Genomic DNA, 110,332 nt, shown 5'->3' on the forward strand with positions numbered 1-110,332 from the left:
GCCCGGAAGGGGCCAGGAACGCGCTCCACGGATCTGCCGACCGGTTCTCTCTCATCTCCACCCCGCCTGTCGCCACTGCGATGGTAATCCAGGACTAGGACGCGGCGCAGGCCCGAACCGCTCCCCGCACGGTCAGTGGTCTCGGTCTCGGGGACCGTCCGGCGGCCCGGCCCCGTCCCGGCCGTCCTCCTCCTCCGCACCGGACGGGCCGCGGCGCCGGGAGGAGGACCGCGCCACGATCAGGCGGTCGCCCGGTTCGAGGGCCGCGCAGCCGGCGTCGTCGAACGGCAGCAGCCGCCCGTCCCGCACCACCGCCAGCGCGGGGACGCGGACCGCGCCGAGCGGGCCGCCGACCTCGTCCGGGTGGACCTCGCGCTCCACCAGGTCGAGGCCGCTCCCCTGCTCCAGCAGGTCCTCGATGACCTCGCCGACGCTCGGCTGCGTGGTGGAGACCCCGAGCAGCCGCCCCGCCGCCTCCGACGAGGTCACCACGTGGTCGGCGCCGGACTGGCGCAGCAGCGGGACGTTCTCCGACTCGCGCACCGCCGCCTGGATGCCGGCGTGCGGGTTGAGCTGCCGGGCGGTCAGTGTGATCAGCACCGCGGTGTCGTCGCGGGCGCTCGCCACCACGATCTCGCGGGCCCGCTGGACCGAGGCCTGCCTGAGCACCGAGCTCCGGGTCGCGTCCCCGACGACGCCCGCGAACCCGGCCTCGGCGGCCTCGGCCACGACCCGCGGGTCCGGGTCCACGACGACGATCGACTCGGGCGGCACCCCGGTGCTCAGCAGGGTCCGGATGGCGCTGCGGCCCTTCGTGCCGTAGCCGGCCACCACGATGTGGTCGCGCACGCGTGCCCTCCAGCGGGACCTTCGCCAGTCGTCGCGGGTGCGTTCCGCCAGCACCTCCAGGGTCGTGCCCACGAGGACGATGAGGAACAGCACCCGGACGGGCGTGATGAAGACGATGTTGACGAGCCTCGCGCCGTCCCCGACCGGGGTGATGTCGCCGTACCCGGTCGTGGACATGGTCACGGAGGCGTAGTAGAAGGCGTCCAGAAGCGACAGCCGCCCGTCGCCGGTGTCGCGGTACCCGTCGCGGTCGAGGTAGACCACGGCCACCACCATGAGCAGCAGGACGAGCGCCAGCCCGACCCGCTTCGCCACCGCGCGCAGCGGCCCCGTCCGGGCCGACGGCAGCAGGACGAGCGGCCGCCGCGCGGCGTCCTGACCGTTCATGCCGGCCGACCGTTCATGCTGGCACCGTACCGGGGACGGCCCGCCCGATGCGCGGTCAGACGTCCGTGATGCGCAGTCCGGCGTGGGCCTTGTAGCGGCGGTTCATGGAGATGAGGTTGGCGGTGAACGCCTCGATCTGGTGGGCGTTGTGCAGCCGCCCGCCGTAGACGCCGCGCATGCCGGGGATCCGCCCGGCGAGGGCCTGGACGAGGTCGGTGGCCTCCCGGTCGTTGCCGAGCACCAGCACGTCCAGCTCCATCTGGTCCACTTCGGGGTCGAGCAGCAGCCTGGCCGACACGTGGTGGAAGGCGGCCACGACCCGGCTGTCGGGCAGGACGGCCGCGGCCTGCTCGGCGGCGCTGCCCTCCTCGACCGGCAGCGCGAACGCTCCCTTGCCCTTCTCGAAGCCGAGCGGGTTCACGCAGTCCACGACGATCTTGCCGGCCAGCTCGGCGCGCAGCGACTCCAGCGTGGCCCTGTGCCCGTCCCACGGCACCGCCACGATCACCACGTCGGAGTCCCCGGCCGCGACCGGGTTCTCCGCGCCGGAGACGGGCAGGTCCGCGCCGAGCTCGTCCGCGGCGGCCTGGGCGCGCTCGGCCTTGCGCGACCCGATCGTCACGCGGTGCCCGGCCAGCGCGAAACGGCGCGCGAGGCCCTTGCCCTGGTCTCCCGTCCCGCCGAGGATGCCGATGGTCAGGCCGCTCGCGTCGGGAAGGTCGTAGGGCGTCTTCTGCTGCTGCTCAGTCATGCGGCCGAGTCTGCCAGGCCGCTCACCGGCGGCCCGGCGCCGGGCTCCCGCATCGCCGAAAGGGCCTGCCGGGGGCGCGGGGTGGGGCACCATGGTGCCCGTGGACGCCGAGCAGATATCGATGTTGCGCGAGGTCCTGTCGGCGACGGGCTGGCTGGAGCGGACCGAGGAGTTCGGCCGGGCGCTGCGCGTCACGTCCCGCACCCCGGGCGGGCTCCTGCTGGTCGGCACGCCGGCGGGCGACCCGTGGCATCTGGCGGCGCACCTCGACGACGAGAGCCGGCTCGGCGGCGCCCCCGGCCTCGCGCCCACGCTGGTGCGCTGGGAGCCGCCGGCCGACGCGCCCGCGCACCTGCGGGTCGGGCTGGATCGGCTGGAGGAGGCCCGGCGCGGCGAGACGCTGTTCGTCGTCGCCGAGGAGGGGGCGCCCGTCCCGCTGCTGGAGCGGGTGGACGACGCGCGCCGCACCGGGGCGACCGTCCTCGCGCTGGAGGGCGGCGACCGCGAGCTGCGCGGCCTCGCCCACGAGGCGCTGACCGTCCCGCCGGGCGAGGCCCTCATGTCGTTCGACGGGGCGCAGCACCTCGTCAGCGCGGCCGCGGGCCGGGAGCCGGAGCGGAGCCCGCGCGGGCTCAGGCGCCGCCTCGCCCGGCTCCTCGACGCCGTCTCCGGCCCGGTCCCGGACTAGTCCTCGTCCTGCCTGCGCCACGCCTCGTTGCGCTCGCGGGCGATGGCCATGGCGTCCGCGGCCTCGCCCTCGGTCCTGTAGGGGCCCATGCGGTCCTTGCCGGGGCAGCCGGCCCCGTGCTCGGGCTTCATGTGCTTCAGGCAGAACCACCAGTCACCGTCGTCACCGGCCATCGGCGCTCCTTTCGATCATGCGCTGGCACGAGAGTGTGCCCGGATCGCGCTGACTACACTCCATCACTATGACGACCCAGTTGCTCCGACCCGGACGCGTCTCCCCCATGCGCAAGGTTCCCTCGAACATTCCGCGCCCTGAGTACGTGGGGAAGAAGCGGCCGCGGACGGGCGAGCCGGACGTCAAGTCGCCCGAGACCATCGAGCGGATGCGGGTCGCCGGGAGGATCGCCGCGCAGGCGCTGGAGGAGGTCGGCAGGCACGTCCGGCCCGGGATCACCACCGACGAGCTGGACGCCGTCGGGCACGAGTTCCTGCTCGACCACGGCGCCTACCCCTCCACGCTCGGCTACCGCGGGTTCCCCAAGTCGCTGTGCACCTCGATCAACGAGGTGATCTGCCACGGCATCCCCGACGACACGGTCCTGCGCGACGGCGACATCATCAACGTCGACATCACCGCCTTCGTCGGCGGCGTGCACGGCGACACCGACGCGACGTTCCTGTGCGGCGACGTGGACGAGGAGTCGCGCCTGCTGGTGGAGCGCACCCGCGAGGCGGCGATGCGCGGCATCCGCGCGGTCAAGCCCGGCCGGGCGCTGAACGTGATCGGGCGGGTCATCGAGTCCTACGCCAAGCGGTTCGGGTACGGGGTCGTGCGCGACTTCACCGGGCACGGGATCGGCACGACGTTCCACTCCGGCCTCGTCGTCCCGCACTACGACGACCCGGCCGCCACGACGATCATCGAGCCGGGCATGACGTTCACCGTCGAGCCGATGCTGACCCTCGGCACGCACGAGTACGACATGTGGGACGACGGCTGGACGGTCGTCACCAGGGACCGCAGGCGCACCGCGCAGTTCGAGCACACGCTGCTGGTCACCGAGGACGGCCACGAAATCCTCACCCTGCCGTGACCCTTCCCTCGATCTAGAGTCCGATTCGCCCGCATCCGGCCCGGGAGACCCTCGAGAGATGAACGCCCCAGCGCCGTACGAGCCGAGGGTTCCCTCCGACAGCATGCCGCCGGGGCAGGCCGCGCTGAGCGTGACGTGGGCGGCGCTGCCGTTCCTGACCCTCGGCTTCGCGACGCCGTTCACGTTCGCCGCCGCGCTGCTGTGGCGGCGGAGCGTGCACCTGCTGGTGTCGACGGTCGTGTACGCCGGGGTGTTCGCGTTGATGCTGTCCCTGCTGTCCGGCACCGGCGAGGACGAGGGCACCGTGCGGGCGGCCGGCATGCTGATGTCCGTCCTGGCGGTGGTGGGCTGCGGGCACGCCTTCCTGATCCGGCGGAAGGTGTTCGACCCGCACGGGCTCTCGGGCGTCGACAACGAGGCCGTGGTGGAGCGGGTCAAGCGGCAGCGGCTGCTGCGGCAGAAGGCGCGGGAGCTGGCCGCGTCCGACCCGGGGCTCGCCAAGGAGCTGCGCATCGGGCGGCCCGACCTGCCGCACCAGTACAACGACGGCGGGCTCGTCGACGTCAACCACGCGCCCGCGCAGACGCTGACGCTGCTGCCCGGCGTCACTCCGGAGCTGGCGGCGACGATCGAGCGGGTCCGGGCCGAGACGGGCGGGTTCGTGTCGGCCGAGGAGCTGTCCGCGGTGGCGGGGCTCCCGCCCTCCCTCACCGGCGATCTGGCCGAGTACGCCGTCTTCATCCGCTGAGCGCGGGTATGCAGCGGGCGTGACGCCGAAGAAGCCCGAGAAGGACGCCGCTCCCCCCGCCCGCGAGGGCGACCGGCTCGCCGAGTACCGGGGCAGGCGCGATGCCGGACGGACGCCGGAGCCCGTGCCCGGCGACGAGGCGCTCCCGCGCGGGAACGACGACACGTTCGTCGTCCAGGAGCACCACGCGACCAGCCTGCACTGGGACCTGCGGCTCGAACGCGACGGCGTGCTCGTGTCATGGGCGGTGCCCAAGGGCCTGCCGTGGAGCCCGGAGACCAACCACCTGGCGGTCCACACCGAGGACCATCCGCTGGAGTACGCCGCCTTCGAGGGGGAGATCCCGCCCGGCGAGTACGGCGCGGGGAAGATGACGATCTGGGACCGCGGGACCTACGAGACGGAGAAGTGGTCCGAGCGCGAGGTGAAGGTCGTCATCCACGGCTCGCGCGTGTCCGGCCGCTACGTGCTGTTCAGGACGCGCGGCAGGAACTGGATGATCCACCGGATGGACCCGCCCGCGGACCCGGACGCCGAGCCCCTGCCGGAGTCGCTGCGCCCGATGCGGCCGCAGGAGCGGGCCCGCCTGCCCCGCGACGCGGACGCCTGGGGGTTCGAGTTCGCGTGGGGCGGCGAGCGGCTGGCCGCCTACGTCGAGGGCGGCCGGACCCGGTTCACCGACGGGCGCGGCCGCCCCGTGGACGGCCCCGGCGGGCTCGGCTCCCGGCTCGGGGCGCAGCTCGGCGTCCGGCCCGCGCTCCTGGACGGGGAACTGGCCGTCCTGGACGGCCGCGAGACCTACATGATCTACGACGTCCCGCATCTGGACGGGCACCCGCTGCTGGACGTCCCCTACCGGGAGCGGCGGGAGCGGCTCGACGACCTCGGCCTGGCGGGCCCACGGTGGCAGACGGCCCCCTGGTTCCCCGGCGACGGCGGCGCCGTCCTGCAGGCGGCGCGCGACCAGGGGCTGCCCGGCGTCGTCGCCAAGCGCCTGGACTCCCCCTACGAGCCGGGCGAGGAGTCCGGCGCGTGGCGTCTCGTCCCGTCCCGTCCGAGGAAGCGGCGCTGACCCGCCCGCGGGCTCGCTGATCCGCTTCGGGAAGCGCGGAGAAAGCCCGCGCCCCGGGCGGAACCGGCGGGCGCCTCCGGGCATCAAAAGGACGTGACGCCCCGTTCGGCGCGTCTTCGCTGAAAACGATCAGGAGCGGTTTAGAGTCCCGCCCTGAGACGGGCGGCGATACGCGCTGGAAGGCGGGGGAACGGCACATGATGGGCAAGACGCATGCCCTGAGCGGCGCGCTGGCGTGGCTGGGCGCCGTCCCGATCCTCGGGCAGGAGCGGCTGCTCGGCGAGCACGCGGTGACGCTGTCGCCGGAGCAGATCATGGCGGGCGCCGTGGTGTGCGCCGGCGCCGCGATCCTGCCCGACATCGACCACCACAACGGCCGGATCGCCAACACCTTCGGGCCGATCACGAACCACATGTGCAAGTGGATCGGGAAGCTGTCGGGCGGGCACCGGCAGGCGACCCACTCGATCCTGTTCGCGGTCGGCATCGGCTGGGCGATGGACACCCTCGCCACCCACTTCATCTGGGCCTGGTGGGCCTGCCTGTTCATGATCGTGGGGCTCGGGCTGCGCGGCGTCGGCCTGGACTTCGAGGGCGCCGAGCCGCAGTCGGCGCTGGCGGACTGCGCGCTGGCCCTGATCGCGGTCTGGCTCATGCACAACATCGACATGAGCTTCGTCGGGTTCGCGGTGACGCTCGGCTGCCTGGCCCACGTCGCCGGCGACTGCCTGACACCGCGGGGCTGCCCGGTGTTCTGGCCGCTGCCGTGGCGTATCGACGTCCCCGTCATCCCCCGGACGGACGGCAAGGTGGAGCGGTGGGTGGTGATGCCGGTCCTGATCCTCGGGATCGCCATCCTGACCGTCCGGTCCGTGCTCGGCGACATCACCGCCCAGTGGCTGACGCGCGGCTGATCATTCGATCATGTCGGCGAACTGGTCGCAGGTCAGGACCTCCCATCGGTTCTTGGTCAGGTTCAGCGTGCTCCACAGGCTGACGCGCCGGATGCCCTGGACGGCCTGCGCGGTGCACGCGATCTGGGCCTTGGCCGTCCGCGACCATGTCTTCGCCGCGACCGCCTGGCGGACCGGCCGCACGACCAGCTGGGTGGGACGGCTCACCGGCTTGGAGACGTCCTCGACCGAGTACGCCTCGAGTTCCTCGCGGACGTCGGTGCGCAGCCCCATGGCCCGCTCGTTCCCGGTCGGCGGCACGCTCAGCTGCTTGATGCCCAGGTGCGGCTCGCCGGGCAGGCCGGGCCTCGTCACCTGCACCAGCCTGCCGTCCCGCACGAGGTAGAGGGTGATCGTGGCGGCGTACGCCTGAGCGAGCGGCTGGTCCCCCGCGCTGATGATCCCGGTCGGCTGGATCCCGCAGCCGGTCAGGGCGGCGCAGGCCGCCGCCGCCAGGAGCGCACGCGTCCGGTCCGCCCGCCTCATGGGCGCTCGTCCCCTTCCGCGTCGGGCAGCCACAGGGTGAACACCGCGCCGCCCTCCGGCCCGTTGGCGGCCTCCAGCGTGCCGCCGTGGAGCAGGGCGTTCTCCCTGGCGATCGACAGGCCGAGGCCGCTGCCCTCGCTGCGCGAGCGGGCCGCCTCCGCCTTGACGAACCGGTCGAAGACCACCGCGGCCACGTCGGGCGGAAGGCCGGGTCCGCGGTCGGCGACCACGACCCGCACTCCGCCCGCGTCCTCCCGCTCCGGACGGCCGAAGCGCAGCGAGACGGGCGGGCGCCCGTGCTTGAGGGCGTTCCCGGCGAGGTTGGCGACGATGACGTCGAACCGGCGCGGGTCCAGCCGGACGAACAGGTCGGCGGGGCCCTCCACGGCCACCTCCTCCTGCCAGCCGCGCGCCTTCAGGGTCGCGCCGACCGCGTCGGCCACGTTCACGTCGTCCAGGACGAGGGCGGCGGCGCCCGCGTCGAACCGGCTGATCTCGATCAGGTGCTCCACGAGCGCGCCGAGCCGCCGGGTCTCGTCCGCGACGAGCCGGGTGGCCGCGTCGCCCCCGCCGCCCTCGGCGGCCTCCTCGGCCAGCACGTCCGTCATGGCGATCATCGAGGTGAGCGGGGTGCGCAGCTCGTGGGAGACGTCGGCGACGAACCGGCGGGACGCGGCCTCCATCGCGCGCAGCTCCGTCACCGTCCGCTCCAGCGCCTCCGCGGTGCGGTTGAAGGTGGAGGCGAGGTCGGCCAGCTCGTCGCGGCCCTGCACCCGGACGCGGGTGTCCAGCCTTCCCTCGCCGAGCGCGCGGGCGGCGGCGCCGAGGCGGCGCACGGGACGCAGCACGCCCCCGGTGGCCAGCAGCGCGAGGACGAGCGCGGCCGCCAGGGCCGCGGCGTCCGCGATCAGCAGGGTGCGGGTGAACAGCCACAGGTCGGCGGCCTCCCGGCGCAGGCTCGCGGAGACGAACACCATCGGCGGCGTCGTGCGCCACGGCTCCTCCGGCGACGTCCGGACTCCGGCGACGCGGGCGCCCACGAGCAGGTAGGGCGTGCCGTGCCACTCGACGCGCTGGAAGACGACGCCCCGCGCCGCGCGCCGGGCGAACTCGGCGGTCACCGGGACGTCCAGGGCGTCCGGCGCCGGGAGCCCGGCCCTGTCGGGCCGCACCGGCACCGCGACCGCCCGGCGCCCCCGCGCCGAGCCCAGCGCGTCCACCAACGCCGCGGACACCAGCGGTTCGGTGTCGGGCGGCAGGTCGGGCGGGACGTGCTGGGCGAGGGTGGTGCGGACGTCGTTGATCACCGCGTCCTGGGCGCGCTGCAGCATCACCCGCCGCAGCAGCACGTAGGAGATGCCGGAGGCGAGCACGGACGCCAGCAGCGCGACCGCGGTGAACGCGGCCGCGAGCCGCACCCGCAGCCCGGTGAACCGCAGGCGCCGCATCCCGGGCGCGACGAACCGGAGGAGGCTCCTCACGGCGCGGTGAACCGGTAGCCGAAGCCCCGGACCGTCTCGATCAGCCGCGGCTCGGCCGGCTCGTCCTCGATCTTGGCGCGGACCCGCTGGACGCAGGCGTCCACGAGCCGCGAGTCGCCGGGGTAGGTGTGCTCCCACACCTCGGCCAGCAGGTGCTGGCGAGTGAGGGCCTGACCCGGGCGGCGCGTCAGCTCCAGCAGGAGCCGCAGCTCGGTCGGGGTGAGGCGCAGGTCGGCGCCGCCCTTGGTGACCTTCAGGGAGGACCGGTCGACGACGAGGTCGCCGTAGACGGACCGGTCCAGGCGGGTCTGGTCGGCGCGGCGCAGGACCGCGCGGATCCGGGCGTCCAGGACCCGCGGCTCGACGGGTTTCACCACGTAGTCGTCGGCGCCCGCCTCCAGTCCGAGGACGACGTCGAGGTCGTCGCCCCGCGCGGTCAGCAGGATCACCGGCAGCGGGTCGTCCCGGCGGATCCGGCGGCACACCTCGATGCCGTCGATGCCGGGCAGCATCACGTCCAGGATCGCGATCTCGGGACGGCGCGCCCGCAGCGCCTCCAGGCCGTCCTCGCCGGTGGCCCGGGACGTCACCCCGTGCCCCTGGCGGGTCAGCGCCAGCTCCAGCGCCGTCCGGGCGGACGGATCATCCTCGATGAACAGAATGCTCGCCACCCGGTCATTATCGGCCGTGCGCGATCACCGAACGGGATGTGTCACAAGATCCGGACATCTTCGGCACAAGACCATGACGGTCCGGCGGAACCGTGGAGCGCATGTCGCTCGTGCTGCTCCCGCCCCGCCGTCAAGCGCCGCCCGCCCCGCCGGGCCCCCGCCGGCCGCGCGCCCTGCCCTGGCTGCTCGCGGCGGGCGTGCTCGCGCAGGCGGCGGTCCGGCTGTGGTTCGCCTGGTCGCGGACGGGCCCGGCCGCGAACCCGGACGAGACCGGCTACCTGCTCGCCGCCCGCCTGCTGGCCGGCGGGCCGGGCGGGGACCTGTCCGGGAACACCTTCTACCAGGGCGGATACCCGCTCCTGCTCACCCCGGCCTTCTGGTTCTCCCACTCCCCCGCCACGGTCTACACGATCGTGATCGCGATCAACGCGGTGCTGGGAGCGGCCCTGTTCCCCCTCGGGTACGCGGCGGCCCGCCGCCTCGGGCTGGCCCGCCGGTCCGCCCTGCCGCTGGCGTTCGCGGCGGCGCTGCTGCCCGCGACGACGTTCTTCGGCGCCTTCGCGCTCGCGGACGCCGTCCTGCCGGCGCTCGTCCTGGCCTGGCTGCTGGCGCTGGACCGGTTCGTCCGGAACGGCCGGGCCGGGGACGCCGTCCTCGCGAGCCTGGTCGCGTCCTTCACGGCGGCCGTGCACACCCGGGGAACGATCCTGCTCGCCGTCCACGCCGCCGCCCTGGTGGTCATGGCTCTGCCCGGGCGCCGGAAGGCCCGCGCCGCGCTGGCCGGGGGCGCGGCCGCGCTCGCCGGGTACGCGGCGGGCGCGGCGCTGAACGCGCACGTCCGCGCCGAGTTGTATCCGCGCGGCACGCGGGACCTCGCCGGGATCCTGACGTCCCGGCTGACCACGGTGCCGGGGCAGGAGTGGGCGCTGTCGGGCGCGGCGGGGCAGCTCTGGTACCTGATCGTCTCCACCTGGGGCCTGGCGGGGGCCGGGCTGGTGGCCGTCGCCGCGGTCCTCGCCCGGCGGCGGACTCCAGCCGCGGACAGGATCATGGCGGGCGTGCTGCTCGCCGCCACCTGCGGCATCGCCTACGCGTCCTCGGCCGCGCTGCCGGACGAGCACCGCGTGGGCAACTTCGCCTACGGCCGCTACCTGGCGTGCGTGGCGCTGGTCTACGCCCTCGCCGGGGCCGCGGCGCTCGGGCGCCTCAGCGCGGGCCCGGCGATCCGGGTGGCGGCGGCGAGCGCCCTCCTGCTGGAGGGAGCCGCGCTGTGGGTCACCGCCTACGCGGGCGAGCGGCTCCGCACCCACGTCTTCATCGGCTTCGACTTCCCCGAGGTCACGTTCCTGACCGCCGACCGTGGCGCGCTGCACCTGCACGAGGCGACATTCGCCGCCCTCGCCCTGCTCGGCGGCCTGCTCGTGCTGACCAGGCCGAAGACGGCGGCCGTGGCGGCCGTCGCGATCGCCGGGGTGAACCTCGCGGCGCTGACGTTCGCGATGGGGCCGCACACCCGGCGCGTCCCCGCCGAGTCCCCGCTCCCCGGCCCGGCCTCAGGCGGGGTCGTCACGGACGCGTCGCTCCACTGGGCGGTCAGGACCGCGCTGATGTACCCCGTGTGGTGGACGCGCATCGGCACGTTCGACACCCGCGCCGGACGGCCGCCCGCGCCGGGCGTGTGCACGGTCGTGGTGCCCCTCCCGGACGGGACGCCGCCCGAGGCGTCCTGGCCCGCCCATCCGGCGGGCTGGCGGCCGCACGCGGGACGGTTCTGGTCGGTGTCGTGGGCGGCCTGGCACGACCCGTCCTGCGCGGGCCCGGGTCAGTAGCGCGTCACCAGCGCGATCCGGTCGTGGTCGATGAGGAAGCCGTCCGAGACGAAGGTGACCTCGCCGCCGTACTCCAGCACCGTCTCGATGACGTGGTCGACGACGTCGTCGACCACGTCCGCGCCCTTGAGCACGCCGGGCATGCCCTCCACCGGGATCAGCTCGCCCTTGGTCCGCACCGCGGGCGCGTAGTAGCCGCGCTCGACGACCAGGTGCTCGCCGCGGCCCTCCTCCACCAGCTCCGTCACCTCGCACAGCCCGCCCGCGTACCGCTGGATGCTGCGCGCCGCCTCCAGCTCCGACAGCACGCCGACCTCGCGGAGGTCCTCGTAGGCGGCGAGCGCGGGCCGGGCGGCCTCGGCGAGCGCGCTCGGCGAGGCGCCCTCGAAGCTGCCGTCGACGCGTCCCGCCACGGTGACGTGCGGTCCCGCCACCTCGTCGAAGACCGCCTGGTGCCGGGTGACGCCGGCGACGATCAGCGGGCGCCGGTCCCGCGCGAGGACGCGTTCGAGGTCGGCCGCCACGTCCCGCATGGTCTGGCGGCGGCGCTCGCCCTCGCCGCCCTGCGCGGCCCGCCGCGCCTGCCGTCCGGCGCTCGCCTCGTCGATCGGCTCGGGCTCCACGGGGAAGCCGCCGCGGGCGTACTCGGTCAGCTCCGCGCCGAGTCCGCTCCACAGCCGCGTCCGGTGGTCCGACAGCGACAGCAGCCAGTAGCGCGGCGTGCGGGTGAAGTCGGCCACGAGGTCGCGGGTGGCGAACCCGGTGTCGACGACCACCCGCTCGTCCACGGGCTGGCCGATGGCGAACGCGTGGTGCTCGCCGTGCGGGGCGGCGAACAGGACCAGCGCGTCGGAGCCGTGCCGCGGGTCGACCTCGCCCGCGGCGCGCTCCAGGCCCCGGACGACGTCGTCGGCGGCGTCGGACTCCACCCGGGGGTCGTCGTGGAGGCGGCGGCGCACCTCGCCCAGCAGGTTCCGCAGGCGGATGCGGTCCTGCCGGCCGTCCCGGGCGGAGCGGTGCGTCGGCATCAGCACCGACACCGCGGGATACGGCCTCGGCTTGCGCAGCCCGGACAGGGTGACGGCGTCCATGATCCCCCGATCGTCGCTCTTCATCCTTTCTGTCTCTTTTGTAGCGACCTGTCGGTAAATGAGGTGTAAGGCCTGTCCGATTTGCGGGCCGGGACGTCAGCCCGGCGTGATGAAGGCCGTCTCGTAGGCGAAGATCACTGCCTGGGTCCGGTCGCGGGCCTGCATCTTGGCGAGGATATTCCCGACGTGCGTCTTCACCGTCTGCGGGCTCACGAAGAGCTCACGGGCGATCTCCGCGTTCGAGTGGCCCTTGGCCATCAGCCGCAGCACGTCCCCCTCCCGCTCGGTGAGCCGGCCGTGCCAGGCCGCGCCCCCGCCGCCGGACGGCCCGTGCCGCCCGGCCAGCTCCCGGATCGCCGCCGGGAACAGCAGGCTCTCGCCGTGCGCGACCATCCGGATCGCCTGCAGGATCTCCTCCGGCCGCGTCCGCTTGAGCAGGAAGCCGTTGGCGCCCGCCTTCAGCGCGTCGTAGACGTACTCGTCGTTCTCGAACGTGGTGACGACGATGATCCGCGGCGGCTCCGGCACGGTGGCGATGATGTGGCGGGTCGCCTGAATGCCGTCGAGCCGCGGCATCCGCACGTCCATCAGCACGACGTCGGGGCGCAGCCGCCGCACCTCGCCCGGCACCTCGGTCCCGTCGGACGCCTCGCCGACGACGGCCAGATCGTCCTCCGCGTCGATGATGGCGGCGAGCCCGGCCCGGATCAGCCGCTCGTCGTCGACCAGCAGCACCTTGATCGTCATGATCCGGACCTTAGCGGCAGCGAGACGCGGAACCGCCACCGATCGCCGTCGGCCCCGGCGCTCATGTCGCCGCGCAGCACGGTGACGCGCTCGCGGACCCCGCCGAGGCCGCGGCCGCCGCCGTGCCCCGCGCCCTCGCCGCGGGTCGCGCCGAGCGGATTGGTCATCTCGACCTCCAGCCGTTCCCCGTCGGTGCCGAGCCGCAGCCGCACGGGCACCTTCCCCGCGTGCCGCAGGGCGTTCGTCAGGCCCTCCTGAACGATCCGGTACGCCTCCCGCGACACCGCCGCCGGGACGTGCTCCACCTCCGGGTCCACCTCGGCGTCCAGCGCCACCCCGGCGATCCGCGTCTGCTCCAGCAGCCGTCCGAGGTCCTTCAGCGTGGCCTGCGGGGCGGGACGGGACCGGTCGTCGCGCAGCAGCCCGAGCACGTGGTCGAGGTCCTCCAGCGCGGCACGGGCCGAGTCCTCGATCGCGGCGAGCGCCTCGCGGGCGAACTCCGGGTCGCTGTCCAGCACCCGCCCGGCCGCCCCCGCCTGCAGGGTCACCACGCTGAGCGCGTGCCCCACCGAGTCGTGCAGCTCCCTCGCCAGCCGGTTGCGCTCGGCGAGCCTGACGGCCTCGGCCCGCATCCCCTCCATCCGCTCGGCGGCGGACGGCCCGAGGAACACCGGCGCCAGCCGGGCCAGCAGCGCGCCCGCCCCCACGATCAGCGCGAGCAGCAGGACCAGCGACCCCAGCCCGATCAGCGGCGCGGGCCACTGGTGCCAGGCGTCCTGCCAGCCCCAGGACTGCAGGAACCGGGTGTCCCAGCTCACCGCCGGCGCGATGAGCATCACGACGGCGGCCGGGGGGAGGACCAGGCTCAGCCCGCTGACCACGACGCCCGTGCCGAGGTGCAGCGTGAACCACGCGGCGGTGCGGCCGCGGCTCTCCCAGGAGCCCGCGGAACCGGGCACGAGCCCGGCGGCGGGCCCCCCGAGCAGCTCCTTGGCCAGGGAGCTCTCCAGCAGCCGCACCGTCGGCACGAGCCCGGTGACGAACGTCGCGGCCGCCGGCATGACGACCAGCATCAGCACGCCCTTGACCAGGCTGTTGCCCATCGGCACCAGCGGGGTCATGCTGATCGCCAGGAACCAGTACGGCATCAGCAGCGCGCCGCCCACGACGAGGTGGGACCAGCGCCGCCAGGTCGTCCGCTCGATCAGCGGGCGGAGCACACGGAGCACGCCCTGATCCTGACAGAACCGGCGGCCCGGCCACTCCCCCGCGCGGGGGAGGCCGCGCTCACGCGTTGTCCTTCTCTCCGGCGGCCTCTCCGGCGGCGCCCTCCCCGGCGGTCCCGCCGGAGGCGCGGTCGCGCTCGGCGAGCTTGGCCAGGCGCGCGTTGTAGGCGGCGAGCTCGTCGTCCTCGGGGCGCCCCCCGGCCTTCGCGGCCCGGTCGGCCTTGCGGTCCATGCGCCGCGCCTGCCGCTGGTCGTGGACGTACCACTGGAAGGCCAGCACGATCAGGACGATGAACGTCGGCACCTCGCCGAAGCCCCACGCGATGGCGCCGCCGGTGTGCTGGTCGTGCAGGATCGTGGTGCCCCACGGCGGGTCGACGGAGGTGTACCAGCCGCGGGCGAGCGCCTGGCTCATGTTCATCAGGGCGATGCCGAAGAACGCGTGGAACGGCATCGTGACGAACAGCAGCAGCAGGCGGGCCGGATACGGCAGCTTCCGCGGCGCCGGGTCGACGCCGAGCAGCACCCAGAAGAACAGGGAGCCGCTGGCCAGGAAGTGGACCGTCATCGCGATGTGGCCGAGATGGTTGCGCATCGCGGCCTCGAACAGCGGCGTGAAGTACAGGACGAACGTGCTCACCACGAAGACGAGCGTCGCGACCGCGGGATGGGCGATCACCGCGAGGTACCGGCTGTGCAGCACGGCGGTGAGCCACTCGCGCGGGCCGCGGTCGCCGCGCACGCGGGCGGGCCTGAGCGCCCGCAGCGCCAGCGTCACCGGCGCGCCGACGACCAGGAAGATCGGCGTCAGCATGTTCAGCACCATGTGCTGCGCCATGTGCACGCTGAACAGGATCGGCGCGTACCTGGCGACGCCGGTCTGGGTGACGGCCGCGATCGTCAGGAGCCCGATCAGCCAGGACGCGGTGCGCCCCCAGGGCCAGGAGTCGCCGCGCCGCCGCAGCCGGACGACCGCGGCGAGGTAGAGGCCGCCGAGGACGACGACGAGGGCGGCGAAGAACAGGTCGAACTGCCCCAGCGTCAGCAGCCGGACGGGGGTCACGTGCGGGGGCATGTCGTAGCCGAGCAGCGACTTGACCGCGGACTCCGGCTCGGCCGGGGCGGGCGGCGCGGTCCGGGCCAGCGCGACGGCCAGCCCCATGGTGGCGCCCATCACCGCGGCCTCGACGGACGCGAACCGGGCGAACGCCCCCGGCCTGCCGTCCGCCACCGCGGGCAGCGTCCGCGTCCGGTGCCACCAGCCGAACCAGCCGAGCACGCAGAACGCGATGATCTTGCCGAGCGCGAGCCGTCCGTAGTCGGTCTCGACCATCTCCCGCGGATCCGGCAGCCGGGCGATCACGTTCACCAGGCCGCTGGCTCCGACGACGACGTAGCACCACAGGGCCATGCGGCTGAACCGCTCCGCGACGAGCGGGAGCCGGTCGCGGCGCAGCAGCGCGTGGGCGGCGACGACGGCGAGCCCGCCGACCCACGGGGCGACGGCGGCGACGTGCAGGGCGACGCCGGTCGTCGCGGTGGAGTGGTTGGCGGCCGAGGCCGAGTGCCCGGTGAGCGGCGCGGGCAGCAGGGCGATCCCGGCCAGGGCGAGCAGCCCGAACGCGGCGGCGGGCGTGGTGGTGGTGCGGGCCAGAAGCGCCACCACGACGGCCAGCAGCACCACGACCATGAGGGCGGTGCCCTGCGGCAGCGAGCCGACGTAACTGCTCAGCTCGCTGCCGGTGAGGACGTCGCCGACCGGCTGGCCGAGCACGTCCGCGACGGTGAACACCAGCGTGGCCGCGGCGGCGGCGGCCCAGGCGGCGGCGATCCAGGAGGCGGCGTTGAGGTAGCCGAGGGCGTCCCCCGACAGCCGGGGCGCGGCCCGCCCGCCCTCGACGGGCAGGAACGCGGCCGCGGCCAGCAGCGCGCCGACGGTCAGCGCGGACAGCAGGTCCATCGCCGCCCGGGAGACCGGAAGCCCCCACCGGGTGAGGGCGCCCGCGTCGCCGAGGCCGGGGATGACCTTCTCGGTGACCGAGCCGCCGAGGACGAGCCCGGCCACCAGCAGGACGGCGCACGCGGCCAGGGCGGCCGCCCCCGCCCGCCAGACGGCCAGGCTCCCCTTACTCACCGCCGGTGGCCGCCTGGTGCTTGCGCTTGGCGCGGAACACGATGCCCACGCCGATGCCGACGCCGACGAGCAGGCCTCCGATGATCAGCACCCACAGGAGCATCCCCGAGCCGGAGTCCTCCTCGGCCGCCTCGTTCTCCTGGTCGGCCTTGAGCGGCCGCTCGTCGGAGTTGGCGGCCGGGCCCGTCTGCTCCTCGGCGCCGACCCCGCCCGCGGTGGGCGCGGACGAGGCGGCCGGCGGGGCGCCCGCGGCGCCGTCCCCGGTCACGCTGAACGTCAGGTCGTTCCCCTCGATCGGGTGCCCGTCCTCGCCGACGACCCGGTAGGCGACCGTGTAGGAGCCGGCGGGCAGCGGACCGGACAGCTTCTGCGTGACCTTGGTCCCGGCGCGCTCGGCGGCGCCCGCCTGGAACTCCTTCTTGTTCCCGTCGCTGACGACGACCTTCGCCAGGCTGATCTCGTCACTGAAGACCAGCGTGACCTCAGTGACCGCGTCCGCGGACCTGCCCTTCTCGGGCGTGCTGCCGACCAGCTTCGTGTGCGCCATCGCGGGGGGCGCGGTGAAGGCGCCGAAGGCGAGCGCGGCGGCGGCGATCAGGCCGAGGCGGCGCAGGGGCCGGCGGGACTTGAGCATGTTCATGGAGGGCCGGGTTCTCTAGTGAGTCGAAGGGCTCCGTCTACCCTACTGAGCCCTCCGCCATGGCACGTCCCGGGTCGCGCGACGGCGCGGCCCGGGAGGAACGGCGCCGGTCAGTTGCACCCGCAGTCGCAGTCGCAGCAGTCGCACGAGTCGCAGCAGTCACAGCAGTTGCAGCAGTCGCAGCAGCTCCCGTCGCAGCCGCCGCCGTCGCAGCCGTCGAGGTGCCGGGTGCACCAGCAGCGGTCGTCGCACGAGTCGCCGTGGTGGTCGCTCCACTCGGGCTGGAAGATCCCGCAGGTGGCGCAGACCAGCGTTCCGGTGAAGCACGGGACCGGCCAGCCGGGGCGCGGCGGCCGCGGCCCCCGCCTGGACAGCTCCGCCGGAGCGGCGAAGGCGCGCTCGACCGAGCGGCCCGCCTCGCGGTCCAGCAGGGCCCGGACGAGGCGCGGCCTCTCCAGCTCCAGCTCGGCGAGCGCGAGCCGCAGCCCGTGCAGCGCGCCGTCGGCGTGCCGGCGGGCCTCGTCGAGGGGGGTGCCGGTCGCCAGGAGCGGGTTGTACGCGCCGGCCTCCTCGTCCTCGGCGAGGTCCTCGACGGCGTCGATGAGGTGGGCGAGGCGCCCGAAGAAGCGGCCCGCCTCGGCGAGCGTCTCGGCGTTGCCCTCCCGGCCCGCGAGGACGGCCGTGTGCGCGAACACCGCGGCGACGGCCGTCTCGGTCGGCTCGGTCAGGTCCAGCAGCCCGAGGCCGGGGGCCGCCTCCAGGAGCGGCTGCCGGGCGACGGCGTCGCGCAGCACCGCGGGGTCGAACCCGACGGCGGCGCCCGTGCGGCCGCCCGCGGCGTCCCACCGGTCGGCCATCCGCCCGGCCGCGGCCGCGACGAGCCGGCGCGCGTAGGGCCCGTCGCCGTCGGCCACGTGGTCGCGCGTCTTGCCGGCGGCGAGCAGCAGGGACGCGGCCGCGGCGAGCTGCGCGCCCTGCGCCCGCGCCGTGACGACCTCGGCCGTCTTCATCCCGCGCAGGGCGCACGGTCCGGCCTTACGGCGCGGCGACAGCTCCGGAGCCTGCGCCTCCACCAGCACCGACACGAGCAGCCCGTCGTAGTTGGTGACGAGCCGGGAGGCCTGGCCGTGCTCGGCCCGCAGCGTCAGGCACAGCCCGCAAAGGTGGGCCATCCAGTCCTTGAACAGCGACCCGCACAGAACATGACGGCAAGGTCTGACAACACCGAACACGACCAACTCCCCCATCTCACGCCGACCGCAGCATTATTCATGGACGCGGCGGCACGCGAAACGGTTCGGCCGGATCGGTCCGATCAGACCCCCACGCAGGTCAGGGCGCGGCGGTAGGCGGCCATCCGGGGCCCGTCGGAGGTCCCCGTCCCGGCCAGCACCTCGGCGAGGTCGAACCACGCCTGCGCGGCCTCCCGGGAGGACTCCATCTCCTCCAGGCAGGTCGCGGCCCGGGTCAGCACCTCGACCGCGCGGTCGTGCCGGCCGAGCCGCACCGAGGCCTCGCCGAGCACGGTCAGCGCCCCGGCGGTGGCGCGGCGCGGGGCGTCCCCGAGCAGGTCCAGGGCCTCCTCGGCAAGCGCCACCGCCTCGGCGGGACGGCCGAGCGCGGTCTCCGCGCGGGCAAGCTCGGTCAGGCACCAGGCCACGTCGATCTCGCCGGAGGAGCTGGCGCTGATCTCGCCGCGCACCCGGGCGAGCAGCTCGCGCGCGCGGTCGGCCTGGTCGGGCTTGGCCCGCAGCAGCAGCCCCGCGTAGATGACGCGGAGCCGGTTGAGGTTGCGGGGGTCCTCGCCGTCGCCGGCCAGCATCAGGGCCCGCTCGGCGAGCGCGACGCCCTCGTCGTACTCGCCGCGGATCTCCGCGACGTAGGCGGCCTCCCAGTAGGCGACCATGCGGGCGCGGGGGCTGCCGATCCGCTCGGCGCGCTCGACGAGCTGGGCGGCGAGCTGGCGGGCCCGGACGAGGTCGCCGCGCTCGATGAACGCCGACAGCAGCGCCGCGCCGAGGTCCACGGCGGCGTCGGTGGAGTCGGCGCCGGTGGCGACGAGGTGCCGCAGCGCGGTCTCGGCGGCCTCCACGCCCGCGCTGATGTCGCCGCGCTCGCGCAGGCAGCGGCTCAGCGCGACGTGCACCTTGGCCCAGTGGTCGAGGTCGGCCTCGGCGGACGCCTGCCCGGTCAGCGCCGTCAGCTCGGCGATCGCCTCCTCCAGCTCGCCCGCGGCCTCCAGCGCGAGCGCGTGGCCCCAGCGGGCCTGGTGCAGCATCTCGGGGAGGGCGACCGCGTCGGCGCTCGCGAGCACCTCGGCGAACCGGGTCCGCGCCTCGGCCGCCGCGCCGTTGCTGAGCGCGATCTCGGCGTAGTCGAGGGTGACGCGCAGCTCGTCCACGACGTCTTCGCTGACGCCGCTGACGAGATAGGTCGCCGAGCAGTTCAGCTTCGCCGCCAGCAGGTCGACGACGCTCGGCGCCGGGACCCGCTTGTCGCTCTCGATCAGCGAGATGTAACTGTCGGACAGCTCGGGGAAGGCGAGCTGCGCCTGGCTCACGCCCTGCCGGATCCGCAGGGCGCGAATGCGCTGCCCCAGTGTCTCCCGATCCATCGTTTGACCACCGCCTACAAGGTGCTCGCCGCGCGCAGGGCGAGGAAGAAGTCGACTCGGTCTTCAAGTCTGCCGAGGTCCCGGCCGGTGAGGTCCTCGATTCGCCGGATTCGGTACCGAAGCGTGTTCACATGGACGTGCAGCCGCGTCGCGGTGCGGCTCCAGGAGCCCGAGCAGGACAGGAAGACCTCCAGCGTGTGCACGAGATCGGCCTGCCTGGTGCTGTCGTACTCCTCCAGGGGGCCGAGCATCCGCGCGCGGAAGGACGAGCGCGTCCGCTCCGGGACGGACGCCAGCAGCCACGCGTAGGAGTCCAGGGCGGTCGCCCCGGCGGAGTCTCGCATTCGCACCAGGGCAGGCTATAGGCGGCACATCACCCCCGTCACGCTGCGAAGGCCGCGAATCACGTCCCGCCGCCCTCTCTTCACGCGGCCCCCTGGCCTCACCCGGGCCTCGGACGGCTACCCTGTGCACGCCGTTTCCGAACACCATGCTGCTGAAAGCGGAGCGCCCGTCATGTCCAAGACCCAGGCCGAAGCGGCCGACGATTCACCACCGGCGAGCGGGCGCGGGCCGCTGGAGCGGCTGTTCGAACTCACCGCGCGCGGCACCACCGTCCCGCGCGAGCTGCGCGGCGGCGTGACCACGTTCTTCGCGATGGCCTACATCATCCTGCTGAACCCGCTCATCCTCGGCGGGGCGAAGGACGTCAACGACGCGACCCTGTCGATCCCGCAGCTGACCACGATGACGGCGCTGTCCGCCGCCGTCACCACCGTGATCATGGGCCTGGTCGGGAACGCGCCGCTGGCGCTCGCCGCGGGCCTCGGCATCAACGCGGTCGTGGCCTTCCAGGCGGCGCCGGTGATGACCTGGCCGCAGGCGATGGGCCTCGTGGTGATCGAGGGCGTGGTCATCGTGCTGCTGGCGCTCACCGGGGTGCGCGAGCGGATCATGAACTCGATCCCGCTGGCGCTCAAGCACGCGATCGCGGTCGGGATCGGCGCGTTCATCGCGCTGGTCGGCCTCTACGACGCCGGGTTCGTCACCTCCAGCGCCACGAGCCCGCCGCTGTCCCTCGGCACCGGCGGCCGGCTGGAGACGTGGCCGGCGCTGGTCTTCGCGGGGACCCTGGTGCTGATGATCATCCTGTACGTGCGGCGGGTGCCGGGCGCGATCCTGATCAGCATCGTCGCCGGGACGGTCGGGGCCGTGGTCATCCAGGAGAACGCCTCCGTCAGGAAGGGCGGCTGGGGCGTGGTCACCCCGAACATGCCCGAGAAGCTGTTCGCCGCCCCCGACTTCGGTCTGTTCGGGCAGATCTCCCTGTTCGGCGGGTTCGCCCGGGCGGGAGTGATCACCGCGCTGGTCGTGCTGTTCACGCTGGTGCTGTCGGGGTTCTTCGACGCGATGGGGACGATCCTCGGCATCAGCGACGAGGCGGGCCTGGTGAGCGAGAAGGGCGAGGTGCCGCGGCTCGGCCGGATCCTGTCGGTGGACGGGCTGTCCGCCGCGTTCGGCGGGCTCACCAGCTCGTCGGCGAACACGGTGTTCGTCGAGTCGGCGGCGGGCGTCGGCGAAGGCGCCCGGACCGGCCTGGCCAACATCGCCACGGGCGCGCTGTTCGCGGTGACGCTGTTCCTCACCCCGCTGGCGGCGACCGTCCCCGCGCAGGCCGCGGCGCCCGCCCTGGTCGTGGTCGGCGCGCTGATGATGACGCAGGTCGCCAAGGTCGACTGGAACGACCTGGAGATCACGATCCCGGCGTTCCTCACCATCGTGCTGATGCCCTTCACCTTCTCGATCACCACCGGCCTCGGGATGGGCATCGTCGCCTACGTGGTCATCAAGGCCACGCGCGGGAAGCTGCGCGAGATCTCCCCCGCCCTCTGGATCGTCGCCGCCCTGTTCGTGGTCTTCTTCGCCATCCATCCCATCGAGGAGTGGCTCGGCGTCGGCTGATCCCGCGCGACCGCCCGCGCGCCGGGGACTCCGGGGAAACACGGACGCAGGGTGACCACTCCGCGACGGAACTCGCCCGTTTGTAGGTCTCGGAGGCGGTTGCAGGTGTCAAATAGTGCCGGCATGGCGTAAGCAGAAGGTAGGGCCTTACCCCCCGGCGTGAAAGGCGTGGCTGTGGTGTCCGCGGACTCTCCCTCCCACCCGTCCCCGCCAGGTCACGTCCTGCTGGCGCCTGACAGGTTCCCGGGAGCGCTGACCGCGGCGCGGGCGGCGCGGCATCTCGCCGCCGGGCTCCGCCGCGCGCGTCCCGGCGTCGCGCTGGTGGAGCTGCCCGTGGCCGACGGCGGCGACGGCACCGTCGAGGCCGCGGTGGCGGCCGGATGGCGGCGCGTCGAGGTCGAGGTGTGCGGGCCGACCGGCCGGCCGGTGACGGCGCGGCTGGCGCTGAACGGCGCCAGCGCGGTGGTCGAGCTGGCGGAGGCGTCCGGGCTGCGGCGGCTGCCCGGCGGCCGCCCGCGCCCGCTCACCGCCTCCAGCCTCGGCACGGGGCAGCTGCTCGCGCACGCCGTCCGGCTCGGCGCGCGGCGGATCGTCCTCGGCCTCGGCGGCGGCGCGTGCACCGACGGCGGCGCGGGCCTCGTCCAGGGGCTCGGGGGGCGGCTGCTGGACGCGCTCGGCAAGGACCTGCCGCCCGGCGGAGCGGCGCTGCGCTCGCTGCACGCCCTCGACCTGCGCGGCCTACCCGACATGTCGGGCATCGAGGTGGTGGTGGCGGGCGACTCCGCCGGGCCGCTGCTCGGCCGCACCGGCGCCGCCGCGGTGGACGGGCCGCGCCGCGGCGCGAACCGCGACGAGGTGCGGCTGCTGGACGCGGGCCTGCGCCGGTGGGCCGACCTGGCCGAAGCGGCGGCCCGCAAGGCGGCCCGCGACCTGCCCGGCGCCGGGACGGCGGGCGGCGTCGGGTTCGCCGCGCTCACCTTCCTCGGCGCGACGATCGAGCCCGGCCCGGCCCTGATGCTCGACCTGCTGGGCTTCGCGGAGAAGGCGCGCGGCGCGCGCCTGGTCGTCACCGGGGAGGGCGTCCTGGACACCCGGTCGCTGCGCGGCAGCGCCCCCGTCCACGTCGCCCGCGCCGCCGCCCGCGCGGGCGCGCCCGTCGTCGCGGTGGCGGGCCGCCGGGGCCTCACCGGCGAGCAGCTGCGCAAGGCGCGGATCCAGGCGGCCTACGCGCTGGCCGACATCGAGCCGGACGACGAGCGCCGCGTCCGCCGCGTGGGCCCGCTCCTGGAGCAGCTGACGGTCGCGATCGCCGACGAGTGGCTCCCCCGGGGCGCCCCGTAGCCCGGACCGATCCAACGGCCGCGCTCCCCCATCTTCCTTTACACAGTGTCGTCGAAAGGCCCGATGCCTTGACATGGTGCACATAGCCGGGCATCGCCGCCGCCCCGCACGCTGGAGGCGTACATCCTGGTCAGCGTTGACGGAGGAGCTCCCGGTGAAGATCGGTGTACCGCGAGAGGTCAAGAACCACGAGTACCGGGTGGCGATCACCCCGGCGGGGGCGCACGAGCTCACCCGGCACGGCCACGAGGTGTTCGTGGAGCGGGGCGCCGGGACCGGCTCGGCGATCCCCGACGACGACTTCGCCGCCGCGGGCGCCAAGATCCTCGACGGCCCGGACGAGGTCTGGGCCGAGGGCGAGCTGATCCTCAAGGTGAAGGAGCCGATCGCGCCCGAGTACCACCGGATGCGCGAGGGCCAGATCCTGTTCACCTACCTGCACCTGGCCGCGTCCCGCGAGTGCACCGACGCGCTCCTGGCGGCCGGCGTCACCGCGATCGCCTACGAGACGGTCCAGCTCCCGGACCGCTCCCTGCCGCTGCTCGCCCCCATGTCCGAGGTCGCCGGACGCCTCGCCCCGCAGGTCGGCGCCTACAACCTGATGTCGTTCAACGGGGGGCGCGGCGTCCTGCCCGGCGGCGTGCCCGGCGTGGCGCCCGCCAAGGTCGTCGTCATCGGCGGCGGCGTGTCCGGCCTCAACGCCGCGCAGATCGCCGTCGGCATGGGCGCGGACGTCACCGTCCTGGACGTCGACGTGGACCGGCTGCGCGAGATCGACGCCGTCTACCAGGGCCGCCTGCGGACGCTGGTGTCCAGCGCGTACACGGTCGAGCAGCAGGCCCTCGCCGCCGACCTCGTCATCGGCGCCGTGCTCATCCCGGGCGCGCGGGCGCCCAAGCTGATCTCCAACGAGCTCGTGGCCCGGATGAAGAGCGGCTCGGTGCTGGTGGACATCGCCATCGACCAGGGCGGCTGCTTCGAGGACTCCCGTCCCACCACGCACGCCGACCCCACCTACCGGGTGCACGGCTCGACGTTCTACTGCGTCGCCAACATGCCCGGTTCCGTCCCCAACACCTCCACCTACGCCCTGACCGGCGTGACGCTCCCCTACGCCGTCCAGATCGCCGACCTGGGCTGGCGGCAGGCCCTGCGCGCCGACGCCGCCCTCGCCCGCGGCCTCAACGTCCACGCCGGCACGCTGGTCTACGACCACGTCGCCGAGGCCCACGGCCTGCCCTGCACCCCTCTCACCTCGATCCTCGACTGACGCCCTCCCCCGTCCTCTCACCGTTCCGGGGGGTTCTTCGAAGGCGGCCCGCCGGGTAGACAGGCGGGCATGGGTGAACTGATCTTGGTGCGGCACGGCGAGACCGAGTGGAGCCGGGCGCGGCGGCACACGGGGCGGACGGACCTGCCGCTGACCCCCCGGGGCGAGGAGCAGGCCCGCGCGCTGCGCGGCGCGCTGGCGGGGCGGACCTTCGCGCGGACGCTGGTCAGCCCGGCGGAGCGGGCGCGGCGGACCGCCGAGCTCGCCGGGATGCGGACGGACGAGATCGACCCCGACCTGTGGGAGTGGGACTACGGCGGCTACGAGGGCGTCAGCACCCGGGCGATCCGCGAGGAGCGGCCGGGCTGGTTCCTGTGGGACGACGGCGTGGTCCCGGGCGACGCCGATCACCCGGGCGAGACCGTCGAGCAGGTCGGCGCGCGGGCGGACGCGGTCCTCGCGCGGGCGCGGCCGCTGCTGGCCGGGGGCGACGTCGCGCTGGTCGCGCACGGCCACGTCCTGCGGGTGCTGACGGCACGGTGGCTGGGCCTGGAGCCCGCGCGGGGGCGGCTGTTCGCGCTCGACACCGGCACCGTGTCGGCCCTCGGCTCCGAGCACGACCGGCCGGTCGTCAGCGCGTGGAACGTGCCCGCACCCTGAGGCCTCCCACCGCATAAGGTACCTGTTGGGGGATGTCCCCCAGGGGTACCCAGGGCGAGCGCCCCCGACGGATTGCGAGGACGGAGATGGCGACCAGCGAGACCCCCACCCGCGGGTACACCGCCACGAAGGACCAGTTGCAGACGCGGCTCGCCCGCATCGAGGGCCAGGTGCGCGGCATCGACCGGATGGTCGAGGAGGACCGCTACTGCATCGACATCCTCACCCAGATCAGCGCCGTCCAGGCGGCGCTGGACAAGGTGGCGCTCGGCCTGCTGGACGGGCACGTCCGGCACTGCGTGGCCGAGGGCGCCGAGGAGGGCAAGGGCGAGGCGATGTCGACCGAGCTGATGGCGGCCGTCGGGCGGCTCATGCGCCGCGGCTGAGGCGCCCGCCCGGGCGGCCGCCCTCGGGGTCCCGCTCCCGCGGGTCCTCCGGCTCCGCGCGCTCCATGGTCTCGACGAGCACGCGCCAGCCGTGCAGGAACGGCGCCCGCTCCTCGGGTGCGAGCGTCTCCAGCGCGACCCGCAGCGGCCGCAGCCGCCGCCAGGCGAACCGCTCGGTCGCCTCGCGGTGCCGCTCGCTCAGGCTGATGATCATCCGCCGGCGGTCCCGCTCGTCCGGGCGCCGCTCGACGAAGCCGCCCCGCTCCAGTTCCCCGACCAGCTGGCTGACCGTGGCCGGGCTCAGCGCCATGTGCCCGGCGAGCACGCCGACGGGGACCGGGCCGTGCAGCACCAGCTGCATCAGCGCCGGGACGTGCCGGGGGCCGAGCCCCGCCGCCCGCACCTCGCCGATGAGCTCCTCGGCGTCCTCGCGGCCGCCCTTCAGACCGCGGACGAGCCGGCCCAGGAGCTGGATCATCGTCTCCAGGTCGGCGTCGACCGACGCGTCGGCACCGAACCCTTCCTCGGACATACCTTGAAGTTCAACACATTTCGTGATGCACTGCAAAATATTGAACTTCAAGGCGTTTCGCGCCTTGACCGGCGGGGGCACGGGGCAACTGTCGGAGCCGCGGTGGGACTCGACGCGAGGGGGCCGCACCATGACCGAAAGCCCGGCAGCGAAGGTGGCGCCCCCCGGCGGCGCCGGCGGCGGCGAACGGCTCGACCGGCAGACGATCGTCCTCGGCCTGGTCATCGTGTCGGGCACCCTCATGGCGATCCTCGACACCACGATCGTCAACGTCGCGCTGGAGACGCTCGGCCGCGACTTCGACACCGGCCTGTCGACGATCCAGTGGGTCATCACCGGCTACATGCTGGCGATGGGCACCGTCATCCCGCTCACCGGCTGGGCCGTCGACCGGTTCGGCGGGCGCCGCGTGTGGATGACCTCCATCGTGCTCTTCGTCCTCGGGTCGGCCCTGTCGGGCGCGGCCTGGAACATCGAGTCGCTGATCGTCTTCCGGGTCGTGCAGGGGCTCGGCGGCGGCATGCTCATGCCGACCGGCATGGCCATCCTGACGATGGCGGCCGGGCCGCGCCGGATGGGCCGCATCATGAGCATCGTCGGCGTCCCGATGCTGCTCGGGCCCGTGCTCGGCCCCGTCATCGGCGGGTGGCTGGTCCAGGACGTCGACTGGCGCTGGATCTTCTTCGTGAACCTGCCCGTCGGCGCGCTCGCCTTCGCGCTCGCGTGGTGGAAGGTGCCGCACGGCCGGGGGGAGCACGCGGCGCCCGGGATCGACCTGCGCGGGCTGCTCCTGCTGCCGCCCGGGTTCGTCCTGCTCATCTACGGCCTGTCCACCGCGAGCAGCGGCGGCGGCTTCGGCCGCCCGGCCACGATCGCCTGGCTGGCCGGCGGCGTGGCCCTGGTCGCCCTGTTCGCGCTGCACAGCCTCCAGCGCCGCGAGCGCGCGCTGATCGACGTGCGGCTGTTCGCCGACCGGACGTTCGCGACCGCGGCCGCCGCGGTGTTCTTCGTCGGCATCGCGCTGATGGGATCGATGCTGCTGATCCCGCTGTACTACCAGATCGCCCGCGGCGAGGGGGCGCTCGCGGCGGGCCTGCTGCTCGCCCCCCAGGGCCTCGGCGCCGCGACCGCGATGCCGCTCGCCGGGGTGGTCACCGACAAGCTCGGCGCCGGGCGGATCGTCCCGGTCGGCATCGTCGTCCTGGTGCTCGGCACCATCCCGTTCGCGACGGTCGGCGCGGACACCCCCTACTGGCTGCTCGGCGGCGCCCTCTACGTGCGGGGCCTCGGGCTCGGCTGCACGATGATGCCCACGATGTCGGCGGCGCTGACGACGCTGGGCCGGGCGGTCGTCCCGCGCGCCAGCAGCACGCTGAACATCATCGTCCAGCTCGGCGGGTCGGTCGGCACGGCGCTGCTCGCCGTCGTCCTGTCCCGGCAGATCAGCGACCGCATCCCGCAGGCGGCCGGCGGCGGGGGCGGCGCCACCAGCGGCATGGGGCAGATCCCCGAGCGGGTCCGCGAGCAGTTCGCGCCCAAGCTGGCCGACGCGTTCGCGCACACGTTCTGGGTCGCGCTCGTCCTCACCGCCGTGCTGATCGTGCCCGCGCTGCTCCTCCCCAGGCACGGCGCCCGCGACCACGACTCCGTCCCGGACGCTCCCCCGATGGGGTGATTCAGGAGGCGATCGACCAGGTGGCGAGGCCTGTCTCGTGCTCGCGCGTAAGGCGCCGGGCCCGCCGCGCGTCCGGCGAGTACCGGAACCGCTCCGGGACGACCTGCGTGGTCCGGTAGAGGCCCTTCAGCGTCACGGTCGCGGCCAGGTCGGAGGTCGGCAGCCCGGGCAGCCCGTACATGCGGCGGGCCCAGCGCGGCAGCGTCGACACGACCAGCACGCCGAGGCCGGGCGCGGCGAGCTTGAGCGGCAGCAGCGGCCGCGGCACGGCGGGGCTGAACATGCGGCGCAGCCCCTCGCGCGCCTCCCGGCACGCGAAGATCTGCCGCCGCATGCCCTCGTAGTAGTCGCGCATGTCCGCGACGGTGGCCGGCACGTCCGCCGGGTCGAGGCCGACGACCGCGGCCGCGCGGCGCTGCTCGTCCACGAACGCGTCGGCGTCGCGGGCGGTCAGCGGCACCCCGGCGCGGCGGGCCACGTCCAGGTAGGAGTCGACCTCGCCCATGTGGACCCACAGCAGGTTCTCGGGGTCGTCGACCGGGAACGTCTCGCCGGTGCGCATGTCGAGGCCGGTCAGCTTGGAGTGCAGCAGGCGGACGCGGCGGCCCACCCGCTCGACCTCCTCGTGCGTGCCGTAGGTGCGGACGCGGACGAACTCGACCGTCCGGACGAGCCGCGCCCACGCCGCGGCGGGGTCCATGAGCTCGGAGTTCTGCGCGGTGCCCCACATCGTGCGCGGATGCAGGGCCTGGAGCAGCAACGCCCGGATCCCGCCGACGATCAGCACGGGCTCGCCCATGACATGCCAGGTCACCGACCCCGGCCCGAACAGGCCGTGGTCCGGCCTCTCCTCGCTGGCCTCGCGCATCCCGACCGCCTTCCGCCGCCGCGGCCGGGCGCGCCGCCGGGCCGCGTAATCGAAGGCTTACCCTGCCATGACGGCCGTCACACGATCAATCCCGGTCGTCCTCCGCGATCGCCTCGTCCTGCTCCCCGGGCTCGGTCTGCTCGGTGATCCAGGCGAGGTAGTCCATGCTGCCCGCCACCACCGGCGTCGCGATGATCTCCGGGGTGTCGTAGGAGTGCCCCTCGGTGATCAGGGAGGCCAGCTCGTCGAACCGGTCGGCGGAGGTCTTGAACAGCACCATCCACTCCTCGGCCGACTCGATCTCCCCCTCCCACCAGTAGGTGCTGGCGATCGGCCCCACCAGCTGCGCGCAGGCCGCGAGCCGCTCGGCGACCGCCGAGCGTGCCAGCTCGGCCGCCTCCGCGCGGGAGTCGGTCGTGGTCGTCACCTGCACGTATGAGTCCGCCATGGCACGACTCCTTCCCGCTCGCCGGGTGGGCACGCCCCCGGGTAGGCAAGTGTCAACGGGCCGGACGGACGACGAGCGCGCTGCCGCCGCCCCGCCGTGTCGGCTCGGCGACCGCCTGGACGAGCCCGGGCCGCAGGAACTCCAGCCCGGTCGCGGCGCCGATCACACCCCGCGGCGGACCGGGGAACAACTCCAGCCGGTGCCCGCGGGCGGCGAGGTCGCGGCCGTACCGGTCGATGAACGCCTGCTCGGCGAAGACCTGCGGGGTGTTGCGCTGCGTGGCCCGCGGCGCTGCGAGCGCGGCGGGCAGGTCCATGCCGAGGTCGATGCGGTTCACCAGGATCTGCAGCACGGTGGTGATGATCGTCGAACCGCCGGGCGTGCCGACGGCGAGCCGCGGGCGCCCGTCCACGAGCACCAGGGTCGGCGCCATGCTGCTGCGCGGCCGCTTGTGCGGGCCGGGCAGGTTCGGGTCGGGAGCCTGGCCGGGCGCCGGCGGCTGGAAGGAGAAGTCGGTCAGCTCGTTGTTCAGCAGGAACCCGCGCCCCGGCACGGTGATGCCGCTGCCCCCGAACTGCTCGATCGACAGCGTGTAGGACACGACGTTCCCCCACTTGTCGGCGACGACGAGGTGGGTGGTCTGCGGGCCCTCGAACGCCAGCGCCCTGGTCTGGGTGCCCGGCGGGACGCACGGCTCGTAGCGGCCGTCGGGCGAGCCGGGGGCGACCGGCGCGGCCGCCGCCTGGTCCGGCCTGATCTGGCAGGCGCGCTCGCGGGCGAACCCGGAGGACAGCAGCTCCTCCAGCGGCACGTCCACCTTGTCGGCGTCGCCGACGTAGCGGCCGCGGTCGGCGTAGGCGAGCTTGGACGCCTCCAGGTAGTAGTGCAGGGCCGTGACGGGGTCGCGCGGGTCGAGCCGGAAGTTGCCGAGGATGTTGAGCGCCTCGCCGACCGTGGAGCCCCCGGACGACGACGGCGGCATGCCGTACACGTCCGTCCCCCGGTAGGGGACATGGGTGGGCTTGCGCGGCACCGCCCGGTAGGCGTCGAGGTCGCCGCGCTCCATCAGGCCGGGGCGGACCTCGCGGGTCGCCTTCGGGTCCACCGGCGGCCGGGCGACCGTCCTGACGATCTCCTTGCCGAGCCCGCCCTCGTAGAACCAGCCGGTGCCGCGCCTCGCCAGCTCCCGGTAGGTGCCGGCGAGGTCGGGGTTGCGGAACACCGAGCCGACCTCGGGCACCTTCCCGCCGGGCAGGAACAGCTCGCGGGTCGGGACGATGTCGCGGAAGCGCGCCTCGTTCACCGCGGTCTGGTCGTGGAACTCCTGGTCGACGACGAAGCCGCGGTCCGCGACCCTGATCGCCGGGCGCAGCAGGGCGCCGAGGTCGCGGCTGCCGAACCGGCGCAGGGCGAGTTCCCACTGGGCGAGCGTGCCGGGCACGCCGACGCTCAGGCCGCTGGTGACGGCCTGGTCGAACGGCAGCGGCTTGCCCGTCGCGGGGTCGAGGAAGGAGTCCTGGCGCATCCGCCGCGGCGCGAACTCGCGGCCGTCGAGCGCGTACACGCGGCGCGTCCTGGCGTCGTAGTACGTGATGAAGCCGCCGCCGCCGATGGCCGACACGTACGGCTCGGTGACCCCGAGCGTCGCGGCGGACGCGACCGCCGCGTCCATCGCGTTGCCGCCTCGCTTGAGGACCTCCAGCGCCGTCCGGCTGGCCTCCGGGTCGACGGTGGAGACCGCGCCGCCGAATCCGGTCGCGACCGCCTGCTTGGCCGGCGGGGCCGGCGCGGGCCTCGGGACGGGCGCGGCGCCCGCCGCGGCGGGGACGATAAGGGACGCGGCGGTCGCCAGGGCGGCCACGGCGGCCGTGCGGCGGCGGATCCGCGATCGTCCCGGCGGCGCCGGCGGGCGGGGCGGGGACGTGTGCGAGGGCGACGGGGAGCGCAACACCGGACCTCCAGACGAACGCGGCGCCCCTACGGTGCCATCGATCTTCGGCCCGCGCCAGCGTCCGCACCGGCCGACCCCGGTCGCGCCCGGTCCCGGAGGGCCGCGCGCAACAAAGATCATTAAGCGCTTTCTCTATTGGAAATGGGGCGTATTCGCTCGGAACGCTCCACCAGAAAGGGATTCGGTCTCCCTGTGCCGAGCGTGAGTGATCCGCTGCGACACGTCGCCGACCTGCGGGGGTTGGCAGGATCCGACAACCGCCTGACCACACTAATCACCCACAAAACGTTGCTATTTTGCCCATACTTGGTGAATTCTTAGGGACTTCAGCAAGCCGTCACCTCGCGAACAGCGGCGCGGGTTCAGGCCTGGGGGATCACCTATGACCTTGGACATGCGCATGCGCAACAACATGTTCCGCCGGCTGCCGGTCGAGCAGGCGACCGGCCGGCTCTACGGCGGCCGGCACCGGCTCCGCGTGGTGTACCGGACCCGCGACCTCGTCGTGCTCGGCCTCGGCGTCATGATCGGATCCGGCATCTTCAAGATCGCCGGCGAGCAGGCGTCCTCCACGGCGGGGCCCGGCGTGCTCGTGTCGTTCCTCATCGCGGGCGGGGTGTGCGTGCTGGCGGCGCTCGCCTTCGCCGAGCTCTCCTCGATCATCCCGGTCGCGGGCAGCGCGTACTCCTTCGCCTACGTCGCGTTCGGCGAGATCTGGGCGTGGGTCGTCGGCTGGGCCCTGATCATGGAGCTGCTGCTGGCCGCGTCGGTGCTCGCCCGGGTGTGGTCCCTCTACGCGACGCAGGCGCTGCACGACTTCGGGGTGCCGATCCCGAGCGGGCTCGGCGACCTGATCGGCCAGCAGAAGGGGCCGGACGTGTTCGCGCTCGGCATCCTGCTGCTGGTCGTCCTGATGCTCGCCGGCGGCAGCCGGATGAGCCTGAAGACGCTGTGGTTCATGGTGCTGGCCAAGGTCATCGTGATCGGGCTCGTCATCGCGACCGCGCTGAAGTTCTTCCACCCCGGCAACCTCACCCCCTTCCTGCCGCCCTCGCAGCCCGCGCCCGCGGGCGACAAGACGGTGCTGGACGCCGTGCTCGGCGCCGTCGGCGGCGGCACCCCGCACGTGTTCGGGACCTGGGGCATGCTCGCGGCGGCGCCCGCGATCGCCTTCGCCTACATCGGGTTCGACCTGATCGCGACGGCCTCGGAGGAGACCGACGACGCGCCCCGCAAGGTCCCGCGCGGGATCATCACCGCCCTGGTCACCGCGATCGTGCTGTACGTGGCCGTGGCGTTCGCGCTGGTCGGCATGATGGGGATGGACGGCATCGCCAAGCTGAACCCCGACAAGCTGCTGCTCGCCGCGGCCTTCGACTCGGTCGGCGCGGGCGCGATGGGCAAGATCGTCGACGTGGGCGCGATGCTCGCGCTGACCACCGTGATCCTGGTGCTGATGATCAGCCTGACCCGGGTGGTGTTCTCCATCTCGCGCGACGGCCTGCTGCCGCGCCCCCTGGCCGCGATGAGCCGCTACAAGGTGCCGTCCCGCGCCACGCTCGTCGCCGGCGGCGCGGCGATCGTCATGTCGCAGACGGTCGACGTGCTCACGCTGGAGCAGCTCGTCGTGATCGGCACCCTGTTCGCGTTCCTGTTCGTCGCGGCGGCGGTGCTGGCGCTGCGCCGCTCCCGGCCCGACCTGCACCGCCCCTTCCGGATGCCGGCGGCGCCGCTGGTCGTCCTCGTGGCGATCGTCGCGGTGGGCTGGCTGATGCTGAACCTGAACGTCCAGACCTGGGGGTACTTCGCCGTCTGGATGGGCGTCGGGCTCGTCCTCTACCTGGTCTACGGGCGCCGCAAGAGCCAGATGAAGCTCCTCCTGGACGCGCCGCCCGAGCGCCCGCCCGCCGCGCGGCTGGCCCCGGCCCCGCCGCCCGGCATGGCGCCCCCGCCCGGCATGGCACCTCAGCCCGGCATCGCACCTCAGCCCGGCATGGCACCGTCTCCGCACATGGCGCCTCCGCCCGGCCCGCGGGACGTCCACTCCTCCCCCGGGCCCTACGGGACGGGGACCTGGCCCGCCGAACGGCGCCCCGGCGCGCCCGAGAGCCCCTACCCGACCGGCCGGTACTCGACGGGACGGCAGCCGGGCGGCCAGTTCGCCCGCGACCCCCGCCATCCCGGCGAGCGCGCCCCGGAGCGGTACCCCTCCGCCCGCTCCGACGATCCGTACACGCTCGATCCGTACACACTCGATCCGGGCACCTCGGACCCGTACGGGCCGCGGGGCGAAAGCGGTCAGAGCGGGGAGCACCAGGAGCCGCCGCACGGCGGCCGGCACCGCCGCTGAGGCCGCACCGCAGAACTTCTGTTTTGTGAAGTTCCGCCCAAACCCGGCCCGCTGAACGACGGGCCCGCCGAACGACTCAGGGCGCCGCCCCCTCCCCGGGGCGGCGCCCTCGTCTCGTCTCCGGAGGAAGGGACTGGACAGCGGGCCCGGTCCGGGTTATGTTCTTCTCATATCGAGATGAACTCACTTTGAGACTTACTCAGTCCAAGATCGACGGGAGGCGGGCGGATGGGCCCGGAGCCGAGGCGCGACGAGAGCGACTTCCTCGCGAACTACGACCCGCGCGACTACGACCCGGTCGCCGTGACGGTGGACGTGGTCGCCCTCACCATCCGCGACGGCGCCCTCCACGTCCTGCTCGTGCGGCGGGGGAACGCCCCCTACGAGGGGATGTGGGCGCTGCCCGGCGGCTTCGTCCAGGCGGGCGGCCCGCTCCAGGGAACCGACGCCGAGGACCTGCCCGACGCGGCCGTCCGGGAGCTGGCCGAGGAGACAGGGCTCAGCGCCAAGGGCGGCGCACTCGGCCGGGTCCATCTGGAGCAGCTCGGGACCTACGGCTCCCCCGGCCGCGACCCGCGGATGCGCGTCATCTCCGTCGCCTACCTGGCGTTCGCGCCCGAACTGCCGGACCCCGAGGCGGGCGGCGACGCGGCCGACGCCGCGTGGTCGCCGGTGGACGCGCTGGGCCTGGCCGACTCGGGGCGCCAGCGCCCCGGCACCACCCGCCGGCTGGCGTTCGACCACGCGCGGATCCTGTCGGACGGGCTGGAGCGGGCCCGCGGGAAGCTGGAGTACACCCCGCTCGCCACGGCGTTCTGCGACGGTGAGTTCACCATCCCCGAGCTGCGCTCGGTGTACGAGGCGGTGTGGGGCGAGGAGCTGCACGCCGGCAACTTCCACCGCAAGGTCCTGTCCGTCCCGGGGTTCGTGGAGAGCACCGGCGCCACGTCCGACCGCGGCGGCCGCCGGGGCGGCCCGCGGCCCCGCCTCTACCGCGCGGGCGACGCCCGGCTCCTGCACCCGGCCCTGCTGCGGCCCAGCAGGGAGGAGGAGATCAGATGAGCGAAGCGAACCGGGGGGCGTGGGGGGTCGCCCCCCCCCACAGGGAGCACAGATGAGCGAAGCGAACCGGGGGGCGTGGGGGGTCGCCCCCCACAAGGAGCACAGATGAGCGAGACGGAACTGGAGGACGCGCTGGCGCGGCTCGGCCGGGCCCGCGTTCCCGCCGACCTGTTCGGCGACGACCAGGCGGAGGCGGTGCGGCGGTACCGGCGGCTGGCCCGGCTCGTCCACCCGGATGCGGGCGGCGGCCGGACCGAGGAGGCGTTCGTCAGGCTGACCTCGCTCTGGCGCGCCTACAACCGCGGCGACGAGACGCTGATCACCACGCGCCGCCACGCGTACCGGCTGGAGGGCGACCCCATCGGCGGCGATCTCGCGGTGCTGTACGCGGCGCGCCCGGAGCCGGGCCGCCGGGTGCTGCTGAAGATGCCGCGCGACCCCGCCGACGGCGACCTGCTCGAACGCGAGGCCGTGGCGCTCCGGCAGCTTCCGAAGGACGGCGACGCCCGGTTCCTGCCCTACGTGCCGCGGCTCGTCGAGTCGTTCCGGCACCGGGACGCCGCCACCGGGACGCAGCGGCAGGTCAACGTGATCGCCGCGCTGGACGGCTTCCACAGCCTCGCCGAGGTCGGGCGCGCCTTCCCGGACGGCGTCGACCCGCGCGACGCCGCCTGGATGTGGCGGCGGCTGCTCGCGGGCCTCGGCTTCGCGCACCGCGCGGGCGTCCTGCACGGCGCGGTGCTCCCCGACCACGTGATGATCCACCCGGAGGAGCACGGCCTGGTCCTGGTCGACTGGTGCTACTCCGTCCCCGGCTGCCACGCGCACGCCGACCCCTCGGGCCGGGTGCCGGCGATGGTCGACCGGTACGCCGGCTGGTACCCGCCCGAGGTGCCCGGACGGCGGGCGGCGAGCCCGGCGACCGACATCTTCATGGCCGCCCGGTGCATGACCGGCCTGATGGGCGACAAGGCCCCGAAGGCGATGCGCTCGTTCGCGCGCGGCTGCACGCTGCCGGCGCAGAACCGGCGCCCCGCCGACGCCTGGCGGCTGCTGGCCGAGTTCGACGAGCTGCTGGAGCGGCTCTACGGCCCGCGCCGCTTCCGCCCCTTCCACATGCCCGCCCCCCACTGAAGGAGAGAGATCATGGGAAGCGGAAACTGGTCCACCGACGTCTACGCCGCGCGCGCGAGCTACCGCGCGTCCACCGGCGCCAGCGCGTTCGCCTACTCCGACGGCGGCGCGACCGCCGTCCACCCCGACCTGGACCCGCGCGGCGTGACCTTCCGCGAGAGCCGGGACTCCGCCGACCACCCCGAGTCGCTCGCGATCGGCGTGCTGTTCGACGTGACCGGCTCGATGGGGACCGTCCCGCGGACGCTGCAGGCCAAGCTCCCCGACCTGCTCGGGCTGCTGCTGCGCAAGGGGTACGTCGAGCACCCGCACATCCTGTTCGGCGCGGTCGGCGACGCGACCTGCGACCGGGCCCCGCTGCAGGTCGGGCAGTTCGAGGCCGACAACCGGATGGACGACGACCTCGGCAGGATCCTGCTCGAGGGCGGGGGCGGCGGCCAGATGCGCGAGTCCTACGAGCTGGCCATGTACTTCATGGCGCGGCACACCGCGATCGACTGCTTCGACAAGCGCGGCAAGCGCGGCTACCTGTTCATGATCGGTGACGAGCTGGCCTACCCGAAGGCGAAGCGGCGCGAGATCGCCGCGCTGATCGGCGGCGAGCCGGACGAGGACGTCCCGATCGCGAAGCTCGTCCGTGAGCTGCAGACGAAGTACGACGTGTACTTCATCATCCCGGAAGGCGCTTACCACGCCGGCAACCAGGACCTGAAGGACTTCTGGCAGGGGCTGCTCGGCCAGAACGTGCTCTACCTGGACGACCTGGACGCCGTCTGCGAGACGATCGCGCTGACGATCGGCCTCGCCGAGGACGCCATCGACCTGGGCGAAGGGCTGGAGCACCTCGCGGAGGCGGGCTCGGGCGCCGGCGCCTCGGTGTCGCGCGCGCTCGCCCGGCTGGACGCGGCCCGCGCGCCGGTCGCCGTCTCCTCCACGCCGCCCGGCCTGGACGCCTCCGGCCCGTCCGCGACGACCCGGCTCTGATCCATGGACCACGTGATCGTCGTCGACCTCGGCTTCGGGGACGCGGGCAAGGGCACGGTCGTCGACCACCTCTGCCGCACCGGTGCGGCAGAGGTGGTCGTGCGGTTCAACGGCGGCGCGCAGGCCGCGCACAACGTCGTCGCGCCGGACGGGCGGCACCACACGTTCGCCCAGTTCGGCTCGGGCACGTTGACGCCGGGAGTGCTGACGCACCTGTCGCGGTTCATGCTCGTCGACCCGCTGGCGCTCGCGGCCGAGGCCGACCACCTGCGCGCGCTGGGCGTCCCCGACGCGCTAGACCGGCTCACCGTCGACGGGGACGCGCTGCTCACGACGCCCTACCACCGGGCCGCCAACCGCGCGCGGGAGTCGGCGCGCGGCGCGGCCCGGCACGGGTCGTGCGGGATGGGCGTCGGCGAGACCGCGTCCTACGCCCTGGCGCACGACGACGCGCCGCGGGCGGCCGACTGCCTGTCGCCCGCCCGGCTGCGGCGCCGGCTCGCCGCCGTCCGCGACTGGTACCGGGCCGCGTTCCCCGACGGCGAGGACGTCCCCGGCGCCGACGCGTGCGCCGAGGCGTTCACCGCGTTCGCCGAGCGGGTGCGGATCGTCGGCCCCGGGCACCTGCCCGCGCTGCTCCGCGCGGGGAGCGCGGTGTTCGAAGGCGCCCAGGGCGTCCTGCTGGACGAGTGGCACGGCTTCCACCCGTACACGACGTGGTCGACGACGACGTTCGCCAACGCCGAGACCCTGCTGGCCGAGGCGGGCGCGTCCGCGGCGCGGCTGGGGGTGCTGCGCGCGTACGCGACCCGCCACGGCCCCGGACCGTTCGTCACCGAGGACCCGGCGCTGACCGCGGACCTCCCCGACCCGCACAACGGCACGGGACGCTGGCAGGGCGCGTTCCGGGTCGGCCACCTCGACGCCGTGGCGCTCCGGTACGCGCTGGAGGTGGCGGGCGGCGTTGACGGCCTGGCGGTCACGCACCTGGACGTCGCGGGGGCGCGTCCAGACCTGCGTGTCTGCCACTCCTACGAGATGGACGGCGGCCGGGTCGTGCGCCTGGAAACGGGACCGCCCGACCTGGAGCGCCAGGCCGCCCTCACCCGCCGCCTCCTGGCGGCGCGCCCGGTGTACGCCCCGCTCGGCGACCCGGTGGAGACGATCGAGGACGCGCTCGGCGCGCCCGTCGTCCTGCGCTCCCACGGCCCCACCTCGACCGACAAGCGCGCTGACCACTTCCGGACACCCATTGACCTGAGCGTGCGCTGAGACCAAGATCCCGCTAACGCCGCGGCTCTTCCGGAGGTGGACGTTGCGTCTCCCCCTGCGCACCCTGTCGGCATTCGCGGCGCTCGCCGCGTCCCTCGCGCCGCTGACCGGACCGGCCGCCGCACCGCCCGCCGCGGCGCAGGCCGCCGACGGCTGCGACCCGATCGACCCGGCCGCGTGCCTGCTCCCGTTCCCGAACGACTACTACACGGTCGCCGACGGCGGCACGCCCACCGGCCGCCGCGTCCACCTGCGCACGACGCTGAAGAACGCGCTCGGCGTGCCCGTGTCGCCGGACGACTGGAACCGCGCCGACGGCTTCTCCCCCGGCTCGATGCTGCTCAGCCGCGTCCCCGGCCTCGACCTGGCCCGCACCGGCGCCGCGCCCGTCACCGACATCGGCGCCTCGCTGCGCGACGACGCCCCGATCGTCATCGTCGACACCGCGACCGGCGAGCGCTGGCCGTACTGGGCCGAACTCGACGCGAACGCGCCCGCCGACCGCCGGGCGCTGATCGTCCGCCCGGCCCGCAACTTCCGCGAGGGCCACCGCTACGCCGTCGCGCTGCGCGACCTGCGCGACGCGTCAGGAGACCTGATCCGGCCGAACGCCGCGTTCGCCAAAATTCTCGGGCCCGACCTGCCGGCGACCGACCCGCTCGCGGCGCGGCAGCGGGAGGGCAGGCGGGTCCTCGCCGCGCTCCGGGCCCGCGGAGTGGGCCAAGACGGCCTGTACCTCGCCTGGGACTTCACCGTCGCGAGCCGGCAGAGCCTCACCGGGCCCGTGCTCCGCATGCGCGACGACGCGCTGCGCGGTCTCGGCGACCGCTCCCCCTCGTTCCTCGTCACGCAGGTGACCGACGACGTGGACGACAAGATCGCCCGGGAGGTGAAGGGGGTCGTCTGGGCGCCGAGCTACCTCGACCAGTACGGCGGGCCGCCCGGATCGGCCCTGCACCGCGGCGCGGACGGCATGCCCTCGCGGCTGCCCGGCAACTCCCAGGCCGTCCCGTTCCAGTGCGAGATCCCGCGCTCGGCGCTCGCCCGCCCCGCGCGCCCCGCCCTCTACGGGCACGGCCTGCTCGGCAGCGAGGGCGAGGTCGACGCGGGCAACGTCAAGGCGATGGCCGCCGAGCACGGCTTCGTGTTCTGCGCGACCAAGTGGATCGGCATGGCGGACGAGGACGTCCCGAACGTCGTGACCGCGCTCGCCGACCTCTCCCGCTTCCGGACGGTCGCCGACCGCCTCCAGCAGAGCCTCGTGAACTTCACCTTCCTCGGACGCGCGATGACCCGCGGGTTCGCGGGGAACAAGGCGTTCCGCGACGACGCGGGCGCGCCCCTGCTCGACACCGGCGCCGAGCTGACCTACGACGGCAACAGCCAGGGCGGCATCATGGGCGGCGCGCTCACCGCGATCTCCCCCGACGTCCGCCGCGCCGTCCTCGGCGTCCCGGCGATGAACTACAGCACGCTGCTCAACCGCAGCGCCGACTTCCCGCAGTACGCCAAGATCCTCGACCTGTTCTACCCGGACAAGCTCGACCAGCAGATCGGCCTCGCGCTCATCCAGATGCTGTGGGACCGGGGCGAGGCCAACGGCTACGCCTGGCACATGACCGACGACCCGCTGCCGAACACGCCGAAGCACCGCGTGCTGATGCACGTGGCGTTCGGCGACCACCAGGTCGCCCCGGTCGCCGCCGAGGTCGAGGCGCGCACGATCGGCGCCCGCGTCCACGCGCCGACCGTCGTCCCGGGCCGCAGCCCGGACAAGGCGCCCTACTGGGGCATCCCGACGTTCGGGGCGTCCTACGACGGCTCCGCCATGGTCGTGTGGGACAGCGGCTCCCCCGTCCCGCCGCTCACCAACACGCCCCCCACCGAGGGACGCGACCCGCACTCCGACCCCCGCGGCAACGCGGACGCGCGCCGGCAGAAGGCGGCCTTCCTCACCACGGGCGCCGTCGTGGACGTGTGCGGCGGGGGACCCTGCGTGATCACGCCCTGATCCGGACCTGAGATGATCGGGTCCATGCTGCAGGTCTGCCCCAACGGAAGCCGGACCGAGGGCGTGCCGACGTCCCCGGAGGAGATCGCCGCGGCGGTCCGCGCCGCGGCCGACGTGGGCGCCCAGGACGCCCACCTGCATCCCAAGGACGACGCGGGCGCCGACACCCTCGCCGCGCCCCGCGTCGCCGAGACCATCGCCGCCGTCCGCGCCGCGACCCCGTCGATCCCCGTCGGGGTGACCACCGGCGCCTGGGCCGCGCCCGACCCGGTCGAGCGCGCCGCGCTGGTGCGCTCCTGGACCGTCCTGCCCGACCACGCCTCGGTGAACTTCCACGAGGAGGGCGCCGAGCTCGTCGCCGAGGCGCTGTTCGAACGCGGCGTCGCGATCGAGGCGGGGATCTTCTCCGGCACCGACGCGGCGGCGCGGTTCCTCGGCTGGCCGCACGCCCACCACGTGCTGCGGATCCTCGCGGAGATCACCGACACCGACCCGGAGACCGCGACCGACACCGCCAAGGCGCTGCTGCACGACCTCGGCACGCGCCTGTCGCGCCCGATCCTGCTGCACGGCGAGGACGGCGGCGCGTGGCCGGTGCTGCGGCTCGCCGTCAGGCTGAACCTCGACGTCCGCATCGGCCTGGAGGACACCCTCGAACTCCCCGACGGCTCTCCGGCCGCCGACAACGCGGTCCTCGTCCAGACGGCCCGCGCCCTCCTCGCGCCTTAGGCGCCCGCGGACCCGGGCGTCAGGAGCGCGGGTTGTGGCCCGCGGCGTCCAGGCGCGCCCAGCCGGCCTCCCACAGCTCGTCGCGGTGCCGGTCGCAGCGGCGCCGGACGAGGGCGTAGGCGATCAGGACGGGCAGCGCGCAGCCGAGCACGGTGGCGCCGGCCGCGTACACCGCGTCGGTGACGGTGCGGCTGTGCGGGCGGGGCCGGACGGTCGGTTCGCTGTGCCGGTCCACCCAGATCGTCCGGTGCGCGCCGACCCTGGCGTCCTTCCAGGCGGGCAGGGACCCGGCGTGGGGTCTGCCGTCCGCGCCCGGCCAGCTGGCCTGGACCGTCTCGTGGATGTAGCGGTCGCCGGAGGATCCGAGGCCGCCGGTCGAGGTGACCGTGGCGACGACCTGGCGGCGGTCGGCCCGCTCCGCGTTCTCCGCGCGCGTCCCCGCGGAGTAGGACAGGGACGCGGTCCAGGCGGCGAGCGGCGGGGCGACGCCGAGCAGCAGCAGGAGGAGGCCGAGAGCGACCGTCCGCTGGACGCGGTCCACCGGACGGCGCAGTTCACTGCGCTCCAGGCCGAGGCGCCGGCGCAGCCGCGTGAGCGGCGGGCCTCCTCGGCCGATGCCGGATCTGCGCATCCGCGTTCACCTCCCCGGGGCATGCCCTCCCGGCAAGAGGCCTTTAGCCATCTTTTCCCAGGATATTCCCGCGCTCGTTGATCGGCACGTCACCGGTGGCCGAATCATCTCCCGTTTCCGGGCCGTTATGCGGGGCCGAGGACCGAATCCGGGCGGCGGCCGGGGCCTCGGAGCGCGCGTCCCGGCCCGTCCCGGCGGCCAGGGCGAGCAGCGCGCCGAGCAGGCACATCCCGGCGGTGATCCAGAAGATCTCCCGGTATTCGGTCCGCAGCGCGTCCTGGAGGGCCGCCTCGTAGACCTTCATCTGCTTCGCGAACTCGCCCTTGGACATCAGGAACGGCAGCGGCGGCTTCAGGTCGGCCGTGAGGGCGTGGAACCGGTGGAAGCCCCACGCGGTCAGCGCGGAGATCCCGAGCAGCATCCCCATCATCCGCGCGACGACCACGGCCGCGGACGCGACGCCGTGCCGCGCGGCCGGGACGAACGCCAGCACCGCCGACGACACCGGCGCGATCACCAGGCCGAGGCCGAGCCCCGTCACGACGAGGTCGACGTCCATCCTCGGCAGCGGGCCGTACGACGCCCCCGCCAGATCGGCCGGCCAGCCGGCGATCAGCAGGTAGCCGCCGGCGGAGACCGCCATCCCCACGACCATCGGCCACCGCTCCCCCACCCGCCGGGCGACCAGACCCCCGGCCACCGCCGCGACGGGCAGCGCCACGAGGAACCGCGTGAGCAGCAGCGCGCCGTCCGTCGCGTCCTTGTGCAGGACGGTCTGCGCGACCAGCACGACGTCCACGAGCGTCACCATCAGCGCCGCGCCCGACAGCAGGCTCACGCCGAGCGTCGCCAGCAGCGGCCCCCGCCGCACGCCCGACAGGTCGAGCAGCCGCGTCCGGGACCTGATCTCCCACAGCACGAACACCGCCAGCACGGCGGCGCCCGCGCCCAGCGCCGGCAGGCCCCACGGAGGCAGGGCCGCCTCCTGCGGTTCGGGGTTGTAGACGGCGGCGACCAGCAGCCCGAGCCCGAGGGCCAGCAGCAGGCCCCCCACGACGTCCACGCCCGGCCGCGCTTCCCGCGGGGGGACGACCCCCCGCACCCCCCGGTTCGCTTCGCTCATCCGAGCACTCTGTGGGGGGACGACCCCCCACACCCCCCGGTTCGCTTCGCTCATTTCTGGGCCGGACCCGCGCCCGCCCGGCACCGCGACCTGCACGGCCGCCATGGCGACCGCGACCAGCGGCAGGTTGATCCAGAAGATCGCCCGCCAGTCGAGCGCCGCCGCGATCCCCGCCCCGTACAGGGGGCCCAGCACGCTTCCCAGCTCCTGCGCCGCCCCCACCGCGCCGAGCACGACCGGCCGCTGCCGCTCCTCCCAGAGGTCGCCGGCCAGCGCCATCGTCACCGGCAGCAGCGCGCCGCCCGCGACGCCCTGCACGACCCGTCCCGCCGTCAGCACCGGGACGCCGTGCGCCAGCGCCGTCACCACGGACCCGGCCGCGAAGAACACCAGGCACGCCTGCAGCACCGGCCGCCGCCCGAACCGGTCCGACAACTGCCCGAGCAGCGGCATCGCCGCCACGTACCCCAGCAGGAACCCGGTCAGGACCGGCGTCACCCGCTCCAGCCGGTTCACGGGGATCCCGAGGTCCTTGACCACCGGCACCAGGATCGTCGTGACGACGTAGGCGTCCAGCGCGGCGAGCAGCACCACCGCGCCGCCGGCGCCGATCGCGACCCGGCGACGCCCGCTCACCGCGGCGCGCTGATCTTGTACGGGGCGTCGAACTCGGTGAACCTGATCGTCACCGACCCCTTGTCCTTCGGGAACGTCCCCCGCACCTTCAGCAGCCGGTGGTCGGCCTTGCTCACCCACACCTGGCCGTCCATGTCCTCCCCGATGCCGGGGATCAGGCCGGCGACCTGGTCCTTGGGCAGCTTCGCGGCCACCCGGTAGGCGTCCTTGCCGTCCACCTTCTCCACCGCCTCGGGCGACGGCCCCTGCGCCGACGTCAGCAGCTTCGCGATCCCCCGCTGCGGGTCGAGCACCGCCGACGGGTCGTACACGCTCGCCGCGAGGCCCTTGGGCAGCTTGCGCCAGCCGCCGGTCCCGGCGTCGAGGTAGATGCTGTCGCCCACCGCGACGACCTTCATCTCGACCTTCTGCCCCTGCTGCTCCACCGCCAGCGTTCCCTCGGCGTCGCCGCTGCGGAGCAGCTTCATGTCGCCGCCCTTCACCATGACCGGCGTCGTGCCCTCCGACTCCAGGGTGAACGCGACGCTCTTGAGGCCCCCCATGGCCTGCGCGGCCTGCCGGAGCGTCTGCGCGGCGTCGAAGTCGGCCTTCTTCGCGGGCCCGCCGGACCCGCCGTCGCAGGCGCCGGTGAACACCAGCGCGAGCAGGACGGGCACGAGAGCGAGGATGCGTCTGGACATACGCGGGACCCTACCGACGGGTACCACCACCCGTCACTCGGTACCAGGTATGACATCCCACCCCCTCAGGTAGGACGTCGTGGGCGGTGCGGGTGTGGGACATCGGGGTTCGCGGTGGCCCCGGTGAAACGGCCGCCGCTAGGATTGCACCCGGCGACGCCCCGGCCGGTCCGGGGATGCGCCTGGGGCGGTAGCTCAGCTGGTCAGAGCAGGAGACTCATAATCTCCCGGTCGCGGGTTCGAGTCCCGCCCGCCCTACCCATGGCGGCACACCGTTCCCGGAGCGGAGCGCGCCCTCTTCCGGGGCCCTACGCGGGCCACTCCGGGCGGCGCTTCTCCAGGAACGCCGCCATCCCCTCCTGCGCCTCCGGAGTCTGGCTGGACGCGGCCATCACCTCGATCGCGTAGGCGTAGGCGTCCTGTTCGGGGCGGTCGAACTGGGCGTACATCGCCTGCTTGCCGAGGGCCTTGCTGCGCGGGCTGCCCTGGGTGGCGCGCCGCAGGAGGTCGTCGACGGCCTTGTCTAGCTCGTCGTCGGGGACCGCGTAGTTGATCAGCCCCCACTCGGCGGCCGTGGCCGCGTCGACGACCTCGCCGGTGAGGGCCATCTCGGCGGCGCGCTTGCGGCCGACGTTGCGGGAGATCGCCACCAGGGGCGTGTGGCAGAACCAGCCGCCCTTGCCGCCGGGCGCGGCGAAGCCCGCGCTCTCCGCGGCGACGGCGAGGTCGCAGCTCGCCACGAGCTGGCAGCCGGCGGCGGTCGCGAGGCCGTGCACGCGGGCCACCACCACCTGCGGGACGGACTGGATCGTCCGCATCAGGTCCGTGCAGACCCGCAGCAGGTCGCGGGCGTCGGCGTGGGACGCGCCGGCCATGTCGGCGAAGTCGTGCCCGGCGGAGAAGACCGGACCGTTGGCGGCGAGGACCACGCCGAGGGCGTCGGTGTCCCCCACCTCCCGGAACGCCTCGGTGAGGCGGAGGAGGAAGGCGCGGGAGAGCGCGTTGCGGCGGCGGGGCCGGTTCATCGTGATCGTGGTGAAGGGACCGTCGCGGTGCAGCAGGACGTCGTCGTCTTCGCTCATGTTCCCGACGTTACGTCAGACCCTCGTCGTACGGTGGTCCGGCGTCCACGAGCCGAGGGGGGCATGGCCTTGAAACTTCTCACCGCCACCAACTCCAGCCAGGGATTCCGCGGCAACGACTTCGACTGGTGCGTCGAAGGCGAGCTGGTCCACATCGGGACGGTGTGCGCCCGCGACCGCGACGACCCCGACGGCGGCTGCGGATGCGGCCGCTCCTTCGCCGGGCTCAACTCCCATCGCGCCACCACGACCGCGATGGTCCGCGAGATCCCGGGCTTCACCGACGCCGACTACGTCCTGGCCATCCGCTCCAGCCTCGAACAGCAGGGCTGCGACCCCTCCTTCGCCGAGCACGAGGCGGCCCTGCTGCGCTGCCTCGTGCGCGACTGGCCGGTGGGGGTGGTCGTCGAGCGCCGGCTGGATGAGATCGTGGTACGGCAGGTCGTCCAACCCTAGTCATGGAGGTGCGCGATGCTCGTCGCGTTCTCGGTCACCCCGCTCGGCGCGGGCGAGGAGGTCGGCGAGCTCGTCGCCGAGGCGGTCCGGGTGGTGCGGGCGAGCGGCCTGCCCAACCGGACCGACGCCATGTTCACCACGATCGAGGGCGAGTGGGACGAGGTGATGGCCGTGGTGAAGGCCGCCACCGACGCGGTCGCGGCGCGGGCGCCGCGGGTGAGCCTGGTCGTCAAGGCCGACATCCGCCCCGGCGTGACCGGCGCCCTCGACGCCAAGGTCGAGTCGGTGGAGCGCCGCCTCAGGTGAAGCAGGCCCGCACGCCGTTCTCGCCGCCGCGCGAGAAGGCGCGCAGCCGCTGGACGGCCGAGCCGTGGTCGCCGGGTCTGGTCCAGGGCGTCCGGTCGCCGATGACCGCGAAGGCGTCCACCAGCTCCTGCTCGTCGCCGTCCTCCAACCGCAGCGTGCCGTCGTCGGACGAGCCGTAGAGGGCGGCGCCCGCGAGGCAGTCGGCCTGCAGCTCCGCGGCGGGCGACACCAGGCCTCGCCGGAGCCGGTTCTGGACGGCGTGGCCCCACTCGTGCGAGATCACGAGGTAGACCCACGCGTCGCCGCGCGCGTACCCCGACCGCATCAGGTGGGCGTCCCAGGCGACGAAGTCCCCGGAGGGGCAGTAGGCCGCGTTGTCGGGTTCGAAGCGCTCGCGGCCGCAGACCGGCGCTGAGGCCGGATCGCGTCCGTCGTAGAGGCCGACGACGCGCGGTGAGCTGTACTCCCCCGTGAACAGGCGGTTCCAGTGCCGCCGCCAGAAGTCGTCGGTGAGCGTTTCGGCGGTGCGGACGTCCTCCCGGAACCCGCGCTCGTCGAACATGGCCGGGGCGGGCGCGCGGGACGCGACCCGGGTGCTCTGCGCCGCGGGGCGGGCGCCGGGTCCCGCGGCCGCCGGTTGGAACTCGCAGGCGCCCGTCAGCGCGGCCAGCGCGAGCGCTCCGGCGAGGGCGGCGCGCCGCCGCGAACGGTTCCCTGCCGTCTGCCTCATGACGGGTCATACGCGCGCGGCCCCCCAGAAGGTCGAACACTCACCCGAATCGGCCCGCACTGTGCTCCCCGCACAACCCGAACGACGTTCGATTGGACCCTCGCCCCGTCTTGCCCGCGGCCCGTGGACGCAGGTCGGGGCCCCGTGCTGGGGTGCCGGTCACACGAACTTCTGGAGGGGCGCATGGCGAACGGGACCCTCGCGGTCCGCGGGCTGTCGGTGACCTACGGGCGGGCGGTGCGGGCCCTGCGCGAGGTCTCGCTGGACGTCCCGGCGGGATCGGTCACGGCCGTCCTCGGCGCGAACGGGGCCGGCAAGACGACCCTGCTCCGCGCGATCTCGGGCACGCTGCCGTTCCACCGCGGCGCGGTGGACGCGGGCACGGTCCGGCTCGGCGAGCGGTCCCTGGTCGGCCTGCACCCCGCCACCGTCGTGGCGGCCGGGGTCGTGCAGGTCCCGGAGGGCCGCCGGGTGTTCGGCCGGCTCAGCGTCGAGGAGAACCTGCGGGCGGGCGCGCTCGGCGCGCCGAGCAGGTCCGACGCCGCGAAGGCCCGCGCGCGGGTGCTCGCGCTGTTCCCGCTGCTGGCGGAGCGGGCGCGCCAGCGGGCGGGGCTCCTGTCGGGCGGTGAGCAGCAGATGCTCGCGATCGGGCGGGCGCTGATGGCGTGCCCGGCCGTGCTGCTGCTGGACGAGCCGACGCTCGGGCTCGCCCCGATGATGGCCGAGCGCATCGCCGAGACCGTCCGGGAGATCAACCTGCAGGGCACGGCGATCCTGCTGATCGAGCAGAACGCGGCGCTGGCGCTGGAGCTGTCGTCGTCCGCGCACGTGCTGGAGGTCGGCGCGGTGACGCTGCGCGGGCCGTCGGCGGAGCTGGCGGCGAGCGACGAGGTCAGGCGCCGCTACCTCGGCGTCGGCGGCGCGGACGCCGCGGCCCCCGAGGCCGGGGACGGGCCCTCGCTGGAGCGGTGGTCCGCCAGATGAGCGGCGCGGAGGCGGGCGAGCTGCGCGTCAGCGGGCTCACGGTGCGGTTCGCGGGGCTGACCGCGCTGGACGGCGTGGGCTTCTCCGTCGAGCCCGGCAGCGTCCACGCGCTCATCGGCCCGAACGGCGCGGGCAAGTCGACGTGCTTCAACGTCCTGTCCGGCGTCTACCGGGCGAGCGAGGGCAGCGTGCGGTTCGGCGGGGCGGAGCTGACCGCGCTGCCGCCGCACCGGATCGCGGGCCTCGGCGTCGCCCGGACGTTCCAGAACATCGCGCTGTCGCGGCACCTGTCCGTCGAGGACAACCTCATGCTCGGGCGGCACCGCCTCACCCGGGCCGGGTTCGTGTCGGCGGGCCTGCGGCTGCCGCGGGCGCGCCGCGAGGACGCGCGGCACCGGGACCGGGTCCGCGACATCGCCGCGTTCGTCGGCGTCGCCGAGCACCTCGACGCGCCCGTCGGGCTGCTGTCCTACGGCGTGCGCAAGCGGGTCGAGCTGGCCCGCGCGCTCGCGATGGAGCCCCGGCTGCTGCTCCTGGACGAGCCGGTGGCCGGGATGAACGGCGCGGAGCGGCGGCGGATGGCCGAGGTCATCTTCCGCGCCCGCGCCGACCTCGGCCTCTCGGTCCTGCTGGTCGAGCACGACATGGGGATGGTCATGCGGCTGGCCGACGAGGTCACCGTCCTGGACTTCGGCAGGCGCATCGCGGGCGGCGCGCCCGCGGCGGTGCAGCGCGACCCGGCCGTGATCCGCGCCTACCTCGGCGCCGCGCACGCGCCCGCGGGCGCCCCCGAATCGGAGGGAAATCCTTGAGCACGTTCATCGAGCTGGTGGTCAACGGGGTCTCGGCGGGGTCGGTGTACGCGCTGATCGCCCTCGGCTTCGTGATCATCTTCAGGGCCACCGAGGTGGTCAACTTCGCGCACGCCTCGCTGCTGCTGGCGGGCGGCTACGTGACCGCGGTGCTGCACGACGACATCGGGTTCCTGCCGGCGCTCGGCGCGGGCGTCGCGGCGGCGGCCGCCGCGGGCGCCCTGGTGGAGCTGCTGGTGCTCCGGCGCGCCCGGGTGGAGGACCGGTCCGTGCTGGCGATCGTCACGATCGGCGTCGACATCGTGCTGACCACCGCGCTGACGCGGGAGATCGGCACCCGGGTCCTGTCGCTCGGTGACCCGTGGGGCGACGGGATCGTCGAGGTCGCGGGCGTCGGCATCGCGCAGACGCGGATCGCCGCGTTCGCGACCGCGGCCGTCCTGATCGCCGCGTTCCTGCTGGCGTTCCGCCTCACGCCCTGGGGGGTGGCGATGCGGGCGGCGGCCGAGGACGGCGAGACGGCCGCGCTCATGGGCGTCCGGCTGGGCCGCGTGTCGTTCGCCGCGTGGGCGATCGCGGGGGCGCTCGCGGCGGTGGCGGCGCTGTTCCTGACCGTGTTCCCCACCCCCGGCCTCGACCGCGCCACCTCGTTCGCCGCGATGAAGGCCTTCCCGGCCGCGATCCTCGGCGGCCTCGACTCCACGACGGGCGCGCTCGTCGGCGGCCTCGCCGTCGGGCTCACCGAGTCGCTCGTGACGGGCTACCAGGGCGAGCTGGCGTTCCTCGGGCGCGGCATCGGCGACGTGGCGCCGTTCCTGGTGATGCTCGCGGTGCTGCTCGTGCGTCCCGCCGGGCTGTTCGGGACGAGGGAGCTGTCGCGTGTCTGACGCCCGGATCCGGTACGCGGCCGCCGCCGCGTCCACCCTCGTCCTGCTGGCCCTGCCGTTCTACCTCGACGCGTTCTGGCTCCAGACGGGCCTGTTCGCGATGTCGGCGGCGGTCGGCGCGATCGGCCTGAACCTGCTGACCGGCGCCACCGGGCAGCTGTCGATGGGGCACGCCTTCTTCCTCGCGGTCGGCGCGTACGGGTACGTCTACCTGGCGTCCGGCTCGGGGCCGAAGCTCGCGGGCCTCGGGCTGCCGACCCCGCTGGCGTTCCTCGGCGCGATCCTGCTCGCGGGCGTCGCGGGCGGGCTGTTCAGCCCCATCGCCGGACGGCTGCGCGGCACCTACCTCGGCATCGCCTCCCTCGCGCTGATCTTCATCGGGCAGCACCTGCTGTTCAACGCCGAGAGCGTCACCGGCGGGTTCAACGGCCGGGACGTCCCGCCGCTGGAGATCGCCGGGTTCCGCTTCGACGACGCCCCGGAGCTGGTGGTGTTCGCCGTCCCGCTCGGCGCGCTGGAGCGGCTGTGGTTCCTCGCCGTCGCGCTGCTGGTCCCGGCCGTGTGGATCGCGCGCGGCATCCTGCGCGGACGGCCGGGGCGGGCCCTCAACACCGTCCGCGACCACGAGGTCGCGGCGGCGGTCATGGGCGTCCCGGTGGCCCGCTACCGGGCCGGCGTGTTCGTGCTGTCGTCGATGTACGCGGGCGCGGCCGGGGCGCTGCTCGCGCTGGCGTTCCGGCGGACCGTCCCCGACTACTTCGGCATGTTCCTGTCCTTGGACTACCTCGCCATGATCGTCATCGGCGGGCTCGGCACCGCGGCCGGGGCCGTCGCGGGCGCGGTGTTCGTCTCCGTCCTGCCCCAGCTCCTCACCCGTTTCGGCGACGACCTGCCCCTCGTCGCCGCCCCGGGCTCGGGCGGCGTCTCCCCCGCCGAGGCCGCCCGGATCCTGTACGGCGCCGCCGTCGTCGCCGTCGTGCTCTTCCTCCCCGGCGGCCTGACCGGGGCGTGGACGCGGCTGCGCACCGCCGCGTCCCGGCGCCGGGCCTCCCGTCCCCTCACCCGATTCGAGCAAGAGGAGCAAGCGATATGAAGCGCATCCCCAGGTTCGGCCCGGCGCGTCTTGCCGTGGTCGCGCTTGCCGTGGCGCTGCCGCTGGGCATGGCGTCGGGCTGCAGCGGCAAGGCGTCCGGCGGGTCCGGCGGCACCGGTTCGGACGGTGTGAAGACCGGGCCCGGCGTCACCGACGGCACGATCCGCGTCGGCGTCGAGACCGACCTGACCGGCGTGTACGCGCCGCTCGGCAAGAGCCTCACCCAGGCGCAGCGGATGTACTTCGAGCAGCTGAACGCCCAGGGCGGCGTCTGCGGGCGCAAGGTCGAGCTGGTCGTCCGCGACCACGGCTACGACGTGCAGAAGGCCGTCGCCGGGTACAGCGAGATGCAGTCGAGCGTCATCGGCATCGCCCAGTTCGTCGGCTCGCCGATGGTGACGGCGCTCAAGGGCCGCATCGAGGCCGACAAGATGTTCGTCATCCCGAACGCCTGGTCGACGACGCTGCTCGGCAGCAGGTACATCCAGGTCACCGGCACCACCTACGACGTCGACATGATCAACGCCCTGGACTTCCTCACCCGGGAGAAGGGCATCGCCAAGGGCGACAAGGTCGGGCACGTGTACTTCGAGGGCGACTACGGCGAGAGCGCGCTCGCCGGGGCGAAGTACGCGGCGGGCGAGCTCGGCCTGACGCTCGTCGAACAGAAGATCAAGGCGACCGACAACGACATGTCCGCCCAGGTCGCGGCGCTGAAGAGCGCGGGCGTCAAGGCGATCCTGATGAGCGCCGGGCCCCGGCAGTCGGCGTCGCTTGCGGGCCTCGCCCGGGCCAAGGGCATGGCGGTGCCGATCGTGGCGAGCAACTCCGGGTTCTCCCCGCAGCTCCTGCAGACCGCGGCCGCGCCCGCGCTGCTGAAGGACTTCTACCTCGCCAGCGCGGGCGCGCCCATCTCGTCCGGCCTGGCGCCGATCAAGAAGCTGGCGGACGACTACGGGAAGAAGTACCCGGGGCAGCCGCGCGACAGCGCCGTCGTCAACGGGTACACGGGCGCGGTCATCTTCGCGGACGCGCTGAAGAAGGCGTGCGCGGCCAAGGACCTCACCCGCGAGGGACTGATCACCGCGCACCGGTCCACCACCGCCCACGACGGCGGCTACGGCACGCCGATGGACTTCTCCAAGGTGGACGAGCCCGGGACCCGCAAGACCTACATCCTGCGGACGGACGCCAAGGCGCTCGGCGGGCTGGTCGTCGAGCGGCAGCCCACGGAGTCGGAGGCGGCCGGGAAGTACAAGGTCCCGGCGGGGGCCTGAGGATCGCCGGGACGCGGGGCCCGGCCCGCGGTCAGCCTTCGGAGACCAGGCGCGCCGCGACCCGGTCGAGGACCGCGAGGTCCTCGGCCGGGAGGTCGTAGAGCGACGGCGGCGGGGTGTCCAGGATCCGCTCGGCCTCGGCCGCCGCGGCCCGCCCCGCCGCCGTCGCGGTCACGATCTTGGATCGGCGGTCGGCGGGGTTCTCGGTCCGCTCGACCAGGCCCCGCCCGACCAGGTCGTCCACCACGAGGGTGACGTAGGGGCGGTCGGTGAGGAGCCTCTCGGCGAGGTCGCGCAGCGTCAGCGGCGCACTCGCCGCGGCGACGTACCGCAGCGCCTTGACCCGGAAGAAGCTCATGCCGAGCGCGTCGGTGACCTCCCGCCGCCGGTCGCCGCGCTCGTGCAGCAGGACCCGCAGGTTGTGCCACGCCCGCGCGGCGGCGTCGGCGTGCTGGACTGCGGGCTCGGTCATCGCGCACTCGCTCCCGTCACATCGCGTGCGTCCGGCGCCGTCTCGTCGCCGCCGAACAGGCCGGCCGTGCGCGCCGCGCTGCGGGCGGCCCGCCGGCCCGTGGTGGCCGTGCCGAGCACCAGGACGGCGCCGGCGCATCCGGCGAGGATCCAGTATGCCGGTCGGGCGGCCGACACGAAGGCGTCCGCGGCGGGGTGCGCCGCGGACGTCCCGGCGGCGAGCACGGCTCCGATCACCGCGACGCCGAGCGCCTGCCCGATCTGCCGGCTGGTGGAGGCGACCGCCGCGGCGACGCCCGCCTGGGCGCGCGGCATGCCCGACACGGCGGTGTTCGTGATGGGCGAGTTCAGCATGCCGAACCCGAGACCGAAAAGCACGTACGCGGCGAAGAGCGTGACGTCGCTGGTCTCGGCGTCGAACGCTGCGAACAGCAGGCCGCTCGCGAGCATCGCCGCCCCCGCGATCTGGAGCGGGAGCCGCGGGCCGCGGCCGCCGACGAGCCGTCCCGACAGCGGGGCGGACGCGGCGGTCATCGCCGCCATGGGCAGCAGGAACAGCCCCGCGTGCAGCGCCGACAGCCCGCGCACGTTCTGCAGGTAGAGGGTGTTGAGGAAGAGAAATCCGCCGAGCGCGGCGAACCCGCTGACCGCGATGACCGTCGCGCCCGAGAACGGGACGCTGCGGAAGAAGCGCAGGTCGATCAGCGGCTCGGGGGTGCGCAGCGCGTGGACGACGAACCCGGCGAGGGACGCCGCGGCGACGATCGCGGCGCCGGAGACGGCGGGGTCGGCCAGGCCGCGGCCGGGCGCCTCGATGATCGCGTAGGTCAGCGTCCCGAGCAGCAGGATCATGAACATCTGGCCGAGCGGATCGGGGCGGCGGGGGCGCGGGGCGCGCGACTCGGGGACGAACAGCGCGGTCAGCACCAGCGCGGCGAGCCCGATCGGCACGTTCAACCAGAAGATCGACCGCCAGCCGACCGAGTCGACCAGCACTCCCCCGACCAGCGGTCCCATCGCCATGCTGAGCCCGACGACGGCGCCCCAGACGCCGATGGCGCGGGCCCGCTCGCGCGGCCCGGTGAACACGTTCGTGATGATCGACATCGCGACGGGGTTGAGCATCGACCCGCCGACCGCCTGCACCACCCGGGCGGCGACGAGCCAGCCGAGCGACGGCGCGAGGCTGCACAGCACCGACCCGACGGAGAAGAGCGCGAGCCCCGTCTGGAACACGCGGCGCCGCCCGATCCTGTCGGCGGTCGAGCCGGAGAGCAGCAGCAGGGACGCCAGGACGATCAGGTACGCGTCGATCGTCCACTGGAGGCCCGACAGCGAGCTGTGGAAGTCGCGCTGCAGCGACGGGAGCGCGACGTTCAGGATCGTGTTGTCCAGGCTGACGATGAGCAGGCTCAGGCAGCAGATGGCCAGTACCGCCATCCGGCGCCGGGGACTGAGTTCGGGCACGCCGCCTCCAATCGTTATAGCCCTACAACCATTAGAAGGCTACAACGATTCCGGGCGTGCCCCCGCCGGGCGGCGGGCGCTAGCGCGGGGCGGCGATGCGGGCGCGGGCCGCCGGGACGACCAGCGGGGTCCCGGTCTCCGGGCAGTCGATCACCCGGCACGGCAGCCGGAAGACCTGCTCCACCAGGTCGGCCGTGACGACGGCGGACGGGTCGCCCTCCGCCGCGATCCGGCCGTCCCGCATCGCGATCATGTGGGTGGCGTAGCGGGCGGCGTGATTGAGATCATGCAGGACGGCGACGACCGTCCGGCCCTCCTCGTGCAGCCGCGCGCACAGGTCGAGCACCTCGATCTGGTGCGCGATGTCCAGGTAGGTCGTCGGCTCGTCCAGCAGCAGCAGCGGCGTCTGCTGGGCGAGCACCATGGCGATCCAGACCCGCTGCCGCTGTCCGCCCGACAGCTCGTCCACATGCCGGTCGGCGAGGTCCCCGACGCCGGTCGCGGCCATCGACTCGGCGACGACCCGCTCGTCCTCCCTGGACCACTGCCGCAGCAGGCTCTGGTGCGGGTACCGGCCGCGCGAGACCAGGTCGGCGACCGTGATCCCCTCCGGCGCGATGGACGACTGCGGCAGCAGCCCGAGCGTGCGCGCGAGCTTCTTGGCGGGCCAGTCGGCGATGGGGCGGCCGTCCAGCACGACCGTCCCGGCGGAGGGCCTGAGGATCCGCGCCAGCGCGCGCAGCAGCGTCGACTTGCCGCACGCGTTCGGCCCCACGATCACCGTGAACGAGCCCTCCGGGACCGCCACGTCGAGGTCCTCGGCGATGGTGCGCTTGTCGTAGGCCAGGGTGAGCCCGGCGCCGGCGAGCCGCGCGGTCGCGTCCTTCATCACATCCGTCCCGTCTTGCGTTCGGTCACGAGGAGCCAGACCAGGTACCCGCCGCCGAGCAGCCCGGTCACCACGCCGACCGGGAGCTGGTGGCCGGGGAAGCCGCGCTGCGCCGCCCAGTCGGCGGCCGCCATCAGCGCCGCGCCCATGCACGCCGCCGGCAGCAGGTTGGGGCCCGCCGTCCGGGTGAGGCGGCGGGCGAGCTGCGGTGCGGTCAGCGCGACGAACGACACCGGCCCGGCCGCCGCCGCGGCGAGCGCCGTCAGCAGCACGGCCGCGGCCAGCAGCAGCACCCGGACCCGCTCGATGGGCACGCCGAGCCCGTGCGCCGCGTCGTCGCCCATCTCCAGCATCCGCAGCGCCCGCCCGCAGCCGGCGAGGACGAGCGGCCCGAGCACGGCGAGCGCCGCGATGACCGGCGCGGCGTCCGCCCAGTCGCGGCCGTCCAGGCTGCCGGTCAGCCACAGCACGGCGCGGGCCGCGTCGGTGATCTCCGCCTGGGTGATCAGGTAGCCGTTGACGCCGGTGAGGATCGCGGCGACGCCGATGCCGACGAGGATGAGCCGCTGCCCGTGCGCGCCGTGCCGTCCGGCCACCAGGTACACGACCAGGCCGGTGAGCAGGCCCCCGCCGGCCGCGCCGGCCGCGACCGCGACGCTGCCGGCGCCGGTCAGCACGATCACGGCGAGGACGCCGGTCGCGGCGCCCTGGCTGAAGCCGAGGATGTCGGGGCTGCCGAGGGGGTTGCGGACCAGCGACTGGAAGATCGCGCCCGCCAGCCCGAGCGCGGCGCCGACCGCGAGCCCGGCCGCCACGCGCGGCAGCCGGATCTCGTTCACGATGACCGAGTCGGCGGGCGATCCCCGGCCCGCCAGCGTCCGCACGACGTCGGCGGGGCTGATCGGGAAGTCGCCGCTGCCGATGAGGAGCACGCCCGTCCCGAGCGCGACGGCGAGGCAGAGCGCCGCGACGGCGAGAGCGCGCGGCCGGAACCGGAACGACACCGCGGGCGTCCGGACGACGGCGAAATGCGGCCCCCTGCTCATGAGCGCGACCTCCCGGCCCGGCGGACGAAGTAGAGGAAGACCGGCCCCCCGGCCACGACCATCACCACGCCGACCTGGAGTTCGGACGGGCGCACCACGACGCGCCCGAAGACGTCCGCCGCGAGCATCAGGGCGGGCGACAGGACCGCGCAGAACGGGATCAGCCGGCGCAGGTCGGGCCCGGTCAGGGCGCTGACGAGGTGCGGCACCATCAGCCCCACGAAGATGATCGGCCCGCACGCCGCCGTCGCCGCGCCGCACAGCAGGGTGACGGTGACGATCGCGGTGATCCGGACGCGTCCCGGGTCGGCGCCGAGCGCGCGGGCGGCGTCCTCGCCCATCGCCATCGCGTTCAGCGGGCGCGCCAGCAGCAGCGCGGCGACCAGCCCGACCAGGACGAACGGCGCGACGCGGACGACGGTGTAGCCCTGCGCGGAGGCGAGCGACCCGACCGTCCAGAAGCGCATCCGGTCGAGGGACGCGGTGTCGAGCAGCTGCACCGCGCTCACGTAGGAGAAGAGGGCGGCGTTCAGCGCGGAGCCCGCGAGGGCGAGCCGGGCCGGGGTGGCGGCGCGCCCGCCCCCGACCGCGTAGAGCAGCACCGCGACGGCGCCCGCTCCGGCGAACGCGAACCACACGAACCCGGTGAACGAGGTGACGCCGAGGAAGGAGATGGCCGACACGACCGCGGCGGCGGCGCCCGCGTTGATGCCGAGAAGGCCGGGGTCGGCGAGCGGGTTGCGGGTGAGCGACTGCATCACCGCGCCGGCGAGACCGAGCGCCGTCCCCGCGAGGAGCCCGAGCAGGGTGCGCGGCAGGCGCATCTCGTGGACGAGCGTGTACGCCGCCGAATCAGCGTGGAACAGCCCCTCCCACACCTGTCCGGGCGGCAGCGGCTTCGCTCCGACGCCGAGGCTCAGCACGACGGCGGCGAGGAGGAGGAGCAGCGCGCCGACGAGTCCGGCGGCCCATCGCGCGCCCTGCGGTCGCCGGGCTGCCGCCGGCTCCGCGGGCGGTGTGACCGGCGGCGACTTCGTCGTCAACACGTGGGGCTCCGGGGGGGACGGCCGGGGACCACGTGACGGTCCCCACTCTGGACAAGATCTTAGGTTAGGTTAACCTAAGCTCCCATCGGCCGACCATCCGGCCATGCAACTTGATTTGGGAGAACGTCGGAGATGTCGAACATCGGGGCACAGCACCTCACCCGCCGCGGCCTGCTCGGCGCGGGCGGCGCCCTCGCCCTCGGGGCGCTCATCAGCGCGTGCGGAGGCGGTGACGACGCGAGCGGCACGGCCTCGCCGGGCGGCGGCGCCTGGACGTTCACCGACGACCGCGGCACCCGCGTGCGGCTCAAGGCGCGCCCGCAGCGCGTCGTCGGCTACGTCGGCACCGCCGCCGCCCTCTACGACTTCGGTGTGGACCGCCAGATCGTCGGCGTGTTCGGCCCGACGAAGCTCAAGGACGGCAAGCCCGACCCCCAGGCCGGGAACCTGCCCGTCGACCGCCTGGAGATCATCGGCAACGCCTACGGCGAGTTCAACATCGAGAAGTACGCGGCGCTGCGCCCCGAGCTCCTCGTCGACAACATGTTCGTGCCGGGCGACCTGTTCTACGTCCCGGCCGAGAGCAAGGACAAGATCTTCGCGCTGGCGGACTCGGTCGCCATCTCCACCGGCGCCGTCGCGCTGCCGAAGCCGATCGAGCGCACCGCCGCCCTCGCCGCCGCGCTCGGCGCCGACCCGAAGTCGGCGAAGGTGACCGCCGCCAAGGCCAGGTTCGACAAGGCCGCCGAGGCGCTGCGCGCGGCGGCCAAGGCGAAGCCGGGGCTGAAGGTGCTGGCGGCGTCCGCGAGCCCCGACCTCTTCTACGCCTCCAGCCCGGGGAAGAACACCGACCTCATCTACTTCAAGGAGCTCGGCGTCGACCTGATCGTCCCGGAGAAGCCGGGCAAGGACGGCTACTTCGAGGAGCTGAGCTGGGAGAACGCCGACAAGTACACGGCGGACGTCATCATGCTCGACTCCCGCACGCAGGCGCTCCAGCCCAAGGACCTCGGGTCGAAACCGTCGTGGAAGGACCTGCCCGCCGTGAAGGCGAACCAGGTCATCGCGTGGCAGCCCGAGCCCCGCTTCTCCTACGAGGGCTGCGCGCCGATCCTCGAAGCGCTCGCCGCGTCCCTCCGGTCGGCGAAGAAGACGGGCTGAGGCCGCGATGCCGAAGACCCCGGCGCACCCGTACGCCTTCTTCGACCTGCACGTGCTGCGGTCCGAGCGGCTCGGCCCGTCCATGGCCCGCATCACCTTCGGCGGCGCGTCCGTGGACGGCTTCGTCACCGGCGGGCGCGACCAGCGGTTCAAGATCTTCCTTCCGCACCCCCACCAGGACGCCCCCGTGATGCCGCGCGGCAGCGGCGGCGACACGTGGTTCGCCGACTGGCGGGCGCTCGACCCGGCCGTGCGCGGCATCATGCGGTCCTACACCGTCCGCGACAAGCGCCCCGGCGAGCTGGACGTCGACTTCGCGCTGCACATGGACGGCGCGTCCGGCCCGGCCGCCCGCTGGGCCGCGGCGGCGGGCCCCGGCGACCGCGTCACCGTCCTCGGCCCGACCGGCCCCGACAACGGCGGCTACGACTTCCGGCCGCCGCCCGGCGCCCCCGTCGTCATGGCGGGCGACCTGACCGCGCTGCCCGCCATCGCCGGCAACCTCGCCTGGCTGCCCGCCGGGACGCCCGCGCAGGTCTGGATCGACGTCCCGGATCCCGGCGACCGGCAGGACCTGCCGACCGCCTCCGAGGCGCGGATCTCCTGGGTCACCCCCGGCGGCCTGCTCGACGCCGTGCGCGCGGCGGCGGTCCCGGACGGCGCCTACGCGTGGATCGCGGGCGAGTCCGCCGTGGTCAAGGCGCTGCGGCGGCACCTGGTGAACGAGCGCGGCCTGGACCGCCGCGCCGTCACCTTCACCGGCTACTGGCGGCGCGGCGCCACCGAGGAGGACCTGCTCGCCGAGGTCGTCGCCGGCGGCAGCCCCGCCACCGAGGAGTGAGCGCGGTCAGGGCTCGCGGCCGGTCTCGTCGATGGTGAGGACGGACCGGTCGAGGACGCCGGCGCGGTAGGCGGCGGCGCCGATCGTCTGGGCCGCGACGGGCGCGGTGATCAGCTGGAAGACCGCGACCAGCAGCAGCGGGGCGGCGGCCGCGACGGAGCCCGCCTGGGGCGCGGCGCCCGCGAGGACGAGCACGAGCCCGATCGTCTGCGGCTTGGTCGCGGCGTGCAGCCGGGTGAGCAGGTCGGGGAACCGCAGCACGCCGAGCGCGCCCACCGCGCAGAACGCGGCGCCCGCGGGAAGCAGGATGGCGGTGACGACGTCGCCGGCGGTCACCGGCCCTCCTCCCGCCGCGCCGCGAGGCGGGCGGCGGTGACCGACCCGACGAACCCGAGCAGCACGACGGCCACCAGGATCGTCGACAGCGCGGGCTCGCCCCGGACGGCCGAGTGCACCGCGATGCCGCTGACCAGCAGGACCGCCAGGACGTCCACGGCCATGATCCGGTCGAAGGAGGTCGGGCCGCGGACGAGCCGCGCGGCCGTCATCAGGATCGCCGCGCCCAGCAGGGTCATGGTGACGGTGTAGACGACGGTCATCCCTGTTCCTCTCTCTTCGCTGTGTCCTCGGGGGTCACGAGGGCCCGCATCAGCCTGCGCTCCGTGCGCAGGACGCCGTCGCGCGCGGCGTCGGCCTCCCGGCGGTCCCGGACCGGCATGCCGTGGATGCGCAGGATCGACCGGTCCCAGTCGAGGTCGACGAGCAGGGTGCCGGGACGCAGCGAGATGCTCGTCGTGACCACGAGCAGGACGAGCTCCGAACGCGTCCGGGCGCTCACCTCGATGACGGCGCCCCTGACCCGGCGCGGTGCGCGCAGCGCGTGCCAGCCGATGACCACGCTCGACGCGAACAGGTCCCACGCGAGTTCCGCGGCGGCCTCGGCGAGGCGCAGCGGCCGGATCCTGTTGACGAGCGGGACGGCTGGCAGCCGGCTCACCGCGTAGGCGATGACCACGGCGACGACGCCGCCCGCGACGACCAGGGCGTCGACCCGCCCCCACAGCAGCACCCAGACCGCGAGCAGCCACGCCGCCATGCCCAGCCGGGCCCCGATCCTGCGGAGCGTTCTCCTCACGGCGTCCTCCCGTCCAGCACGGCCCGCCGGTAGGCCGACGGATCCACCAGGTCGGCCGCGGCCCGCGCGCTCCACGCCGACAGCGGCCCGGCGAACAGGGCGATGAGCAGGCCCCCGGCGACCATCACGGCGGTCACGGCCTGCATGACCCGCACCCCGCCCCGCGTGTAGGGCTCGGCGGCCGGCGGCTCGCCCGCCTCCTCCGGGCGGGGGCGCCAGAACCCGAGCACCCAGATCCGCGCCATCGCCATGAGCGTGAGCAGGCTCGCGAGCACCGCGACGCCCGTGACGGCGTACGCCAGCGGACGCCCCGACCCGAGCCCCGCCTGGAACAGCGCGAGCTTCGCGACGAAACCGGACGTCGGCGGCACCCCGCTCACGCTCATCGCGGGGACGAAGAACAGCACCGCGATGAGGGCCGACAGCCGGGCGAGGCCGCCGAGCCGGTGCAGCGACGTCTCCCCCGTACGGGCCTGGATGAGGTCGCTGACGAGGAACAGCGTCGCCTGCACGACGATGTGGTGGACGAGGTAGAGGATCGCCCCGGTGAGCCCGGCGACGCTGAACAGCGCGAGGCCGAAGAGCATGTAGCCGATGTGGCCGACGAGGGTGAACGAGAACACCCGGTGGATGTCCTCGTTCGCCAGCGCGCCGAGGGTGCCCACGACCATCGTCCCGGCGGCGAGGACGAGCATCACCCACGACCCGTGCTCGCGGGGGAACACCAGCGTCTCGACGCGGATGAGCGCGTACACCGCGGCCTTGGTCAGCAGCGCGGCGAACACGGCGGTGACCTTGGTGAGGGCGGCCGGGTAGGCGTCGGGCAGCCACAGGTGCATCGGCACGATCGCGCCCTTGATGCCGAACACCACGAGGAACAGCAGCCCGAGCGCCGTGCGGGTGCCCGCCGGGAGCGCCGGGACGCGCTCGGACAGGTCGGCGAGGTTCACCGTCCCGGCCGCCGCGTAGGTCAGGCCGAGCCCGGTGAGGAACATGATCGAGGACGTGAGGCTGACGACCGTGTAGGTCATGCCCGCCCGGAGGCGCTCGGCCGTGGGCTGGAGGGTCATCAGCACGTAGCTCGACGCGAGCATCACCTCGAACGCGACGAACAGGTTGAACAGGTCACCGGCGAGGAACACCAGGCCGACGCCGCCGGTCAGCGCCAGGTACGCGGGATGGAACACCCCCGGCTCGCTCCGGCGCTCCAGCGCGCCCGCGCCCTCCGCCACCGCGTGCAGCATGATCGCCAGCAGCACGGTGCCGGCCACCACGAGCAGCAGCGCCGACAGCCGGTCGGCGACGAGCGTGATCCCGAGCGGGGCGGCCCATCCCCCGACCTGGACGGCGACGACGCCGTCCCGCGCCACGGCGACCAGCACCGCCACGGAGGCCGCCACGGCCCCCGCCCCGACGAGCGGCGCGAGCACCCGCAGCCAGGACCGGCGGCGACGGCTGATCATCGCGAGCGCCGCGCCCAGCAGCGGCAGCGCGAACGGCAGGGGGAGCAGGACGTTCACTCGTCCTCCTCCAGCGGGTCGTGCCGCTCCGGCGGGGCGTCCCACGACGCGCGGCGGCGCTCGGCGCAGATCCGGCGGTCCTCGACGTCGTCCTGCACCTCGTCCTCGCCGAGCAGCCGCCGGCTCCGGTAGGCCAGCGCCAGCAGGAACGCCGTGACGCCGAACGTGATCACGATGGCGGTGAGCGCCATGGCCTGCGGCAGGGGGTCGGCCATCGCCCCCTCCCGCTTCCCGCCGAGCAGCGGCGGCGCGCCCGCGGCCCCGCCCGCCAGCAGCAGGACGAGGTTGGCCCCGTGCCCGAGCAGCATGAACCCGACCACGACGCGGATCAGGGACCGCTGCATCAGCAGGTCGAACCCGGCCGCGAACAGCACGGCGACGGTCAGCACGAGGACGAGCGCGGGCCCGGTCACGCCTCCTCCCCGTCCGGCTCGTCCTCCAGGCTCGCCCCGAGCGTGGTGAGGATCGTCAGCACCAGCCCGAGGACCACCAGGTACACACCGATGTCGAAGAACAGGCTGGTCGGCACCTCGACCTCGCCGAGGACGGGCGGTGACGCGTGCCAGACCTCGCCCTGGAGGAACTCGCCGTGCGGGAAACCGCCCGCCGTCCAGCCGGCCGCGCCCGTGGCGACCGCGAGCCCGAGGCCGCCGCCGATCAGGACGCTCGGCCGCACCGGCAGCGCGGTCGCCAGCTCCCGCCGGCCGCCCGGAAGGTAGCGCAGCACGAACGCCATGCCCGCCACGAGCCCGCCCACGAACCCGCCTCCCGGGGAGCCGTGCCCCGCGACGAGGAGGTAGAGGGAGAACACCAGGATCGTCGGGCCGAGGAGCCGCGCCGCCGCCTCCAGCACCACCGAGGATCCGCCCAGCGGCGGCCGCCCCGGCGTCGCCAGCCAGCGGCTCCCCGCCTCCCCCGGGCCGCGCTCGCCGCCGGACGGGCTCGGCAGCCGCCGCCCGCTGGTCACCAGCCCGACGACGCCCATCGCCGCGACGCCCAGCACCGCGATCTCGCCGAGCGTGTCGAGCGCCCGCATCTCGACGAGGATCGCGTTCACGACGTTCTTGGCCCCCGTCTCGCTCGCGAGCCGGGCGTATCCGGGCCCGACCGGGCGGGTGTCCCGGCTCAGCGCCGCCACCACCAGGAACAGCGCGACGAATCCGCCCAGGCCCACGCTGACCGCCCCGGCGACCGCCCTGGCCGACCCCGTGCGGCGCCTCGGCGGATACCGGACGGGCAGCCGCCGCAGCACCAGCACCAGCATGATCAGCGAGAGGGTCTCCACGACGAAGAGCGTCAGCGCGAGATCGGGACCGCCCTGCACCACGAACAGCCCGCCGACCCCGTAGCCCGTCCCGGCGAGCAGCAGCGCGGCCGTCAGCCTCCGGCGGGCCCGCAGCGCCGCGAGCGCGCAGCCGATCACGACCACGGCGAGGACGACCTGCGCCGGGTCGTCCCACGCCCGCAGCCGGTCCCACGGAACGTCCGGCCCCGTCCCCCGGACCAGAGCCGCCACCAGCGCCGAGCCGGGCACCACCAGCGCCATCGCCCCGATCACCCCGAGGTAGAAGGGCAGCGAACCGATCTGCACGCGCGCGGTGACCCCGTGCGCCCCGGCGAGGATCCCCTCCACCGTCCCGTCGTAGCCGCGCTGCGCGTCCAGGAACCGCCAACGCGGCCGCCTGACGGGGAACGTCCGTCCGAAGAAGACGAACACCGCGGTACCCGCCACGAGCGCGGCAACGGAAAGCCACAGCGCCGATCCGAGCCCGTGCCACAGGGCGAGCTCGTACTCGCCGTCCCCGGGCAGCGTGTCCGCGTAGGGTCCGGCGAGCTTCTGCATCGCGCCAGGAGCAACGCCCAGGGCGAACCCGGCCACAGCGAGGACCACGACGGGCCCGACCAGACCCCAGTGCCCTCCAGGCGTGACCTCGGCCCGCCCGCCGAACGCACCGAACAGGAACCGCAAGCCGTAGGCCACGGTCAGCGCAGACCCCGCCACGACCCCGATGAGGACGGCGATGTCCACGCCGCCATGAGCGAAAGCCTCCAGAGCGGCCTCTTTGGCCACGAAGCCGAGGAAGGGCGGCAGCCCGATCATCGACGCCGTGGCCGCCGTCGCCGCGACCGCCAGCACCGGCAGCCGCCGCCAGGCCCCCGAGAGCCGATCGGCGCGCCGCGTCCCCGTCTCGTGCTCGACCGTCCCGACCGTGAGGAACAGCGGCGCCTTGAACAGGCCGTGGGCCAGCAGCAGTGCCGTGCCCGCCAGCGCGGCCGTCCGCGTCCCGTCCCCCAGCAGGACCATCAGCAGACCGAGCTGGCTCACCGTCCCGTAGGCGAGCAGCCGCTTCAGGTCATGCTGCCGCAGCGCGAGGACCCCGCCCGTCAGCAGGCTCAGCAGCCCGACCCCGACCACCAGCGGACGCCACACCCCGGCGCCGGCGAACGCGGGCGTCAGCCGCGCCACCAGGTAGACGCCGGCCTTCACCATGGCCGCGGCGTGCAGGTAGGCGCTGACCGGAGTGGGCGCCACCATCGCGGCGGGCAGCCACGCGTGCAACGGCACCTGCGCCGACTTGGCGAACGCCCCGAGCAGCACCAGCACCAGCCCGGCCGTCGCCAGGGAACCGCTCGGCGGATCGGCGACCATCGCCGAGATCCGGTACGTCCCGGCGGTCTGTCCGAGCAGCACGAACCCGGCGAGCATGACCAGCCCGAACGCGGTGGTCGTCAGCAGCGCCTGCGCGGCCGCCCGCCGGTCCTCCGCCCGCTCCGGCCGGGTCGCGCCGATGAGCACGAACGAACTGACCGTGGTCAGCTCCCAGAACACGTACAGGACGAGCAGGTTGTCGGCCAGCACCAGGCCCGTCATCGCCCCGGCGAACGCGACCAGCGTCCCGATCATCAGCCTCTCGGGACGGTCGAAGTACCAGCCCGCGTAGCACAGGACGACGGCCCCCACCCCGCCGATCAGCAGCAGCATCACGATGGCCAGCGCGTCCAGCCGGAAGTCGAACACCAGCCCGAGCTCCGGCGCCCAGTCCAGCCTCGCCGTGAGCGCGCCCCTCCCGACCTGCGCCGCGGCCCACCCTGCCGTCACCGCCGGCAGCACCGCCGCGGCGCACGCCATCACACGCCGGCGACGCCCGAGCGCCCAGGGCACGGCGACCGCGACGACGGCATAAGCGAGAACCAGCGCGAGCATGCCGCCGCAGCCCCCCTCCGCATGGCACGTCGCCTCCCACTTACCCGATCATCACCCCCGAAACGACCATCCCGCCGTATGGGAGGACCGCGACGGCACGGACCAGGGAACGCCCGAACCCCCGACGGTCTGCCGAGGGATCCGATTCGTGGGGATAATGCATGGGCCCTCACACGCTGCGGCCCCCAGGAAGATCGGCTGGCGACATGACCGACTTCGTGTTCTACCGCCTTCTCGACATCGACCCGCCTCTGCGCAAGCAGTGGCTGCTGGACAACCAGCCATCGAACATCAGCCCGTTCTACTGGTGGCTGAGCCTGGTCGAGGCAGGGGTGCGGGACGTCCGCTGGCAGCGCGCGGGATGGCCGCTCCAGAGACCGGCCGCCGATATGGAACTCGCCGCCTCGCTCATCGAGTGGGCACTGGAACAGGGGTTCCCGCTGGCGCACGCCGTCGAGGACCTCGTCTGGCTGTCGCTGGCGGCCCTGGAGGCCGGCGACGAGATCGCGGATCTGCCGGAGGTCCTCCGGCCGGACGGCATCGCCCGGCGGGTCCTCGGCGGTTTCACGATGAGCCGCCAGGAGGCGGTCGACCGCGCCGCGCATCTCCGCTCGATCCCGCTGACCGAGGACGACTTCGCCCGCCCCGGCGAGGACATCGGCGCCATGTTGCGGGCCCTGGCCCAAACCGACGAGTACCGCGACACGCATCGGCTCATCGACATGCAGCGAGCACTGACCGGCCTCGCACCCATCGTCGACCTCATCGCGGACACCGGCCTGGCGGCGGAGGTACGCGCCTGGCTCGGTGTCGTGCCCGACCTGGACTCCTGCGGACGCGACCTGTCCGGCCCGCCGTGACACGTCCGGCTCGCCGTCGTCGCCTGGAGAACCGCCATGCCAGGCTGCGAGATCACAGCCTGGCATGAGCGCCGCAACCGGGACGTCCGCCCGGGGCGTCGGGAGACGGTGGTGGAGTGCCCCGTCACCTCCGGTTGTTCCACCAGTCCAGCAGCTCTTTGGCCACCTTCACGATGTCCGCGACCGACATCGCGATGTCCTTGAGCATCTTGATCCTCCTGGCCCATTCCTCGAGCGAGGACCGCGTGCGCGCGATCTCCAGCTGCTCGCTCGCGCTGTAGCGATCCAGCTCATTGCGGATCATGTTCTCTTCGGAGCCCGCCATTGTTCACCCCTTGCAACTCCGTCAGCGACGGATCTCCATCGGAGAGCCTCCGCCACCACCGCACCAGAGAAAAACTGCCGAAGTCTCGCCCCGTCACTCACCGCGGAGGAACTTCAGCAGCCCCGCCCCCTTCCTGGAAGTTCCGACCCCGTCCGCACCCCTCATGACCTTTCCCCGGTACTTCTCCGGAACCCAGTCCCCCGCAGTGAACGCCTTGACGCCCGAGAATATCCAGGCGCGCTCGTCGGGAACCTTTTCCAGAAGAGCCGAGAAGAGCGGCTGGAGGTTGTACCGCCTGCCGGCGGAGACGGGCACGAACTCGACGGGCGCCCCGATCGTCCGCGAGAAACGGTCCGCCCTGTCGCGACAGATCTCCCGCATGTTCTTCAGCTGCTCGCCGGAAGGGAGGTTCACCTCGGTGTTCCAGTCGAGGGGGTCGATCAGGTCGACCTGGCTGAGACCGAAGACGATCCGGTCGTTCACTCCGAGAAGTTCCGCGATGTACTGCTGCTCCAGGGCGATCGCCCGGTTCCGGGCGGCGCTGAGCCAGAGCACGACGTCGCACTTCGGAAGCTCGCTCCGGTACATCTCCAGGTAGCCGGGATCCTGCTCGACGCTCTCCCCGAGCCCCGGCGCGTCGACGACCCTCAGTTTCGTCCGGTGACCGTCGACGATCCCGCCCCGCACGGTGATGCTGACGTCCTGGCTCTCGAATTCCCTCGTACAGGCCACGGTAGGGCTCGTCGGCAGCTCGGTGTTGCACAGGGTGTTCACCAGAGTGGATTTCCCGACCCCGGAAACACCGACCACGCCGATTGTCAGCGGCTTCTGCCGGAGCTCCTCCTGGAGTTCCGCGAGAACCTTCCGCCGCATTTCTTGATCTTCTTTACTCCCCATAGCCACCCGCACCCCGCAAGCCACTTGACCGAGGGACTCATAGAAGCCTGCGAAACACGCTACTCGCGCGAAGCCCGCGCGCACCGGGCGGACGACGTCCGCCTCCGGCCATAAGATCCACCGGCCCGAGCGCGCAATACGGGGAAAACACCGCCAGAGTTTTCACGGGGAAATGAGATCGAATTGGCGCCCAACTGCCGAACGGCCGCACCCCGCCTGACATATCAGATCATTCGGAGCACCGTGCAAACCCGGTCCGTCATCGGCCCGGCGCCTTCGCCCGGAGCCCGTCCAGCATCACGCGGGTGACGGCGTCGTCCTCCCGGGCTCCAGGACGGCAGACGGCGGTGCTGAGGATCTCGACGGCCTCTACCGGGCTGATGTCATCGCGCATCGCGCCTTCCTCCTGCACCTCTCGCATGAGGTCCCGGAGGAGGCCGTCGACCTCGTCCTGCAGGGCAAGCCGCTCCTCCGGCGGCGAATCACCGTCCGCGACGGCCTTCACGAGCGCGAACGGCTGACCGGCGCAGAAGGCGACGACCCGGGTCAGCGCCTCCCAGCGCGGAAGCTCCTGACCGCGAAGCCGCCGGATCTCCGCCCCCAGGCACCGGAGCGAACTGGTCGCGATCTCCTCGACCAGTGCTCGCCGGTCGGGGAAATGCCGGTAGAGGGTCCCCACGCCGAGGCCCGCCGCCCGCGCGATCTCCTCCATGCTGACGCCGGGCCCCCGCTCGGCGAACAGGTCGAGGGCACAGGAGACGATCCGCTCGCGGTTGCGCTTGGCGTCGGCCCGCATCGTCCTCCTCCCGAGGTAACCGGAACAGAAGATTCAGGTTATCCTGCACAACCAGAACCGGAAGATCCGATTCACCTTGGAGCGGCTCATGCGCATCGGACTGTTCACCATCGCCGGACTGGCCCCCTTGGACGACCTGGTGACGCAGGTCCGCCTGGCCCGGGACACCGGGCTCGACAGCGTCTTCTTCGGGCACGCGGGCTCCTGGGACGCGCTCATGACCGCCGCGCTCGCCGGCCGCGAGGTCCCCGGCATCGAGGTGGGCACGGCGATCGTCCCGACCTACCCGCGCCACCCCCTCGCGCTGGCCAGCCAGGCGCTCACCGCACAGGCCATGACGGGCGGTCGCTTCACTCTCGGCATCGGCCCGAGCCACCCGCAGGTCATCGAGGGATCGCACGGCATCGCCTACGAACGCCCGGCGCGACACGTCCGCGAGTACCTGTCGGCCCTGCGCCCGCTGCTGCGCGGCGAGGAAGTCGACTACCGCGGCGAGACGCTGACCGCGGTAGGCACACTGGACGCACCCGGCGTGACCCCGCCGCCCGTGCTGGTGTCAGCCCTTGGTCCGGCCATGCTGCGCATCGCGGGCGAACTGGCCGACGGCACCGTGACGACCTGGGTGGGCGCGGACGCGATCGCCGACCACATCGTCCCGTCCATCACCAAGGCCGCCGAGGCCGCAGGACGCCCCGCGCCACGCGTACTGGCGGGCACCATAGTGGCCCTCACCGATGACCCGGACGCCGTCCGCCGCGACCTGGCCGACCAGCTGGGCGCCGTGTCGGACTTCCCCGCCTACCGCGCGGTCCTCGACCGTCAGGGCCTGTCCGGCGTCCACGAGACGGTCATCGCCGGAGACGAGAGAACGATCACCCGCGAACTGCGCCGCTTCGCCGAAGCAGGCGTCACCGACCTCCTCATCAGCCCCCGCGGCGAACCAGCGGACCTCCTGGCCCTGGCCGCCTCCCTACGCTGACCACACCCCACCGGATCCAAGGTGGAATGGCGCCCGGCCTGGGTATCTCCGAGAGGGAAGGAAAAACTAACGGCGCATTCGAAGAGCTTCAAAGGCGGCAACCGGCAGTACACCTGAACAGAATCAGAGACCGCAACCGGGAGCCGGGGAGCGAAGCTCCCCACGGGGGGTTCCGGGGGGTCGCCCCCCGGGCTGGCACAGCGGGCCCCGGCGAAGCCGACCAAAGGTCGGCGAGCAGGCGAAGCCGCCTCGGCTCCCGCGATTGGACTCGAACCGGCCACACCACTGGAGTTCACGCAAAGCGATACACACGCGGTCCGGCGAAGCAGCCTCAGCCGTCCACGCAAGTCCAAGCGCGTCCACCCGTGCTGATACTCACTTGGATACTCAAGGACGCCTGGACTACGCCACCTAGCGGCTCCGCCTGAAGCCCGCGCACAGCACACTCGAAGCAACTATCGTAACTGAACGCAACCACTTGGATGCTGAGCGCATTCAAGCGTTGGGTTGTCGTGGAAATCTCGGCCGAGTGGGGGCGTTTAGGTTGCCGCTTGCGTACGATCCCTAGTCATGGCCGGTACGCCCCTTTGGCTTGTTGTAGCTAGCAGCGCCTCCGTTAGCAGTGTCGTATCCCTCCTTGGCCTGATGCTGCAAGCAAGAATAAAAGGAAAACAAGATCTCGCCCTTGCAGAATTCAACGCACGAAAGAGTTTGGAACTCGAAGAAAAGAAGGCCGAGAAGGCAAGGGAAGCACTAACGCTTGACGAGAGGAAGGCTCTTTATGCCGAATTTCGAGGAGTCGTCTATGACTGCTATCTAAAGTGCGTTAAGATAAGCAAAGCAAAAGAGGCGATGTCGAACGACGAATACAGTGCAGCATATGACGATTTTCTAAACAGTTCGGCGGAACTCCTCGCTAGACTGGAAGCTCTCTTGTCTAGGCATATCGTAAGCGGAAGTCTGCGCACAACCCGTCGGGCATTAACGATCGTTTCAACGATCCAGCTTCTCGTCGACGAGGATGATATGTGGCTCGATCCTGACGAGGAGCCAAAAGATGCAATTCGCGAGGAGCTAGACTCCTATGATATGGCCGTATGGGATGACCTGAATCTCTCTGACGCCTAGGCAGTGGCTACGTCAAACTTAAACCATGCCGCCTCTAGGCCCAGATACGTGCAGTACAGGATGTCGAAAATCCGCGAGGGAGAGGGATGAACCACGAGAAGACGAAAAGAGTCGTCGCCCTAGACGCTGCTCTCAACAATCTTGCAGTGGCACTCTCAAGCAAAGACGAACAAGCCATATGGGACGAAATCCAGACGGCGCTAATGTGGCTCTATCAGCTACAGGAAATTGAGCGCCAGAATGATCAGGGCTACTATTCGCATCAGCGTTCGATACCCGAGGGGCAGTGCTTGGCCGGCCTGATCTGGGTACGGGGCTTGGCTACTCATCGACAGGCGAGCGTTCGAGAGAAAATGTTCAAGCGGGTTGGCGTTCACGTGCTCTCGCAAGGAGAACTCAAAGAGGTTCAAGTTTCTAGGATGACAGACGGCAAATTGCAGCCTATATCGGTCAATCAACTAGTGGCTCGGTGGCCCGAGCTTAACCAGTTGCCCGCCACTCCTTCTGACACCTATGGGCGGGAAGCTTTTTACGCACAGCACGTAGCTGGAAAAGATACTCTCGCCCCGCTGAAACTCGCTCGTGAATACCTTGTCGCGAAGCGCCCGTGAGAAAAGACGGACGGTTGCGGGCGGGGAGCTCAAGCGCCGAGCCGTGATTGCAACATGCGCCGTTCAGTTGCGCGGAGCAGAGTTGCCGACGAGTGCGTCAGGAATATCGCTTGTTGTGATGATCTGCCCCTCCCCAATGAAGCGCTGAGTAACCAGGACTCCCGCGTCGTGGACGGCTTGCCCGGCGTGGCTTGCCGAAGCGTCCTCAATCAGCCACGGAGTCAGGTCGAGCTCGAACGCGTCCACGGCAGTTTTTAGTACGCAACTCTCGGTAGCGATACCGCATACGTAAATGTCTTTCCAGCCACGTTCATTGACCAGGGCGCGGCCCTTATCGTCGGCAAACAGGCTGTACATCGTCTTATCGATGACGGCTGTTGCCTTTGCGGCAAGTGGAACGAGTTCAGGAACGATGTCTATCTGCGGGGATGTGTGAAGCTCCTTCCATTTGATGAGGCGCTCAAACGGGCTACCCTCGTAATTGATGTAGCGCGTGAAAATGACATCGCCTCCGGACGCCTGCCAGCGTTCCACCAGATCGGCTATCACGGGAACGACGTGACTGGACTCCGCGCGAACGAAACCGTTCTGTACGTCTACAACGACCAGGACAGCACTGGTTGAGGTCACGAGATCTCCTAACCCTGCGATTGGCGCACTATGTCGATTGCTTGATCGAGATGGCCCAGCAGGCCGCTTGTCTTAACGATCGCATCACGCATTGACCGGTGCTGGCCCGTCTCCTGCGGTCTAGGGTTGACCAGACGAGATCTCGCCCCGCGCAAGAACCGCCACCCATGTTCCTCGGGCAAGACCGGATCGAGACCGAATTCAACCTGTCGGTTGATGTGTTCGCAGTACGCCCATATGGCTTGAGTCGCCAACTCACATGCAACAAGGTCGCTCTCGGCCAGAGCCTGGTCCGGAACCATGGGATGGTAAACAACCCCGGACCATGAAGCGTATCCGACAGACAGGCCGCTAAGTCCAAACGGCTCGATTCCGCTCCCATCGTGCCCGTTCGTCAGAACTCTGCGTTCTGCCTGTTCGGCGTCTTCCCTCTCACTCTCAAGGAATCGCGCTTCGCGCTGCAACAGAATTCTTGGCGTGCATATGGTGCGCAAGGCGTCGTCAAGCGTGCTCTCAGGCCATCCCGGTTCGGTGACCCAGTAGGCGCTCAGTACGTATGACGCGCTTACGTCATCAAGGCCGGTCAACCGCCGAAGGTTGGCAGTTGCCCACGCCAAATTTTCGGCGTAGCTTCGCATCCTCCATAGAGCGAGGCTGGTGATGTTGGGCATTGCGAGTTCTTCGACCAAATGGAATATCGCGACTCCAAATGGCCAGACGTGCAACTCGCATTGTCCGGACGAGTGCGCGAAGGGGGCCGACTGGCAAGATATCCAATGCCGGTCCTGAGTTGTTCTCGCATTGCTTAAGCTCATGACTTGCTCGGCGGCCCGTGCACCCACAAAAGCGGCAATGAACTTATGTGACCGCGCAGCGAATCCCGCAAGCACCTTGCCGCCATCTTCTTTAATCTGCGGGATGCCACCTGCGTCCACTGCTCGTCGTATGCGTTCCGCCTCTGCCGCCTTGCGCGCTTCTGTGCGTCGGATCCCCTCTATTTCATGATAGGTGGAGGTGAGGACGCCGCCAGTGTCAAGAAGTCTGTCGCACCCCTGCCAGAAGAGAGCGGAACAGCTTTCGCCGCGTTCAGCGCCGGCGACACGAGGACGGGAGTAACCGAGTAGATCGGCGAGTCCTTGCTGCGTGTAACCAGAAGCTTCGCGAAGGCCGCGAAGCTTCCGCCCTAGCACCTTCCTCGCTTCAATTACTTCGTCGGTGGTCACGGTTCGGGCTCCGGGGGGGTGAGCTTAGGCGGATGTCAGCCGAATGTCAGCGGAGTGTTAGGGCTCGTGGTTCGCGCTTCCGAACATCCGGCCTGACGGCAGAACCTCGATGACATGACGAAGCGATCACCCGTCCGACTCCGCCGAGGGGATGCGGTCAAGCAAGTACGCCAAAGCCTTCTCGGCGTCGTCCAACTCCGACCGCGAACGGTGAAGCTGAGCACGAATCTTCGCAAGTTCGCCCCTCATGTCGGGCTCAGCTTCACTCGGGGAGCGCACATAAGCGCCGCTCGCTGCACGGATACTGACCAGCCCTTCCCTAGCAAGGAGTTGGACCGCCGCCGCTGCGGTGTTGGTCGCGACGTCGTATCGCTCCGCGAGCTGCCGGTAGGAGGGCAGCTTGCCGCCCGGTGGATACCGAGTGCCCTCTTCGATCTCGGCGCGAAGGAGGCGCGCGACACGTCGGCTCGGTAGCCGCTCATCATCTCTGTCCGCCACGAAACCACCTTATCCAACTGTCTTGAGACGGGGCCTTGACGAGCGCTTCTCCCGGGCCTACTGTCTCAACTCAGAGCAACTGACTTGAGTCAGTTGCTTCCCAGGAGGTAAGCCAGATGTTTCCGCAGAAGGCCAGCAAGCTGCCGCAGTGGATCGCCGGTGTGGCGGTCACGATCTTCGCCGTGAACAACCCGGAGAAGGCCGCTGAGCTGGTCAACCTGGTGATTCACGCGATCACCACGTTCTCGGGCTCGCTGGGCTGACCAGCAATGACCACCTACCGATCGCAGACGTCCGCCCTCGACGTAGAGGCCGCCACGGCCGCCGTTGAGGGCCGCGCGTCTCGACCGCTCACCAACCCCCACGAGGTGTCTGTGTTCCGTTCCCTGACCCCGTTCGCCGCGCTCGCAGGTCTCGACCTGCGCGGCAAGGCCATCGCCGGCGCTCAGTGCCGCTTTGACCCCGACCTGCACACCGGCCCGGACGGCGACGAGTCGCCGGACGAGCGCGCGGCCCGTGAGCTGGTGGCCGCCGAGGTGTGCCAGTCCTGCCCGCTGCGCGGCGCCTGCTTCGAGCTGGCGACGCGGATCCGCCCCGAGTTCGGGGTGTGGGCCGGTTTCACCGCCGCCGAGTTGGCGGCCCTCCCCGATCTGGACCTTTCCGACCTCGACCTGAACGAGGTGGCCTGATGACCGCCACGACCACGACCGCCGCGACGGAGCTCGCCGAGGTGCGGGTCACCACGTTCGGGTACCTGCACGGTGCGCCGCCCGCCGACGCGCACGTTGTCCTCGACCTACGCCACCACTTCCGCGACCCGCACGCCGTGCGGGGACTGCGGAACCTGACCGCCGACGACGCCAAGGTCCGTGCCGCGGTGCTGAACACGCCCGGTATCCGGCCGCTCATCGACGCGACCGCCGCCACGGCGCTGGCCTACCTGGCGGGCCCGTCCGCCGGACCGCTCAGCGTCGCGGTCGGATGCGCCGGCGGTCGGCACCGCGCCGCGACGGTGGGGCGCATCCTCGCCGCGGTGCTGGCCGACCTCGGTATCGCGGCGACGGTTGCGCACCGCGACCTCCACAGACCGGTTGTGGCGCGCTGACGACGCGCGCCACCCGAGCACATCCCACCGATTGGAAGGAACCGCACGCCATGAGTGACAGCAACGACCGCGGCCGGGTCATCAGCGGGAACACCGGCCCGCTCAACCTCGGTGAGGGCGACATCAACGCCAACACGGTGGTGATCAAGGGAGACGGCGTCAAGGTCGTCAACGGCGACAACAAGGGCGGGATCAGCCGCTCGTTCGGCGGCAAGAAGAAGCGCTGACGTTGCGTCCGGCCGCTCACTGCCCCGGCTCACGGGGTGGAGCGGCTCACGGAACGGCAGGCCCGCCGCTCCCGCGCCAAGACATGGTGCGCCCCGGGACGCCCGAACCACCACAGAACGACGTCCCGGGGCCCCTCCAAAGGAAGGAACCACCCACGATGGCCGACGACCCGACCAAGGGCAAGTCCTCGACCTGGCCCAACGGCGAGCCCAAGTCCGTCCGGGACGCCCACGACGCCAAGTCCGGCAAGTCGAGCAAGTAGGGAGCGCGCGATGAGTTCGTGGAACGAGTGCTCCAAGTGCGGAACCGCCTACGACACCCCGGCCGACGCGGCCCGCTGCTGCCGCTGAGCGGCACCCACGAGATCACGTGAACGGGCACCGGGCGGCCCCATCTCCAGCCAGAGCCAGGCCGCCCGGTGGCCCCCAACCCGAAAGAAGGGAGCGAGTCCCATCATGACCTATTCGACGTCTTCGGCGCCTGGCGACGGGTTCACCGGCGCCCTGGCCGAGGAGTTCGGCCGGGTGCGGCTGGCCGGTCTGCTGGCCGGTCTGCCGTGGGGCCTGGTGCTGGTGGCGCTGGCGGTGCTGCTGGCCGGTCTGCTGCTGCGGATCGGCGGTGTGCTGCTGGTCATCACCACGGCCCTGGTGGAGCGGCTGGCCGCCGCGCTGACCGCCCACACCGACACCGCCGCGCACCCGGTGCCGGTGCTGCTGGGCGCGATGGTGGCGCTGCTGGCCGCGCTGCGTCTTGGGTGCCTGCTGCTGGTGTGGGCGATCCGGGAGGCCGACGCCGGCGCCGCCGCGGTGCTGGCGGGGGGTGCGCGATGAGCCACCGGACCGCCGCGCGTTTTTTCGACCCGACCGGCGCTCGGCACGGGATTCCCACGTGGCCGTGGCGGATGGCGCCGCCGCACCTGGTCACCCGCCGCCAGCTCGCCGCCCGTGGTCTGCGGCCCGGCGGTCAGGACATCGCCGGTCAGGTGCTGTGGCGCTCGCGCCGCTACAACGCCCCGGGCGGGGTCCGCGCCGCCTACCTCTACGACGTCCGTCTGGCGCTGCCCAAGCGCACCGCCACCGACCGCCAGCGCGCCGCGCTGGCCAAGGCACTCAAGGCCCGCCGCATCTGCCCCGACTGCGGCACCGACGCCGGTTACGTCCTGCCCCGCCATCTGGGCACCTGCCTGGACTGCGCTGCCGGATGGGAGGTCGCGTCATGACCGCCCCCGCCGCCGATGATCTGGCCGAACTGCGTGAGCGCCTGGAGCGCCGCGAGGGCCGCGCGCAGGTCCGCGCGCAGGCCCGGTCCCGCAAGGCCGTCCGGGTGTCTCAGCAGCGCCTTGCCGAGGTCCGGCAGCGTGCGCTGCTGGCCGGTGAGCGCGCTCGGGTCCGGCACACCGTGTCCCAGTCGGGAGAGGCCCGCGCGCTTCGTGTGGAGCGCACCCGGACGACCGCGCTGCTGATGCTGCTGCCGGTGCTGGCCGCATTCGGCGCATGGTCGGCCGCCGGTGTCCAAGCGGGAATGGTCAAGCTGCTGCACCTGGCCCCGGGAGAGACCGCCGCGTACATGGCGTGGCTGGTGGAGCCCGCGCTGCTGGGCACGGTGGCAGGCATCATCTTGATCCGCGCCAACCTGCGCAACGCCGGCGGGGACCTCGACGAGCGCGCGACAAAGATCGAGTTCGGTGCGCTGAGCGTGTCGATTCTGCTGAACATGGCCGGGCACTGGCCCGACTCGCTCAACGGCAGCGGCCTGGCCGCGCTGGCTGGTCACGCGCTGGGCCCGGTCGGCTCCGCCGGTACCGCCTACCTGATCAGCGTCGTGCAGGACGGGGTGTCGCGCGCTACGCCGTGGCTGCTGGCCGACGGCCGCCCGGCCCCCTCCCTCAAAGCCCTCGACGACGCCCCCGACAGCACCCCGCACCGCGCCGCCGAGAGCGGATCGGGGAGCGGATCGGGGAGCGGTTCGGGGCAGCGCACCGCCCGCCCGGTGACGCAGTGGCCCGTACCGTCCGGCGCCCGCACGCTGCTGCCCCTCGTCTCCCTGGCCGCTGCCCCGGAAAGTGCTCCTGAGGCTGCCCGGCGTTCGGTTCCTGACCAGCGCCGACAGCAGGTCTCGGAAGCACCCCAAGGGGGGAGGCGCAGCGGCACTCGTAAGCGCTCTGGGACCGGTCGCGCTGACAAGGGGACGCGGGTTCCCGCCAGCGCTCGCAAGAGTGCTTCCAAGAGCACCCCGCGCACGCAGACCGACGAGGAACTGGCCGCCCGGCTGGCGGCTCTGGTGACCGCCGGAGACGTCGCTTCCGATGCTTCGGTGCGGACCGTGCAAAGCGTGCTCGGGATCGGCTGGGAGCGCGCCAAGCGCATCCACGCCCTCACCGCCACCGCCGCCCCGGGCGCTGTCGGGCCTGCCCGGCTCCGCGCCGTCCCCACCGCCACCCGACCCGAGACCGCGAACGAATCTGCGATGGCCGCCGCCGTCGTGCCCGGAGGTGACGCCCGATGAGCGCCAACGAGACCGCCAGCACGCCGCCCGACTCGGCTATGGGCAAGGTCATCAACCTGCCCGTCCGCGCCGAGGACGGCACCCACACCGGCGAGAACATCGACGTGCTTCGCCCGGTCGAGATCCTCGACGGCGAGGTCGTGGACCCGGGCGCCACGCTGGTGGACGACCCGGCCGCGCCGCGCGGTGCGGGCTGGATGGCCGACCGGCGCGCCTACATGGCGACCGCGCCCGCCGTCATCCCGTCGTTCCTGCGCGACCGCGGCGAGTTCGCCGAGAACGCCCGGTTCGTGGCCACGTACTACTCCCACATGGCCGGTTTCCACGCCGCCCGCACCCCGGTCTACCTGGGGCGGCTGTGGCTGCGTGCACCGGTCGGCGCCGGGAGGCTGACCGGCCGGTACCTGCGTTGGGTGACCGACGCTGAGGCCCGCCCGGTGGTGTCCAAGGCCGCGGGGCGCAGCGATGAACAGACCTGGATGAAGCTGGCGACCATGCAGACCCAGCGCACCCAGCAGCGCCGGCGCCAGTCGCTCATCGTGGCCGTGCCGGTCGCGCTGCTGGTCACCATGGCCGCGGTGCTGCTGCCCGGCTGGGGACTGGCCATGGTCGCCGCCGCGATCCTGTCGCTGCTGGGCGCCGCCGGACGCAACCCCGATCAGCCGATCGTCCACCGGTATGTCGCCTTCCACGTGCAGCGGCGGCTGGAGTCGACCGAGATCGAGACCTCGCTGAGCGCGATCGGCATGGTCGGCAAGAACGAGAAGGTGGACTTCGTCGTTCCGGTGGCGACCGATGGGCCCGGCTGGCGCGCGGAGATGGACCTGCCGCCCGGCCAGCTCGCCGAAACGGTGCTGGAGAAGCGCTCCGAACTGGCCGCGGCGATGCGTCGGCCGCTGGGGTGCGTGTGGCCCGAGACCGACCGCAACGCCCACCCCGGGCGGCTGGTGCTGTGGGTGGCCAAGCAGGACCCCGCCAAGTCCAAGCGCCGCCTGTGGCCGCTGCTGAGCGACGGGCAGGCCGACCTGTTCAAGCCCATCCCGTTCGGGTTCGACCCGCGCGGACGGCTCGTCGAACTCGACCTGATGGGCGTCAACATGCTCATCGGCGGTGTCATGGGCTCGGGGAAGACGTCGGCGGTGCTAGTGCTCGCGCTGGCCGGTGCGCTCGACCCCACGTGCGAGATGTGGATCTACGAACTCAAGGGGTCCGGCGACGTCGAAGCCGTCAAGCCGGTCTGCCACCGGTACGTGTCCGGTGACGACGACGAGCACTGCAAGGCCGCCCTTGACGGGCTCAAGGCGCTGGAGAAAGAGATGAAGCGCCGCAAGGCGATCATCAAGGAACTCCCGCTCTCGGAGGTCCCCAACGGCCGCAAGGTCTACCCACACCTGGCCGCCCGCCGCGAGCTTCGCCTTCACCCGCTGCTGGCCATCTTCGACGAGGCGCACACCCTGTTCGAGCACCCCAAGTACGGCAAGGCCGCCGCCGAGGTCGCCGGACGGCTGATCCGCAAGGCCCGCGCCTACGGCATCATCCTGGTCTTCACCACCCAGCGGCCCGACGCCAAGTCCATCCCCCGCGGCGTTTCCGACAACGCCATCGTGCGGTTCTGCCTGGCGGTCACCGGCCACCTTCCCAACGACCTGATCCTGGGCACCGGCATGTACCGGCGCGGCGTACGCGCGACCATGTTCGACCCCGCCACCGACGCCGGAACCGGCTGGCTGGCCCGCTCCGCGCTCAACTACCAGATCGCCCGCGCCGCGTTCATCAAGCAGGACGAAGCCGCCGCCATCGGCCGCCGCGCCCTGGCCCTGCGCACCGCCGCCGGCACCCTCAGCGGCGAAGCCGCCGGTGAAGAAGTCGCCGCTGCCGACGAGTCCGACCTGATCGACCACCTGCGCGCCGTCTGGCCCGCAGGTGAGGACACCATGCACTCCCACCGCCTCGTGGAAGCCCTGGCCACCTACCGCCCCGACCTGTACGGCGCATGGGTCAAAACGCTGCGGCCCGTCGACGAGATGACCGACGAGGAGTTGCGGGAGGCCCGCACCGCCCGCTCCACCACCCTGTCAGCCGCGCTCAAGCCGTTCGGCGTCCGCACCCGCCAGATCAACAAGCGCGGCGACGGAGGCAGCGCCAAGGGACTCCGCTGGGACGACCTTCCCACCCGCCGCAACAACGCCGACGACGACCCCGGCGACGAGTCCGAAGACGACTTCGACGACGACTGAGCGGTTCCCCCGGCCCCGAAACCGGTTTCGGGGCCGGTATCACCCAAACCGCGCACTGACCAGCACGGTTACGGGTTTCGCCACCCACACCCAGACCACGGAAAACGGCCGGAACGCCCCGGCCCCATGCGACCACGCCCAAAAGCGGAACCACCACGGAGCACCACATGCCGCACTACTCGGCCTTCCCGCCCCCCGACCAATGGCCCGTCCTCGCGCCGCCCGACTGCCCCACCTGCCAGCGCACCGCCGACGTGGCATGGATCGGCCCCGCCACCCTGGCGAACGGCGCCGAGGTCAACGTCTGGCGCTGCCGCGCCTGCCCCGCCGACTGGACGATCCCCGTCACCCACTGGCCCGTCACCGGCGGCCCCGACTGCCCGTCCTGCCTCACCGAGGTCACGTGCTGGGCCGCGCTCGCCCCCGACACCCCCGGGGACCTGTGGACCTGCGAGCACGGCCACGAGTTCATCCTCACGGCCGAGGGCCTGATCATCCTGCCCGAGGACGCCGCATGACCCGCCCGCCGTTCACCTTGCCGGACCGCCCATGGAACGGGCTGCGCGTGCTCGACGCCTTCTCCTGCGCCGGCGGGGCCGGAATGGGTTACCACCTGGCCGGATTCGACCTGATCCACGCCTCCCCGCCCTGCCAGGCCTACAGCCTCGCGCAGCGGATCCGCGGCAACGTCCACCCCGACCTGATCGGCCCCGTCCGCGAACGCCTGCAAGCCTCTGGGCTGCCGTACGTGATCGAGAACGTTCCCGGCGCCCCGCTGCGCGACCCGATGACGCTGTGCGGAGCGATGTTCCCCGGCTTGCGCGTCTACCGGCACCGCGAGTTCGAGACCAGCCACCCCATCCTCGTCCCGCCCCACCCGGGGCACGCCGCGCCGCTGCGCAAGATGGGACGCCCACCCCACCCCGGCGACTTCGTCCACGTGGTCGGCAACTTCTCCGGCGTCGCCTATGCCCGCGAGGCGATGGGCATCGCATGGATGACCCGCGACGAACTCCGCGAGGCAATCCCGCCCGCCTACACCCGCCACCTCGGCGCCGCCCTCGCCAATTGCTTGGCCGCCGGACGGAGGGCCGCTGCGTGACCACGCCCCAGATCGTCACCTACGGGGGGCGGCGCTACGTCGTCCATGAGGGGCGGCTCCTGCTGAACTGGCGTGACCGGCCCGTCCGGTTCCACGCCGAGGGCTGCGTGCTGTGCTGCACCTACCGCGTACAGCACCGCGTCGGCGGCGCGCCCCGCCACCCCGGCGACGCCTGCCCGCGCTGCGGTACCGGCTGGCGAGGCACCCGGCCCGACCCCTGCGCACACTGCGGCCGCACCGCCCACCTCACCGACGACGACGGCCGCCCGGTCCACAAGACCTGCGCAGAAACCGCCGCCCTCACCACCGACCGCCCGCTGCCCGAGAGGAGAGCCGCATGACCACCACCCGTACCGGCGTCCTTGCCGCCGAAGTGGCCGACGCCGCAATGGCGTGCGCGGCGCGCGGCTGGCACGTGTTCCCCCTCCAGCCGCGGGACAAGCGGCCCCTCTCCCAGTTCACCGACTGGGAGGCGCACGCCACCACCGACCCGGCCCGCATCCGCGCCTTCTGGGAGCGCGGCCCGGCGTTCAACGTCGCGGTCGCGTGCGGCCCGTCCGGGCTGATTGTGGTCGACCTCGACACCCCCAAGCCCGGCGAGACCCCGCCGCCCGAGTGGGCTTTGCCCGGTGTCAACGAGGGCGCCGACGTGCTCGCCGTTCTGTGCGAGCGGCACGGCGAAGCGTTCCCAACCGACACCTTCACCGTGACAACCCGCCGCCGCGGCGGGATGCACCTGTATTTCACCCCGCCGCCCGGCAATGAGCTGCGCAACACCTCCGGCCGGTACCGCACCGGTCTTGGCTGGCTGATCGATACCCGCGCGTGCGGCGGGTACGTCGTAGCGCCCGGCAGCTACGTGGACCTGCCCGACGGCGCTGGCCCCTATCGCATCGTCAACGACGTGCCGCCCGCCCCGCTCCCGGCGTGGCTGGCCCGACTTCTCACCGCCCCGCACCAGGTCCCCTCCTTGGGTGCCAATTCGGATGCCGGAACGGTGGCGGACCTGCCCGCCTATGTCCAAGCGGCACTCAAGGGGGAAGCGGCCCGGGTCGCCGACGCGGTGACCGGTGGACGCAACCACGCGCTCAACAAAGCCGCCTACAACCTCGGACGCCTCACCGGCGCCGGCGCCCTTGACCATGAGACCGCCGCGGCCGTGCTGTTTGAGGCCGCCGTCGTCCACTTCGGCCCCACCCGCGCCGACGTCACCCCGGCCGAAGCACGCGCCACCATCCGTTCCGCGCTCGCCGCGGGCGCCCGCAACCCGCGCACCATCACCAGGGGGAACCCCGCATGAGCAACCTGCCCGACGACCGGCCGCCGCTGGACGGCGCCGCCCTGCTGGACACCCTACGTGCCGCGCTCACCCGCTACGTTGTTCTGCCGACCCCGCAGGCCGCCGACGCCGTCACGCTGTGGATTGCTGCCACCCACGCCCAACCGGCCTGGCCGCACGCGCCCCGCCTCGTTATCCGTGGGCCCGAGAAGCGGTGCGGAAAGTCCCGGCTGCTGGACGTGACCGAAGCGACCTGCCACTCGCCGTTCATCACCGTCAACTCCTCACCGGCCGCGGTCTACCGGTCCATCACCGACGACCCGCCCACCCTGCTCGTGGACGAAGCCGACACCATCTTTGGCCCCAAGGCCGAGGGCAACGAGGACCTGCGCGGGCTGTTCAACGCCGGTCACCAGCGCAACCGGCCCGCGATGCGCTACGACGCCAACACCGGACGCGTGGAAGCCATCCCCACCTTTGCTATGGCCGCGCTCGCGGGAATCGGCGCGATGCCCGACACCATCGAGGACCGCGCCGTCGTCATCCGGATGCGCCGCCGCGGCCCCGGCGAAACCGTCTCGCCTTTCCGGCACCGCCGCGACCGGCCCGCGCTCCGCCAGCTCGCCGCCGACCTCGCCGCGTGGCTGCGCGCCGACCTCGCCACCCTGGAATCGGCCGAACCGCCCATGCCGGTGGAGGACCGCGCCGCCGACACCTGGGAACCCCTGGTGGCCGTCGCCGACTACGCCGGCGCCCACTGGCCCGACCGCGCCCGCGCCGCCGTCCTGGCCCTTACCGCCGACGCCGACGACAACGGCCAGATGTCCACCCGGCTCCGACTGCTCACGGACTGCCGGACCGCTTTCGGAGCCGACCCCGCCCTGCCCACTGCCGTTCTTCTCGACCGGCTCAAGGGCGACCCGGAAGCGCCATGGCAGGACTACGGACCCAACGGCCTGACCGCGATGAAGCTCGGAACCATCCTGCGCGAATACGAGATCAGGTCCGGCAACATCCGGTTCCTCGACGGCAGCCAGGCCAAGGGCTACCAGCGCGCCGACTTCACCGACGCATGGGCCCGGTACTGCCCCGAGATCGCCCCGCCCGAGGGCGAGAACGCCCCTGGCGAGCCGGGTGGCCGTCCCAGCCGTCCCAGCCTCGTCATCGCAGGTCAACGCGGGACGGCTCGAAACCGTGGGACGGCTTAGCCGTCCCAGCCAAACAAGCCGTCCCAGCCTGACCAGCAGAAATGACCCTGGGACGGCTGGGACGGCTACCCCTCACCCGACCGCCACCGGCACGGCGCCCAAGCAACCCCGCACCCCGCCGCGCCGCCCGACATGCCCGATCGCCAGAAGCCGAGGGATGGACTGCGAGAGATGGACACCAGGAAGCCCAGTTCGGCCGAAATCTTCGGTCTCAAGCCCCTGTACAAGGTCTCCGAACTGCCCGGCATCCTCCCGTTCAGCCGGAGCCGGATTTACGAGCTGGTTCGCGCGGGGCGCATCAGGACCGTCATGGAGCACAGCGTTCGCCTTGTGCCTGCAAGCGCGATTGTCGAGTACATCGAACTACTGGAAAGGGAGGCTGAGGCCGCGTGAGCGGTAAGAAGCGGCGTTCTCCGGGGGAAGGCGGTCTCAGCTGGGACTCCGCCCGCAATAGGTGGGTGGCGTCCCAAACCATCGGCTATCAGCCCAATGGGCGCCGGATCATCGTCCGTGGCCGAGGAAAGACCCAGACGGAGGCGCTCAAGAAGCTCAAGGAGAGCTTGAAGCGCCGAGAAGAGAAGCAAGCACCGAAAGCAACGGCGGACGTGACGATTGCCGAAGCGGTCGCTGGGTTCCTGCGGTACGGGCTCATGGGGCGTGACGAATCGACCGTCACGAACGCGCGTAGCCTCGCCGAGCATCACATCACTCCGCAGTTGGGCCACCTGACTGTACGGGAACTCACCGCGGACGACTGCGAACGCTGGTTGGAAGGCCGCGCCGAGGTGCTCGCGACGAAGTCACTTCGCGAAGTCCGGTCGGTGCTCAAACGGTCCATTGATCGAGTGATGCGGCGTGACGAGCGCGTGACCCGGAACGTCGTCCAGCTCTGCGAAGTACCGACCGGAAAGCGCACCGGCCGCCCGTCCAAAGCGCTGGACTTCGCCCAAGCTATGCAAGTGCTCGCCGCCGCCGAGCGTGCGCAGTCGGACATGCGTCAGTACGTCATCCTCGCGTTGCTCACCGGCGCGCGGACGGAGGAACTGCGGAAGCTCACCTGGTCGCATGTCGTCGCCTACGACAAGGGCCGCGGACAGTGGCGCCCGGTGCATGAAGCAGGGTGGGACCACGAGGAGTTCGCCGTCTACGTCTGGCGTTCCGTCCGAGCGCGCGGCGACACGAAGACCAAGAAGTCTCGCCGCACACTCAAACTCCCCCGGCGATGTGTGGTGGCTCTCCGGGACCTGTGGGCGAGTCTCCCCCAGCCACTCGACCCGGAAGCGCTGCTGTTCCCCGGCGAGGCCGGCGCCGTGCGAGGAGCGATGACCGTGCTCCGAGCGTTCCGCCGCGAGGTCATCGCGTCGGCAGGGCTGGACCCGGACGCCTGGACGCCGCGCGAGCTGCGGCACAGCTTCGTATCCCTGCTGTCGGACAGCGGGATGCCGCTGGACAAGATCGCCCTACTGGTGGGCCACAGCGGGACGCAGGTCACGGAGAAGGTGTACCGGCAGCAGATCCGGCCCGTGATCCAGGACGGCGCGCAGGCCATGGATCTGATCTTCCCGAACCCCAACTAGGGCATCTGGTACTCGGTTCGGTACTCACTAGACGAGTCAGGCCCGTTTCCCTCGGTGGGAACGGGCCTGGTCTGGGGTAACGCTGAGGTAAGGAAGCTCCCGCGATTGGACTCGAACCAATAACCTGCCGGTTAACAGCCGGCTGCTCTGCCGATTGAGCTACGCGGGATCGTGCGTCCGCCGGTGCCTGGCGGCCCCTGGCGGCGGGTCTAGGTTAGCGCATGTCCGGGGCTGTTCGCGCACGCGCGGGGATTGAGGCGGCGAGGGCGGGTATAGGGGGTGTCACGATTCCGCCGTCAGTAGGAGTTGGACATGAAGGCTCGCACGATGTTCATGGCAGGCGCCGCGGTCGGCTACGTCTTCGGGACGAAGGCCGGGCGCGAGCGGTACGAGCAGATCAAGCAGCTCTCCAAGCAGGTGTCGGAGAACCCGAACGTGCAGGAGGCGGCCGGGAAGATCCGGTCGAAGGGTGAGACGTTCGCCGGGGCCGCGCGGGACAAGGCGGGGCACCTGAAGGACCGGGTGCCCGAGCAGGTCACGGGCGGCCGCAAGGAGGAGCAGCCGTACCCCGGCTAGAGGCCGGTCTGACGGCGCAGGTCTTCGAGGACCTGTTCGGCCTGGGCCCGCAGGCCCGGGTCGGACGGGTCCAGCCCGGCGTCGAAGACGAACGTCCAGCGCACATCGCCGCCGGCTGCGGGGCGCCGGCCGGCGATGCGCACCTTCCCGCCTCCGGGGAGGGTCGCGTGGTGGGTGACGGCGATGGTGGCGGTGACGCGCTCCCGGACGGTCTCGGGCACCGAGCCGGGGTCGGTGAGGCGGACGTGGTGCTCGGCGCCGCCGGAGGTCTCCTTGACGTGCAGCCAGCCGTCCTTCCAGGTGGCGTGGTCGACACGCTCCCAGGGGATGCGGGTGAAGCCGCCCGAGGGGGTCGGCACGTGCAGGGCGAGGAGGGTGGCGGTGACGTACGAGCCGCCGCGGGTGGGGGCCGCCGCGAGGACGCGTTCGCCGCGTTCCAGCGCGAGTTCGTCGCGGACCGCGGCGGGCAGGGGACCCCGGTTCAGGCGCATGCCCCCACGGTAGGCGATCAGGCCGCCTGGGGGGCGCGGCGGGCCCCGAGGAGGTCCAGGACGAGGGCCGCGGACCAGGCGAAGTCGTGGCTGCCGCGGCCGGTGCCGTCGAACGGGTCGAAGAACTCGCGGAAGCCGGACTGGCGGACGAGCCGCATGGTGGAGCCGTAGAGCAGGTCGGCGACGACGGGCAGGTCGTGGCCGAGGGCGCCGTACCAGACGAGCCAGTTGGTGCTGATCCAGGTGGGGCCGCGCCAGTAGCCGGCGCGGTCGAAGGCGGGCGCCTGGATGTCGCAGGTGGGGATGGGGTAGCCGGCGGCGCCGGCGAAGCGGGCCGACAGCAGCAGGTCGACGAGGTTGCGGACGATCGGGGCCGGGAGTTCGGGGTCCAGGAGGGGGCCGAAGGAGCCGGCGGTGATGACGGGGAGCAGGCGGTCGTCGCGCAGGTCGCGGGCGCGGAAGCAGCCGGTGTCGGCGTCCCAGAGGCGGTGCAGGACGGCCTCGTGGACGCGCTCGGCGCGTTCGCGGTGCGGGACGGGGTCGGCGCCGATGATCTCGGCGATGGCGGCGAGGGCGTGTGTGGAGGCCAGGTAGACGGCGTTGACGAGGGGGTCCTCGACCGCGAACGGGTGGGCGTCGCGGAGGTAGCCGGGCTGGTAGGCGGCCTCCCGCATGAGCGCGACGAGCCGCACGTAGCGGTCGTAGTCCTCGCCGGTCGGCAGGCCGTGGGAGCGCAGGCCGGGGGCGTAGGAGGACGGGGGCAGCGGGAGCGCGCCGAGGGGGCGGTCCCAGGCGGGGCTGTTGTCGAGGCCCGACTCCCAGGGGTGGCAGATGGCGATGAGGCCGCTGGAGTCCAGGTCGCGGCAGCGGGCCAGGTAGCGGTGCTGGGCGGTCAGCATCGGGTACAGGCGGGCCAGGAACGCCCGGCTGCTCTCCCCGTCGACGGCGCACTCGTGCAGGCGCAGGGCGCTGAGGGCGTGCAGCGGCGGCTGGGTGAGGGCGGAGGTGTGCACGCCCCGCGGGGCGTCGGGCTGCCGGTCGCTGCGCCACAGTTCGGGGCCGGGGAAGAAGGCGCGCCGGTCGAGCCGCGTGTTGAACACGATGTGGGGCAGCATCCCGTCCGCCCACTGGCCCCGGAACAGGGAGATCAGCTCGGCTTCGGCGCGGTCGCGGCGGTGGCGGGCCAGGCCCATGCTGATGAAGGCCGAGTCCCAGCTCCACTGGTGCGGGTAGAGGCCGGGCGAGGCGGCGGTGGCGTTGCCCGTCCAGTTCGCGTCGAGGACCCGGGCCGCGGCCTTCCACAGCGCGGTCTCGTCGCCGGTGAGACGGGAGCTCATGTGGTCCAGGTGACCTCCTCCTGGGCGAGAGAAGGGTGCACCCTTGATTGTGGCCCTAGATCGCCGTCACGGCGACCCCTGGGCGGCGACGGTTGTCTACCGGCCGGGAGGTCGGTCTGTGAACATCTGCGGCGCCGCGGCCCGGGCCAGGAGCCAGTGCGCGATCTCCTCGCCGGCGGCGACGCCCCGCGCTGCGGTGACGGCGGTGGCGGGAGCCGTCCAGCCGGTTTCGTGCAGTTCCCCATGGGCGGGGCGGATCGACAGGTCGGCGGCCTCCAGCAGCTCGGCGTCCAGGAGCGCGTCGCCGGCGGCGAGCATGGTGGAGGCGCCGGCGCGGCGGGCGACCTCCTCGGCGGCGGCGGCCTTGGTCAGGCCCGCGGGCAGGCAGTAGACCTTGCGGCCCTGGAGGGACGTCCGCCAGCCGCGTTCGGCGCACCATCCGGCGAGGTCCTCGACCCAGCCGGACGGCAGCGCGGCCTTGTCCACGACCGTGTAGGCGAAGAGGTCGGACGCGGTGCGCCGCTTGAGGACGAAGTCGCCGCCGTTGGTCGCGAGGCGCCGCTGGACGTCCGCGAGCGGGGCGCATCCGTCGGCGATCCGGGTCCGGACGGAGGCCGCCCAATCCGGGTCGTCCTCGCCGTCCACCAGGATGTGGCCGCCGTTCGCGCAGATGGCGTACGGGGGCGGCTTCTCCAGGAGGTGGACGCGCCGGTACTGCTCGGGGGTGCGCGTCGTCGTCGGGACGAACGTGGAGGCCGTCGCGAGTGCCTCCAGGGTGCGCGCGGTCGTCTCGGTCATGTAGGAGAGCGGCGCGCCCTGGTAGAACTCCACGCACAGTAGGCGCGGCATGGTCTCGTCTGGGCCCTCCAAGGCGAAGGCCGCAGTCGAGTAGATGAGCGTGCGGTCCAGGTCGGAGCACACCAGGACGGTCACTGCACGGCCCCCTTGCCGAACCGAGGATGGATGAAACCCATGCACGCGTAGGGGAACCGTCCGGGCTCGACCTCATGGACGGGCACGCCGCGTTCGCGGGCGAGCAGCCTGATGTGGGTCACTTCCAGCCCGGCGTCGGCCCGCACGAGCACCTTCCATGGGACGCGGCGCAGCAGCACTCGCGTGGTCTCGCCGATCCCCGGTTTGACGAGGTTCAGGTCGTCGATGCCCTCCGCCTCGGCGCTGCGCCGGACGGCCTCCCATCCCGACCAGTCGGGCGCGCGGTCGGCGGCGCGGAGCTCCGGCAGGTCCTTCGCGACGCGCTCGGCCACGTGCCCGAAGCGCGCGCAGACCGCGTCGAGGAAGACGCGCGACACGTCGTCGCCGGCCAGTTCGGCGTAGAACTTCGCGCCGTGGAAGTCGCCGGGCCCGATGAGGGAGTCGTTCAGGACCGTCCGGCTCACCAGGCCCGACACGGTCGAGTTGAGGCAGGCGGACGGGATCAGGAAGTCGTCCCGCGTGCCGTACAGGGACGTGCACCGGCCCGGGTCCGCCAGGACGGCGAGATCGGAGGGGAACGGGTGCTCCGCCAGGGCGGCGGTCAGTTCCTTGGTGATGGCGCCCTTGCCCGTCCAGCCGTCCACGAACATCACGGACGCCGGGTCGTGGTGCTCGGCGAGATACCGCAGCGCGACCGTGTCGATGCCCCGGCCGCGGACGATGCTGACCGCGTAGTGCGGGACGTCCAGGCCGTGCGCGTACCGGGCCCAGCGGCGCATCAGGATGCCGACGGGCGTCCCGGCCCGCGCCAGCGACACCAGGACGGCGTCCGGGCCGCGCTCGGCGAGGATCATCTCGGTGACCAGCCCGGTGGCGTAGGCGAGCCGCTCGGCGGACGCCTCCAGCGCGTCGTGGAACAGGCGCCGGTACTCAGGGCCCGGCTGGTACTCGACCGGAAGCGACTCGGCGTAGTGCGCCCGTCCCGACTGGATCGCCGCCTCACGTTCCTCGGTGGGCGCTTCGAGCCGTGCGCCGGACAGGTCTTTGAGCAGCCAGGCGACGTCTTCCCTGGGGTAGCTGCCGAACTCGGGCCCGTAAAGCGGCTTCACGACGCTCTCCTGTAGGACGGGACGGTGGCGACCGTCACGGGGGCTAGCGCGCGAAGCCGTTCCAGCAGGCCGCTGGCGAGCGCCGGGGTGTCGCCGACGTCGTCCACCACGAACACGATCCTGTCGAAGCGGCGTTGACCGGCCCCAGGGGCGACGTTGTAGGCGTACCGCTCCCCCGGCCCGTCGGCGGGGTCGTCATGGGAGGGGAACACCAGGCGGGTCCTGATGGCGTAACCGGGGTCATCGACGGCCAGGACAGGGGAACGCGTCGTCGTGGAGTAGCGGACGTCCACGTCCGGCCGGGCATCGGCGAGCGCCTCCGCGAGGCGCAGCGGCGCGTACATCAGCTCCTCGAATCCAAGGACGAGGACACGGGAGGCTTCTTCGCCGAGGTTGCCCCAGAGGACGTCGCCCATCCGGGCCAGTTCCTTCTCCAGCCGCGTCCGGTGCTCGGGCAGGAAACCGTGGCGTCCGCCGTCCGGCAGTGCGGCAGGCCATTCCAGCTCGACCCGGGAGACTCCGAACGCCGATCCTCCCTCGGGGATGAAGGGCGGTGACGGTATCCCGGCGACGAGTGCCTTGCCCGCCTCAAGGACGCCCTCCGGAAGCCCGACCCGTCCCTCGGCCAGAGCCACCGCGTCTATGCGGGCACCCAGCCGGACGGCGAGATCGTCCATCCGGGCCCGGTCGTCGGGGTCTCGCAAGTCGACCAGGGCCGCCAGTACGTAGTGGCTCCTGGGACGGACGGCATGCAGGGCCTCGATGGTGTTCAGCACCGTCCGGCCCGTCGAGAGCTCGTCGTCCACCAGAACCATCGGTACGTCGCGATCGAGCGGGGCGGTGTCGGCGGGGAGCAGCAGATGGCTCGTGGCGTGGCTGTGCTCTTCTTCGAATCCGCCGTAGGTGGCGAACCCCTCGACGGGACGCCGTGTGGAGTGCAGGTAGTACGCGCCGCCCAGAGCGTCCGCCACCGAATGCCCCAGGGCCGTGGCGGTCTCGGCGTAACCCAGCACGATCGCGTCCACAGGGTTCTGGGGAGTGCGCACGAGGTCACGTAGCCCGGCGGCGGCGTTCGGCTCGCCCCGCAGCCCGTCCAGGAGGAGCGAACCAGGGCGGGACGGCTCGCCGCCCCGCAGGCGCGCGCGCACAAGCTCGCCCAGCAGCAGCCCCGACCCGTACACCAGGCGCGGATCGGTCGGCACGTGCTTGCCCAGCACTGCGGACACCAGCAGATGCGCGCGCTTCGGATTGCGGCGCACGGCGAGCCCCACGAGCGACGAGAGCCCGGCACCCGCCGGCCGCGCGCCGTCCACGAGGCGGACGCCCAGACGCGAACCCACCCAGGAACCCGTCACCGGCTGTCCGCCGCTTCGAGAAGCTCGACGAACGTGACGCCTTCCGCGGCCACCCCGAACACCTGGGCGCGCAGCATCAGCCGCTGTGCCCACGCGCGGTGCGGCTTGGCCTCGTTCATCTTGTTCGCGTACGAGCTGGCCATCGCGCCGCCCCCGGTGACGCCCAGGATGTCGGCCGCGTCGCTGTACTCCTCGTGCGTCACCACCGACAGGGCGTGGACGGCGGCCACATGGCTCGGATGGATGACGGTCTTGCCGGTGAGCCCGTTGGCCTTGTCCAGGTGCACCTCACGGATCAGCCCGTCCAGATCGGAGGTGATGAGCCGCTGCCGCAGCGGGGCGGCGCTCTGCCGTTCGAACGGCGACTGCCGCAGCTGCGGCTTGAACATCCGCTCCCCCTGCGAGAAGTACTCCCACACGGGGCCGGTCACCACGTGGCCGGTACCGTCGGCGCGGCCGAGGATGTTGACCACGTCGCAGATCACGCCCGCGACGGGCCGGATGTCGTAGATCGTCAGGTCGGGCGGGCGCCGCAGCCCGTACGCGGCGGACATGTCGGTCGCCCCCAGCCGGACGGCGAGGACCCGGGACCGGTGCTTGGCGAGGAGCCGCGCCACGTCGTGCAGCATCTCCGCGCGCGTCTCGGCGTAGACGGCCTCCGGGCTCTCGATCACCGGCATGGCGAGCAGCCGGCGCCCGGAGCGGTCGGCCGCGTCCTCCAGCGCGTCCAGGAACGCTCCACCGCCGGACGCGGTGAACTTCGGCAGGACGAATCCGGTGACGAGCTCCGCCGCGTCGCCGAGCCGGCCGACCAGGTCGCCGATCTGCCGGGGGTCGCGGACGCGGACGAACAGCAGGGGGACCTCCGCGCCGTCCGGTGCGGAGCGGGCGTGCAGAGCCCGCAGGTGCGCCACGAGGTTGGCCTCCCCGGCCTCGACCTCGTCGTCGGCGATCGCGTCCTCCAGGCACACCACCATGCTCATCACGCCGCGCCCCGCCGCGCGCTCGACGTCGGCGGCGAGGGCCGGGCGGGTGGCCGGGCAGTACAGGGTCGCGCCGAGCGCGACCGCCAGCACGTCCGGATCGTCGTGCCGGCCGAACGGGCGCGGGTGCCGGTAGAACAGGTGCTTGCGACGCGCGGCGTCAATATGGTCGAAATGCCGCATTTACCCCTCGTCAGACGGTGCTCTCGACAGGGGGCGAGGGGGGCCGCCCCCGGGCGGACTGGCCGCGCCGGATCACTGGTGTCCGGAGCACAGGTGTCCGGGTCACAGGTGGGTCGCCACGGCCGGGAGCAGCTGCTGGAACGTGCGGCCGGTGGCGGTCGCCCCGATCGCCGTCATCGACCAGCCCTGCCCGTCCCGCGACACCTTGGCCATGATCTGCGCGTTGTGCTGCCCGGCGCCGCTCAGCTCGTAGCGCGCGATCTCCTCGCCGGTGCTCTCGTCCACCAGCCGGCAGAACGCGCCCGCGATCTGGGAGAAGTCCTGGCCGGTGAACGAGTTCACCGTGAACACCAGCTGGGCGACGCCCGCCGGAACGCTCTGCAGGTCGACGTTGATGACCTCGTCGTCTCCCTCGCCCTCGCCGGTGAGGTTGTCGCCGGTGTGCTGGACGGAGCCGTCCTTGCTGCGCAGCTGCCGGAACCACACCTGGTCGGCGAGGTCGCCGGACGCGTCGAACAGCAGGCACGAGGCGTCCAGGTCGATGGACTGCGCCTTGCCCTTGCCGAACAGCCCCTTCTTGACCACGGCGTCCCAGCCGAGGCCCATCCTGACCCTCGTCAGGGTGCCGCCGCCCGGCTTGGCCAGCGAGACCTTCTGCCCCTTCTGCAGCGATATGGACATCGTTCGGCTCCTCCAGTGATCGATGTGTGTCGCGGGGTTCCGGGTACGCGTGGCGCGGGTCAGACCTGGCTGGAGTGCAGCGGCCGCCCGCCGCCCGCCGCCGAGTCAGGAGAGTCCCCGCCCTGGTTGCGGTTGCGGACGACGGAGCTGGCGAACGCGGCGATGATCAGCCCGGCGCCGAGCCCGCCGGTGATCCACTCGGGGACGTGGTGGCCGATGCTCACCAGCATGCAGACCGCGAGGGCGCCGATCGCCCAGTGCGCGCCGTGCTCCAGGTAGACGTACTCGTGCAGCGTGCCCTTGCGGACCAGGAACACCGTCAGCGACCGGATGTACATGGCGCCGATGCCGAGGCCCAGCGCGATGACGATCGGGTCGGTGCTGATCGCGAAGGCGCCGATGACGCCGTCGAAGCTGAACGAGGCGTCCAGCACCTCCAGGTACAGGAAGAGGAAGAAGCCCGCCTTGCCGGTGGCGAGGGCCAGGGAGCTCGGCCCGCTCCGCCCGCCGCTCTTCCCGGCTTCCGCGCCGTCCTCCTCGTCCTCGTCGTCGTCCTCGCTCGCCTCGGAGAACAGCTCCCCGAGCCCGTTGACCAGGATGTAGGTCACCATCCCGAGCACGCCGGCGATCATGACGCTGCCCGGGTCGGAGGCCGACAGCCACGCCACGAGCGCCAGCGAGCCGCCCGCCACGACGACCGACAGCTGGTCCAGCTTGCCGATGCGGGCGAGCGGCCGCTCCAGCCACGGCAGCCACTTGTCGGCGCGCTCCTCGAACACGAAGTCCAGGAACAGCATCATCAGGAACATGCCGCCGAACGCCGCGATCATCGGGTAGGCGTCGTTCATCAGCTGGTGGTAGCGGTGCGAGTCGTTGAGGGCGAGGTCGAACGCCTCGACCGGGCTCAGCTTGGCCGTGATCCCCACGATCAGCAGGGGGAAGACCAGCCGCATGCCGAACACCGCGATCGCGATGCCGACGGTGAGGAAGATCTTCTGCCAGAAGGCGCTCATGCGGTCGAGCACCTTGGCGTTCACGACGGCGTTGTCGAACGACAGCGAGACCTCGAGGACGGCCAGTACGGCGACCAGGGCGAGCCCGGTCGGCCCGTCGTAGAGCAGGGCGAGGAGCAGGCCGACGACCGTGACGCCGAAGGACCACCCGAAGGTGCGAAGAATCATGCGCGTATTTCTGCTAGGAAGGGCGGCCGGGCGGAGCGGCCGGGGTGCGGGGGCGCCGGCGGTCAGCCGACGTTGACGCCGAAGTCCATCGCGATGCCCGCCAGACCGGAGGCGTACCCCTGGCCGACGGCCCTGAACTTCCATTCGCCGTTGTGGCGGTAAAGCTCACCGAAGACCATGGCCGTCTCGGTGGAGGCGTCCTCGGTGAGGTCGAAGCGCGCGAGCTCGTTGCCGTCGTTCCGGTTGACGATCCGGATGAAGGCGTTGCGGACCTGCCCGAAGCTCTGCTGCCGGTTGTCGGCGTCGTAGATCGAGACCGGGAACACGATGCGCTCGCACTCGGCCGGCACCGCGGTGAGGTCGACGTTGATCGACTCGTCGTCGCCCTCGCCCTCGCCGGTCAGGTTGTCGCCGGTGTGCTCCACCGAGCCGTCCGGGCTGCGCAGGTTGTTGAAGAAGACGAAGTGCTGGTCCGACATGACCTTGCCGGTGCTCGCCAGCATCAGCGCGGAGGCGTCCAGGTCGAAGTCGGCGCCGGTGGTGGCGCGCACGTCCCAGCCGAGGCCGACGGTGACCGCGGTGAGGTTCGGCGCGGCCTTCGTCAGCGAGACGTTGCCGCCCTTGGCGAGTGAGACCCCCATGTGCGGGCTGCTCCCTTCCTGTCCAGACTGCTCGGACTGTTCAGATGTTGACGCCGAAGTCGGCCGCGATGCCGGCCAGTCCCGACGCGTACCCCTGGCCCACCGCCCTGAACTTCCATTCCGTCCCGTTGCGGTACAGCTCACCGAAGACCATGGCGGTCTCCATGGACGCGTCCTCGGTCAGGTCGTAGCGCGCCATCTCCGCACCGTCGGCCTGGTTCAGCACCCGGATGAAGGCGTTGCGGACCTGCCCGAAGTTCTGCCCGCGGCTGTCGGCGTCGTAGATCGACACGGCGAACGCGACCCGTTCGGCCGTGGCGGGCATCGCGCCGAAGTTGACCTTGAGCTGCTCGTCGTCGCCCTCGCCCGCGCCGGTGGTGTTGTCGCCGGTGTGCTCGACCGCGCCGTCCGGCGTGCGCAGATTGTTGAAGAAGACGAAGTGCTGGTCCGTAATGATCTTTCCGGAGGCGTCCAGGACCATGGCGGAGGCGTCGAGGTCGAAATCGGTCCCGGTCGTCGTGCGCAGGTCCCAGCCGAGACCGACGGTCACCGCGGACAGGCCGGGGGCCTGCTTGGTGAGCGAGACGTTGCCGCCTTTGCTCAGGCTGACGGGCACGATGAGCCTCCAAGATCGCATGCCGGATCGGACGCCGAACGGGCGCCCAGCCTTATCGACGTTGCAGCGATGCTATCCGTTCCATCCTTTATGAAGGGATGGCGACAATCTTTGTGATTCGGTCGCCACCCCGCCGTCGCCGCGCACCCGCCCGCCTTCCCGCGTGGACGAAACCCGGGCCGGTTGCGCCAGACTGGGGGGCGGACGAAGGGAGGCTGCGTTGCGGGGACCGGGCGACCAGCGCCGCCGGGGCGGCCGCGGGGCACAGGCGGCGGCCGGGGCCGTCGAGGCGCGGGAGGCGGCCGCGGCCGCCTTCTACGACATGGACCAGGCGCAGAAGTACATCGACGGCCGCGTCACCGTGTTCGAGGACCTGGACGCCAAGGCGGCCGAGCCCGCCCGCCGGGAGTTCACCCGGCTCGCCGAGGCCGCCGACGCCGCCTCGGTGGCCTACATCTCCGTCCTGGACGCCCACGACCTCGATGACCGGGACCGGTCACCGGCCGAGTACGACGCCGCGCGGCGCGCGTTCGTCGCCTCCACCGAGCGGCTCCAGAAGATCACCGGGGACCTCAACGGCTTCGCCGAGCGCCTCGCCCCGCGGATGGCCCGGCTGGAGTCCGCGCTCGACCAGCTCCCGCCCCGCCTCACCGCCGCCCGCGACGCCGTGGCCGCCGCCGACGCCGCCGTGTCCGCGGCCAGGGCCGCCGGGATGGACGCCGCCGACCCGGAGCAGGAGCTGGACCGCGCCAAGCAGGTCCTGGCGCAGCTCGGTTCCCAGGGGCTCGGCGGGTTCGGCCTCGACGGCGCCATCCGCGCGGCCGACGAGGTCCGCGAGATCGCCGAGCGGGCGCGGGAGGCGGCCGCGGAGCTGCCCCGGCAGGCGCAGAAGGTCCGCGACTCGCTCTCCTCCGTCCGGACGCGCGCCGACGCCGTCGCGAACCGCGCGGCGGGCGTCCGGGAGGCGATGCGCGTCCTCGTGCGCGGCTACTCGCAGGCGTGCTGGCAGGACCTCAAGGGCGCCCCCGAGTCGATCGAGGCGGCCGTCACCCGGGCCCGCGAGCGGCTGAACGAGGCGTCCGCGCACGCGGGCCGCTCCGAATGGAAGCGGGCGCAGCAGGCGCTCACCGCCGCGCGCACCGAGCTGAACGCGGCCGACCGCCGCGCCGGGCAGGTCACCGGGCGGGTGGAGGAGCTGAGAGCGGTCGCCGAGGACCCGGCCGGGCCCGTCGAGGGCGTCCGGTTCGCGGTGCGCGACGCCCAGCGGCTCGCCATGGCGCAGCCGGGCGGCGCCCCGCCCCAGCACGCCCGCGTGCTCGACTCCCTCGTCGAGCGGCTGGAGAGGGCGCCGCAGCGGCTCACGGGCGCCCACCCCGACTACTGGGCCTACCTGCAGGAGCTGGAGTCCATCAGGACGGCCGCCGGCGACGTGGTGGCGCGGATCCGCTCGGAGCGGGCCGGGCAGGGCTAGCCCGCGGCCCGTCAGGCGAAGAGGGTGTCGCCCCAGTAGCCGCCCTTGCGGACGCCGGGCGGGCACGCGTAGACGCCCGACCCGACGTGCTGGATGTACTCGTTCAGAGCGTCGGTGGCCAGCGAGTTCTGCACGCGGATGAACCCCGTCCGCGGGTCGCGCTGGAACGCGATGAAGAACAGGCCCGCGTCCAGCCGGCCGAGGCCGTCCGACCCGTCGGTGAACGAGTAGCCCCGCCGCAGGATGCGCGTCCCCTGGTTGGAGTCGGGGTGGGCGAGCCGCACGTGCGCGTCCGGCTTCATCTGGGACAGGACGGGCTTGTCGCGCTCCTTCCGCAGCCCGGCCGGCGCGCCCTCGCCCTTGTTGCGCCCGAAGACGTCCTCCTGCTCGCGCAGTGACGTGCGGTCCCAGGTCTCGATGTGCATCCGGATGCGGCGGGCGACGAGGTAGGAGCCGCCCGCCATCCAGTCGGCCCCGTCGCCCCCGGCCGCCCACACGTGGCGGTCGAGCAGGTCCGCCTCGGTACCGGCGATGTTCTCGGTGCCGTCCTTGAACCCGAACAGGTTGCGCGGGGTCTGCGCGTCCGGCGTCGTCGAGGACGTCTTGCCGAAGCCGAGCTGGGACCATCGGACCGCGACCACCCCGAACCCGATGCGCGCCAGGTTCCGGACGGCGTGCACCGCGACCTGCGGGTCGTCCGCGCAGGCCTGGACGGCGATGTCGCCGCCGCTGCGGGCCGGGTCGAGGTTGTCGCCGGGGAAGTGCGGCAGGTCGACCAGCGCGGCGGGACGGCGCGCCCTGAGGCCGAACCGGTCCTTGCCGTCCTTCTCGAACAGCGACGGGCCGAAGCCGATCGTCAGCGTGAGCCGGGACGGCGGCAGCCCGAGCGCCTCGCCGGTGTCGTCGGGCGGAGCGACCGAGGGGCCGCCGACCGCGCCGTCGCCGACCGGCCGGCCGGCGGTCATGGCGGCGGCCGCGGCCGTCCACTCCTTCAGCATCCGCACGAGCCGGTCGCGGTCGCCCGTCGTCACGTCGAAGGCCGCGAAGTGCAGCCGGTCCTGCACGGGGGTGGCGATGCCCGCCTGGTGCACGCCGTGGAAGGCGATCGCGTCGCCCGCGTCGTCGTCCTCCTCCGCGGAGGCGACCCGGTCCAGACCGGCCCCGGCGGCGGCCCCGACGAGCAGGCTCGCGCCGGAGAACCCCAGCATCCGCCGCCGGGACATGCCCGGCCGCTCCTGCGTCCCTTCGCCCGTCATGCCGCTGCCGTTCCTCTCGTCCGGATCACTTGGCGACGGCGGCGGCGAGCTTGGACAGGGGCTCGCCCAGCGCGTTCACCGCGTCGGCCAGCTCCTTGCGCTCGTCCTCGCCGACCTTGTCGTAGGACACGTAGCCGTCGCCCTTCTCGTGCTTCTTCAGCAGCGCCTCGACGCCCGCGAAGTTGTCGTCGAGGTCCTTGGCGAGCTGCGCGTCGTGCTCCTGGACGACCGGCTTGAGCAGCTCGTAGATCTTCCTGGCGCCGTCCACGTTGGCCTTGAAGTCGACGAGGTCGGTGTGGCTGAACGCCTCCTCCTCGCCGGTGACCTTGCCGGTGGCGACCTCGTCCAGCAGCTCCTTCGCGCCGCCCGCCATGTCGTTGACGGGGTCCAGCGTGAGGCCGGGCAGCCGCGACTTCAGCGTGCCGAGGTCGGCCAGCAGCTGGTCGCCGTACTTCTCCTTGCCCTTGACCGAGCCGTCCTTCCAGAGGGCCTTCTCCAGAAGGTGCCAGCCGGACCAGTCCTTCTTCTCCTCCGGCTTGAGGTCGGCCTCGCGCGCGTCGACCTTGGGGTCGAGGTCGCCGAACTTCTCGGCGACGGGCTCGATCGTCTCCCAGCCGACGCGGGACGGCGCGTACAGCTCCTTGGCCTTCTCGACGTCGCCGGCCTTCACCGCGTCCACGAATTTCCGCGTCTTGGCGATCGTGTCGTCGGTCTGGACGATGACGAAGGCCTTGTAGTCGGCCGCGGCCTTGCTCAGGCGCGGGTCCGCGCCGCCCGCGGCGCCGCCGGTGACCGTGACGTCCTGGGACGGCCCCTTGCCGGTCTGCCCGGCGCTGCACAGCAGCTTGTACGTGCCCGCGGGCAGGTTCACCACGAAGTCGACGCTGGTGCCGGGGCCGATGTTCTCCCGCTCGGCGAGGATCTTGCCGTCCGGCTTGAGCACCTCGAACTCGTTGACCTTGGAGCCCTTGTTGGCGACCTTGAAGGTGGTCTTGCCCGCGGGGAGGTCGGTCTTGGCGACCTCGCAGGCGTCGTCGGTGGCCGTCACGGCCACGGCGCCCGCCGCGCCCGCCTCGTCCCCGTCACCGCCGCACGCCGTCAGAAGGGACATCGACACCGCGGCGGCGCCGGCGAGCGCGAGGACGGACACAGGACGCATCAGGGTCTCCAGGAGCGTGCAAATGGTTAGGCTTACCTAAATTAGCGAAAGCTAACCTCAGCACGTCAAGTGGGGTCGGAGACAGTGAGTCATCCCACGCCGCGCCGCCTCGTTCCGGGCGGACCGGCGGAGCCGCTCAGCGCGGCCGGTCGTGCAGCCCCATCGTGAGGTTGCGAGCGGCCATCGGCGGGCCGCCAGCCTGCGGGTCGCCGTACGGGGGCAGGTGCCCCGGGTGCTGCGGGCGCTGCTGGTGCTGGGGCGCCTGCTCGCGCTGCTGCGCCGCCGGCTCCGCCCAGACGGCCGTCCCGTACGCGCACACCTCGACGCCGCCGCCGATCAGGGCGGTGTCGAACCGCATGCCCACCACCGTGTTCGCGCCCTTGCGGCGGGCCTCCTCGCCGAGCCGGTCCACCGCCTCGCGGCGCGCCGCGGCCAGGCCCGCGCCCGGCTGCTCCCCCGTCACCCGGAACGTCGCGCTGCTCCCGCCCTGCCCGGGCGCGTGGACCGCGCCCTGATCGGCCCGGACGGCCAGCCCGAGGACCTCTCCGAGCACGCTCCTGATCTCGTACCCCGCCACGCCATCAGTCGTCACGATCAGCATGGTCACCACGGTAGGACACCATCCGGACGAAATGCGACGTAACGGCGGTAACGCGTATCTCTTCGCACCGCCGGACGCCGCGCCGGGCGCAGCGCGCCGGCCCGGCGGCGGCCGTCCTCCCGGCGGACGGCCGGGAGGACGGCCCGCCGCCGGGCCGCGCCTCAGTCCAGGTACTCGCGGAGCATCTGGGCCCGGGACGGGTGGCGCAGCTTCGCCAGCGTCTTGGACTCGATCTGGCGGATCCGCTCCCTCGTCACGCCGAACTCGCGCCCCACCTCCTCCAGGGTGCGCGGGTGGCCGTCGACCAGGCCGAAGCGCAGCTGGATGATGCGCTGCTCCCGTTCCGACAGCGTGGCGAGGATGTCCTCCAGCTGGTCCTGCAGCAGGAGGAAGGCCGCCGCCTCCATCGGCACGACCGCGTCGGCGTCCTCGATGAAGTCGCCGAGGTCGGAGTCCTCCTCGCCGATCGGCGACTGCAGCGAGACCGGTTCCTGCGCGATGCGCTGGATCTCCACGACCCGGACGGGCGACAGGCCCATCTCCAGGCCGATCTCCTCGGGGCTCGGCTCCCGGCCGAGGTCCTGGTGCATCTGGCGCTGCACGCGGACCAGCTTGTTGATCGTCTCGACCATGTGCACCGGGATGCGGATCGTCCGGGCCTGGTCGGCGATCGCCCGGGTGATCGCCTGCCGGATCCACCAGGTGGCGTAGGTCGAGAACTTGAACCCCTTGGTGTAGTCGAATTTCTCGACCGCGCGGATCAGTCCGAGATTTCCCTCCTGGATCAGGTCGAGGAACAGCATTCCCCTGCCGACGTAGCGTTTGGCGATCGAGACGACGAGCCGGAGATTGGCCTCGATCAGCCGTTGCTTCGCCCGCGCCCCTTCGCGGGAGAGCAGTTCGAGGTCGAGCAGCTCGCCGCGGGCGAGGACGGCGGTGCGCGCCATCTTCTCCTCGGCGAACAGTCCCGCCTCGATCGATTTCGCGAGTTCTACCTCATCTTCTGCCGTGAGCAGCGGTACGCGACCGATCTCTCTCAGGTAGATCCGAACCAGGTCGCTCGTCGGCGCCCGCTTGCCGAGGTCTCCCTCATCCGCTCGCGTGACGTCCTCGGTCTCCTGCTGAGAGTCGAGGACGTCCACCCCCTGCTCTGCGAGCATCCGGACGACCCGCTCCAGCGAGTCGTCCGGCAAGTCCGAGCGATCGAGCGCGGCAGCGACGTCCTCGACGGTCACACCGCCGCGCTCTCTGCCGCGTGCGACGAGGTCCGCCACCTGATCAACCGATGGCGCCTCGCTTGGCAGCACCGAAGGGCCCACGCAGACAGTCTGCGTCAAATGGGGCCTAGATCACAGGACCCATTTTCGCGGGACGGACGCCTATTGCGACCCAAGCCCCCGATCCCGCAACACCCGTCTCTGCTGCTCAAGCGCGACAAGATCACCGAAGAGCCGGTTGTACTCCTCGGCCGCCTCGACCGGATTCAGCCGCCCGAGTTTAGATTTCACGCTCGCGATCATGCGGGTGAGCTGGCGCTCCTGAATTCGGGCGAGCAATTCCGCGGCATAGCGGTCGTCCGATTCCTGGGCGGACCGGACCGGCTCCACCCCGAGCTTGGTGAGCAGATCCCTGACCTGGTCGTTCGGCGCCCGCTCCAGAAGGCGGGCGACCCACTCCGGCACGCTCCCCGCCGCCGTGACGCCGCCCGCATCCGCGATCACCGCGCGCACCGCCGTGTGCGGGGGCGCGAGGAACGCCTCGACCGGGAGCTCGTCGAACGCCGGGCCGAGCAGCGCCGGGCGCTGGACCGCCAGTTTCAGCAGCTCGCGCTCGCGCTGGACCTCGGGGTCGGCGGGGTCGAAGGCGGGCCGCCGCGGCGCCTGCGGCTCCGCGTCGCCGCGGCGCCCGTTCTCCGCGGCGGGGCCGTTCGCCCGGCCGTCGCCGTTCTGGGGGCGCCCGTGCCCGTTCTGGCCGCGCCCGTTCCCTGCCCGCGCGCGGCCGTGCTGCCGGTTCGCCAGCTCGCGGACGCGGCGCAGCACGAACTGCTCGTCCATGATGCCGAGCCAGCGGTCCAGGTTGACCGCGTACATGTGGCGGCGGGAGCGGTCCTTGATGGCGGCGACGACGGGGGCGGCCGCGTCCAGGGCGCCGAGCCGCCCCTCGACCGTGTCGAGGTCGTGCTGCTCGATCGCGCTGCGCACGGCGAACTCGAACAGGGGCAGCCGGGACGCCACGAGGTCGCGCACCGCCGCGTCGCCGTGCCGGATGCGCAGGTCGCACGGGTCGAGGCCGTCGGGCTGGACGGCCACGAACGTCTGGGACACGAACTTCTGCTCGTCGTCGAAGGCGCGCAGCGCCGCCTTGCGCCCGGCCGCGTCGCCGTCGAAGGTGAAGATCACCTCGCCGCGGAACTCGTCCTGGTCCATCAGCAGGCGGCGCAGGACCTTGATGTGCTCGTCGCCGAACGCCGTGCCGCAGGTGGCGATGGCCGTCGGGACGCCCGCCAGGTGGCAGGCCATCACGTCGGTGTAGCCCTCGACCACCACGGCCTGCCGCCGCCGGGCGATCTCCTTCTTGGCGAGGTCGGCCCCGTACAGCACCGAGCTCTTGTGGAACAGCGGCGACTCGGGGGTGTTCAGGTACTTGGGGCCGTCGTCGTCCTCGAAGAGCCGCCGCGCGCCGAACCCGATGACGTCGCCGGACAGGTCGCGGATCGGCCACATCAGCCGGCCGCGGAACCGGTCCATCGGGCCGCGCCGCCCCTCCTTGGCCAGGCCGCCGGCGACGATGTCGCGGTCGGCGAAGCCGCGCCCGCGCAGGTGCCTGACGAGGCCCTCCCACTCGCGGGGCGCGAAGCCGACCCCGAAGCGCTCGGCGTCGGCGGCCTCGAAGCCGCGCTCGGACAGGAACGTGCGGCCGGGCGCGCCGGCGGCGGAGTTCAGCTGCTCGGCGTAGTACTCGGCGGCCGCCCGGTGCGCCTCGACCAGCCGGGCGCGCTGCCCGCCGTCCTGGCGGGGGCCGCGCCCGCCGCCCTCCTCGTAGCGCAGCTGGATCCCGGCCTGGGCGGCGAGCCGCTCCACCGACTCGGTGAAGGTCAGGTGCTCGATCTCCTGGACGAACTTGATGACGTCGCCGCCCGCCTCGCAGCCGAAGCAGAAGTACAGCCCGCGCGAGGGCGTCACGTTGAACGACGGGGACTTCTCGTCGTGGAAGGGGCACAGGCCCTTGAGATTGCCGCCGCCCGCGCTGCGCAGCTGCAGGTACTCGCCGATCACGTCGGCGATGGACGAGCGCTCCCGTACGAGTGCGATGTCCTCATTGCGAATCCGGCCTGCCACGACCAAGGAGTCTACGGCGGGCTTGCGACATCGAGGGCATCGCGCCGCGACGGGCATGGGTGCGCCCCCGGCCCCGCGCGGGCCGCGGGGCCGGGGGCGCCTGTAGATCAGCCCATCCGGAAGCGGCCGAAGAGCCGGTACATGAACTCCGTGCCCTGCTTGAGGGCCTCGACGGCGATGCGCTCGTCGTTGCCGTGCATCGCGATCAATTGGTCGTTGTCGACGACGTAGGGGTAGACGCCGTAACCGGGGACGCCCTTGGAGGTCCACGGCGCCAGGCTCGTCCCGGCCTCGAAGAGGGCGGGCGCGAAGACCGCGTCCGGATAGGTCGCGGCGGCCGCGGCGCCGATGGCCTCGTACAGCGGCGAGTCCAGCCTGGACGGCGGCTTGGCCCAGGTCTCGTCCAGCCTCCTGAGGGCGTCCTCCTCCGACTCCCCCGGGTTGCCCGCGAGCGTGACGGTCACCTCGCGGCCGGCGAGGCGCCGCCGGATCGCGGCCAGGAAGTCGCGCGGCCGCTGGCCGCCGGGAACGCCCCGGCAGTTGACGCGCAGCGTGGCCTTGGAGGGGATGACGTTCTCCTTGTAGCCCGCGTCCTCGATCACGAAGGCGTGCGTCGTGCGGAGGAGGGCCTGGTGCAGCCACGGGTAGGAGCTGCGCTTGACGACGAGCGCGGCCGCCCGCTCACGGGCCTGCTGGGACCGCGCGGACAGCAGCAGCCGCAGCGCCCGTTCGAACGGGCGGTCGTCGGTGGCCTTGGCGAGCGCGCCGAAGTACTCCCGCGTCACGGGGGTGAGCGCGACCGGCGCGAGCCAGGCGTCGAGGTCGGCGACGGCGCGGGAGAGCCGGGCGATGGCCGAGTCGGGATTGGGCTTGGAGGAGTGGGTGGCGGTGCCGCCGGCGGCGAGGTCGAGGTTGAAGTAGACCTTGTCCTGGCGCGTCACCGTGATGAGCATCGGCGTCCGCCGGTCCTTCTGGGCGAGGAACCAGCCGCCCTCGGTGAGCACCATGCCGGCGTTGACCTTGTCCCAGTGGTGCTCGGCGAGCCAGTGGGAGCCGTACTGCCCGGCCTCCTCGTCGCAGTCGGTGAGGACGATGATGTCGCGGTCGAACCTCGCGTCCTCCTTGACGTGCCGGAGCAGGGCGCTGATGTTGGCGGAGTTGGCGCCCTTCATGTCCAGAGCGCCGCGGCCGTAGACCTCGCCGTCGCGGACGGTCCCGGCGAACGGGTCGACCGACCATTTGTCACGTTCCACCGGGACTACGTCGGAATGTCCGAGCAGGAGCAGCGGCGGCGCCGCGGTGCCGCCCTCGATCCGGGCGACGAGGTGGACGTTGTCCTTCTTCGGCGTGGGGATGATCTCCGCGGGGACCCCCGCGGAGTCCCAGACGGCCTTGAGCATCTCGGCGTGGGGCCGGGTGACGCCGCCCTCCCCGAAGTTCTGGGTGTCGAACGACAGCATCTTCTTCAGCAGGGCCAGCGGATCGAGGTCGGCGGGCGCGGGCCCGCGGGCGGGGCGGGCGAGGGCGGACCTGCCGGCCGGCGCCGCGGCGGCGGTGCCGCCGGCGAGCACGCCGCCCGCGAGCAGGACGGCGCCCGCGCCGGTGCGGTGCAGGAAGTCACGGCGGCTGACGGCGGGTGGGGAGTCGGGCATGGGAGCTCCTCCTTCGAACCCCGGACGGGCTTCGTGATCAAAGGTGACACGGCGGGCCGCCGATCTCCAGGGCGGCGGCCCGCCGGACCCCCCGGCACGGCGCCGAACAGCTAGAAGTCAGGAACATCCAGCAATGCCGGGAATATACGATCCGGTGGCCGGACTCGGCCGGATTAACGGCGGGTAACCCTGGTTTCACTCTGGACAACGTGGGCCGCGCCGCGATGAGATGGCCCACCGTAGATTTGCCCACCCCCAGGCGGACTCGATGACGGATGTTGTGCTGGACGGCGTCGACAAGGTGTATCCCGGCGGGCAGGTGGCGGTCCGCGACGTCCGCCTGCGCATCAGCGACGGGGAGCTCTTCGTCCTGCTCGGACCGTCCGGCTGCGGCAAGTCGACCATCCTGCGCATGATCGCCGGGCTGGAGGAGATCACCGGCGGGGACCTGTGGCTGAACGGCACCGTCGCCAACGACCTGCCGCCGCGCGAACGGAACGTGGCGATGGTCTTCCAGGAGGGCGCGCTCTACCCGCACCGCACGGTCAAGGGCAACATGATGTTCCCGCTGGAGGTGTCCGGGGACGACCGCGCCGAGGCGTCCGCGAAGGTCGTGGAGCTGGCGCGCGCGCTCGGCATCAACACGATGATCGACCGGCTGCCGCGCACGCTGTCGGGGGGCCAGCGGCAGCGGGCCGCGATCGGCCGGGCGCTGATCCGCGAGCCGTCGCTGTTCCTGATGGACGAGCCGCTGTCGAGCCTGGACGCGGGCCTGCGCGCGGAGCTGCGCGTGGAGATCGCCGCGCTGGTGCGCTCCAGCCGCACCACCACCGTCTACGTCACGCACGACCAGGTCGAGGCCATGACGATGGCCGACCGGATGGCCGTGCTGCGCGACGGCGTCCTGGAGGACGTCGGCACCCCCGAGCAGATCTACGAGGACCCGGCGACCGTGTTCGTGGCCGCGTTCCTCAGCTCCCCTCCGATCAACCTGCTGCAGGCCACCCTGTGGGCGGTCGAGGGCCAGGGGCTGATGCTCGACCTCGGACCGCAGCGGCTCACGCTGCCCTGGAACGACCCGCGGGCGTCCGCGCTGATCAGCCACCAGGGCCGGCCCGTGATCGTCGGGATCCGCCCCGACACGATGATGCCGATCGCCCCGGGCTCGCCCGCCCCGGCCGGGACCGTCCTGTCCGGGCAGGTCCGCGCGCTGGAGTTCCACGGCCACGAGTGGCTCGCCTACGCCGAGGCCGGCATCCCCACGGTGGACGCGAACGAGGTCGGCCGGCCCGAGCGGCCGCAGGCCCCCGCGGCGGAGCGGCCCGGGCTGCGCGATCGTGTCCGGGCGCTGTTCGGCAGGCCGGCCGAGGCGCAGGAGCCGGTCGAGGAGCACGCGGGCCACCACCGGCGGTCCGACCTCGTCTTCCGCATCGCGCCCGGCGGGCGGCCCGACCGGGGCGACCGCGTCGCGCTGGCGGTCGACCTGGACCGGATCCTGTTCTTCGGCGCGGACGGCCGGCGCATCACGCCCGTCCACCGCTAGTCACGAGCGGCCGCGCAGGACGCCGGCGAGCCGGCGCATCCCCTCGTCGATCTCGGGCGGCGTCACGGCCCCGTACCCGAAGACCAGGCCCGCGCCGGGCGGCCCGGTCACGGCGAACTCCGACAGCGCGAACAGCCCGACGCCCGCGGTGAGCGCCCTCGCGGCGACGGCGGCGTCGTCCGCGCCGTCCCGGAACACCGCGCTCAGATGCAGCCCCGCCTCGGACGGGACGAGGTCGAGCCGGTTCCCCGGCAGCCCGGCCACCCGCTCGGCGACGCGCTCGTGCCGCGCCCGGTACTCGCGGCGGGACCTGCGGATGTGGCGGGCGAGCAGGCCCTCGTCGATGAACCGGGCGAGGGCCGCCTGCGCGGGCAGTTCGGCATGCCAGGACGAGACGTAGCGCGCCATGCGGAACGCGTGGTGCAGCGACGGCGGCGCCACCAGGAACCCCAGGCGCAGCACCGGCCGCATGATCTTGGAGAAGGTGCCGGCGTACAGGACGCGGCCGTCCTCGTCGAGGCTCTGCAGCGGCTCGACGGGCCGCCCGCCGTACCGGTACTCGGTGTCGTAGTCGTCCTCGACGATCACCACGTCCCGCCGCCGCGCCCAGTCGAGCAGCGCCCTGCGGCGCCGCAGCGACATCGGCATGCCGAGCGGGAACTGGTGCGAGGGCGTGACGTAGACGGCCCGCGCGTCGCCGGGCAGCGCGTCCACCCGGAGCCCCTCGGCGTCGACCGGCACGCCGCGCACCCGCATCCCGGCCGCGGCGAGGAGCATCCGCACGGGCGGGTACCCGGGGTCCTCCACGGCGACCACGTCGCCCGGTTCCAGAAGGACCCGGACGATGAGGTCGAGGGCCTGCTGGACGCCGGACGTGACGACGACGTCGGCCCCGCTCGCCCGCACCGACCGCGAGACGCCCACGTGGCGGGCGACGGCCTCGCGCAGGGCGGGCAGCCCCGCCGGGTCGGCCGCCGAGGCGGGATCGGCCAGCGCCGACGGCCGCAGCAGCCCCGACATGATCCGCCGCCATGCCTCGTACGGGAACAGCCGCACGTCGGGCAGCCCGGCGCGGAAGTCCCACCGGATCCCGGGCATCGGCGCCGGCCAGGCGGACACCCCGGCCCACACGCCGCGCGGGCGCAGCGGCGAGGCGGCGGGCGCGCCCCGCGCGGCGGACCCGGTCTCCCGGACGAACGTCCCCGCGCCGACCCGGCTCGTCAGGAACCCCTCGGCCGCGAGCCGGTCGTAGGCGACGCCGACCGTGTTGCGGGAGATCGCCAGGCGCCGGGCCAGCTCGCGCGTCGGCGGCAGCGCCTCCCCCGCGCGCAGCCGGCCGTCCAGGATCGCGGCGCGCAGCTGGCCGTAGATCTGCCCGGCGAGGTCGCGGCGCCCCACCAGGCTCACGTGGAGGTCCACGGCGCCGAGCCTAAATCGGCTCAGTCATTATGCGCAATTTTGGACCTGTACCTGGGCCTCTGCGCGTCCCTAGCGTGGCGGTATGGACCTGCTCAACGAACTCCTCACCACCGATTTCCGGCCGCTCGACCGGAAGGCGGCCGATCTCTACCTGTCCCTCGTCGCGCAGGTGAAGCCGGACGCGCTGCGGCTGCCGACGCCGTGCCCCGACTGGACGCTGCACGGCCTGCTGCGCCACCAGGTGAGCCAGGACGAGGGCTTCGCGGCCGCCGCCCGGGGCGAGGGCGCGCGGCTGTCCGCGTGGCGCGGCGGCGACCTCGGCGACGACCCCCTCGCCGCGGCGCGGGCCTCCGCCGACCTCGTGACGAGGGCCTTCGCGGACACGTCCCCGGACGCCGAACTCGTCCTCCCCGAGATCCGCGACGGCGGCGCCTTCCCCGCGGCGCTGGCGATCAGCTTCCACTTCGTCGACCTCGTCGTGCACGCCTGGGACGTCGCCGCCTCGATCGGCGCGGCCTGGGAGCCTTCCGGCGACCTCGTGGAGGCGTCCCTCAAGGTGGCCGCCATCGTCCCCGAGGACGGCCGGGGGCCCGGCGACTCGTTCGCCCCGGCCGTCCCCTCCCCGGCCGGCGCGGAGTCGCGGGACCGCCTGCTCACCCTCCTCGGCCGGGACCCCTCATGGCGCTCCTGAGGACCGCGTGGCGCGGCGGGCCGGTCCGGGCGACGGGCCCGGTCCTCGTCAGCGTCACCGATTTCACCTGCGCGCGTCCGCTCGACCTGCCGAGGGCCTTCCACGCGGGCATGGCGCTGCGCCGGTCGTGGCCCGACCTGGAGGGGGCCGTCGGCCTGTGGCTGTGGACCGACCTCCGCCGGCGCAGGTGCGGCTCCGTCTCGGTCTGGACCGGCGACGCCGCGCTGCGCGGCTTCGTCGCCTGGCCGCCGCACGTCGCCGTCATGCGCAGGTTCCGGCGGCGCGGGACGATCCGCGCCGACACCTGGTGGGCGGACGCCTTCGAGCCGGCCGAGACGTGGGCGCGCGCGGAGCGCGTCCTCGCTCAGGCCGGGGCGGGAGCGGCCTCGCAGGTCAGCGACGCCTCCCGGTAGAAGCCGATCTTCACCTTGATCTGCCGCTGCTGCGCGCGCAGGATGGCGATCTGCTCCTCGACCCGGCGGTCGTGCTCCTGCAGCAGGTCGAGCCGCTCCTGGACGGTCTCGCCGCCGCCGCGGGCCAGCTCGGAGTAGCGCAGCATCTCGGCGATCGGCATGCCGGTGCCGCGCAGGCAGCGCAGCATCCCGAGCCACTGCAGGTCGTCGTCGGAGAACACGCGCCGTCCCGACGCGTTCCGCGCGATCCCGGACAGCAGCCCGATCTTCTCGTAGTAACGCAGCGTGTCGATGCTGAAACCGCTCTTCTCGGCGGTCTCGGCGGGAGAGTAGGAGCTCACGCACTCCAGGATCGCACCTGGAGCGCACTCCAGGTCAACGTCCGGCCGGTCCGCGCGCTTGACCTGGAGTGCGCTCCAGGTCGCAGAGTGGGAAGGAGAGGCTTACACCACGAGGCACGCGAAGGACTCGCCATGCGCATTGGACTCCAGGTTCCGAGCTTCACCTTTCCCGGAGGGCCGGAGCAGATCGGCCCCACGTTCGGCCGGTTCGCCCGCGAGGCGGACCAGGGCGGGCTGCACTCGCTGTGGGTGATGGACCACTTCTTCCAGATCGGCGCCGTGGGACGGCCGGAGGAGCCCATGCTGGAGGGCTACTCCGCGCTCGCGTACGCGGCGGCGCTGACGGAGCGGATCACGCTCGGGACGATGGTCACCGGCGTCACCTACCGGCACCCCGGCGTGCTGGTCAAGACCGTGACCACGCTGGACGTCCTGTCGGGCGGGCGCGCGTGGCTCGGCGTCGGCGCGGCCTGGAACGACGAGGAGTCGCGCGGCCTCGGCATCCCGTTCCCGCCGACCGCGGAGCGGTTCGAGCGGCTGGAGGAGACGCTGCGGATCGCCCACCGGATGTGGGACGGCGACGAGTCGCCGTTCGAGGGCGAGCACTACAGGCTGGAGCACCCGCTCAACTCGCCGCCCGCGCTGCGGCGCCCCCACCCGCCGATCCTCGTCGGCGGGGGCGGGGAGAAGAAGACGCTGCGGTTCGTGGCGAAGTACGCCGACGCCTGCAACCTCTTCGACGGCGACGAGCTGCCCCGCAAGCTGGAGGTCCTGAAGGAGCACTGCGAGCGCGAGGGCCGCGACTACGCCGAGATCGAGAAGACCTCGCTGACCTTCTTCACCGGGACGCCCTCGGTCGGCGCCGCCGTCGACACCGTCGGGCGGCTCGCCGAGCGGGGCGTCGACCAGGTGATCTTCTCGCAGGGCACCGGCCAGGACCTGGCGGGCATCCTCGCCGAGGCCCTGACCCAGACCGAGAAGATCGTCCCAGCGGGGCGGTGAGGCCCGGTTCAGATCCCGCGCAGGGACGTGAGCTTCGCGGGGTTGAGGACACGGCGGACGGCGGTGACGCGGCCGCCCTCGACCTCCACGGTGTCGACCCCGGCCGCCCGGCCGTCCCGCCGCACCAGCAGCTCGCGGCGCCCGTTGACCTCCGCGAACTCCAGCCGCAGCAGGTTGCGGGCGCCGACGCGCAGCAGCACGGTCGCCACCCGCTCCGCCCCGGCGATGACCTTGCGGGCGGCGAAGACCTGCCCGCCGCCGTCGGTGGTGTAGACGGCGTCCGGGTCCAGCAGCGCGAGCAGCGCGGCCTCGTCGCCGCGCTCGTAGGCGGACCGGAAGGCCGCGAGCACCCGGTCGCGCTCGGCCGCCGGGGCCGGGCGGGACGGGAGCGCAGCGGCGATCTTGCGGCGGGCGCGGGACGCGAGCTGCCGGCACGCGGCGGCCGACCTGCCGAGCACGCCGGCGATCTGCTCGTAGGGCACCTCGAACGCCTGGTGCAGGACGAACGCCACGCGCTCCGGCGGCGACAGCTCCTCCATGACCACCAGCATCGCGGTCCCGGCCGTCTCGTCCATCAGCACCGGCTCGGCGGCGTCCGGCCCGGTCAGCAGCGGCTCGGGCAGCCACGGCCCCACGTACTCCACGCGCCGCGCGCGGGCCGAGCCCAGCACGTCGTACGCGCGGCGCGCGGCCACCGTGAGGAGCCAGGCGCGCAGGTCGCGGACGTCGTCCAGCGGTTCCCGGGCGGAGGCGCGCAGCCACACGTCCTGGGTGATGTCCTCGGCGTCGGCGACGCTCCCGGTGATCCGGTACGCGGCGCCGAACACCGCCGGCCGGTGCTCGGCCCATTCATCGTCGAGTCGGCTCACGCCCGCTCCGTGCCTCGGCTGTGCCTGCGTGAGGAGACAACCCCCGCGCCCCCCGTTTCATGCCGCGGCGGGGGTGAACACCCACTTCTTGTACGACCAGTAGCGGAACGCCGACCCGAGGCCGACGCCCGCGAGAAGCCCCAGGTTGTAGGCGACCCCGCCGTGCAGGCCGAGGGTGTAGTAGGTGAAGCCGGTGCACAGCACCTGGATCAGCAGCCCGACGCCGTTCAGCGCGAAGAAGATCGCGACCTCCCGGCCGGAGCCGTCGCTGTCGCGGTGCCGGAACGTCCAGAACCGGTTGAGCAGGTAGGAGGACAGCGTGGACACCACGGTCGGCACGACGACGCTCGTGACCGGGCTGCCGCCGAGCCACGCGCGCATCAGGTTGGCGCCGAAGATCATGATCAGCGTGCCGAGGCACCCCACGAAACCGAAACTGAGCAGTTCGCCGAGGAATGTCCGCAGCGCCGGGGCGGACGCGACCGTTTCGGCCGGTCCCGACCGCTGGATGGTGCTCACTCGCCCAGACCTTACCTGAGTAGGACATATACGAAGGTCGCAACCCCCGCAAAAGATCAACAGGCGCCGCCTCACCGCTCGGCCGTCACCGCCGCCGGGGCCAGCAGGACGATCAGCCCGACCAGCGCGACCGGGACGGCCAGCGCCCACGTCAGCCCCACGCCCTGCGCGATGAACCCGATGACGGGCGGGCCGCCGAGCAGGCCGAGGTAGCCGACGCCGGTCACCCGGGAGATCCCGGCCGCGGCCGGCACGCCGGGCACGTTGCCCGCCGCGCTGAAGGTGACGGGCGCCACGACCGCCACGCCGAGGCCGAACAGCGTGAATCCGGCCACCGCCGCCGTGGGGTCGCCCGCCGCGAGCCCGAGGCCGAGTCCGAGGGCGGCGGCCAGCGAGCCGCCCCGCAGCACCGGGACGGGCCCGAAGCGCGCGACGACCTGGTCGCCGGTGAGCCGGCCCACGGTCATCGCCACCGCGCACCCGGCGTAGCCGAGCCCGGCCACGCCCGGGCCCGTGCCGAGGTTCTCCCTCAGGTAGATCGCGCTCCAGTCGGCCATGGCGCCCTCCCCGACGAACGAGCACAGCCCGATGACGCCGAGCATGATCAGCGGCCGGCGCGGGGAGCGGGCGGGGGCCGGGGCGTCCCCGTCCGGTTCGGGGAGCTCGTCGGCGGAGCGGTCCAGCAGGCCGCGGCAGCCGAGGGCCAGCAAGGCGATCAGCGCCGCCGCCGCGACCGCCAGATGCAGCGGGACGGGGACGCCCGCGTGCGCGGCCGCCGACCCGGCCAGCGCCGCCAGCAGCGTCCCGATGCTGTAGGAGCCGTGCAGCCCGGACATCAGGGGACGGCCGTAGCCGCGCTCCACGGCGACGCCCTGCGCGTTCATCGCCACGTCCATGAGGCCGAGCGAGGCGCCCATCAGCAGCAGCGAGAGGATCAGCGCGCCGAGGTTCCAGGCCAGGCCGAGCGGGACCAGCGCCAGCGCGCCCGCGGCCCCCGCCGCGATCGTCGTCGCGCGGCTGCCCCACCGGCCGACGATCCGCCCCGCGAACCGGACCGCCGCGACGACGCCCACGGGCGCGCCGAGCAGCGCCACGCCCATCGCGCCCTCGCCCAGCCCGAGATGCTCCTTGATCTGGGGGATGCGGGCGACCCAGGCGGCGCCGAGCAGGCCGTGCGCGGCGAACGCCAGCGTCACCGCGGCGCGCGCCCG

114 protein-coding genes, 2 tRNA genes and 1 pseudogene (2 of these 117 only partly in view) are annotated in these 110,332 nt (G+C 72.8%); 54 read left to right on the forward strand and 63 right to left on the reverse strand.

What is annotated here, in order from left to right:
* From AB0C87_RS22405 to npdG, 3 genes are all read right to left on the reverse strand, one after another.
* On the reverse strand, positions 1-55 hold the 5' portion of the coding sequence (locus tag AB0C87_RS22405; RefSeq protein ID WP_353832808.1) for a hypothetical protein. 269 nt of this gene lie to the left of the window's left edge; the window shows 55 of its 324 coding nt (coding positions 1-55); the start codon lies at positions 53-55; its stop codon lies off the left edge, out of view.
* A gap of 77 nt (positions 56-132) precedes the next feature.
* A complete protein-coding gene (locus AB0C87_RS22410) occupies positions 133-1,236 on the reverse strand; it encodes an NAD-binding protein (RefSeq protein ID WP_345174661.1) in 1,104 nt (367 codons plus the stop codon).
* Positions 1,237-1,291: 55 nt separating this feature from the next.
* The gene (npdG, locus tag AB0C87_RS22415; RefSeq protein ID WP_345174659.1) at positions 1,292-1,987 is read right to left on the reverse strand and encodes an NADPH-dependent F420 reductase; all 696 of its coding nucleotides are present in this window, start codon (positions 1,985-1,987) and stop codon (positions 1,292-1,294) included.
* 91 nt (positions 1,988-2,078) lie between these two features.
* On the opposite strand from npdG, the gene AB0C87_RS22420 reads away from it, so the two are divergent.
* The gene (locus AB0C87_RS22420) at positions 2,079-2,675 is read left to right on the forward strand and encodes a hypothetical protein (RefSeq protein WP_345174657.1); all 597 of its coding nucleotides are present in this window, start codon (positions 2,079-2,081) and stop codon (positions 2,673-2,675) included.
* On the opposite strand, the gene AB0C87_RS22425 is transcribed toward AB0C87_RS22420, so the two are convergent.
* The gene (locus AB0C87_RS22425; protein WP_345174656.1) at positions 2,672-2,848 is read right to left on the reverse strand and encodes a hypothetical protein; all 177 of its coding nucleotides are present in this window, start codon (positions 2,846-2,848) and stop codon (positions 2,672-2,674) included. The two genes, AB0C87_RS22420 and AB0C87_RS22425, sit on opposite strands and share 4 nt — an antisense overlap.
* Before the next feature lie 68 nt (positions 2,849-2,916).
* Here AB0C87_RS22425 and map point away from each other — a divergent pair, with 68 nt between their 5' ends.
* The 4 genes from map to AB0C87_RS22445 all read left to right on the forward strand — a co-directional run bounded on the left by map (position 2,917) and on the right by AB0C87_RS22445 (position 6,502).
* The gene (gene map, locus AB0C87_RS22430; RefSeq protein WP_353832805.1) at positions 2,917-3,768 is read left to right on the forward strand and encodes a type I methionyl aminopeptidase; all 852 of its coding nucleotides are present in this window, start codon (positions 2,917-2,919) and stop codon (positions 3,766-3,768) included.
* A gap of 58 nt (positions 3,769-3,826) precedes the next feature.
* Positions 3,827-4,516: a helix-hairpin-helix domain-containing protein gene (locus AB0C87_RS22435; protein WP_345174651.1), complete on the forward strand. Its 690-nt coding sequence runs from the start codon at positions 3,827-3,829 to the stop codon at positions 4,514-4,516.
* 19 nt (positions 4,517-4,535) lie between these two features.
* Positions 4,536-5,588, forward strand: coding sequence for a DNA polymerase ligase N-terminal domain-containing protein (locus tag AB0C87_RS22440; protein ID WP_345174648.1), 1,053 nt, complete (start codon positions 4,536-4,538; stop codon positions 5,586-5,588).
* 197 nt (positions 5,589-5,785) lie between these two features.
* Positions 5,786-6,502, forward strand: coding sequence for a metal-dependent hydrolase (locus AB0C87_RS22445; RefSeq protein WP_345174646.1), 717 nt, complete (start codon positions 5,786-5,788; stop codon positions 6,500-6,502).
* Here AB0C87_RS22445 and AB0C87_RS22450 read toward each other — a convergent pair whose 3' ends face one another.
* The 3 genes from AB0C87_RS22450 to AB0C87_RS22460 are packed head-to-tail and all read right to left on the reverse strand — an operon-like array spanning position 6,503 to position 9,179.
* The gene (locus AB0C87_RS22450; protein WP_345174645.1) at positions 6,503-7,027 is read right to left on the reverse strand and encodes a hypothetical protein; all 525 of its coding nucleotides are present in this window, start codon (positions 7,025-7,027) and stop codon (positions 6,503-6,505) included.
* Positions 7,024-8,508: a HAMP domain-containing sensor histidine kinase gene (locus tag AB0C87_RS22455; RefSeq protein ID WP_345174643.1), complete on the reverse strand. Its 1,485-nt coding sequence runs from the start codon at positions 8,506-8,508 to the stop codon at positions 7,024-7,026. The genes AB0C87_RS22450 and AB0C87_RS22455 overlap by 4 nt, the downstream gene beginning before the upstream one ends.
* Positions 8,505-9,179 (reverse strand): response regulator transcription factor, encoded by a 675-nt coding sequence (locus AB0C87_RS22460; RefSeq protein ID WP_345174640.1) that lies wholly within the window; start codon positions 9,177-9,179, stop codon positions 8,505-8,507. Before AB0C87_RS22460 ends, AB0C87_RS22455 begins: the two co-directional genes overlap by 4 nt.
* Positions 9,180-9,280: 101 nt before the next feature.
* Here AB0C87_RS22460 and AB0C87_RS22465 point away from each other — a divergent pair, with 101 nt between their 5' ends.
* On the forward strand, positions 9,281-11,008 hold the full coding sequence (locus tag AB0C87_RS22465) for a hypothetical protein (protein ID WP_353832802.1): 1,728 nt from the start codon (positions 9,281-9,283) through the stop codon (positions 11,006-11,008).
* Here AB0C87_RS22465 and AB0C87_RS22470 read toward each other — a convergent pair.
* The 8 genes and pseudogenes from AB0C87_RS22470 to AB0C87_RS22505 all read right to left on the reverse strand — a co-directional run.
* Complete coding sequence (locus AB0C87_RS22470; RefSeq protein ID WP_345174635.1) at positions 11,002-12,123, reverse strand: hypothetical protein; 1,122 nt, start codon at positions 12,121-12,123, stop codon at positions 11,002-11,004. The two genes, AB0C87_RS22465 and AB0C87_RS22470, sit on opposite strands and share 7 nt — an antisense overlap.
* Before the next feature lie 72 nt (positions 12,124-12,195).
* Complete coding sequence (locus AB0C87_RS22475; protein ID WP_360579306.1) at positions 12,196-12,846, reverse strand: response regulator transcription factor; 651 nt, start codon at positions 12,844-12,846, stop codon at positions 12,196-12,198.
* Complete coding sequence (locus AB0C87_RS22480; RefSeq protein WP_353832800.1) at positions 12,843-14,075, reverse strand: histidine kinase; 1,233 nt, start codon at positions 14,073-14,075, stop codon at positions 12,843-12,845. The genes AB0C87_RS22475 and AB0C87_RS22480 overlap by 4 nt, the downstream gene beginning before the upstream one ends.
* A gap of 58 nt (positions 14,076-14,133) precedes the next feature.
* Complete coding sequence (locus AB0C87_RS22485; protein ID WP_360579307.1) at positions 14,134-16,206, reverse strand: cytochrome c oxidase assembly protein; 2,073 nt, start codon at positions 16,204-16,206, stop codon at positions 14,134-14,136.
* Positions 16,199-16,846 (reverse strand): copper resistance protein CopC, encoded by a 648-nt coding sequence (locus tag AB0C87_RS22490; protein WP_353832798.1) that lies wholly within the window; start codon positions 16,844-16,846, stop codon positions 16,199-16,201. Before AB0C87_RS22490 ends, AB0C87_RS22485 begins: the two co-directional genes overlap by 8 nt.
* 110 nt (positions 16,847-16,956) lie before the next feature.
* A complete protein-coding gene (locus tag AB0C87_RS22495) occupies positions 16,957-18,093 on the reverse strand; it encodes a DUF5685 family protein (RefSeq protein ID WP_360579309.1) in 1,137 nt (378 codons plus the stop codon).
* A 68-nt stretch (positions 18,094-18,161) separates the two neighbouring features.
* Entirely contained in the window at positions 18,162-19,460 is a 1,299-nt protein-coding gene (locus AB0C87_RS22500; protein ID WP_353832796.1) for a tetratricopeptide repeat protein, read from the reverse strand.
* Positions 19,461-19,474: 14 nt separating this feature from the next.
* Positions 19,475-19,792, reverse strand: a pseudogene (locus AB0C87_RS22505) (helix-turn-helix domain-containing protein); the annotation flags it as partial.
* Between the two features lie 184 nt (positions 19,793-19,976).
* On the opposite strand from AB0C87_RS22505, the gene AB0C87_RS22510 reads away from it, so the two are divergent.
* From AB0C87_RS22510 to AB0C87_RS22530, 5 genes are all read left to right on the forward strand, one after another.
* On the forward strand, positions 19,977-21,422 hold the full coding sequence (locus tag AB0C87_RS22510) for an NCS2 family permease (protein WP_345174617.1): 1,446 nt from the start codon (positions 19,977-19,979) through the stop codon (positions 21,420-21,422).
* A 177-nt stretch (positions 21,423-21,599) separates the two neighbouring features.
* Positions 21,600-22,763 (forward strand): glycerate kinase, encoded by a 1,164-nt coding sequence (locus AB0C87_RS22515; RefSeq protein WP_360579311.1) that lies wholly within the window; start codon positions 21,600-21,602, stop codon positions 22,761-22,763.
* Positions 22,764-22,917: 154 nt separating this feature from the next.
* The gene (gene ald, locus AB0C87_RS22520) at positions 22,918-24,033 is read left to right on the forward strand and encodes an alanine dehydrogenase (protein ID WP_345174612.1); all 1,116 of its coding nucleotides are present in this window, start codon (positions 22,918-22,920) and stop codon (positions 24,031-24,033) included.
* A gap of 69 nt (positions 24,034-24,102) precedes the next feature.
* The gene (locus AB0C87_RS22525) at positions 24,103-24,693 is read left to right on the forward strand and encodes a histidine phosphatase family protein (protein WP_345174610.1); all 591 of its coding nucleotides are present in this window, start codon (positions 24,103-24,105) and stop codon (positions 24,691-24,693) included.
* An 86-nt stretch (positions 24,694-24,779) separates the two neighbouring features.
* Positions 24,780-25,079 (forward strand): metal-sensitive transcriptional regulator, encoded by a 300-nt coding sequence (locus tag AB0C87_RS22530; protein WP_089312530.1) that lies wholly within the window; start codon positions 24,780-24,782, stop codon positions 25,077-25,079.
* Here AB0C87_RS22530 and AB0C87_RS22535 read toward each other — a convergent pair.
* Entirely contained in the window at positions 25,063-25,611 is a 549-nt protein-coding gene (locus AB0C87_RS22535; RefSeq protein WP_345174607.1) for a MarR family transcriptional regulator, read from the reverse strand. The genes AB0C87_RS22530 and AB0C87_RS22535 overlap by 17 nt on opposite strands.
* A gap of 130 nt (positions 25,612-25,741) precedes the next feature.
* On the opposite strand from AB0C87_RS22535, the gene AB0C87_RS22540 reads away from it, so the two are divergent.
* Positions 25,742-27,286: a DHA2 family efflux MFS transporter permease subunit gene (locus AB0C87_RS22540; RefSeq protein WP_353835703.1), complete on the forward strand. Its 1,545-nt coding sequence runs from the start codon at positions 25,742-25,744 to the stop codon at positions 27,284-27,286.
* A 1-nt stretch (position 27,287) separates the two neighbouring features.
* On the opposite strand, the gene AB0C87_RS22545 is transcribed toward AB0C87_RS22540, so the two are convergent.
* From AB0C87_RS22545 to ggt, 3 genes are all read right to left on the reverse strand, one after another.
* On the reverse strand, positions 27,288-28,154 hold the full coding sequence (locus tag AB0C87_RS22545) for an oxygenase MpaB family protein (protein WP_360579312.1): 867 nt from the start codon (positions 28,152-28,154) through the stop codon (positions 27,288-27,290).
* A gap of 85 nt (positions 28,155-28,239) precedes the next feature.
* Positions 28,240-28,602, reverse strand: coding sequence for a divalent-cation tolerance protein CutA (gene cutA, locus AB0C87_RS22550; RefSeq protein WP_345174600.1), 363 nt, complete (start codon positions 28,600-28,602; stop codon positions 28,240-28,242).
* Positions 28,603-28,654: 52 nt separating this feature from the next.
* Positions 28,655-30,553 (reverse strand): gamma-glutamyltransferase, encoded by a 1,899-nt coding sequence (gene ggt, locus AB0C87_RS22555; RefSeq protein ID WP_360579314.1) that lies wholly within the window; start codon positions 30,551-30,553, stop codon positions 28,655-28,657.
* 382 nt (positions 30,554-30,935) lie between these two features.
* Between ggt and AB0C87_RS22560 the strand changes: the two genes are divergently transcribed.
* The 7 genes from AB0C87_RS22560 to AB0C87_RS22590 all read left to right on the forward strand — a co-directional run bounded on the left by AB0C87_RS22560 (position 30,936) and on the right by AB0C87_RS22590 (position 40,095).
* On the forward strand, positions 30,936-32,903 hold the full coding sequence (locus tag AB0C87_RS22560) for an amino acid permease (RefSeq protein WP_360579316.1): 1,968 nt from the start codon (positions 30,936-30,938) through the stop codon (positions 32,901-32,903).
* 228 nt (positions 32,904-33,131) lie between these two features.
* Complete coding sequence (locus tag AB0C87_RS22565; protein WP_345174594.1) at positions 33,132-33,965, forward strand: NUDIX hydrolase; 834 nt, start codon at positions 33,132-33,134, stop codon at positions 33,963-33,965.
* Between the two features lie 105 nt (positions 33,966-34,070).
* Entirely contained in the window at positions 34,071-35,099 is a 1,029-nt protein-coding gene (locus AB0C87_RS22570) for a molecular chaperone DnaJ (protein ID WP_360359087.1), read from the forward strand.
* A gap of 12 nt (positions 35,100-35,111) precedes the next feature.
* Positions 35,112-36,083: a hypothetical protein gene (locus AB0C87_RS22575; protein WP_345174590.1), complete on the forward strand. Its 972-nt coding sequence runs from the start codon at positions 35,112-35,114 to the stop codon at positions 36,081-36,083.
* A gap of 3 nt (positions 36,084-36,086) precedes the next feature.
* Complete coding sequence (locus AB0C87_RS22580) at positions 36,087-37,355, forward strand: adenylosuccinate synthetase (RefSeq protein WP_360579318.1); 1,269 nt, start codon at positions 36,087-36,089, stop codon at positions 37,353-37,355.
* A 43-nt stretch (positions 37,356-37,398) separates the two neighbouring features.
* Entirely contained in the window at positions 37,399-39,366 is a 1,968-nt protein-coding gene (locus tag AB0C87_RS22585) for a hypothetical protein (RefSeq protein ID WP_360579319.1), read from the forward strand.
* A 24-nt stretch (positions 39,367-39,390) separates the two neighbouring features.
* Positions 39,391-40,095: a 3-keto-5-aminohexanoate cleavage protein gene (locus AB0C87_RS22590; RefSeq protein ID WP_345174583.1), complete on the forward strand. Its 705-nt coding sequence runs from the start codon at positions 39,391-39,393 to the stop codon at positions 40,093-40,095.
* A 19-nt stretch (positions 40,096-40,114) separates the two neighbouring features.
* Here AB0C87_RS22590 and AB0C87_RS22595 read toward each other — a convergent pair whose 3' ends face one another.
* Genes AB0C87_RS22595 through AB0C87_RS22605 form a run of 3 tightly spaced genes read right to left on the reverse strand, consistent with a single transcriptional unit; the run spans position 40,115 to position 43,165 of the window.
* Entirely contained in the window at positions 40,115-40,726 is a 612-nt protein-coding gene (locus AB0C87_RS22595; RefSeq protein ID WP_360579321.1) for a hypothetical protein, read from the reverse strand.
* Positions 40,727-40,769: 43 nt separating this feature from the next.
* Positions 40,770-42,485, reverse strand: coding sequence for an MFS transporter (locus AB0C87_RS22600; RefSeq protein WP_360579323.1), 1,716 nt, complete (start codon positions 42,483-42,485; stop codon positions 40,770-40,772).
* Positions 42,482-43,165: an LppX_LprAFG lipoprotein gene (locus AB0C87_RS22605; protein WP_345174579.1), complete on the reverse strand. Its 684-nt coding sequence runs from the start codon at positions 43,163-43,165 to the stop codon at positions 42,482-42,484. Before AB0C87_RS22605 ends, AB0C87_RS22600 begins: the two co-directional genes overlap by 4 nt.
* Before the next feature lie 184 nt (positions 43,166-43,349).
* On the opposite strand from AB0C87_RS22605, the gene AB0C87_RS22610 reads away from it, so the two are divergent.
* Positions 43,350-43,423, forward strand: a tRNA-Ile gene (locus tag AB0C87_RS22610).
* Positions 43,424-43,473: 50 nt separating this feature from the next.
* Here AB0C87_RS22610 and AB0C87_RS22615 read toward each other — a convergent pair.
* Entirely contained in the window at positions 43,474-44,247 is a 774-nt protein-coding gene (locus tag AB0C87_RS22615; protein WP_345174577.1) for an enoyl-CoA hydratase-related protein, read from the reverse strand.
* 63 nt (positions 44,248-44,310) lie between these two features.
* Between AB0C87_RS22615 and AB0C87_RS22620 the strand changes: the two genes are divergently transcribed.
* Together AB0C87_RS22620 and AB0C87_RS22625 are read left to right on the forward strand one after the other, a co-directional pair.
* Positions 44,311-44,703 carry a hypothetical protein gene (locus tag AB0C87_RS22620; protein ID WP_185023356.1) on the forward strand — a complete coding sequence of 131 codons (393 nt, stop codon included), beginning with the start codon at positions 44,311-44,313 and terminating at the stop codon, positions 44,701-44,703.
* A 15-nt stretch (positions 44,704-44,718) separates the two neighbouring features.
* Positions 44,719-45,009, forward strand: coding sequence for an MTH1187 family thiamine-binding protein (locus AB0C87_RS22625; RefSeq protein ID WP_141577257.1), 291 nt, complete (start codon positions 44,719-44,721; stop codon positions 45,007-45,009).
* Here the strand turns inward: AB0C87_RS22625 and AB0C87_RS22630 are convergent.
* Positions 45,002-45,739 (reverse strand): hypothetical protein, encoded by a 738-nt coding sequence (locus AB0C87_RS22630; RefSeq protein ID WP_345174571.1) that lies wholly within the window; start codon positions 45,737-45,739, stop codon positions 45,002-45,004. The two genes, AB0C87_RS22625 and AB0C87_RS22630, sit on opposite strands and share 8 nt — an antisense overlap.
* Positions 45,740-45,922: 183 nt before the next feature.
* Between AB0C87_RS22630 and AB0C87_RS22635 the strand changes: the two genes are divergently transcribed.
* Genes AB0C87_RS22635 through AB0C87_RS22655 form a run of 5 tightly spaced genes read left to right on the forward strand, consistent with a single transcriptional unit; the run spans position 45,923 to position 50,792 of the window.
* Positions 45,923-46,723 carry an ABC transporter ATP-binding protein gene (locus tag AB0C87_RS22635; protein WP_345174569.1) on the forward strand — a complete coding sequence of 267 codons (801 nt, stop codon included), beginning with the start codon at positions 45,923-45,925 and terminating at the stop codon, positions 46,721-46,723.
* Complete coding sequence (locus tag AB0C87_RS22640; RefSeq protein ID WP_345174567.1) at positions 46,720-47,535, forward strand: ABC transporter ATP-binding protein; 816 nt, start codon at positions 46,720-46,722, stop codon at positions 47,533-47,535. Before AB0C87_RS22635 ends, AB0C87_RS22640 begins: the two co-directional genes overlap by 4 nt.
* On the forward strand, positions 47,532-48,422 hold the full coding sequence (locus tag AB0C87_RS22645; RefSeq protein ID WP_360579326.1) for a branched-chain amino acid ABC transporter permease: 891 nt from the start codon (positions 47,532-47,534) through the stop codon (positions 48,420-48,422). Before AB0C87_RS22640 ends, AB0C87_RS22645 begins: the two co-directional genes overlap by 4 nt.
* A complete protein-coding gene (locus AB0C87_RS22650) occupies positions 48,415-49,515 on the forward strand; it encodes a branched-chain amino acid ABC transporter permease (protein ID WP_345174562.1) in 1,101 nt (366 codons plus the stop codon). The genes AB0C87_RS22645 and AB0C87_RS22650 overlap by 8 nt, the downstream gene beginning before the upstream one ends.
* Entirely contained in the window at positions 49,512-50,792 is a 1,281-nt protein-coding gene (locus tag AB0C87_RS22655) for an ABC transporter substrate-binding protein (RefSeq protein WP_360579328.1), read from the forward strand. The genes AB0C87_RS22650 and AB0C87_RS22655 overlap by 4 nt, the downstream gene beginning before the upstream one ends.
* Before the next feature lie 31 nt (positions 50,793-50,823).
* Here AB0C87_RS22655 and AB0C87_RS22660 read toward each other — a convergent pair whose 3' ends face one another.
* The 5 genes from AB0C87_RS22660 to AB0C87_RS22680 form a co-directional block, all read right to left on the reverse strand.
* On the reverse strand, positions 50,824-51,264 hold the full coding sequence (locus tag AB0C87_RS22660) for a MarR family transcriptional regulator (protein WP_345174558.1): 441 nt from the start codon (positions 51,262-51,264) through the stop codon (positions 50,824-50,826).
* On the reverse strand, positions 51,261-52,730 hold the full coding sequence (locus AB0C87_RS22665) for an MFS transporter (RefSeq protein ID WP_360579330.1): 1,470 nt from the start codon (positions 52,728-52,730) through the stop codon (positions 51,261-51,263). The genes AB0C87_RS22660 and AB0C87_RS22665 overlap by 4 nt, the downstream gene beginning before the upstream one ends.
* Before the next feature lie 79 nt (positions 52,731-52,809).
* Entirely contained in the window at positions 52,810-53,619 is an 810-nt protein-coding gene (locus tag AB0C87_RS22670) for an ABC transporter ATP-binding protein (RefSeq protein ID WP_345174554.1), read from the reverse strand.
* Positions 53,619-54,665 carry an iron chelate uptake ABC transporter family permease subunit gene (locus tag AB0C87_RS22675; RefSeq protein WP_360579332.1) on the reverse strand — a complete coding sequence of 349 codons (1,047 nt, stop codon included), beginning with the start codon at positions 54,663-54,665 and terminating at the stop codon, positions 53,619-53,621. Before AB0C87_RS22675 ends, AB0C87_RS22670 begins: the two co-directional genes overlap by 1 nt.
* Positions 54,662-55,711, reverse strand: a complete 1,050-nt coding sequence (locus AB0C87_RS22680; protein ID WP_360579334.1) for an iron chelate uptake ABC transporter family permease subunit — start codon at positions 55,709-55,711, stop codon at positions 54,662-54,664. The genes AB0C87_RS22675 and AB0C87_RS22680 overlap by 4 nt, the downstream gene beginning before the upstream one ends.
* 132 nt (positions 55,712-55,843) lie before the next feature.
* Between AB0C87_RS22680 and AB0C87_RS22685 the strand changes: the two genes are divergently transcribed.
* Both AB0C87_RS22685 and AB0C87_RS22690 read left to right on the forward strand, forming a co-directional pair.
* On the forward strand, positions 55,844-56,872 hold the full coding sequence (locus tag AB0C87_RS22685; protein ID WP_360579336.1) for an ABC transporter substrate-binding protein: 1,029 nt from the start codon (positions 55,844-55,846) through the stop codon (positions 56,870-56,872).
* A 7-nt stretch (positions 56,873-56,879) separates the two neighbouring features.
* Positions 56,880-57,713: a siderophore-interacting protein gene (locus tag AB0C87_RS22690; protein ID WP_360579338.1), complete on the forward strand. Its 834-nt coding sequence runs from the start codon at positions 56,880-56,882 to the stop codon at positions 57,711-57,713.
* 6 nt (positions 57,714-57,719) lie between these two features.
* Here the strand turns inward: AB0C87_RS22690 and mnhG are convergent, their stop codons facing one another.
* Genes mnhG through mbhE form a run of 6 tightly spaced genes read right to left on the reverse strand, consistent with a single transcriptional unit; the run spans position 57,720 to position 63,573 of the window.
* Positions 57,720-58,049, reverse strand: a complete 330-nt coding sequence (gene mnhG, locus AB0C87_RS22695; protein ID WP_360579340.1) for a monovalent cation/H(+) antiporter subunit G — start codon at positions 58,047-58,049, stop codon at positions 57,720-57,722.
* Entirely contained in the window at positions 58,046-58,312 is a 267-nt protein-coding gene (locus AB0C87_RS22700; RefSeq protein ID WP_345174543.1) for a monovalent cation/H+ antiporter complex subunit F, read from the reverse strand. Before AB0C87_RS22700 ends, mnhG begins: the two co-directional genes overlap by 4 nt.
* A complete protein-coding gene (locus tag AB0C87_RS22705; RefSeq protein ID WP_360579341.1) occupies positions 58,309-58,848 on the reverse strand; it encodes a Na+/H+ antiporter subunit E in 540 nt (179 codons plus the stop codon). The genes AB0C87_RS22700 and AB0C87_RS22705 overlap by 4 nt, the downstream gene beginning before the upstream one ends.
* Positions 58,845-60,368 carry a Na+/H+ antiporter subunit D gene (locus AB0C87_RS22710; RefSeq protein ID WP_360579343.1) on the reverse strand — a complete coding sequence of 508 codons (1,524 nt, stop codon included), beginning with the start codon at positions 60,366-60,368 and terminating at the stop codon, positions 58,845-58,847. Before AB0C87_RS22710 ends, AB0C87_RS22705 begins: the two co-directional genes overlap by 4 nt.
* Positions 60,365-60,781, reverse strand: a complete 417-nt coding sequence (locus tag AB0C87_RS22715; RefSeq protein ID WP_345174538.1) for a Na(+)/H(+) antiporter subunit C — start codon at positions 60,779-60,781, stop codon at positions 60,365-60,367. The genes AB0C87_RS22710 and AB0C87_RS22715 overlap by 4 nt, the downstream gene beginning before the upstream one ends.
* On the reverse strand, positions 60,778-63,573 hold the full coding sequence (gene mbhE / locus AB0C87_RS22720) for a hydrogen gas-evolving membrane-bound hydrogenase subunit E (RefSeq protein WP_360579345.1): 2,796 nt from the start codon (positions 63,571-63,573) through the stop codon (positions 60,778-60,780). The genes AB0C87_RS22715 and mbhE overlap by 4 nt, the downstream gene beginning before the upstream one ends.
* A 206-nt stretch (positions 63,574-63,779) precedes the next feature.
* Here mbhE and AB0C87_RS22725 point away from each other — a divergent pair, with 206 nt between their 5' ends.
* Positions 63,780-64,433 (forward strand): hypothetical protein, encoded by a 654-nt coding sequence (locus AB0C87_RS22725; RefSeq protein WP_360579347.1) that lies wholly within the window; start codon positions 63,780-63,782, stop codon positions 64,431-64,433.
* A 124-nt stretch (positions 64,434-64,557) separates the two neighbouring features.
* On the opposite strand, the gene AB0C87_RS22730 is transcribed toward AB0C87_RS22725, so the two are convergent.
* The 3 genes from AB0C87_RS22730 to AB0C87_RS22740 all read right to left on the reverse strand — a co-directional run bounded on the left by AB0C87_RS22730 (position 64,558) and on the right by AB0C87_RS22740 (position 66,451).
* A complete protein-coding gene (locus AB0C87_RS22730) occupies positions 64,558-64,758 on the reverse strand; it encodes a hypothetical protein (RefSeq protein ID WP_345174533.1) in 201 nt (66 codons plus the stop codon).
* A gap of 93 nt (positions 64,759-64,851) precedes the next feature.
* Positions 64,852-65,631, reverse strand: coding sequence for a GTPase (locus tag AB0C87_RS22735; RefSeq protein WP_345174532.1), 780 nt, complete (start codon positions 65,629-65,631; stop codon positions 64,852-64,854).
* Between the two features lie 283 nt (positions 65,632-65,914).
* Positions 65,915-66,451, reverse strand: a complete 537-nt coding sequence (locus tag AB0C87_RS22740) for a helix-turn-helix domain-containing protein (protein WP_345174530.1) — start codon at positions 66,449-66,451, stop codon at positions 65,915-65,917.
* 88 nt (positions 66,452-66,539) lie between these two features.
* Here AB0C87_RS22740 and AB0C87_RS22745 point away from each other — a divergent pair, with 88 nt between their 5' ends.
* The 3 genes from AB0C87_RS22745 (at position 66,540) to AB0C87_RS22755 (ending at position 69,169) form a co-directional block, all read left to right on the forward strand.
* The gene (locus AB0C87_RS22745; RefSeq protein ID WP_360579351.1) at positions 66,540-67,430 is read left to right on the forward strand and encodes an LLM class F420-dependent oxidoreductase; all 891 of its coding nucleotides are present in this window, start codon (positions 66,540-66,542) and stop codon (positions 67,428-67,430) included.
* A 570-nt stretch (positions 67,431-68,000) separates the two neighbouring features.
* Positions 68,001-68,558, forward strand: coding sequence for a hypothetical protein (locus AB0C87_RS22750; RefSeq protein WP_360579353.1), 558 nt, complete (start codon positions 68,001-68,003; stop codon positions 68,556-68,558).
* Between the two features lie 86 nt (positions 68,559-68,644).
* A complete protein-coding gene (locus AB0C87_RS22755; RefSeq protein WP_360579355.1) occupies positions 68,645-69,169 on the forward strand; it encodes a hypothetical protein in 525 nt (174 codons plus the stop codon).
* Positions 69,170-69,232: 63 nt separating this feature from the next.
* Here AB0C87_RS22755 and AB0C87_RS22760 read toward each other — a convergent pair whose 3' ends face one another.
* From AB0C87_RS22760 to AB0C87_RS22770, 3 genes are all read right to left on the reverse strand, one after another.
* Positions 69,233-69,799 carry a cysteine hydrolase gene (locus AB0C87_RS22760; RefSeq protein WP_360579357.1) on the reverse strand — a complete coding sequence of 189 codons (567 nt, stop codon included), beginning with the start codon at positions 69,797-69,799 and terminating at the stop codon, positions 69,233-69,235.
* Between the two features lie 8 nt (positions 69,800-69,807).
* The gene (locus tag AB0C87_RS22765) at positions 69,808-71,022 is read right to left on the reverse strand and encodes a helix-turn-helix transcriptional regulator (protein ID WP_360579359.1); all 1,215 of its coding nucleotides are present in this window, start codon (positions 71,020-71,022) and stop codon (positions 69,808-69,810) included.
* Positions 71,023-71,148: 126 nt separating this feature from the next.
* Positions 71,149-71,520: a GntR family transcriptional regulator gene (locus tag AB0C87_RS22770; RefSeq protein ID WP_360579361.1), complete on the reverse strand. Its 372-nt coding sequence runs from the start codon at positions 71,518-71,520 to the stop codon at positions 71,149-71,151.
* 116 nt (positions 71,521-71,636) lie between these two features.
* Here AB0C87_RS22770 and AB0C87_RS22775 point away from each other — a divergent pair, with 116 nt between their 5' ends.
* The 15 genes from AB0C87_RS22775 to AB0C87_RS22845 all read left to right on the forward strand — a co-directional run bounded on the left by AB0C87_RS22775 (position 71,637) and on the right by AB0C87_RS22845 (position 82,761).
* Positions 71,637-71,783 carry a hypothetical protein gene (locus AB0C87_RS22775; RefSeq protein ID WP_360579364.1) on the forward strand — a complete coding sequence of 49 codons (147 nt, stop codon included), beginning with the start codon at positions 71,637-71,639 and terminating at the stop codon, positions 71,781-71,783.
* 6 nt (positions 71,784-71,789) lie between these two features.
* On the forward strand, positions 71,790-72,209 hold the full coding sequence (locus AB0C87_RS22780) for a WhiB family transcriptional regulator (RefSeq protein WP_360579366.1): 420 nt from the start codon (positions 71,790-71,792) through the stop codon (positions 72,207-72,209).
* Entirely contained in the window at positions 72,209-72,625 is a 417-nt protein-coding gene (locus AB0C87_RS22785; protein ID WP_360579368.1) for an RNase adapter RapZ, read from the forward strand. The genes AB0C87_RS22780 and AB0C87_RS22785 overlap by 1 nt, the downstream gene beginning before the upstream one ends.
* Positions 72,626-72,675: 50 nt before the next feature.
* On the forward strand, positions 72,676-72,852 hold the full coding sequence (locus tag AB0C87_RS22790; RefSeq protein ID WP_360579369.1) for a hypothetical protein: 177 nt from the start codon (positions 72,676-72,678) through the stop codon (positions 72,850-72,852).
* 456 nt (positions 72,853-73,308) lie between these two features.
* A complete protein-coding gene (locus AB0C87_RS22795; protein ID WP_360579370.1) occupies positions 73,309-73,683 on the forward strand; it encodes a hypothetical protein in 375 nt (124 codons plus the stop codon).
* On the forward strand, positions 73,680-74,072 hold the full coding sequence (locus AB0C87_RS22800; protein ID WP_360579372.1) for an RRQRL motif-containing zinc-binding protein: 393 nt from the start codon (positions 73,680-73,682) through the stop codon (positions 74,070-74,072). The genes AB0C87_RS22795 and AB0C87_RS22800 overlap by 4 nt, the downstream gene beginning before the upstream one ends.
* Complete coding sequence (locus AB0C87_RS22805; protein ID WP_360579373.1) at positions 74,069-75,358, forward strand: hypothetical protein; 1,290 nt, start codon at positions 74,069-74,071, stop codon at positions 75,356-75,358. Before AB0C87_RS22800 ends, AB0C87_RS22805 begins: the two co-directional genes overlap by 4 nt.
* The gene (locus AB0C87_RS22810) at positions 75,355-77,595 is read left to right on the forward strand and encodes an FtsK/SpoIIIE domain-containing protein (protein ID WP_360579375.1); all 2,241 of its coding nucleotides are present in this window, start codon (positions 75,355-75,357) and stop codon (positions 77,593-77,595) included. Before AB0C87_RS22805 ends, AB0C87_RS22810 begins: the two co-directional genes overlap by 4 nt.
* Positions 77,596-77,762: 167 nt before the next feature.
* A complete protein-coding gene (locus AB0C87_RS22815) occupies positions 77,763-78,113 on the forward strand; it encodes a hypothetical protein (RefSeq protein WP_360579377.1) in 351 nt (116 codons plus the stop codon).
* Entirely contained in the window at positions 78,110-78,697 is a 588-nt protein-coding gene (locus tag AB0C87_RS22820; protein WP_360579379.1) for a DNA cytosine methyltransferase, read from the forward strand. The genes AB0C87_RS22815 and AB0C87_RS22820 overlap by 4 nt, the downstream gene beginning before the upstream one ends.
* Entirely contained in the window at positions 78,694-79,038 is a 345-nt protein-coding gene (locus AB0C87_RS22825; RefSeq protein ID WP_360579381.1) for a hypothetical protein, read from the forward strand. The genes AB0C87_RS22820 and AB0C87_RS22825 overlap by 4 nt, the downstream gene beginning before the upstream one ends.
* Positions 79,035-79,997: a bifunctional DNA primase/polymerase gene (locus tag AB0C87_RS22830; RefSeq protein WP_360579383.1), complete on the forward strand. Its 963-nt coding sequence runs from the start codon at positions 79,035-79,037 to the stop codon at positions 79,995-79,997. The genes AB0C87_RS22825 and AB0C87_RS22830 overlap by 4 nt, the downstream gene beginning before the upstream one ends.
* The gene (locus AB0C87_RS22835; RefSeq protein ID WP_360579385.1) at positions 79,994-81,184 is read left to right on the forward strand and encodes a DUF3631 domain-containing protein; all 1,191 of its coding nucleotides are present in this window, start codon (positions 79,994-79,996) and stop codon (positions 81,182-81,184) included. Before AB0C87_RS22830 ends, AB0C87_RS22835 begins: the two co-directional genes overlap by 4 nt.
* Positions 81,185-81,355: 171 nt before the next feature.
* The gene (locus AB0C87_RS22840; protein ID WP_360579387.1) at positions 81,356-81,577 is read left to right on the forward strand and encodes a DNA-binding protein; all 222 of its coding nucleotides are present in this window, start codon (positions 81,356-81,358) and stop codon (positions 81,575-81,577) included.
* Entirely contained in the window at positions 81,574-82,761 is a 1,188-nt protein-coding gene (locus tag AB0C87_RS22845) for a site-specific integrase (protein WP_360579389.1), read from the forward strand. The genes AB0C87_RS22840 and AB0C87_RS22845 overlap by 4 nt, the downstream gene beginning before the upstream one ends.
* 96 nt (positions 82,762-82,857) lie before the next feature.
* Here AB0C87_RS22845 and AB0C87_RS22850 read toward each other — a convergent pair.
* A tRNA-Asn gene (locus AB0C87_RS22850) sits at positions 82,858-82,930 on the reverse strand.
* Between the two features lie 143 nt (positions 82,931-83,073).
* Here AB0C87_RS22850 and AB0C87_RS22855 point away from each other — a divergent pair.
* Positions 83,074-83,337 carry a YtxH domain-containing protein gene (locus AB0C87_RS22855; RefSeq protein WP_179843081.1) on the forward strand — a complete coding sequence of 88 codons (264 nt, stop codon included), beginning with the start codon at positions 83,074-83,076 and terminating at the stop codon, positions 83,335-83,337.
* On the opposite strand, the gene AB0C87_RS22860 is transcribed toward AB0C87_RS22855, so the two are convergent.
* From AB0C87_RS22860 to AB0C87_RS22905, 10 genes are all read right to left on the reverse strand, one after another.
* Complete coding sequence (locus AB0C87_RS22860; protein ID WP_345174526.1) at positions 83,334-83,828, reverse strand: hypothetical protein; 495 nt, start codon at positions 83,826-83,828, stop codon at positions 83,334-83,336. The two genes, AB0C87_RS22855 and AB0C87_RS22860, sit on opposite strands and share 4 nt — an antisense overlap.
* 17 nt (positions 83,829-83,845) lie before the next feature.
* Entirely contained in the window at positions 83,846-85,165 is a 1,320-nt protein-coding gene (locus tag AB0C87_RS22865) for a hypothetical protein (protein WP_345174524.1), read from the reverse strand.
* A 96-nt stretch (positions 85,166-85,261) separates the two neighbouring features.
* Positions 85,262-86,098 carry an HAD family hydrolase gene (locus AB0C87_RS22870; RefSeq protein ID WP_345174522.1) on the reverse strand — a complete coding sequence of 279 codons (837 nt, stop codon included), beginning with the start codon at positions 86,096-86,098 and terminating at the stop codon, positions 85,262-85,264.
* Positions 86,095-87,207 carry a cysteine protease StiP family protein gene (locus AB0C87_RS22875; RefSeq protein ID WP_345174520.1) on the reverse strand — a complete coding sequence of 371 codons (1,113 nt, stop codon included), beginning with the start codon at positions 87,205-87,207 and terminating at the stop codon, positions 86,095-86,097. Before AB0C87_RS22875 ends, AB0C87_RS22870 begins: the two co-directional genes overlap by 4 nt.
* Positions 87,204-88,547: a phosphoribosyltransferase family protein gene (locus AB0C87_RS22880; RefSeq protein ID WP_345174518.1), complete on the reverse strand. Its 1,344-nt coding sequence runs from the start codon at positions 88,545-88,547 to the stop codon at positions 87,204-87,206. The genes AB0C87_RS22875 and AB0C87_RS22880 overlap by 4 nt, the downstream gene beginning before the upstream one ends.
* An 11-nt stretch (positions 88,548-88,558) precedes the next feature.
* A complete protein-coding gene (locus AB0C87_RS22885) occupies positions 88,559-89,728 on the reverse strand; it encodes an HpcH/HpaI aldolase/citrate lyase family protein (RefSeq protein ID WP_345174516.1) in 1,170 nt (389 codons plus the stop codon).
* 102 nt (positions 89,729-89,830) lie between these two features.
* Complete coding sequence (locus tag AB0C87_RS22890; protein WP_345174513.1) at positions 89,831-90,409, reverse strand: TerD family protein; 579 nt, start codon at positions 90,407-90,409, stop codon at positions 89,831-89,833.
* Between the two features lie 59 nt (positions 90,410-90,468).
* Positions 90,469-91,590 carry a DUF475 domain-containing protein gene (locus AB0C87_RS22895; protein WP_345174512.1) on the reverse strand — a complete coding sequence of 374 codons (1,122 nt, stop codon included), beginning with the start codon at positions 91,588-91,590 and terminating at the stop codon, positions 90,469-90,471.
* Between the two features lie 62 nt (positions 91,591-91,652).
* Positions 91,653-92,231 (reverse strand): TerD family protein, encoded by a 579-nt coding sequence (locus AB0C87_RS22900; protein ID WP_345174511.1) that lies wholly within the window; start codon positions 92,229-92,231, stop codon positions 91,653-91,655.
* Positions 92,232-92,271: 40 nt separating this feature from the next.
* Entirely contained in the window at positions 92,272-92,847 is a 576-nt protein-coding gene (locus AB0C87_RS22905; protein ID WP_149257552.1) for a TerD family protein, read from the reverse strand.
* A gap of 220 nt (positions 92,848-93,067) precedes the next feature.
* On the opposite strand from AB0C87_RS22905, the gene AB0C87_RS22910 reads away from it, so the two are divergent.
* Positions 93,068-94,318: a molecular chaperone DnaJ gene (locus tag AB0C87_RS22910; RefSeq protein WP_345174509.1), complete on the forward strand. Its 1,251-nt coding sequence runs from the start codon at positions 93,068-93,070 to the stop codon at positions 94,316-94,318.
* Positions 94,319-94,329: 11 nt separating this feature from the next.
* On the opposite strand, the gene efeB is transcribed toward AB0C87_RS22910, so the two are convergent.
* The 6 genes from efeB to AB0C87_RS22940 form a co-directional block, all read right to left on the reverse strand.
* Positions 94,330-95,574: an iron uptake transporter deferrochelatase/peroxidase subunit gene (gene efeB, locus AB0C87_RS22915; RefSeq protein WP_360579393.1), complete on the reverse strand. Its 1,245-nt coding sequence runs from the start codon at positions 95,572-95,574 to the stop codon at positions 94,330-94,332.
* 25 nt (positions 95,575-95,599) lie between these two features.
* Positions 95,600-96,733, reverse strand: a complete 1,134-nt coding sequence (gene efeO / locus AB0C87_RS22920; RefSeq protein ID WP_345174505.1) for an iron uptake system protein EfeO — start codon at positions 96,731-96,733, stop codon at positions 95,600-95,602.
* A gap of 136 nt (positions 96,734-96,869) precedes the next feature.
* Complete coding sequence (locus tag AB0C87_RS22925; RefSeq protein WP_345174503.1) at positions 96,870-97,334, reverse strand: heavy metal-binding domain-containing protein; 465 nt, start codon at positions 97,332-97,334, stop codon at positions 96,870-96,872.
* Between the two features lie 161 nt (positions 97,335-97,495).
* Positions 97,496-98,641 carry an RNA polymerase sigma factor RpoD gene (gene rpoD, locus AB0C87_RS22930; protein ID WP_360579442.1) on the reverse strand — a complete coding sequence of 382 codons (1,146 nt, stop codon included), beginning with the start codon at positions 98,639-98,641 and terminating at the stop codon, positions 97,496-97,498.
* 72 nt (positions 98,642-98,713) lie between these two features.
* Complete coding sequence (gene dnaG / locus AB0C87_RS22935) at positions 98,714-100,672, reverse strand: DNA primase (RefSeq protein ID WP_345174498.1); 1,959 nt, start codon at positions 100,670-100,672, stop codon at positions 98,714-98,716.
* A gap of 107 nt (positions 100,673-100,779) precedes the next feature.
* Positions 100,780-102,324: a M20/M25/M40 family metallo-hydrolase gene (locus AB0C87_RS22940; protein WP_360579396.1), complete on the reverse strand. Its 1,545-nt coding sequence runs from the start codon at positions 102,322-102,324 to the stop codon at positions 100,780-100,782.
* A gap of 268 nt (positions 102,325-102,592) precedes the next feature.
* Here AB0C87_RS22940 and AB0C87_RS22945 point away from each other — a divergent pair, with 268 nt between their 5' ends.
* Positions 102,593-103,867, forward strand: a complete 1,275-nt coding sequence (locus AB0C87_RS22945) for an ATP-binding cassette domain-containing protein (protein ID WP_345174494.1) — start codon at positions 102,593-102,595, stop codon at positions 103,865-103,867.
* On the opposite strand, the gene AB0C87_RS22950 is transcribed toward AB0C87_RS22945, so the two are convergent.
* Positions 103,868-105,286, reverse strand: coding sequence for a PLP-dependent aminotransferase family protein (locus AB0C87_RS22950; RefSeq protein ID WP_345174493.1), 1,419 nt, complete (start codon positions 105,284-105,286; stop codon positions 103,868-103,870).
* 82 nt (positions 105,287-105,368) lie between these two features.
* On the opposite strand from AB0C87_RS22950, the gene AB0C87_RS22955 reads away from it, so the two are divergent.
* Both AB0C87_RS22955 and AB0C87_RS22960 read left to right on the forward strand, forming a co-directional pair.
* Complete coding sequence (locus AB0C87_RS22955; protein WP_345174492.1) at positions 105,369-105,977, forward strand: TIGR03086 family metal-binding protein; 609 nt, start codon at positions 105,369-105,371, stop codon at positions 105,975-105,977.
* Positions 105,965-106,390 carry a hypothetical protein gene (locus AB0C87_RS22960; protein ID WP_345174491.1) on the forward strand — a complete coding sequence of 142 codons (426 nt, stop codon included), beginning with the start codon at positions 105,965-105,967 and terminating at the stop codon, positions 106,388-106,390. The genes AB0C87_RS22955 and AB0C87_RS22960 overlap by 13 nt, the downstream gene beginning before the upstream one ends.
* On the opposite strand, the gene AB0C87_RS22965 is transcribed toward AB0C87_RS22960, so the two are convergent.
* Positions 106,342-106,731, reverse strand: coding sequence for a MerR family transcriptional regulator (locus tag AB0C87_RS22965; RefSeq protein WP_345174488.1), 390 nt, complete (start codon positions 106,729-106,731; stop codon positions 106,342-106,344). The two genes, AB0C87_RS22960 and AB0C87_RS22965, sit on opposite strands and share 49 nt — an antisense overlap.
* 132 nt (positions 106,732-106,863) lie before the next feature.
* Here AB0C87_RS22965 and AB0C87_RS22970 point away from each other — a divergent pair, with 132 nt between their 5' ends.
* Positions 106,864-107,733, forward strand: a complete 870-nt coding sequence (locus AB0C87_RS22970; protein WP_345174486.1) for an LLM class F420-dependent oxidoreductase — start codon at positions 106,864-106,866, stop codon at positions 107,731-107,733.
* 8 nt (positions 107,734-107,741) lie between these two features.
* Here the strand turns inward: AB0C87_RS22970 and sigJ are convergent, their stop codons facing one another.
* The 3 genes from sigJ to AB0C87_RS22985 form a co-directional block, all read right to left on the reverse strand.
* Complete coding sequence (gene sigJ, locus AB0C87_RS22975; RefSeq protein WP_345174485.1) at positions 107,742-108,602, reverse strand: RNA polymerase sigma factor SigJ; 861 nt, start codon at positions 108,600-108,602, stop codon at positions 107,742-107,744.
* A gap of 57 nt (positions 108,603-108,659) precedes the next feature.
* Positions 108,660-109,121, reverse strand: a complete 462-nt coding sequence (locus tag AB0C87_RS22980; protein WP_345174484.1) for a GtrA family protein — start codon at positions 109,119-109,121, stop codon at positions 108,660-108,662.
* Between the two features lie 71 nt (positions 109,122-109,192).
* Positions 109,193-110,332, reverse strand: the 3' portion of a protein-coding gene (locus tag AB0C87_RS22985) for an MFS transporter (protein ID WP_360359033.1). The gene runs 30 nt beyond the window's last position; 1,140 of the gene's 1,170 nt are visible here — the last part of the coding sequence; its start codon lies off the right edge, out of view; it ends in the stop codon at positions 109,193-109,195.

Origin of the sequence: Actinomadura sp. NPDC048021 (assembly GCF_040653135.1) — a bacterium.
Lineage (GTDB): Bacteria > Actinomycetota > Actinomycetes > Streptosporangiales > Streptosporangiaceae > Spirillospora > Spirillospora verrucosospora.

Excerpts from the sequence above, each read along its gene's own strand:
- AB0C87_RS22510 (WP_345174617.1), top strand. The coding sequence starts at position 19,977 with ATGTCCAAGACCCAGGCCGAAGCGGCCGACGATTCACCACCGGCGAGC.
- AB0C87_RS22450 (WP_345174645.1), bottom strand. The coding sequence starts at position 7,027 with ATGAGGCGGGCGGACCGGACGCGTGCGCTCCTGGCGGCGGCGGCCTGC.
- AB0C87_RS22590 (WP_345174583.1), top strand. The coding sequence starts at position 39,391 with ATGCTGCAGGTCTGCCCCAACGGAAGCCGGACCGAGGGCGTGCCGACG.
- AB0C87_RS22635 (WP_345174569.1), top strand. The coding sequence starts at position 45,923 with ATGGCGAACGGGACCCTCGCGGTCCGCGGGCTGTCGGTGACCTACGGG.
- AB0C87_RS22800 (WP_360579372.1), top strand. The coding sequence starts at position 73,680 with ATGAGCCACCGGACCGCCGCGCGTTTTTTCGACCCGACCGGCGCTCGG.
- AB0C87_RS22565 (WP_345174594.1), top strand. The coding sequence starts at position 33,132 with ATGGGCCCGGAGCCGAGGCGCGACGAGAGCGACTTCCTCGCGAACTAC.
- AB0C87_RS22890 (WP_345174513.1), bottom strand. The coding sequence starts at position 90,409 with ATGTCCATATCGCTGCAGAAGGGGCAGAAGGTCTCGCTGGCCAAGCCG.
- AB0C87_RS22580 (WP_360579318.1), top strand. The coding sequence starts at position 36,087 with ATGGACCACGTGATCGTCGTCGACCTCGGCTTCGGGGACGCGGGCAAG.
- AB0C87_RS22570 (WP_360359087.1), top strand. The coding sequence starts at position 34,071 with ATGAGCGAGACGGAACTGGAGGACGCGCTGGCGCGGCTCGGCCGGGCC.
- AB0C87_RS22425 (WP_345174656.1), bottom strand. The coding sequence starts at position 2,848 with ATGGCCGGTGACGACGGTGACTGGTGGTTCTGCCTGAAGCACATGAAG.
- AB0C87_RS22615 (WP_345174577.1), bottom strand. The coding sequence starts at position 44,247 with ATGAGCGAAGACGACGACGTCCTGCTGCACCGCGACGGTCCCTTCACC.
- AB0C87_RS22560 (WP_360579316.1), top strand. The coding sequence starts at position 30,936 with ATGACCTTGGACATGCGCATGCGCAACAACATGTTCCGCCGGCTGCCG.
- AB0C87_RS22545 (WP_360579312.1), bottom strand. The coding sequence starts at position 28,154 with ATGCGCGAGGCCAGCGAGGAGAGGCCGGACCACGGCCTGTTCGGGCCG.
- AB0C87_RS22835 (WP_360579385.1), top strand. The coding sequence starts at position 79,994 with ATGAGCAACCTGCCCGACGACCGGCCGCCGCTGGACGGCGCCGCCCTG.
- AB0C87_RS22885 (WP_345174516.1), bottom strand. The coding sequence starts at position 89,728 with ATGCGGCATTTCGACCATATTGACGCCGCGCGTCGCAAGCACCTGTTC.
- AB0C87_RS22745 (WP_360579351.1), top strand. The coding sequence starts at position 66,540 with ATGCGCATCGGACTGTTCACCATCGCCGGACTGGCCCCCTTGGACGAC.
- AB0C87_RS22900 (WP_345174511.1), bottom strand. The coding sequence starts at position 92,231 with ATGGGGGTCTCACTCGCCAAGGGCGGCAACGTCTCGCTGACGAAGGCC.
- cutA (WP_345174600.1), bottom strand. The coding sequence starts at position 28,602 with ATGGCGGACTCATACGTGCAGGTGACGACCACGACCGACTCCCGCGCG.
- AB0C87_RS22575 (WP_345174590.1), top strand. The coding sequence starts at position 35,112 with ATGGGAAGCGGAAACTGGTCCACCGACGTCTACGCCGCGCGCGCGAGC.
- AB0C87_RS22740 (WP_345174530.1), bottom strand. The coding sequence starts at position 66,451 with ATGCGGGCCGACGCCAAGCGCAACCGCGAGCGGATCGTCTCCTGTGCC.
- AB0C87_RS22810 (WP_360579375.1), top strand. The coding sequence starts at position 75,355 with ATGAGCGCCAACGAGACCGCCAGCACGCCGCCCGACTCGGCTATGGGC.
- AB0C87_RS22955 (WP_345174492.1), top strand. The coding sequence starts at position 105,369 with ATGGACCTGCTCAACGAACTCCTCACCACCGATTTCCGGCCGCTCGAC.
- AB0C87_RS22805 (WP_360579373.1), top strand. The coding sequence starts at position 74,069 with ATGACCGCCCCCGCCGCCGATGATCTGGCCGAACTGCGTGAGCGCCTG.
- AB0C87_RS22855 (WP_179843081.1), top strand. The coding sequence starts at position 83,074 with ATGAAGGCTCGCACGATGTTCATGGCAGGCGCCGCGGTCGGCTACGTC.
- AB0C87_RS22840 (WP_360579387.1), top strand. The coding sequence starts at position 81,356 with ATGGACACCAGGAAGCCCAGTTCGGCCGAAATCTTCGGTCTCAAGCCC.
- AB0C87_RS22500 (WP_353832796.1), bottom strand. The coding sequence starts at position 19,460 with ATGGATCGGGAGACACTGGGGCAGCGCATTCGCGCCCTGCGGATCCGG.
- AB0C87_RS22860 (WP_345174526.1), bottom strand. The coding sequence starts at position 83,828 with ATGCGCCTGAACCGGGGTCCCCTGCCCGCCGCGGTCCGCGACGAACTC.
- AB0C87_RS22785 (WP_360579368.1), top strand. The coding sequence starts at position 72,209 with ATGACCGCCACGACCACGACCGCCGCGACGGAGCTCGCCGAGGTGCGG.
- AB0C87_RS22675 (WP_360579332.1), bottom strand. The coding sequence starts at position 54,665 with ATGAGCAGGGGGCCGCATTTCGCCGTCGTCCGGACGCCCGCGGTGTCG.
- AB0C87_RS22470 (WP_345174635.1), bottom strand. The coding sequence starts at position 12,123 with ATGAAGAGCGACGATCGGGGGATCATGGACGCCGTCACCCTGTCCGGG.
- AB0C87_RS22725 (WP_360579347.1), top strand. The coding sequence starts at position 63,780 with ATGACCGACTTCGTGTTCTACCGCCTTCTCGACATCGACCCGCCTCTG.
- AB0C87_RS22630 (WP_345174571.1), bottom strand. The coding sequence starts at position 45,739 with ATGAGGCAGACGGCAGGGAACCGTTCGCGGCGGCGCGCCGCCCTCGCC.
- AB0C87_RS22775 (WP_360579364.1), top strand. The coding sequence starts at position 71,637 with ATGTTTCCGCAGAAGGCCAGCAAGCTGCCGCAGTGGATCGCCGGTGTG.
- AB0C87_RS22940 (WP_360579396.1), bottom strand. The coding sequence starts at position 102,324 with ATGCCCGACTCCCCACCCGCCGTCAGCCGCCGTGACTTCCTGCACCGC.
- AB0C87_RS22820 (WP_360579379.1), top strand. The coding sequence starts at position 78,110 with ATGACCCGCCCGCCGTTCACCTTGCCGGACCGCCCATGGAACGGGCTG.
- AB0C87_RS22685 (WP_360579336.1), top strand. The coding sequence starts at position 55,844 with ATGTCGAACATCGGGGCACAGCACCTCACCCGCCGCGGCCTGCTCGGC.
- efeO (WP_345174505.1), bottom strand. The coding sequence starts at position 96,733 with ATGCGTCCTGTGTCCGTCCTCGCGCTCGCCGGCGCCGCCGCGGTGTCG.
- npdG (WP_345174659.1), bottom strand. The coding sequence starts at position 1,987 with ATGACTGAGCAGCAGCAGAAGACGCCCTACGACCTTCCCGACGCGAGC.
- efeB (WP_360579393.1), bottom strand. The coding sequence starts at position 95,574 with ATGACGGGCGAAGGGACGCAGGAGCGGCCGGGCATGTCCCGGCGGCGG.
- AB0C87_RS22670 (WP_345174554.1), bottom strand. The coding sequence starts at position 53,619 with ATGAAGGACGCGACCGCGCGGCTCGCCGGCGCCGGGCTCACCCTGGCC.
- AB0C87_RS22895 (WP_345174512.1), bottom strand. The coding sequence starts at position 91,590 with ATGATTCTTCGCACCTTCGGGTGGTCCTTCGGCGTCACGGTCGTCGGC.
- AB0C87_RS22445 (WP_345174646.1), top strand. The coding sequence starts at position 5,786 with ATGATGGGCAAGACGCATGCCCTGAGCGGCGCGCTGGCGTGGCTGGGC.
- AB0C87_RS22525 (WP_345174610.1), top strand. The coding sequence starts at position 24,103 with ATGGGTGAACTGATCTTGGTGCGGCACGGCGAGACCGAGTGGAGCCGG.
- AB0C87_RS22410 (WP_345174661.1), bottom strand. The coding sequence starts at position 1,236 with ATGAACGGTCAGGACGCCGCGCGGCGGCCGCTCGTCCTGCTGCCGTCG.
- AB0C87_RS22465 (WP_353832802.1), top strand. The coding sequence starts at position 9,281 with ATGTCGCTCGTGCTGCTCCCGCCCCGCCGTCAAGCGCCGCCCGCCCCG.
- AB0C87_RS22540 (WP_353835703.1), top strand. The coding sequence starts at position 25,742 with ATGACCGAAAGCCCGGCAGCGAAGGTGGCGCCCCCCGGCGGCGCCGGC.
- AB0C87_RS22790 (WP_360579369.1), top strand. The coding sequence starts at position 72,676 with ATGAGTGACAGCAACGACCGCGGCCGGGTCATCAGCGGGAACACCGGC.
- AB0C87_RS22535 (WP_345174607.1), bottom strand. The coding sequence starts at position 25,611 with ATGTCCGAGGAAGGGTTCGGTGCCGACGCGTCGGTCGACGCCGACCTG.
- AB0C87_RS22700 (WP_345174543.1), bottom strand. The coding sequence starts at position 58,312 with ATGACCGTCGTCTACACCGTCACCATGACCCTGCTGGGCGCGGCGATC.
- AB0C87_RS22730 (WP_345174533.1), bottom strand. The coding sequence starts at position 64,758 with ATGGCGGGCTCCGAAGAGAACATGATCCGCAATGAGCTGGATCGCTAC.
- map (WP_353832805.1), top strand. The coding sequence starts at position 2,917 with ATGACGACCCAGTTGCTCCGACCCGGACGCGTCTCCCCCATGCGCAAG.
- AB0C87_RS22595 (WP_360579321.1), bottom strand. The coding sequence starts at position 40,726 with ATGCGCAGATCCGGCATCGGCCGAGGAGGCCCGCCGCTCACGCGGCTG.
- AB0C87_RS22865 (WP_345174524.1), bottom strand. The coding sequence starts at position 85,165 with ATGAGCTCCCGTCTCACCGGCGACGAGACCGCGCTGTGGAAGGCCGCG.
- AB0C87_RS22815 (WP_360579377.1), top strand. The coding sequence starts at position 77,763 with ATGCCGCACTACTCGGCCTTCCCGCCCCCCGACCAATGGCCCGTCCTC.
- AB0C87_RS22660 (WP_345174558.1), bottom strand. The coding sequence starts at position 51,264 with ATGACCGAGCCCGCAGTCCAGCACGCCGACGCCGCCGCGCGGGCGTGG.
- AB0C87_RS22640 (WP_345174567.1), top strand. The coding sequence starts at position 46,720 with ATGAGCGGCGCGGAGGCGGGCGAGCTGCGCGTCAGCGGGCTCACGGTG.
- AB0C87_RS22780 (WP_360579366.1), top strand. The coding sequence starts at position 71,790 with ATGACCACCTACCGATCGCAGACGTCCGCCCTCGACGTAGAGGCCGCC.
- AB0C87_RS22655 (WP_360579328.1), top strand. The coding sequence starts at position 49,512 with ATGAAGCGCATCCCCAGGTTCGGCCCGGCGCGTCTTGCCGTGGTCGCG.
- mbhE (WP_360579345.1), bottom strand. The coding sequence starts at position 63,573 with ATGCTCGCGCTGGTTCTCGCTTATGCCGTCGTCGCGGTCGCCGTGCCC.
- AB0C87_RS22970 (WP_345174486.1), top strand. The coding sequence starts at position 106,864 with ATGCGCATTGGACTCCAGGTTCCGAGCTTCACCTTTCCCGGAGGGCCG.
- AB0C87_RS22620 (WP_185023356.1), top strand. The coding sequence starts at position 44,311 with ATGGCCTTGAAACTTCTCACCGCCACCAACTCCAGCCAGGGATTCCGC.
- AB0C87_RS22795 (WP_360579370.1), top strand. The coding sequence starts at position 73,309 with ATGACCTATTCGACGTCTTCGGCGCCTGGCGACGGGTTCACCGGCGCC.
- AB0C87_RS22945 (WP_345174494.1), top strand. The coding sequence starts at position 102,593 with ATGACGGATGTTGTGCTGGACGGCGTCGACAAGGTGTATCCCGGCGGG.
- AB0C87_RS22830 (WP_360579383.1), top strand. The coding sequence starts at position 79,035 with ATGACCACCACCCGTACCGGCGTCCTTGCCGCCGAAGTGGCCGACGCC.
- AB0C87_RS22755 (WP_360579355.1), top strand. The coding sequence starts at position 68,645 with ATGAACCACGAGAAGACGAAAAGAGTCGTCGCCCTAGACGCTGCTCTC.
- AB0C87_RS22750 (WP_360579353.1), top strand. The coding sequence starts at position 68,001 with ATGGCCGGTACGCCCCTTTGGCTTGTTGTAGCTAGCAGCGCCTCCGTT.
- AB0C87_RS22735 (WP_345174532.1), bottom strand. The coding sequence starts at position 65,631 with ATGCGGCGGAAGGTTCTCGCGGAACTCCAGGAGGAGCTCCGGCAGAAG.
- AB0C87_RS22530 (WP_089312530.1), top strand. The coding sequence starts at position 24,780 with ATGGCGACCAGCGAGACCCCCACCCGCGGGTACACCGCCACGAAGGAC.
- AB0C87_RS22435 (WP_345174651.1), top strand. The coding sequence starts at position 3,827 with ATGAACGCCCCAGCGCCGTACGAGCCGAGGGTTCCCTCCGACAGCATG.
- AB0C87_RS22605 (WP_345174579.1), bottom strand. The coding sequence starts at position 43,165 with ATGTCCAGACGCATCCTCGCTCTCGTGCCCGTCCTGCTCGCGCTGGTG.
- AB0C87_RS22625 (WP_141577257.1), top strand. The coding sequence starts at position 44,719 with ATGCTCGTCGCGTTCTCGGTCACCCCGCTCGGCGCGGGCGAGGAGGTC.
- AB0C87_RS22490 (WP_353832798.1), bottom strand. The coding sequence starts at position 16,846 with ATGAACATGCTCAAGTCCCGCCGGCCCCTGCGCCGCCTCGGCCTGATC.
- AB0C87_RS22690 (WP_360579338.1), top strand. The coding sequence starts at position 56,880 with ATGCCGAAGACCCCGGCGCACCCGTACGCCTTCTTCGACCTGCACGTG.
- AB0C87_RS22475 (WP_360579306.1), bottom strand. The coding sequence starts at position 12,846 with ATGACGATCAAGGTGCTGCTGGTCGACGACGAGCGGCTGATCCGGGCC.
- AB0C87_RS22960 (WP_345174491.1), top strand. The coding sequence starts at position 105,965 with ATGGCGCTCCTGAGGACCGCGTGGCGCGGCGGGCCGGTCCGGGCGACG.
- AB0C87_RS22925 (WP_345174503.1), bottom strand. The coding sequence starts at position 97,334 with ATGCTGATCGTGACGACTGATGGCGTGGCGGGGTACGAGATCAGGAGC.
- AB0C87_RS22420 (WP_345174657.1), top strand. The coding sequence starts at position 2,079 with ATGGTGCCCGTGGACGCCGAGCAGATATCGATGTTGCGCGAGGTCCTG.
- AB0C87_RS22495 (WP_360579309.1), bottom strand. The coding sequence starts at position 18,093 with ATGGGGGAGTTGGTCGTGTTCGGTGTTGTCAGACCTTGCCGTCATGTT.